General features: G+C 45.5%; 93 protein-coding genes, 1 tRNA gene and 1 pseudogene (2 of these 95 cut by a window edge). 57 read left to right on the forward strand and 38 right to left on the reverse strand.

Features of this window, described 5'->3' with window-relative positions; all coding sequences use genetic code 11:
* The 6 genes and pseudogenes from FBF61_RS25980 to FBF61_RS26005 form a co-directional block, all read left to right on the forward strand.
* Nucleotides 1-52, forward strand: partial view of a RagB/SusD family nutrient uptake outer membrane protein gene (locus FBF61_RS25980; protein WP_138482898.1) — the 3' end only. The gene continues 1,424 nt to the left of window position 1, outside the view; only the last 52 of its 1,476 coding nucleotides appear in the window; its start codon lies off the left edge, out of view; it ends in the stop codon at nt 50-52.
* 225 nt (nt 53-277) lie between these two features.
* The gene (locus FBF61_RS25985; RefSeq protein ID WP_229215226.1) at nt 278-3,514 is read left to right on the forward strand and encodes a VCBS repeat-containing protein; all 3,237 of its coding nucleotides are present in this window, start codon (nt 278-280) and stop codon (nt 3,512-3,514) included.
* A gap of 7 nt (nt 3,515-3,521) precedes the next feature.
* A pseudogene (locus FBF61_RS25990) lies at nt 3,522-6,869 on the forward strand (VCBS repeat-containing protein).
* A 29-nt stretch (nt 6,870-6,898) separates the two neighbouring features.
* On the forward strand, nt 6,899-8,212 hold the full coding sequence (locus FBF61_RS25995; RefSeq protein WP_138482900.1) for a Kelch repeat-containing protein: 1,314 nt from the start codon (nt 6,899-6,901) through the stop codon (nt 8,210-8,212).
* Nucleotides 8,209-9,261 (forward strand): DUF4249 domain-containing protein, encoded by a 1,053-nt coding sequence (locus FBF61_RS26000; RefSeq protein WP_229215227.1) that lies wholly within the window; start codon nt 8,209-8,211, stop codon nt 9,259-9,261. Before FBF61_RS25995 ends, FBF61_RS26000 begins: the two co-directional genes overlap by 4 nt.
* Nucleotides 9,261-11,618 (forward strand): TonB-dependent receptor, encoded by a 2,358-nt coding sequence (locus FBF61_RS26005; RefSeq protein WP_138482902.1) that lies wholly within the window; start codon nt 9,261-9,263, stop codon nt 11,616-11,618. The genes FBF61_RS26000 and FBF61_RS26005 overlap by 1 nt, the downstream gene beginning before the upstream one ends.
* A 3-nt stretch (nt 11,619-11,621) precedes the next feature.
* Here FBF61_RS26005 and FBF61_RS26010 read toward each other — a convergent pair whose 3' ends face one another.
* Nucleotides 11,622-12,410 (reverse strand): SDR family oxidoreductase, encoded by a 789-nt coding sequence (locus FBF61_RS26010; protein WP_138482904.1) that lies wholly within the window; start codon nt 12,408-12,410, stop codon nt 11,622-11,624.
* A gap of 183 nt (nt 12,411-12,593) precedes the next feature.
* Here FBF61_RS26010 and purH point away from each other — a divergent pair, with 183 nt between their 5' ends.
* From purH to FBF61_RS26025, 3 genes are all read left to right on the forward strand, one after another.
* Nucleotides 12,594-14,129, forward strand: a complete 1,536-nt coding sequence (gene purH, locus FBF61_RS26015; RefSeq protein WP_138482906.1) for a bifunctional phosphoribosylaminoimidazolecarboxamide formyltransferase/IMP cyclohydrolase — start codon at nt 12,594-12,596, stop codon at nt 14,127-14,129.
* Nucleotides 14,130-14,199: 70 nt separating this feature from the next.
* A complete protein-coding gene (locus FBF61_RS26020) occupies nt 14,200-15,072 on the forward strand; it encodes a hypothetical protein (RefSeq protein WP_205748320.1) in 873 nt (290 codons plus the stop codon).
* Nucleotides 15,073-15,231: 159 nt separating this feature from the next.
* Complete coding sequence (locus FBF61_RS26025; RefSeq protein ID WP_138482908.1) at nt 15,232-16,851, forward strand: sodium:solute symporter family transporter; 1,620 nt, start codon at nt 15,232-15,234, stop codon at nt 16,849-16,851.
* Between the two features lie 75 nt (nt 16,852-16,926).
* Here FBF61_RS26025 and FBF61_RS26030 read toward each other — a convergent pair whose 3' ends face one another.
* Together FBF61_RS26030 and FBF61_RS26035 are read right to left on the reverse strand one after the other, a co-directional pair.
* Nucleotides 16,927-17,373, reverse strand: a complete 447-nt coding sequence (locus tag FBF61_RS26030) for a peptidylprolyl isomerase (RefSeq protein WP_138482910.1) — start codon at nt 17,371-17,373, stop codon at nt 16,927-16,929.
* Nucleotides 17,374-17,502: 129 nt separating this feature from the next.
* Complete coding sequence (locus FBF61_RS26035; RefSeq protein WP_138482912.1) at nt 17,503-18,273, reverse strand: lytic transglycosylase domain-containing protein; 771 nt, start codon at nt 18,271-18,273, stop codon at nt 17,503-17,505.
* 337 nt (nt 18,274-18,610) lie between these two features.
* Between FBF61_RS26035 and FBF61_RS26040 the strand changes: the two genes are divergently transcribed.
* The 6 genes from FBF61_RS26040 (at nt 18,611) to FBF61_RS26065 (ending at nt 23,379) form a co-directional block, all read left to right on the forward strand.
* Nucleotides 18,611-19,801, forward strand: coding sequence for a molybdopterin molybdotransferase MoeA (locus tag FBF61_RS26040; protein ID WP_138482914.1), 1,191 nt, complete (start codon nt 18,611-18,613; stop codon nt 19,799-19,801).
* Between the two features lie 26 nt (nt 19,802-19,827).
* A complete protein-coding gene (locus FBF61_RS26045) occupies nt 19,828-20,067 on the forward strand; it encodes a MoaD/ThiS family protein (protein ID WP_138482916.1) in 240 nt (79 codons plus the stop codon).
* A 45-nt stretch (nt 20,068-20,112) separates the two neighbouring features.
* Nucleotides 20,113-20,559 (forward strand): molybdenum cofactor biosynthesis protein MoaE, encoded by a 447-nt coding sequence (locus tag FBF61_RS26050; protein WP_138482918.1) that lies wholly within the window; start codon nt 20,113-20,115, stop codon nt 20,557-20,559.
* Between the two features lie 160 nt (nt 20,560-20,719).
* Nucleotides 20,720-21,628 carry a bifunctional molybdenum cofactor biosynthesis protein MoaC/MoaB gene (gene moaCB / locus FBF61_RS26055; protein WP_138482920.1) on the forward strand — a complete coding sequence of 303 codons (909 nt, stop codon included), beginning with the start codon at nt 20,720-20,722 and terminating at the stop codon, nt 21,626-21,628.
* 15 nt (nt 21,629-21,643) lie between these two features.
* Nucleotides 21,644-22,636: a GTP 3',8-cyclase MoaA gene (gene moaA, locus FBF61_RS26060; protein WP_138482922.1), complete on the forward strand. Its 993-nt coding sequence runs from the start codon at nt 21,644-21,646 to the stop codon at nt 22,634-22,636.
* A gap of 326 nt (nt 22,637-22,962) precedes the next feature.
* Complete coding sequence (locus tag FBF61_RS26065) at nt 22,963-23,379, forward strand: T9SS type A sorting domain-containing protein (RefSeq protein WP_138482924.1); 417 nt, start codon at nt 22,963-22,965, stop codon at nt 23,377-23,379.
* Between the two features lie 33 nt (nt 23,380-23,412).
* Here the strand turns inward: FBF61_RS26065 and FBF61_RS26070 are convergent, their stop codons facing one another.
* The 7 genes from FBF61_RS26070 to FBF61_RS26100 form a co-directional block, all read right to left on the reverse strand.
* Nucleotides 23,413-24,615 (reverse strand): glycosyltransferase family 87 protein, encoded by a 1,203-nt coding sequence (locus tag FBF61_RS26070; RefSeq protein ID WP_138482926.1) that lies wholly within the window; start codon nt 24,613-24,615, stop codon nt 23,413-23,415.
* Nucleotides 24,616-24,674: 59 nt separating this feature from the next.
* Entirely contained in the window at nt 24,675-25,124 is a 450-nt protein-coding gene (locus tag FBF61_RS26075) for an RES family NAD+ phosphorylase (RefSeq protein ID WP_138482928.1), read from the reverse strand.
* A gap of 2 nt (nt 25,125-25,126) precedes the next feature.
* Nucleotides 25,127-25,558 (reverse strand): Xre family toxin-antitoxin system antitoxin, encoded by a 432-nt coding sequence (locus FBF61_RS26080; RefSeq protein ID WP_138482930.1) that lies wholly within the window; start codon nt 25,556-25,558, stop codon nt 25,127-25,129.
* Between the two features lie 72 nt (nt 25,559-25,630).
* Nucleotides 25,631-26,557 (reverse strand): alpha/beta hydrolase, encoded by a 927-nt coding sequence (locus tag FBF61_RS26085; protein WP_138482932.1) that lies wholly within the window; start codon nt 26,555-26,557, stop codon nt 25,631-25,633.
* A 61-nt stretch (nt 26,558-26,618) separates the two neighbouring features.
* Complete coding sequence (xrtN, locus tag FBF61_RS26090) at nt 26,619-27,914, reverse strand: exosortase N (RefSeq protein WP_138482934.1); 1,296 nt, start codon at nt 27,912-27,914, stop codon at nt 26,619-26,621.
* Nucleotides 27,904-30,465, reverse strand: a complete 2,562-nt coding sequence (locus tag FBF61_RS26095; protein WP_138482936.1) for an XrtN-dependent VIT domain-containing protein — start codon at nt 30,463-30,465, stop codon at nt 27,904-27,906. The genes xrtN and FBF61_RS26095 overlap by 11 nt, the downstream gene beginning before the upstream one ends.
* A 255-nt stretch (nt 30,466-30,720) precedes the next feature.
* Nucleotides 30,721-31,311, reverse strand: coding sequence for a hypothetical protein (locus FBF61_RS26100; protein ID WP_138482938.1), 591 nt, complete (start codon nt 31,309-31,311; stop codon nt 30,721-30,723).
* Between the two features lie 95 nt (nt 31,312-31,406).
* Here FBF61_RS26100 and FBF61_RS26105 point away from each other — a divergent pair, with 95 nt between their 5' ends.
* On the forward strand, nt 31,407-34,490 hold the full coding sequence (locus FBF61_RS26105) for a PVC-type heme-binding CxxCH protein (protein WP_138482940.1): 3,084 nt from the start codon (nt 31,407-31,409) through the stop codon (nt 34,488-34,490).
* 50 nt (nt 34,491-34,540) lie between these two features.
* Here FBF61_RS26105 and FBF61_RS26110 read toward each other — a convergent pair whose 3' ends face one another.
* Nucleotides 34,541-34,957, reverse strand: a complete 417-nt coding sequence (locus FBF61_RS26110) for a hypothetical protein (protein ID WP_138482942.1) — start codon at nt 34,955-34,957, stop codon at nt 34,541-34,543.
* A 35-nt stretch (nt 34,958-34,992) separates the two neighbouring features.
* Nucleotides 34,993-35,154 carry a hypothetical protein gene (locus tag FBF61_RS34710; protein ID WP_166444614.1) on the reverse strand — a complete coding sequence of 54 codons (162 nt, stop codon included), beginning with the start codon at nt 35,152-35,154 and terminating at the stop codon, nt 34,993-34,995.
* 179 nt (nt 35,155-35,333) lie between these two features.
* On the opposite strand from FBF61_RS34710, the gene FBF61_RS26115 reads away from it, so the two are divergent.
* Nucleotides 35,334-38,030: a PVC-type heme-binding CxxCH protein gene (locus FBF61_RS26115; protein WP_229215228.1), complete on the forward strand. Its 2,697-nt coding sequence runs from the start codon at nt 35,334-35,336 to the stop codon at nt 38,028-38,030.
* A 74-nt stretch (nt 38,031-38,104) separates the two neighbouring features.
* Nucleotides 38,105-39,025, forward strand: a complete 921-nt coding sequence (locus FBF61_RS26120; RefSeq protein ID WP_138482943.1) for a hydroxypyruvate isomerase family protein — start codon at nt 38,105-38,107, stop codon at nt 39,023-39,025.
* A gap of 99 nt (nt 39,026-39,124) precedes the next feature.
* Here the strand turns inward: FBF61_RS26120 and FBF61_RS26125 are convergent, their stop codons facing one another.
* A complete protein-coding gene (locus tag FBF61_RS26125; protein WP_138482945.1) occupies nt 39,125-39,433 on the reverse strand; it encodes an isoamylase early set domain-containing protein in 309 nt (102 codons plus the stop codon).
* A 148-nt stretch (nt 39,434-39,581) separates the two neighbouring features.
* Nucleotides 39,582-41,843 carry a TonB-dependent receptor gene (locus tag FBF61_RS26130; RefSeq protein ID WP_138482947.1) on the reverse strand — a complete coding sequence of 754 codons (2,262 nt, stop codon included), beginning with the start codon at nt 41,841-41,843 and terminating at the stop codon, nt 39,582-39,584.
* Between the two features lie 223 nt (nt 41,844-42,066).
* Here FBF61_RS26130 and FBF61_RS26135 point away from each other — a divergent pair, with 223 nt between their 5' ends.
* Nucleotides 42,067-42,477 carry a DoxX family protein gene (locus FBF61_RS26135; RefSeq protein ID WP_138482948.1) on the forward strand — a complete coding sequence of 137 codons (411 nt, stop codon included), beginning with the start codon at nt 42,067-42,069 and terminating at the stop codon, nt 42,475-42,477.
* Nucleotides 42,478-42,524: 47 nt separating this feature from the next.
* Here FBF61_RS26135 and FBF61_RS26140 read toward each other — a convergent pair whose 3' ends face one another.
* Complete coding sequence (locus FBF61_RS26140) at nt 42,525-43,496, reverse strand: aldo/keto reductase (protein WP_138482950.1); 972 nt, start codon at nt 43,494-43,496, stop codon at nt 42,525-42,527.
* Nucleotides 43,497-43,586: 90 nt separating this feature from the next.
* Between FBF61_RS26140 and FBF61_RS26145 the strand changes: the two genes are divergently transcribed.
* From FBF61_RS26145 to FBF61_RS26165, 5 genes are all read left to right on the forward strand, one after another.
* Nucleotides 43,587-44,420: a M23 family metallopeptidase gene (locus FBF61_RS26145; RefSeq protein WP_229215229.1), complete on the forward strand. Its 834-nt coding sequence runs from the start codon at nt 43,587-43,589 to the stop codon at nt 44,418-44,420.
* A 67-nt stretch (nt 44,421-44,487) separates the two neighbouring features.
* On the forward strand, nt 44,488-45,774 hold the full coding sequence (locus FBF61_RS26150) for an aminotransferase class V-fold PLP-dependent enzyme (RefSeq protein WP_138482952.1): 1,287 nt from the start codon (nt 44,488-44,490) through the stop codon (nt 45,772-45,774).
* A 209-nt stretch (nt 45,775-45,983) separates the two neighbouring features.
* Nucleotides 45,984-46,601, forward strand: coding sequence for a Cj0371 family chemotaxis-regulating polar lipoprotein (locus tag FBF61_RS26155; protein WP_138482954.1), 618 nt, complete (start codon nt 45,984-45,986; stop codon nt 46,599-46,601).
* Nucleotides 46,602-46,649: 48 nt separating this feature from the next.
* Nucleotides 46,650-47,822: a glutathionylspermidine synthase family protein gene (locus FBF61_RS26160; protein ID WP_138482956.1), complete on the forward strand. Its 1,173-nt coding sequence runs from the start codon at nt 46,650-46,652 to the stop codon at nt 47,820-47,822.
* A gap of 337 nt (nt 47,823-48,159) precedes the next feature.
* Nucleotides 48,160-48,492, forward strand: a complete 333-nt coding sequence (locus tag FBF61_RS26165; RefSeq protein ID WP_138482958.1) for a hypothetical protein — start codon at nt 48,160-48,162, stop codon at nt 48,490-48,492.
* Nucleotides 48,493-48,629: 137 nt separating this feature from the next.
* Here FBF61_RS26165 and FBF61_RS26170 read toward each other — a convergent pair whose 3' ends face one another.
* A complete protein-coding gene (locus FBF61_RS26170; RefSeq protein ID WP_138482960.1) occupies nt 48,630-48,971 on the reverse strand; it encodes a cupin domain-containing protein in 342 nt (113 codons plus the stop codon).
* Between the two features lie 178 nt (nt 48,972-49,149).
* On the opposite strand from FBF61_RS26170, the gene FBF61_RS26175 reads away from it, so the two are divergent.
* The 7 genes from FBF61_RS26175 (at nt 49,150) to FBF61_RS26205 (ending at nt 58,741) form a co-directional block, all read left to right on the forward strand.
* On the forward strand, nt 49,150-49,704 hold the full coding sequence (locus FBF61_RS26175) for a hypothetical protein (protein ID WP_229215230.1): 555 nt from the start codon (nt 49,150-49,152) through the stop codon (nt 49,702-49,704).
* 136 nt (nt 49,705-49,840) lie between these two features.
* Entirely contained in the window at nt 49,841-50,374 is a 534-nt protein-coding gene (locus FBF61_RS26180; RefSeq protein WP_138482966.1) for a carboxymuconolactone decarboxylase family protein, read from the forward strand.
* Between the two features lie 11 nt (nt 50,375-50,385).
* Nucleotides 50,386-50,946: a carboxymuconolactone decarboxylase family protein gene (locus tag FBF61_RS26185; RefSeq protein ID WP_138482968.1), complete on the forward strand. Its 561-nt coding sequence runs from the start codon at nt 50,386-50,388 to the stop codon at nt 50,944-50,946.
* Nucleotides 50,947-50,973: 27 nt separating this feature from the next.
* A complete protein-coding gene (locus FBF61_RS26190; RefSeq protein WP_138482971.1) occupies nt 50,974-53,745 on the forward strand; it encodes a TonB-dependent receptor in 2,772 nt (923 codons plus the stop codon).
* Nucleotides 53,746-53,753: 8 nt separating this feature from the next.
* Nucleotides 53,754-54,986: an MFS transporter gene (locus FBF61_RS26195; RefSeq protein WP_138482973.1), complete on the forward strand. Its 1,233-nt coding sequence runs from the start codon at nt 53,754-53,756 to the stop codon at nt 54,984-54,986.
* Between the two features lie 108 nt (nt 54,987-55,094).
* Nucleotides 55,095-56,240, forward strand: coding sequence for a DUF3179 domain-containing (seleno)protein (locus tag FBF61_RS26200; RefSeq protein ID WP_138482975.1), 1,146 nt, complete (start codon nt 55,095-55,097; stop codon nt 56,238-56,240).
* A gap of 71 nt (nt 56,241-56,311) precedes the next feature.
* Nucleotides 56,312-58,741, forward strand: a complete 2,430-nt coding sequence (locus tag FBF61_RS26205; protein ID WP_138482977.1) for a TonB-dependent receptor — start codon at nt 56,312-56,314, stop codon at nt 58,739-58,741.
* A 46-nt stretch (nt 58,742-58,787) separates the two neighbouring features.
* Here FBF61_RS26205 and FBF61_RS26210 read toward each other — a convergent pair whose 3' ends face one another.
* The 3 genes from FBF61_RS26210 to FBF61_RS26220 all read right to left on the reverse strand — a co-directional run bounded on the left by FBF61_RS26210 (nt 58,788) and on the right by FBF61_RS26220 (nt 62,651).
* The gene (locus tag FBF61_RS26210) at nt 58,788-59,231 is read right to left on the reverse strand and encodes a DUF4180 domain-containing protein (protein ID WP_310590287.1); all 444 of its coding nucleotides are present in this window, start codon (nt 59,229-59,231) and stop codon (nt 58,788-58,790) included.
* A gap of 119 nt (nt 59,232-59,350) precedes the next feature.
* Complete coding sequence (locus tag FBF61_RS26215; protein WP_138482979.1) at nt 59,351-61,171, reverse strand: sialate O-acetylesterase; 1,821 nt, start codon at nt 61,169-61,171, stop codon at nt 59,351-59,353.
* Between the two features lie 37 nt (nt 61,172-61,208).
* Nucleotides 61,209-62,651 carry an SGNH/GDSL hydrolase family protein gene (locus FBF61_RS26220; RefSeq protein ID WP_138482981.1) on the reverse strand — a complete coding sequence of 481 codons (1,443 nt, stop codon included), beginning with the start codon at nt 62,649-62,651 and terminating at the stop codon, nt 61,209-61,211.
* Between the two features lie 300 nt (nt 62,652-62,951).
* Here FBF61_RS26220 and FBF61_RS26225 point away from each other — a divergent pair, with 300 nt between their 5' ends.
* Entirely contained in the window at nt 62,952-64,595 is a 1,644-nt protein-coding gene (locus FBF61_RS26225; RefSeq protein ID WP_138482983.1) for a glycoside hydrolase family 32 protein, read from the forward strand.
* A 244-nt stretch (nt 64,596-64,839) separates the two neighbouring features.
* On the opposite strand, the gene FBF61_RS26230 is transcribed toward FBF61_RS26225, so the two are convergent.
* A tRNA-Ile gene (locus FBF61_RS26230) sits at nt 64,840-64,913 on the reverse strand.
* Between the two features lie 130 nt (nt 64,914-65,043).
* Here FBF61_RS26230 and FBF61_RS26235 point away from each other — a divergent pair.
* The 4 genes from FBF61_RS26235 to lpxA all read left to right on the forward strand — a co-directional run bounded on the left by FBF61_RS26235 (nt 65,044) and on the right by lpxA (nt 69,693).
* A complete protein-coding gene (locus FBF61_RS26235) occupies nt 65,044-66,276 on the forward strand; it encodes an HD domain-containing protein (protein WP_138482985.1) in 1,233 nt (410 codons plus the stop codon).
* A gap of 82 nt (nt 66,277-66,358) precedes the next feature.
* Nucleotides 66,359-67,408 carry a UDP-3-O-(3-hydroxymyristoyl)glucosamine N-acyltransferase gene (gene lpxD, locus FBF61_RS26240; protein WP_138482987.1) on the forward strand — a complete coding sequence of 350 codons (1,050 nt, stop codon included), beginning with the start codon at nt 66,359-66,361 and terminating at the stop codon, nt 67,406-67,408.
* 84 nt (nt 67,409-67,492) lie between these two features.
* Nucleotides 67,493-68,884 (forward strand): bifunctional UDP-3-O-[3-hydroxymyristoyl] N-acetylglucosamine deacetylase/3-hydroxyacyl-ACP dehydratase, encoded by a 1,392-nt coding sequence (locus tag FBF61_RS26245; RefSeq protein ID WP_138482989.1) that lies wholly within the window; start codon nt 67,493-67,495, stop codon nt 68,882-68,884.
* Nucleotides 68,881-69,693 (forward strand): acyl-ACP--UDP-N-acetylglucosamine O-acyltransferase, encoded by an 813-nt coding sequence (gene lpxA / locus FBF61_RS26250; protein ID WP_138482991.1) that lies wholly within the window; start codon nt 68,881-68,883, stop codon nt 69,691-69,693. Before FBF61_RS26245 ends, lpxA begins: the two co-directional genes overlap by 4 nt.
* A gap of 30 nt (nt 69,694-69,723) precedes the next feature.
* Here the strand turns inward: lpxA and FBF61_RS26255 are convergent, their stop codons facing one another.
* Together FBF61_RS26255 and tsaD are read right to left on the reverse strand one after the other, a co-directional pair.
* Nucleotides 69,724-70,518: an MOSC domain-containing protein gene (locus tag FBF61_RS26255; protein WP_138482993.1), complete on the reverse strand. Its 795-nt coding sequence runs from the start codon at nt 70,516-70,518 to the stop codon at nt 69,724-69,726.
* Nucleotides 70,519-70,533: 15 nt separating this feature from the next.
* Nucleotides 70,534-71,541 carry a tRNA (adenosine(37)-N6)-threonylcarbamoyltransferase complex transferase subunit TsaD gene (gene tsaD, locus FBF61_RS26260; protein WP_138482995.1) on the reverse strand — a complete coding sequence of 336 codons (1,008 nt, stop codon included), beginning with the start codon at nt 71,539-71,541 and terminating at the stop codon, nt 70,534-70,536.
* 68 nt (nt 71,542-71,609) lie between these two features.
* On the opposite strand from tsaD, the gene FBF61_RS26265 reads away from it, so the two are divergent.
* The gene (locus FBF61_RS26265; RefSeq protein WP_138482997.1) at nt 71,610-76,199 is read left to right on the forward strand and encodes a translocation/assembly module TamB domain-containing protein; all 4,590 of its coding nucleotides are present in this window, start codon (nt 71,610-71,612) and stop codon (nt 76,197-76,199) included.
* Here FBF61_RS26265 and FBF61_RS26270 read toward each other — a convergent pair.
* Nucleotides 76,189-76,716 carry an acyl-CoA thioesterase gene (locus tag FBF61_RS26270; RefSeq protein ID WP_138482999.1) on the reverse strand — a complete coding sequence of 176 codons (528 nt, stop codon included), beginning with the start codon at nt 76,714-76,716 and terminating at the stop codon, nt 76,189-76,191. The two genes, FBF61_RS26265 and FBF61_RS26270, sit on opposite strands and share 11 nt — an antisense overlap.
* 24 nt (nt 76,717-76,740) lie before the next feature.
* The gene (locus FBF61_RS26275; protein WP_229215231.1) at nt 76,741-77,136 is read right to left on the reverse strand and encodes a heavy metal-binding domain-containing protein; all 396 of its coding nucleotides are present in this window, start codon (nt 77,134-77,136) and stop codon (nt 76,741-76,743) included.
* 252 nt (nt 77,137-77,388) lie between these two features.
* On the opposite strand from FBF61_RS26275, the gene FBF61_RS26280 reads away from it, so the two are divergent.
* The 3 genes from FBF61_RS26280 to pafA (FBF61_RS26290) all read left to right on the forward strand — a co-directional run bounded on the left by FBF61_RS26280 (nt 77,389) and on the right by pafA (FBF61_RS26290) (nt 83,702).
* Complete coding sequence (locus tag FBF61_RS26280) at nt 77,389-80,199, forward strand: M16 family metallopeptidase (RefSeq protein ID WP_374756633.1); 2,811 nt, start codon at nt 77,389-77,391, stop codon at nt 80,197-80,199.
* Between the two features lie 116 nt (nt 80,200-80,315).
* Complete coding sequence (pafA, locus tag FBF61_RS26285) at nt 80,316-81,986, forward strand: alkaline phosphatase PafA (RefSeq protein ID WP_138483003.1); 1,671 nt, start codon at nt 80,316-80,318, stop codon at nt 81,984-81,986.
* A gap of 60 nt (nt 81,987-82,046) precedes the next feature.
* On the forward strand, nt 82,047-83,702 hold the full coding sequence (pafA, locus tag FBF61_RS26290; protein ID WP_138483005.1) for an alkaline phosphatase PafA: 1,656 nt from the start codon (nt 82,047-82,049) through the stop codon (nt 83,700-83,702).
* 75 nt (nt 83,703-83,777) lie between these two features.
* Here the strand turns inward: pafA (FBF61_RS26290) and FBF61_RS26295 are convergent, their stop codons facing one another.
* The 3 genes from FBF61_RS26295 to FBF61_RS26305 all read right to left on the reverse strand — a co-directional run bounded on the left by FBF61_RS26295 (nt 83,778) and on the right by FBF61_RS26305 (nt 86,410).
* The gene (locus tag FBF61_RS26295; RefSeq protein WP_138483007.1) at nt 83,778-84,212 is read right to left on the reverse strand and encodes an NfeD family protein; all 435 of its coding nucleotides are present in this window, start codon (nt 84,210-84,212) and stop codon (nt 83,778-83,780) included.
* A gap of 1 nt (nt 84,213) precedes the next feature.
* Entirely contained in the window at nt 84,214-85,125 is a 912-nt protein-coding gene (locus FBF61_RS26300; protein ID WP_138483009.1) for an SPFH domain-containing protein, read from the reverse strand.
* Between the two features lie 127 nt (nt 85,126-85,252).
* Nucleotides 85,253-86,410, reverse strand: a complete 1,158-nt coding sequence (locus FBF61_RS26305) for an acyl-CoA dehydrogenase family protein (RefSeq protein ID WP_138483011.1) — start codon at nt 86,408-86,410, stop codon at nt 85,253-85,255.
* 210 nt (nt 86,411-86,620) lie between these two features.
* On the opposite strand from FBF61_RS26305, the gene FBF61_RS26310 reads away from it, so the two are divergent.
* Together FBF61_RS26310 and FBF61_RS26315 are read left to right on the forward strand one after the other, a co-directional pair.
* Nucleotides 86,621-87,931, forward strand: a complete 1,311-nt coding sequence (locus FBF61_RS26310; RefSeq protein WP_138483013.1) for a UDP-glucose dehydrogenase family protein — start codon at nt 86,621-86,623, stop codon at nt 87,929-87,931.
* Nucleotides 87,932-87,976: 45 nt separating this feature from the next.
* Nucleotides 87,977-88,969, forward strand: coding sequence for a UDP-glucuronic acid decarboxylase family protein (locus FBF61_RS26315; protein ID WP_138483015.1), 993 nt, complete (start codon nt 87,977-87,979; stop codon nt 88,967-88,969).
* 59 nt (nt 88,970-89,028) lie between these two features.
* Here FBF61_RS26315 and frr read toward each other — a convergent pair whose 3' ends face one another.
* The 4 genes from frr to dusB all read right to left on the reverse strand — a co-directional run bounded on the left by frr (nt 89,029) and on the right by dusB (nt 91,913).
* Entirely contained in the window at nt 89,029-89,589 is a 561-nt protein-coding gene (gene frr / locus FBF61_RS26320) for a ribosome recycling factor (protein WP_138483017.1), read from the reverse strand.
* A 28-nt stretch (nt 89,590-89,617) separates the two neighbouring features.
* The gene (gene pyrH, locus FBF61_RS26325; RefSeq protein ID WP_138483020.1) at nt 89,618-90,337 is read right to left on the reverse strand and encodes a UMP kinase; all 720 of its coding nucleotides are present in this window, start codon (nt 90,335-90,337) and stop codon (nt 89,618-89,620) included.
* Nucleotides 90,338-90,402: 65 nt separating this feature from the next.
* On the reverse strand, nt 90,403-90,930 hold the full coding sequence (locus FBF61_RS26330) for an acyl-CoA carboxylase biotin carboxyl carrier protein subunit (RefSeq protein ID WP_138483022.1): 528 nt from the start codon (nt 90,928-90,930) through the stop codon (nt 90,403-90,405).
* Nucleotides 90,924-91,913 carry a tRNA dihydrouridine synthase DusB gene (gene dusB / locus FBF61_RS26335; RefSeq protein WP_138483024.1) on the reverse strand — a complete coding sequence of 330 codons (990 nt, stop codon included), beginning with the start codon at nt 91,911-91,913 and terminating at the stop codon, nt 90,924-90,926. Before dusB ends, FBF61_RS26330 begins: the two co-directional genes overlap by 7 nt.
* Before the next feature lie 117 nt (nt 91,914-92,030).
* On the opposite strand from dusB, the gene FBF61_RS26340 reads away from it, so the two are divergent.
* The 4 genes from FBF61_RS26340 to FBF61_RS26355 all read left to right on the forward strand — a co-directional run bounded on the left by FBF61_RS26340 (nt 92,031) and on the right by FBF61_RS26355 (nt 94,871).
* Nucleotides 92,031-92,996, forward strand: coding sequence for a CPBP family intramembrane glutamic endopeptidase (locus FBF61_RS26340; protein ID WP_138483026.1), 966 nt, complete (start codon nt 92,031-92,033; stop codon nt 92,994-92,996).
* A 31-nt stretch (nt 92,997-93,027) separates the two neighbouring features.
* Nucleotides 93,028-93,249, forward strand: coding sequence for a putative signal transducing protein (locus FBF61_RS26345; RefSeq protein ID WP_138483028.1), 222 nt, complete (start codon nt 93,028-93,030; stop codon nt 93,247-93,249).
* Nucleotides 93,221-94,054, forward strand: coding sequence for a phosphatidate cytidylyltransferase (locus FBF61_RS26350; protein WP_138483031.1), 834 nt, complete (start codon nt 93,221-93,223; stop codon nt 94,052-94,054). Before FBF61_RS26345 ends, FBF61_RS26350 begins: the two co-directional genes overlap by 29 nt.
* Before the next feature lie 64 nt (nt 94,055-94,118).
* A complete protein-coding gene (locus FBF61_RS26355; RefSeq protein ID WP_138483033.1) occupies nt 94,119-94,871 on the forward strand; it encodes a carboxypeptidase-like regulatory domain-containing protein in 753 nt (250 codons plus the stop codon).
* Here FBF61_RS26355 and FBF61_RS26360 read toward each other — a convergent pair.
* On the reverse strand, nt 94,868-95,689 hold the full coding sequence (locus tag FBF61_RS26360) for a UDP-2,3-diacylglucosamine diphosphatase (protein WP_138483035.1): 822 nt from the start codon (nt 95,687-95,689) through the stop codon (nt 94,868-94,870). The two genes, FBF61_RS26355 and FBF61_RS26360, sit on opposite strands and share 4 nt — an antisense overlap.
* Nucleotides 95,690-95,829: 140 nt before the next feature.
* Here FBF61_RS26360 and FBF61_RS26365 point away from each other — a divergent pair, with 140 nt between their 5' ends.
* Nucleotides 95,830-96,573, forward strand: a complete 744-nt coding sequence (locus tag FBF61_RS26365) for a hypothetical protein (RefSeq protein ID WP_138483037.1) — start codon at nt 95,830-95,832, stop codon at nt 96,571-96,573.
* A 56-nt stretch (nt 96,574-96,629) separates the two neighbouring features.
* Here FBF61_RS26365 and FBF61_RS26370 read toward each other — a convergent pair whose 3' ends face one another.
* Complete coding sequence (locus FBF61_RS26370; protein WP_138483039.1) at nt 96,630-97,136, reverse strand: DUF4494 domain-containing protein; 507 nt, start codon at nt 97,134-97,136, stop codon at nt 96,630-96,632.
* A gap of 171 nt (nt 97,137-97,307) precedes the next feature.
* Between FBF61_RS26370 and FBF61_RS26375 the strand changes: the two genes are divergently transcribed.
* From FBF61_RS26375 to FBF61_RS26415, 9 genes are all read left to right on the forward strand, one after another.
* Nucleotides 97,308-97,937, forward strand: coding sequence for a hypothetical protein (locus FBF61_RS26375; protein ID WP_138483041.1), 630 nt, complete (start codon nt 97,308-97,310; stop codon nt 97,935-97,937).
* 32 nt (nt 97,938-97,969) lie between these two features.
* Entirely contained in the window at nt 97,970-99,799 is a 1,830-nt protein-coding gene (locus FBF61_RS26380; protein WP_229215233.1) for a glycosyltransferase family protein, read from the forward strand.
* Between the two features lie 22 nt (nt 99,800-99,821).
* The gene (locus tag FBF61_RS26385; RefSeq protein ID WP_138483043.1) at nt 99,822-100,592 is read left to right on the forward strand and encodes an exodeoxyribonuclease III; all 771 of its coding nucleotides are present in this window, start codon (nt 99,822-99,824) and stop codon (nt 100,590-100,592) included.
* A 130-nt stretch (nt 100,593-100,722) separates the two neighbouring features.
* Nucleotides 100,723-101,265 carry a Uma2 family endonuclease gene (locus tag FBF61_RS26390; protein WP_229215234.1) on the forward strand — a complete coding sequence of 181 codons (543 nt, stop codon included), beginning with the start codon at nt 100,723-100,725 and terminating at the stop codon, nt 101,263-101,265.
* A 12-nt stretch (nt 101,266-101,277) separates the two neighbouring features.
* On the forward strand, nt 101,278-101,862 hold the full coding sequence (locus FBF61_RS26395; RefSeq protein ID WP_138483047.1) for a Uma2 family endonuclease: 585 nt from the start codon (nt 101,278-101,280) through the stop codon (nt 101,860-101,862).
* A 57-nt stretch (nt 101,863-101,919) separates the two neighbouring features.
* Nucleotides 101,920-102,480, forward strand: coding sequence for a pseudouridine synthase (locus tag FBF61_RS26400; RefSeq protein WP_229215235.1), 561 nt, complete (start codon nt 101,920-101,922; stop codon nt 102,478-102,480).
* A gap of 96 nt (nt 102,481-102,576) precedes the next feature.
* Nucleotides 102,577-105,222 (forward strand): DNA mismatch repair protein MutS, encoded by a 2,646-nt coding sequence (gene mutS, locus FBF61_RS26405; protein WP_138483050.1) that lies wholly within the window; start codon nt 102,577-102,579, stop codon nt 105,220-105,222.
* 62 nt (nt 105,223-105,284) lie between these two features.
* Nucleotides 105,285-106,472 carry an MFS transporter gene (locus FBF61_RS26410; protein WP_138483053.1) on the forward strand — a complete coding sequence of 396 codons (1,188 nt, stop codon included), beginning with the start codon at nt 105,285-105,287 and terminating at the stop codon, nt 106,470-106,472.
* Entirely contained in the window at nt 106,472-106,840 is a 369-nt protein-coding gene (locus FBF61_RS26415) for a DMT family protein (protein WP_138483055.1), read from the forward strand. The genes FBF61_RS26410 and FBF61_RS26415 overlap by 1 nt, the downstream gene beginning before the upstream one ends.
* 62 nt (nt 106,841-106,902) lie before the next feature.
* Here FBF61_RS26415 and rbp read toward each other — a convergent pair whose 3' ends face one another.
* The 5 genes from rbp to FBF61_RS26440 form a co-directional block, all read right to left on the reverse strand.
* Complete coding sequence (rbp, locus tag FBF61_RS26420) at nt 106,903-107,523, reverse strand: RNA-binding regulator (RefSeq protein WP_138483057.1); 621 nt, start codon at nt 107,521-107,523, stop codon at nt 106,903-106,905.
* A gap of 41 nt (nt 107,524-107,564) precedes the next feature.
* Nucleotides 107,565-108,398 (reverse strand): SMP-30/gluconolactonase/LRE family protein, encoded by an 834-nt coding sequence (locus FBF61_RS26425; protein ID WP_138483059.1) that lies wholly within the window; start codon nt 108,396-108,398, stop codon nt 107,565-107,567.
* Between the two features lie 260 nt (nt 108,399-108,658).
* On the reverse strand, nt 108,659-112,102 hold the full coding sequence (locus FBF61_RS26430) for a 3-keto-alpha-glucoside-1,2-lyase-like domain-containing protein (RefSeq protein ID WP_138483061.1): 3,444 nt from the start codon (nt 112,100-112,102) through the stop codon (nt 108,659-108,661).
* A gap of 79 nt (nt 112,103-112,181) precedes the next feature.
* Nucleotides 112,182-113,456 (reverse strand): Gfo/Idh/MocA family oxidoreductase, encoded by a 1,275-nt coding sequence (locus FBF61_RS26435; protein ID WP_138483063.1) that lies wholly within the window; start codon nt 113,454-113,456, stop codon nt 112,182-112,184.
* A 198-nt stretch (nt 113,457-113,654) separates the two neighbouring features.
* Complete coding sequence (locus FBF61_RS26440; protein WP_138483065.1) at nt 113,655-115,214, reverse strand: acyl-CoA carboxylase subunit beta; 1,560 nt, start codon at nt 115,212-115,214, stop codon at nt 113,655-113,657.
* Between the two features lie 88 nt (nt 115,215-115,302).
* Between FBF61_RS26440 and porQ the strand changes: the two genes are divergently transcribed.
* On the forward strand, nt 115,303-115,343 hold the 5' end (the start) of the coding sequence (gene porQ / locus FBF61_RS26445) for a type IX secretion system protein PorQ (protein ID WP_138483067.1). It continues 1,042 nt past the right edge of the window; 41 of the gene's 1,083 nt are visible here — the first part of the coding sequence; its start codon is at nt 115,303-115,305; its stop codon lies beyond the right edge, outside the window.

Genomic DNA, 115,343 nt, shown 5'->3' on the forward strand with positions numbered 1-115,343 from the left:
GTCGTCCCAGATTTCTTTGAATCCCAATCTGAAACAAAACCCCGGATATTGATCTTCGTTGTGACACATTCAGTTGGTAATATCTGATCAAAGCAGGAGCAGGCTGATTAAGGCTTGCTCCTGTTTAATTTTACCTTTGTTGTACCTGTTAAATTGTATCAAGAAAAGCCCGCTTATGTTTAAGCATGTTATTGCGCAGTTAGTCTTTATGTCCTGTATTCTCATTTTTGGAGGGTGCTCGGACAAAGAAAAAGAGGGTGATTACCTGTTTCAGCAAATGTCCGAGACGGAAACCGGTATTTCCTTCGAAAACACGATCACCAATAGTGAGGAGTTTAATATTTTCAATTACCGGAATTTCTACAACGGTGGAGGCGTAGCGATTGGTGATATCAACAATGATGATCTTCCCGACGTCTATTTGACCGCAAATCAGGGAGACAATAAGCTTTTTCTCAATAAAGGCAATTTTAAGTTCGAGGATATAACAGAAAAAGCGGGGGTAGCGGGTACCAAGTCGTGGAGCACCGGTGCCACTTTTGCGGATGTGAATGGAGACGGGCTGCTAGATCTGTACTTGTGCAATGCCGGGAGGTCTGATGAACGTGCCAATGAACTATTTATTAATAAAGGTGACGGTACTTTTAAGGAAAGCGCAAAAGCGTACGGGCTGGATGATCAGGGCTATTCCACTCACGCTGCTTTCTTCGATTTTGACAGGGACGGAGACCTTGACATGTTCCTGCTCAACAACAGTTTTACACCAGTGGGAAGGCTGGCTTACTCTAATATCCGAAATCAGAGAGACAAGGAAGGCGGCCATAAAATGTTTAGAAATGATGGAGGGCACTTTACCGATATCAGTGAGGAAGCCGGCATTTACGGGAGTCTGATCGGTTTTGGGTTGGGCATAACAATTGGGGATGTAAACAATGACAACTGGTTGGATATGTATATTTCCAACGACTTTTACGAACACGACTACCTTTACATCAACAATCAGGACGGCACTTTCACAGAATCCGGTAAGTCGGCGATGCAGCACATGAGTTTGTCGTCGATGGGCGCCGATATTGCCGATATCAACAATGATGGAAAGCTGGACATTTACGTCACAGACATGCTTCCTGGCCAGGATCGCAGGCTCAAACTCACTTCTACCTACGAAGGCCATGATCTTTTTGCACTGAAAGTATCCCGTGATTTTCATTATCAATACATGCAGAATACTTTGCAGCTCAACCAGTCAGGCGGCCCGGGAGGGAAAACCTGGTTCAGTGAAATCGCAAGGTTTACCGGTACACACGCAACAGACTGGAGCTGGGGTGCGCTTATTTTTGATATGGATTCGGATGGAGAAAAAGATATTTTCGTAGCCAATGGAATCAATAAGGATCTGACTAACCAGGATTTTGTACAGTTTCTGGCCGATCCGTCCAATATAGCCGAAGTAAGCCGGACACGGAAGTTCGATTACCGGATGTTTCTGGATAAAATGCCTTCGGAGCCGCTTTCCAATTATGCTTTCAAAAATGGGGGTAACCTTTCGTTTTCAAATCAGGCCGCGGCATGGGGGCTTGCTACCCCTTCTTTTTCCAATGGAGCCGCCTATGGCGATCTTGACAACGACGGCGATCTGGATCTGATAGTTAATAATGTAAACAGTCAGCTTTTTGTATATAAAAACCGGTCGAACGAACGAAAGGATTTTCATTATGTCAAATTCAAGCTAAACGGCGAGAGCGCGAACAAAAACGGGATTGGGACAAAAGTATATGTGCACCAGGCCGGCCGGACGCAGATGCTTCAGCAAATGCCCAACCGGGGATTTGAGTCGTCCGTTGACCTCCGCCTTACATTCGGATTGGGTAATGATCCCAAAATCGATTCGGTAACCTTAGTTTGGGAGAACGACAAGCAGCAGGTGATGAGGCAGGTTCGGGCGGATTCGGTGTACACTGTCAGTCAAAAAGATGCTTCCGGAACATGGAAACCGGAAATGGAATCAGGTAAAAAGCAATTCAATGATGTCACTGCCAGCAGCGGGATAGATTTTACACACAAAGAGGCCGATTACGTTGACTATAATCAGAACCCCCTGATCAAACAGATGTATTCGCGGCTGGGGCCGGCGCTGGCTGTGGGTGATGTGAATAATGATGGTCTTGACGATGTGTATATCGGAGGCGCGACGGGGCAGGGCGGAAGGCTATATTATCAGAACAAAGGTGGGAGTTTCGTCGAAAAAACGCCTGAAATTTTCGCAAAGGAAACAGAACTGGAGGCTTCTGACGCAGTTTTTTTTGACTTGGATAATGACAATGACCTTGACTTGCTGGTAGTATCCGGCAGCAATGAGTTCAAGGACGATGATAATATTTTATTGCCCAAACTGTACCTGAATGACGGCAAAGGTAACTTTACCAAAAGCAACGGTTTTCCGGCATTGAAAATAAACGCCTCCTGCGTTGCGGTGGCAGATTATGACAAAGACGGAGATTTGGATGTTTTTGTAGGTTCCAGATTAAAATCGGGACAATATGGTGTGGATCCACCGAGTTACCTGCTCACCAACGACGGCACCGGCAGTTTTAAGAATTACACAAAACGGTATATCCCGGAAATAGGAAAATTGGGCATGGTTACTGACGCAGTATGGGCTGACCTGGATGGAGATGCTTATCCCGAGCTGGTGGTGGCTGGCGATTGGATGCCGATCATGGTTTTTAAAAACAAAAAGAACAAGCTCGAATTACAGGCAGCAGATGTGGTTAAAAATGCCAAAGGAGAGATTGTAAATACTGCGGGCTGGTGGAATTCGCTGGCCGTAGCCGATATCGACAATGACGGCGACCTCGATGTCATTGCCGGAAACCTTGGATTGAACTCGCGCCTGAAAGCTTCTCAGCAAAAGCCCGTGGAAATGTATGTGAAGGATTTTGACCATAACGGGATCATCAAACAGATCATCACATGCCCGGACGAAACCGGGAAATCGTACCCGATGGTAATGAAGCCCGATTTGCTGCGCGCAATGCCTTCTCTGAAAAAGAAGTTTGTGAAATATCAGCAATATGCAGACAAAACGATTGAAGAGGTGATTAATAAAGAAGACCTTGCCGACGCGATCTTGAAAAAAGTGTACACCGCTGAGTCTGCAATTTTGAGAAATGAATCTAAAGGCAGCAGCTTTACTTTTGTGCCTTTACCCCAGGCAGCCCAGCTTTCTCCGATTTACAGCATCGTCACCACAGACTACGACCGCGACGGCAAAATGGATATCATTGTTTCTGGTAATTATTACGATGTTTTGCCTGAGATGGTGAGGTACGATGGGCTGAAAGGACTTGTTTTACATAATACAGCAAAAGGTTTCGAGGCAAAATCGCCTTCCGAAACGGGGCTGTGGCTTGAAGATCAGGTCAGGACGATGAAGTTACTGAAACAGGGACAGCTTATTTTAGGACGCAATAACAGTACGGCGAAGGTTTTCAAACCGGGTACTGATAAATAGTGATTGAATGAAGAAATATAATTGGTTAGTTATTCTTGTTTTTACAATTGGTTTTCAGGCTTGTAAAAAAGCGGGTGGGGACGAAAAGGCGCTGTTTGAAGAGAAAGATTCCACTGCAACAGGCGTCGGATTTGTGAACAAAGTGGTGGATAGTGAGCAGGTGAATCTTATGGATTACCTGTATTTCTACAATGGCGGCGGGGTTTCTACCGGTGATATCAACAATGACGGACTGCCTGATGTGTATTTCGTTTCCAATCAGGGCAAAAACAAGCTGTATCTTAATAAAGGGAATTTTAAATTCGAAGATATTACTTAATCGGCAGGGGTAGCAGGTTTTTCCGATTGGCAAACCGGCGTGACTATGGCTGACATCAACGGTGACGGTTTTCTGGATATCTATGTTTCGGCAGTCGGGAATTTTCGTGGACTGGAAGGAGCCAATGAGCTTTATATCAACAACGGGGATTTGACTTTTACCGAAAAGGCGGCAGATTACGGTCTGGATTTTACCGGATTTGCAACCCAGGCTGCATTTTTTGACTATGATAAAGACGGAGATCTGGACTGCTATCTGCTAAACCACGCCGTGCATACGTCCCGCAGTTACGACCGCGTTACCACCCGCCACCTGCGTAACAATGAGGCAGGCGATTACTTGTACGAAAGCCAGGTGAGCGACCAGAAAGCGGGTTCTTCAAAGCCCGTCAAATTCAAGGACGTAAGTGAAAAAGCCGGAATTTATGGCGCAGCGATGGGCTATGGGCTGGGTATAGCGGTGGCCGACCTCAACAACGATGGCTGGGACGATATTTACGTTTCCAATGATTTCCACGAAGATGATTACTGCTATATCAATAATCAGGACGGAACATTTACCAATAAAAGCCGCGAGATGCTCCGGTACACCAGCCGGTATTCGATGGGGAATGACATTGCTGATGTAAATAATGATGGTTACCCGGATATTATCACGCTCGATATGTACCCCGAGGATGAGTATGTGGAAAAATCTTCGATTGGAGAGGACGCGCTGGATATTTACCTCTATAAACTTTCGTTTGGCTACATGCCGCAATTGAGCCGTAACTGTTTGCAGGTCAACCAATCGGGTAAGAATTTCAGCGAGGTGGCTGCGATGGCGGGTATTGCTGCGACGGACTGGAGCTGGTCGCCGCTGCTGGCCGATTACGACAACGACGGGATCAAGGACCTGTTTGTCAGCAACGGCATCGCGCACCGCCCCAATAACCTCGATTATGCCAAATATGCGGCAGATGATTCACTGAGATACGCGACCGAAACTTCGATGGAGCTGGACAAAAAGGCATTGACCATGATGCCGGAAGGGAAGGTCCACAATTATCTGTTCAAGGGAACAAAAGAGTTGCGGTTTCAGGATAAGTCCATTGCCTGGGGTTTTAAGACGCCCAATATCTCCAATGGGGCTGCCTATGCCGATTTTGACGGCGACGGTGACCTCGATCTTGTCACAAATAACCTGAACGAACCTTCGGTTTTTTACCAGAATCGGTCTTTGCAGTCGGAATCGGGATATCTGAGGGTGAAACTTGAAGGATTTCCGGGAAATACCTTCGCGCTCGGGGCGAAAGTGGTGATCAAAAATGCCGATGGCTTGCAGATGCAGCAGCTTGCTGCAGCAAGAGGTTTTGAGTCGTCGAGTGAACCGATTGCCCATTTCGGATTGGGAAAAGCGCCGGCTGCCGACAGCCTGACGGTGGTATGGCCGAATGGAAAATCACAGGTGCTGACCAATGTCAAAGCGAATCAATTGTTGAAGATCAAATATTTGGAAAAAGTTCAGGAAGAAGGCGGTAGTATTTTAAAATCTCTCGTGAAACAGCCTGATCCATTGTTTTTTACAAATGTTACCAATGATTTTAAACTCAATTACAAACACCAGGAAAACCAGTATTTCGATTTTTACCGCGAGAGTCTGATGCCGTTTCTGGTGTCGACAGAAGGGCCGAAAACTGCTATGGCGGATGTAAATGGCGACGGTTTGGAGGATATGTATGTGGGTGGCGCCAAGTGGCAGATCGGCGCACTATTTCTGCAAAATGACAAGGGCGGTTTTACGCAAAGCCTTCAGCCTGCATTCCGGGCTGACTCTACTTTTGAAGACGTAGATGCCTTGTTTTTCGATGCCAATAAAGATGGATTTCCGGATTTGTACGTGGTTTCGGGCGGTAATGAATTTTATGGGGAAATGCCCCAGCAGTTCGACAGGCTTTATTTTAATGACGGAAAAGGCAATTTTAAAAGCGATACTACCGCGTTGCCGTCAATGTTTACGAATAAATCCTGCGTGCGCGCTTTTGATATTGACCGTGATGGTGATCTGGACTTATTTGTCGGGGGAAGGGTAATAGGGTTTCAGTATGGAATGGCACCCTCTTCTTACATCCTTATTAATGATGGAAAAGGCCATTTTACCGATAAAACCAACGAAATCGCCCCCGGCCTTCGCAACATCGGGATGGTAACGGATGCAGTTTGGGCGGATATCAATGGTGACAAGCAAAATGATCTGGTGATAGTCGGCGACTGGATGCCTGTTACTGTTTTCCTGAATCAGCAGGGAAAGCTGAAAAAAGAAGACGGGTTTAGTGCGCCCAGCGGATTTTGGCAATGTGTAAAAGCGGCCGATTTTGATCAGGACGGAGATATGGATCTGGTTGTCGGAAATCTTGGTACCAATAATAAATTTAGAAAAAATGCGGAGTCCGGGCTGAAAATGTGGGTGAAGGATTTTGACAACAATCAGGGACTCGAACAGGTGCTGGCATATAATGTCGATGAAAGCTGGTACCCTGTGGCGTTTAAGGATGAACTAGGAAAACGGATTCCTTCAATCATTAATAAAAGATTTACCGACTATAAATCTTTCGCGGGCAAAACGATCGATGAGATTTTTAAACCGGAAGAGTTGAAAGATTCGAGATTGCTGGAAGTCGGTAAGTTTGAATCTGTATATCTCGAAAACAGCGGCGGTAGATTCATTGTGCACGATCTGCCGCGGGAAGCGCAGGTTTCCAAACTTTTCGCATTCGCGACGACAGATATTAACGGAGACGGCCGGCCAGACTTGCTGGGGGGCGGTAATTACCTGGGCGTAAGCGCGTACCAGGGCAGGTACGATTCCAGTTACGGATTGGTGCTGATCAATCGGGGAAAAGGCAAATTTGAGAGCCTGTCGCCAATCGATACCGGGTTTTTACTCGATGGGGAGATACGCGATATCCGCGCAGTCAACACAAAAGAAGGACCGGTGTGGGTTGTCGCGCGGAATAATTTGCCGCTAACGTTCCTGAAACCAATGCCGAAAAAATAGCTTAGTGTCACACCATAATCATCAGTTATGTGAAACTTCTGTCAGGGCAACTCCAACCTCTTTTTTTCGTAATCTCCTTGGTTGCCTGCGAGTCCAGGTTTCCGCCAGTAGGTATTGTCGAAGAGGCAGTTGTACTCGGCGCTATTGTTTCGGTACATCAAAGCGAAAGTGCCGCGCGGGCGGTGATCGAGCTGAAGGTCCCCAACAGACAATCCGAAATAGAGGGTATCAAGGTGCGGTTATTGAATAACTCAGGCAATGAAATACCGCTTAAACCGGGTGCATCATACGTGTCGGGGAGCTTTTCGCTTCAAAGTTACACAGCCGACGAGCTCAAAGAGGCCGAAGTTTATAAAGTAGTATTTGATTATATCGATGCCAACAATAAGAACACCTTAATAACCAGGACGTTCACAGCCCGTCGCGCCTCTTCCTGGAAAAAATTATCGCACGCTCCGTTTGCAGATGGCGATCACACTGGGGCCGCGCTGCTTTCGCCGTTGTACAACTCACAGCTGGCGGTGTACCGCTATAAGGACGCGGAGCATTGGGATATCCTGAAATTCAGCAATGGGAAATGGGAAAGTTCTGAGAGCCTGAAACCATTTCCGAGGCATAGCGCGATTGCATTTCCGCTCGGGCAGGCTGGTGGGCGCGAGTTGATCTTCATGGGTTTTGGCTACCTCAATGATGAAAAACTACCGGGCAAAAAAGCCTATCTGAGTGATATGTGGTGGACTGCAAGCTACTATTATATCGGGACGCATTCGGGTACAGTGTTTCCTGCATACTCCAATATCGATAATGAGGTGAAATTTTTTCTCACTTATGACAATGCCTACCTGCTGAAAGAAAACAATTCCGGTGCGATGCGGGCGATGGATATCAAATGGGATCAACGCGATTGCAGCCCGTTGCCGGAAAAAACGGGGAAACTGGTAGCATTTGCAATCGACGAAACAGGATATGTGGTCAATCAAATTTCCGGTCGGCAGCCACATGTATATGCCTATTCCCCGGCGAAAGATAGCTGGGAACGCAAGGCCGATTTTCCAGGTACGCTTAGGGAGGATGGATCTGGATTTTCGGCTGCCGGAAAAGGCTATTACGGTCTTGGTATCGACCAGAATGGCAAAGGTCTTAGGGATTTGTGGGAGTTTGACCCTGCAAAAAACACCTGGAAATATCACTCGGAATATCCGGGCGAAGGCAACCGCTACCTGATTTCTTTCTCGGACAAAACGAGGGCATATCTCGGCTGGGGTTATGAGTACCGCCCGGTAACGGGTTCGGAAGCGACGGAACAAATAGGATGTACTGATTTTTGGGAATTCATTCCATGAAAAAAAAACCGCTTGATCTCTTTTGGTGGCTGTTCACCTGCGTAATGTTGTCTTTTACGCAATCTTCCTGCGTGGACGAAGTGCAGCTTCCGGCGCGTTCTGTGGAGTCGCGGCTGGTGGTAGAAGGCCTGATCACCGACGAAAAGCCGCCCTATACCGTCAAGCTGTCCTATACTGGTGAGTATAACTCGTTGATTTACGGACAAAACGAAATTCCTGTAAATGGTGCCGATGTGCGCATTATTGAAGTCGGCGGGCGCACGGTGAAGTTGGAGCAGGACCCGCTCACACCTTCCTATTACTGGATGCGCGACACCACTTTTGTTGGAAAAGTAGGCCGGAGCTACCAGTTGCATATCGAGCTTTCGGACGGGAAAAGCTTCGTTTCCAGTCCCGAACTGCTGAAACCGGTTTCGGAAATTGACCGGATATATGCCGAGTTCAGAGGCCGTGCAGACACAGAATTCCGCGAACCCGATCATTATCAGGTTTTTATCGATACTAAAGAGCCAGTCGAAGCAGGGAATTACTACCGATGGTCGGGATATGGATATGTGCCGCGGACTTCCACCGGCGAGCCAATCGGTTTTGCAGGGATATGCTGTAATTGGTGCTGGATTCCGGTGTACGGCTCCCAGTCGGATGTTTTGTCGGATGTGTATATCAATGGAAATACGATCAGCCGGCGGCCGGTTCTTTCTTCACCGATCTATTATGTTGGACGACACTACATTGAGATCCGGCAATACTCGCTTACCAGGCAGGCATATCAGTTCTGGGTTCGTTTTGAGGAGCAGCGAAAACGGACCGGTTCATTGTTCGATCCATTGCCCGCATCTATTGAAGGTAATGTGCATGCAGAAGACGATACTACCGTTTTGGCACTGGGTTACTTTGGTTCTTCGGCAGTGACAAAAGGCAGACTGATCATTCCCGGCGATACTTTAAATGCTGAGCGCATTAAGATCAAATACGGCGATATTTTCGTGGCGGAAGGAAATTGCCAGTTAGCATATAGTCAGGGACAACTAACAGCCCCCAACTGGTGATGAAGAAATTATATCAACTTTTAATATTCTTTTTATTGGGATCTTCGCTTGTTTTCGGGCAGGGCGAGTGGAATCTGAGAGGCCGCGTCACCGACGGGTCATCCTTCAAAGGTCTTCCCAATGTCTCCGTCATTTCGAAAGTATCCAAAGCGAGCACTCTGACCGATAGTCTGGGGAAATTCAACATTGTTTTGAAGGCTGGTGAACAATTAATCAGTTTTTCTTCCATAGGTTATTTTTCCAAAAACATTAACATTTCGTACAGAGAAACGCTGTCTAACTTTGATGTTACACTATTGCCTGAAATACGGCAGCTGGAAGAATTGACCGTGAAGGAAAAAACGCCTGACCACAATGTCCAATCCAGTCAGATGAGCGTCCTGACGCTGGATATCAAAAACCTCAAAAATATCCCGGTCGTTTTTGGTGAAGTGGATATTATCAAAGCATTGACGTTACAGGCAGGTGTGAGCACGGTAGGAGAGGGTACTGCCGGTTTCAATGTGCGTGGCGGGCGCACAGACCAGAATCTGGTACTGCTCGATGGTGCGCCTCTTTTCAATACTTCGCATTTGCTTGGTTTTCTGAGCAACGTCAATGCCGACGCGATCCGCGATGTGACTTTATACAAAGGCGACATCCCTGCCTCTTATGGTGGACGGCTTTCGTCGTTGCTCTCCATCACTACCCGCAGCGGGAATAAAGAAAGAGTGAATGTAACTACCGGCGTGGGATTAATGACCGCAAGCTTTATGGCCGACGGGCCTCTTTCCCAAAATAAAAAACTGACCTTCCTGGCTGGCGGGCGGATTGCCTATCCCAATCTTCTGATCAAAAGTTTTCCGTCGCCAACCAATCAGAACAAGGCGTTCTTCTTCGATCTGAACGGCCGGGCTACTTATGAAATCTCGCCCAACAGCGTGTTGTCTGTAACGGCTTATCATAGCAGCGATGCATTTAAATTTCCGGAGGACACTACCTATGCCTGGAAGTCCACAACCGCGACAATCAACTGGAACAAGCAAGTGACCAAGGCATTTTCATTCGAGATTGGTGGAAATCTGAGCGACTATAAATTTACACTGGAAGGAATTTCGCCAACCAATGAGTTTGAATTTACCTCGGGAATTCGCCAGCAAGATGCGCATGTACGGGCTTTGTACAGCCCTATGCAATCGCACAGGTTAGAAGCGGGATTGGTCTACACAGGCTACAAGCTCTCGCCTGGCAATCTCGCGCCGGTTTCAGGATCAAATATTACCAATATAGCTATTGAAAGGGAGCAGGCTGCGGAACAGGCATTTTACCTGACTGACGAATGGAATCCGGCGCGCTGGTTATCGGTCAATGCGGGTATCAGATATGTTAATTTTGTCAATACAGGGGTGGGCACCGTTTTCTCTTACGAGAACAATCTGCCACGAAGTGCGGAGACGATTACCGACACGGCTTTTTATGGCAAGGGGAAAAAAATAACGGGTTTTGGCGGCTTTGAACCACGTTTGTCTATTCGGCTAAGTATTGGCAAAACAAGCTCCTTCAAAATGAGCTATACCAAAACGCGTCAGTACCTCCACCTGATTTCCAATACTACTGCCATCTCTCCCGTCGATTTCTGGAAGCTGGCGGATCATTTTGTGCCGCCACAAATTTCTGAACAATTGGCGATCGGTTTTTTCAAAAATATCCGTGACAACAGGTTTGAAACATCAGTTGAGCTTTATCAGAAACGTCTGCAAAATCTGGTTGAATACCGAAACGGTGCGAACTTACTTTTAAACCCGACACTTGAAGCAGGACTTTTACCGGCGCTGGGGAAAGCTTACGGCGTGGAAGTAAGCATTCAAAAATCGAAAGGGTTGATCACCGGGCTGCTCTCTTATACTTACAGCAGGACATTTGCCAGGGTAAGTACGCAATTTCCTTTGGAGCAGATCAATAAGGGAAACTGGTTTCCATCAACAGTAGACAGGCCCAATAACCTTTCTTTTTCCGCTCAATGGAAATGGGCGAAGGGCTGGACTTTCGGGACGAATTTTGTATATACGACAGGACGCCCTATTACTTTCCCCGACGGGACTTACCGGCTGAACGATGTTGTAGTGCAGGATTATTCCGAAAGAAATCTTGACCGGGTACCGGATTACCATCGTATGGATATCTCCTTTACCAAAGACACCCGCCTGAAAACCGACCAGCGGCGCTACTCCATCTGGTCGTTTTCTTTCTATAATCTTTACGCGAGAAAAAATCCTTATTCAATTTATTTCAAGCAATCGGGTGCAAGACTGGTGAGTTACCGGCTTTCGGTTTTTGGGACAATTATTCCTTCGATCAATTGGAAATATCATTTCTAAAACCTACATGCTCTCAGTCCTGCCCCCATCAACCGGCAAATTAACACCGCTGATACTGGCCGCCGCAGGGCTGCATAGAAAAGCCACGGCCGCCGCTACTTCTCCGGCCTCACTGAAACGTCTGATCGGGATGACCGACGTGAGATCCTCTGCGACTTGCTCTCTGGTTTTTCCCTGCGCCTTGCTTCTCATTTCCAATATTCCATCAAGCCGGGCTGTTTCGGTATAGCCTGGCAAAACATTGTTGGAAGTGATACCAAATTGGCCCAATTCCAGGGACAGCGTTTTCGACCAGCTTGCCACTGCGCCACGTATCGTGTTGGAAACGCCCAGGCCAATGATCGGCTGTTTGACGGACGTGCTGATGATATTGACGATCCGTCCGAAACCTGCTTTTTTCATGGATGGCACCACGGCCTGCACCAGAAACTGGTTATTGATCACGTGCATCTGAAAGGTTTTCAGGAATTGCTCGGTTTCGGCTTCAATAATCGGTCCGCCGGAAGGTCCGCCTGTGTTGTTGACAAGAATATGGACATCGGGGCATAGCCGCAGGTAATTTTCAATTGCTTCTTTAACATTCTGATTGTCACAAAAGTCGGCCACCACATATCGGTGCAATTGGCCTAATGAAGTGTCCAGCGATTCAACGGTTTCTCTGAGCTTTTCTTCGTTTCTTGCCACCAGGGTCACATTTGCGCCCAATAATGCCAGCTCAATAGCCGATGCCCGGCCAATTCCCTGCGTGCTTCCGCATACCAATGCGGTTTTTCCTGTAAGATTAAGATTCATTGCTTTGTATTTTTAAACTATAATTCCGTGACGATATGCTTTTGCGTTCCTAACCTCAAACTTCGTACTTTTTTCATCTATCTTTGCGGTTTATTTTTCGGTAAAGACATGATGAGACACTGAAATATAACTTCTTGTAACTCGTCTTCTTTCATTTGTAATCTTTCAGTCCAACATTTCAAAATGTCTAAAAAAATCCAATCCGCACTTATATCTGTTTACTATAAGGATGGACTTGAACCATTGGTTCGCCTGTTGCATGATAACGGTGTGAAGCTTTACTCAACAGGAGGAACTCAAACTTTTATTGAAAATCTGAATGTCCCCGTTACCGCTGCGGAGGAACTTACAGGTTATCCTTCCATTTTTGGCGGGCGGGTTAAAACGTTGCACCCGGCCATAATGGGCGGCATTCTGTATCGCAGGGATGATGCCGGCGATGTGGCCCAGGCACAGCAATACAATATTCCTGCCATTGACCTGGTGGTGGTGGATTTGTATCCATTTGAAGAAACTGTTGCTTCCGGAGCGGGAGAAGAGGATATTATTGAAAAAATAGATATTGGCGGGATTTCGTTGATACGTGCCACGGCGAAAAATTTTAAAGATACGCTGATCGTTTCATCACGCAGCCAGTATGCTGAAGTGGTTGAATTACTGACCGCCAAAGCGGGGGCGACCGATCTGGAAGACCGCCGCTACTATGCTGGTCAGGCATTTTCGGTTTCGTCACATTATGACGGGGCGATCAACAGGTTTTTTACTGCCGGCAAAGAAAAGACGGATAAAGAACTTTTTGACTTCACAAGTTTGTCTTCTCAAACCTTACGGTATGGGGAAAATCCACACCAGAATGCTACTTACTACGGAGATCTGGAAGGGATTTTTGACAAACTGCATGGTAAGGAATTGTCTTATAACAACCTGGTAGATGTGGATGCATGTGTAAGTCTGATCGACGAATTTGCCGACGCTGATCCCACTTTTGCGATCATCAAACATACAAATGCCTGCGGAATTGCAACTGCCAAAACTGCCAAGGAAGCATATGATAATGCATTGGCCTGTGATCCGGTGTCGGCTTTCGGAGGGGTGGTGATCACCAATTCAAAGGTTGATCTTGCTACGGCAGAGGAATTGAACAAGTTGTTTATGGAAATTCTGATCGCGCCGGAATATGAGGAAGAAGCATTACAGCTTTTGAAATCCAAAAAGAACAGGATTTTACTGAAACGCAATGCCGTGGATCTGCCGCAGGTCATGTTTAAGACCATATTGAATGGTGTGCTGGTTCAGGATAAGGATCTGGCTACGGAAACTGCAGCTCAGTTCACAACTGTAACTGAAAAAGCACCTACTGCCGGTGAACTGACTGCACTGGAGTTTGCGCTGAAGGTTTGCAAGCATACCAAGTCAAATACAATCGTTTTGGCAAGAGAAAATCAGCTGCTGGCCAGCGGTACGGGGCAAACTTCCCGCGTGGATGCTTTGCGTCAGGCCATTGACAAGGCAAAAGCATTCGGCTTTGATCTTAATGGTGCGGTGATGGCCTCCGATGCGTTTTTCCCATTTGCGGATTGCGTTGAAATTGCCCATCTGGCAGGTATCACAGCAGTGGTGCAGCCGGGTGGTTCTATCCGCGACAAAGACTCTACTGATTATTGCAATGCAAATGGTGTAGCGATGGTTACCACTGGCGTGCGGCATTTTAAGCATTAACAATATAACTGCCACGAATGCGCGAATTCGTGAAAATCCGTGTATTCGTGGCAGCAAAAGACAATCCCTTTTGAAAACCAACAAGCCAGTCAAGAAGCTCATTCTCCGTTTCGGGAAAGTCCTTTTGATTGGCTTTACGGTTCTTGCCGGAAGCATTGCCTTCCTTTATCCACAAATTTTTTTCTGCCACCTGATATCCTTTTCTGATTTTTCTTCGAAAGGGACAATCTATTTCAGTCCCGAAATTAAAAAAGCGCATTTCCCTATCGTGGAAATGCTGATTGCCAAGTCCGAAGCACGGGTCGATTCTTTCTATTCCTGCAAAAAATCAGATCCTGTGTTCATTATTTGCAGCAATGCCCGTCAGTATGAAAAATATTGCAGCAGTACAGAAGGCGCAGGTTGCAGTATCGGTACGCCTTGGGGTAGTAACTATGTCATATTGAATGCACAAGGGCTGAATGTCGATGTAATAAGCCATGAAATGAGTCACATCGAACTTTTGGAAAAATTGGGCTGGTGGAAAACTGCCTTCAAAATTCCGCAGTGGTTTAATGAGGGAACAGCCTTGATGCTGGACAGACGATTTGTAAACAATTCCGATCCGGGCGACCGCTATTTCGAATATATGGACGAGTGGCTTTACTATACCCGGGGCGGACAGGAAATACTGGAACTGGAAGATATCTCCACGATCAAAGGGTTTTTTAACGGTGGACAGCGGCAGGTAATGCTTGCTTACATGACCTCCGGGATGGAAGTTTCGTACTGGCTGGCAAGGGCAGGAGGGAACGGATTCCGCGATTTTATGAGCGAAATGAACCAGGGTAGTTCATTCTCGGAAGCATATATTAAGGCCGAACAGGAAGGTAGCCACAGCCTCAAAACAAAATTGCCCAGGAACCCTCTGAGGCTTGAAAATTCAAAGAAAATATCAGAATAAAGCAGTTCGAATATAAGCTTGTGCCTATATTTATAAGCACATTCAGTAACAGAAACGTTATTCGTGTAGTATTTTTGACTTTGTACTATTTTCGGAAAATAATGTACCTTTCGATTTAAACCAAACCTGCTCATTCATTCATCTATTCTACTATTTGAAATGCAACAATTAGATACTCTGGATTACATTGTTTTCTTCTTCTACTTTATTGTCGTATCCGGATATGGTTACTGGATTTATCAGCGAAAAAAGTCAAATGTGGAATCTACAAAAGATTTCTTCCTGGCCGAGGGGTCGCTCACGTGGTGGGCGATAGGCGCATCTCTGATCGCTTCCAATATTTCGGCTGAGCAATTCATCGGAATGTCGGGAAACGGTTTTTCAATGGGGCTCGGGATTTCCACTTATGAATGGATGGCGGCTGCGACTTTGGTTATTGTAGCAGTTTTTTTTATGCCCATTTATCTCAAGAACAAAATTTATACAATGCCGCAATTCCTCAGTCAGCGATATAACCCCACGGTTAGTCTGATCATGGCGGTTTTCTGGCTTGCGTTATATATTCTCGTCAATCTTACCTCCATCCTGTATCTGGGAGCCCTGGCGGTTTCGGGTATTTCCGGGCTCGATTTTCAGTTTTGCATGATCGCACTGGCTGTTTTCGCCATTATTATTACAATTGGCGGGATGAAAGTGATCGGGTTTACAGATGTGATTCAGGTTTTCTTCCTGGTGATAGGCGGCTTGGCCACTACTTATCTGGCGGTAAATCTGGTTTCGGGAGAGGCTGGAATGGATGGTATCATGAGCGGGTTGAAAATGATGAGAGAAAATCACGACGATCATTTTCACATGATATTCCCAAAGTCAAGTCCGTTTTACATGCAATTACCCGGACTGACAGTACTACTCGGAGGTATGTGGATCGTGAACCTGAATTACTGGGGCTGTAACCAATACATTACCCAACGTGCTTTGGGGGCGGATCTGAAAACGGCCAGAAATGGTATTTTGTTCGCTGCATTTTTAAAGCTTTTGATGCCCGTCATTGTGGTGTTACCAGGTATTGCCGCTTATGCATTGTACAGTAAGGGAATGTTTCAGGCAGAAATGCTGGGAGATGATGGTTTGATTAATGCGGATAAAGCATATCCGGTTTTGCTCAATTTGCTTCCCGCCGGACTGAAAGGGCTGTCTTTTGCTGCTTTGACCGCTGCCGTGGTGGCTTCCCTGGCGGGTAAAGCGAACAGTATTTCAACCATTTTTACGCTGGATATTTTTAAAAATTATATAGGTAAAAATGCCGACGAGAAGACACTTGTACGGATCGGAAGACTGGTGGTTGTGATTTCCATGATCCTGGCGATTGTAGTCTCACCTTACATGGGAATTGATAAAAAAGGAGGATTTCAGTTTATTCAGGAAATGACCGGGCTACTTTCACCCGGGATCTTTGCTTCCTTTATTATGGGCTTTTTCTGGAAAAGGACCAACTCTGCCGGGGCTTTATTTGCGATCGTAGGCGGTTTCCTCATCGCGCTCGGCATGCACAATAATTTTCTTCCTTTCGCTGACTGGACGCAGGTTCCGTTCCTCGACAGAATGGGCTTGGTATTCCTGATTTGCGTGGCAGTGATGTTTATTCTGGGACTCGTGATGCCCGACGAACGTAAAGGTCTTGCTATCGATTCGTCGATGTTCATGCCTCACCGTACTTTCGTTATCGGCGCTTCGGTTGTGATTGCGATCATTACATTCCTGTATTCTTATTTCTGGTAATAAGGGCCACAAATAGCAAAAGGGCTTCCTGGAAAATTTCCGGGAAGCCCTTTTCAATTTAATCAGAAAAAAAACCTATACGGTTTCTTCTTCGATTATAGTGATCTTCTGTATTTTGTCCCCCTGACGGATCAGATCAACTGTGTCCACGCCTTCCACAACTTTACCAAAACAAGTGTGGTTTCCGTCAAGGTGGGCAGTGTTATTACGGCTGTGACATATAAAAAACTGCGAACCTCCGGTGTCGCGCCCGGCATGTGCCATGGAAAGCACTCCGCGGTCATGGTATTGATTACCGCCAGTTACTTCGCATTTTATTTTGTAACCCGGACCCCCACGGCCGGTTCCGGTAGGATCACCTCCCTGGACCATGAAATCCGGAATGACCCTGTGAAAGATCAGTCCGTCATAAAATCCTTTTTTAGAAAGGTCAACAAAGTTTTTCACTGCGATAGGAGCATCCTGATCATAAAATTCGATCAGCATGGTTCCTTTGTCCGTGATCATTTCTGCTTTTGTCATATTGCTTTTAATATATTTTGAAGAAGATGAGTGTTGTCATCCAACCAGATTTTACTGGCTGCAATAACAACACAAAGAAAAGGATATTGTATCCTTTTCTTTTACTTAAATGATAATTAAATGCTTGAATTAAGAGTCAGTGGTAGCCTTGGCCAATTGAAGTTCAGCCTTTTTGAGTTCTACCAGTTTTTCGGAAAGCCTGTTGACAACATCTCCGCTTCCCCATTCTTTACTTCTCTCCGGGTTGGAAAACCACTCTTTTACTGCAAGAAGCTTATAAATGTACCTTGTTGTTTCGGAGTTTAAACGAAGCTTGAAGTAATCGTCCTTGTTTTGAGAGTCCATCCGGTTTTGAATATGGGTGGGTCCCGCATTATAAGCAGCGGCCACAAGTGTCCACGAGCCTAGCTGGCGATGCAATTCGCTTAGGTATTTGCCGGCTGCATGTGTGGATTTGATGAGATGTTTGCGATCGTCCCTGGTTTCATTTACTACCAGCCCAAGAGATTTTGCTGTCGATGGCATTAGCTGCCAGTAGCCCCCGGCACCCCGGCGTGAAGTCACATCATCGCTCATGGCACTCTCTATCAAAGGAATATATTTAAAATCGGCTGGTACTCCGTACTTTTTAAGAATGGGTTCTATAATTCTCATTCTTTTTTCTGTCCTGGTCATCAGCTTACGAAAAGTGGGATTGTCGTAATTTCTGATCATGTTTTGATATCGCTCAGCAATTCGAAGCTCCGTTAACGGGATGGCCTCGCCACAGAAGTCAATAGCAAGAAGATCTGAATCAATGATATTTGTTTCTTTCAGTTCCTTCTTTTCCACCTCCACCTCGCGTCCGGGATATTTACCCAGTAACGCAATTGAGAAGGCCATAAAGATTAGTCTAATCATGCATAATTTATTTCGTGAAACATAATTGATGGCTTTTAGCCGGGGTACAAATATAACGATATTGAATAAATAATATTCTATTTCGTATAAAAATCTGATTTATAGAGGTTTATGTATATACCATATAGAACTAATTCAAGATGGCAGAATTTTGTAATTTTTAACGCATCCCGCTCTGTTTTCTATGTGATCGCCGGATCACTAAAATTATCATTGGTTAACAGCTTGATTGGCAAAATCCGCGTCGGGCAATTATCCTTCGATAAAATACTGTTCCGGTTCCTTATGTACTTTGGATTTCAGGATGTGTTATCTTGCGTTTTCATCATTTTGAATTATGGTTACAGTCAACGAGGCCAAAGAAAAAATTATTGCCAATACCCCACTTTTGCCAACCGAAAAGCGGAATACGGAAGCGTCCGCGGGCTATGTACTGGCGGAAGATATTCTTTCTCCTATGCCGCTCCCTTCTTTCAGGCAATCGTCTATGGACGGCTATGCTATCATCCATTCAGATGTTACAGGTAAAGGTATTTCTCTGAAAATAGCAGATGAAGCCAAGGCCGGGCTGACCACCGTTCAGACACTGACTGCCGGCACTGCTATCCGTATTTTTACCGGTGCGCCGGTTCCCGAAGGAGCAACTGCTGTGATTATGCAGGAGAATACGGTTGTAGAAAATGGTCAGGTAGTGATCAATGAGTATCCCGTTGCCGAAGGGAAAAATGTAAGAAATATTGGCCAGCAGGTAAAAAAAGGTGCGATAGCGCTCGCCAAAGACACTTTTTTGACGCCGGGCAGCGTAGGGTTTTTATTAGGGATGAATGTTCCGGAAGTTGAGGTTTACCGTAAACCCAGGATCGGGTTGCTTGTAACCGGTGATGAGTTACTGAAACAAGATGAACCGTTGAGCCACGGAAAAATATATGAATCCAATTCGGCCATGCTGGTATCAGCTTTGGGGCAGGAGGGGATTTTACGTGTGGAGGTGAAGTACGCAAAAGATGATCTTGAGTCAACGATGGCAGCGTTGCAGGATCTCGCTGAAAAAAATGATGTTGTTTTGGCGACAGGCGGCGTTTCGGTTGGAGATTATGATTTTGTTGGAAAAGCGCTTTCGGGAATTCAGGCAGAGACAGTATTTTATAAAGTCAGACAGAAACCTGGCAAGCCACTATTGTTCGCAAAAACATCAAAAACACTCTTTTTTGCTCTACCGGGGAATCCTGCATCTTCACTTGTGTGTTATTACGAGTATGTGCTTCCGGCTATCAGAAAGCTTTCCGGGAGATCGGAGTTTTTCTTGCGAGCATTAAAAATGCCCGTTACCGTCGACTATTCGTTTGATGGGGAGAGGGATGAATTTTTGAAAGCATACGCAAATCAGGCTTCGGTAACGCCGCTGACAGGACAGGAATCGTTTGCTTTACGCTCTTTTGCAGTGGCCAATGCGATCATTTATTTGCCTGTAAAACAACAAAATGTAAGAAAAGGTGACTTGGTGGAAGTGCATTTACTGCCGTTTTGAAAATATCAACATAACTACTTGATTAAATGAGCATTCATATTATGTATTACGGAATGCTGGCTGAAATTACCGGCCACGCAGAGGAAGTCTGGACTGCAAATGAAAGTCTTTCTGTAGGGTCATTTCGTGCTTTGATGCTGGCTAAATATCCGGAGCTGCAGGGTAAAAAATTCAAGGTTGCGGTGAATCAAAAAATATCCGAAGATTATGCTCAGATCGATACGCAGGCCGAAGTTGCATTACTGCCGCCGTTTGCAGGGGGATGAAAAATTACCCAAAGTGTGGCTACAAAAAATGTAAAAAAGAAACTAATGGAGAAGATTCACAAGCCTAAAAAAGTATTTGTCCAGGGACCGGTCAGCCCGCAGTTTATTGCTGACGCCATTGCGGCGCACCAGTCCAAAACAACTATCGGAGCACATGCAATATTTCTTGGCCAGATCCGGGCGGATAAAAAGGAGGAAGGCACGGTGACAGGGATCGAATATTCGGCTTACGAAGAAATGGCCGAACAAGCTTTTCATAAAATAAGGGAAGAGGCTTTTGCCCGGTTTGAATTGACATGCATGCACATCTACCATAGCCTGGGGCTGGTTCCTGTCGGTGAAATTAGCCTTTTTGTTTTTGTATCCTCCCCACATCGCCGCGCTGCTTTCGAAGCATCGGAATTTGTAGTAGAAGCCATCAAAGCCGACGTCCCGATATTCGGGAAGGAGCTAGTGGAAGGCGGAGCGCATGTATGGAAAGAAAATAGCTAGGGCTTTCAGCTATCGGCTTTCGGCTGTCAGCTTTCGATTTTTTGAATCGACAAATACGAAAACATTCACTCATTCCCCGTTCCACCGCGGCTCATTCACTCACTCATTCACTCATTCAGTCATTCAATCATCCAGTCATTCACACATTCACCCATTAAAAATGGTCGACATAACCCACAAAATAAATACCCTCAGAATTGCGACTGCCCAGGCCGTTGTACAGGTGAGTAAGCAGGAAACCATTGATGCTATTAAAAACAGGAATGTTCCGAAGGGCGATGTTTTTGAAATGGCGAAAGCTGCCGGATTTTTGGCAGTAAAAAAAACACCGGATTTGCTGCCGGATTGCCATCCCATCCCCGTTGAATATACCGGTGTAAATTACAGAATTGAAAACTTATCAATTTTTATTGAGCTCACAGTCAAAACGATCTATAAAACGGGTGTGGAAGTGGAAGCTATGCATGGTGCGTCCGTAGTAGCACTGACTATGTATGATATGCTCAAGCCGATTGACAAGGGAGTTGAAATTCACAACATAAAGTTACTGGAGAAAAAGGGCGGAAAAAGTGATCGAAAGGCAGTTCCGGCTGATATCAAAACTGCTGTCATCGTCTGCTCCGATCGTATTGCCCAGGGAGTAGGAGAGGATAAGTCCGGTAAAAAAATCATTGAAAAACTTGCGGCGATGAATCTTCCTGTAAATGATTACAGTGTTATTCCGGACATAAAGGAAAATATTCAGGAGAAAATACGTAGCTTATGTACTGCTTCATATCGTATGATACTGATCACGGGAGGAACTGGTTTATCTGATCGCGATGTTACTCCGGAAGCAGTGTCGGATCTGATAGATCGGGAAATTCCGGGGATAGCTGAAGCTGCCAGGCAGTACGGACAGGAAAGGATGCCCACTTCCATGCTTTCAAGGTCAGTTGGCGGGTTGGTAGGCGATACGCTTGTGATCACTATGCCTGGAAGTACCGGAGGAGTTACAGAATATATGGATGCGCTTTTTCCGCAGGTATTGCATGTCTTCAGCGTTATAGCAGGCAGCAAACACGAATAGGTTTTAAATAAAAAGATGTCATTACCGATTATTGATTCATTTGGTCGAAAACATACTTATCTGCGTATTTCGCTGACCGATAAGTGTAACCTGCGCTGCACCTACTGTATGCCGCAGGAGGATATGCAGTTTATGCCTTCCAAATGGTTGATGCAGGCAGATGAAATTCAGGCATTGGCGGAGATATTTGTGGAAATGGGCGTTGAAAAAATCCGTCTGACGGGCGGCGAGCCTTTGGTCCGGAAAGATGTAGGTGAAATTATTTCGGGCCTGGGGAAATTACCAACATCGCTCACGCTGACTACTAATGCCGTTTTTATTGACCAGTTTATAGGTAATCTCAAAGAGGCCGGGGTCAATTCTTTGAATGTCAGTCTGGATACCTTGAATCCAGAACGTTTTAAAACAATCACAAAGCGCGATCATTTTTCCACGACGCTGGCCCACATCAGATTGCTGTTGTCCGAAGGTTTTATTGTCAAGGTCAATGTGGTGGTGATGCGCGGGATTAACGATGATGAAGTAAATGATTTTGTGAGGCTGACCATTGATGAGCCCAATATGCATGTTCGTTTCATTGAATTCATGCCTTTTAACGGGAACCAGTGGGACATGTCAAAAATCGTTTCCTATGCAGAGTTAATTTCTACGATCAACAATGAGTTTGATTTCAGACAATTGTCCGGAGAACTGCACGATACCGCCAACCGTTTTCAGGTTTCAGGGGGTGCCGGTACATTCGGGATCATCGGTACGGTTACGCATCCGTTCTGCGGAGGCTGCAACCGGATTCGTCTTACAGCAGACGGAAAACTGAAAAATTGCCTTTTTGATACCTCAGAAATAGACCTACTTACACCTTTACGGGAAGGCAAAGACGTTCGCGCACTCATTTATTCCCACTTTGAAAAAAAGCATTTTGCGCACGGCGGTCATGTCAGCTTCACCGAAAAACAAGCCAAATCCGACTACGAGCAAAACCGCCGTATGATTGCGATTGGCGGGTAACCTTTTCATTGTTGTCTTTCCGAAATGTATCAGGATTTCGATAGTGGCAGAGTACAGCCAAAATCTGTATCACCATGCTGTTTTCTTCAATCTTGAAATGAATGGAGTAGGGGAAAATCTGTTACTGCGAACCGGATCTCATTGTATCTGACCGCATACAGCTTCGGGTTTTCTTTTAATTTAAGAAGCTTTCTTTTTACTTCAAGGCGGGTAAAACCATTCAACCCTTCATTTTTACCACTCAAATAAACCGTGCAACATCACTGGCCTGAAGTCATCTTTTGTGAAATTCTTTAAAGATTTAACATTAGTAACCTTCATTAGCCATGAAAAAATTGATCAAATCTATTGCAGCCGCGGCGCTCGGATTATTTCTCCTCAATACCAACCTTTCAGCAGCAGTTATTGAAACGAAAACAGAATGTAAAAACAACAGCTGTGAAAAATTCAGGATCGGAATGTACCGCTTGAAAGATTCGCTTACGATGAAACTCCTCATGGAAAAGGAGACAGGGGAGCGGGTGGAAATCCGGTTACTGGACGAAAAGGGAAGGGTTGTTCACGAAGAGTACGTGGGCAAATCGATGAAAAAATTCGGACGGAGCCTCAATTTTTCGGATGCCCAGGATGGTAACTATTCTCTGGAAATTTCCAACGATCACGAAAAAATTGTAAAGACAATCCGCCTGTCCACAGCTGAATTGAAAGAGGTTGATCGCCGCATTTTAGTAGGGTTGAATTAGGTTTTGGTTATGCGTTGCAGATTTGAAGCCGCATCATTTCTGTAACGCATTTTTTGTCAACTCTTCTTCCGGGACTCTCGGGCTTAATTTTCCTGCCAGCAGGTCAAAAGTTATTTTCGCCCAGATCAGAATACATGGTACAGCTTTAACCACATAGGGTCTCAGCCATTCGTCCCTTATGAACTTCGGGTAAATGTCCGTAGGGGCCAGTATCGTGAATGCAAATGCCAGCAGAAGCAAATAAAAATTCTCCCTTTTTTGCAGTTGAGAAAAATACCAGAGCGCTACGCCGGTAATAGCTATGATAAAAGTCGGGGATTCTGCCCGGTGGTTAAAAATTACCACCCAGACCAGAACTGACGATAATACTAAAATCCGGAAAATGTAGTTTGAGTACTCGCTGACCCGCAGTAAAGGGATACAAAAAAGCACTGCACCTACCACACTCACATACGTTTTGTTAACCTGCCACCCAAACCAGGTTTTAAGCCAGCCGATCACCGAAAATCCGTCGGAAATGGAATGGTCGTTGGCGAGCAGATTTGCCCAGCTTTTATACAAAAACACGAATTGCTCGGTTGAAACTACCAGCAACGGGAGGAATGTAAGTAGTATGACCCAGAATGCCGTGGTATAAGTGAGTTTGAATTTATTGGGATACAGCAGGTACAATGCGAGGCCGACGATTCCAAACAGCTTGATAAAAATCGTGGATACAAGGCATAAAGATGCTGCCCAATATTTGCCTCTTTCCAGAAACCCGAATGTAAACAGCAGCAATCCTGCAATGAGCCCATTGCTCTGTTCATTCTGAACGGACGTGAGCAACTCTATCAAAACAAAAATCAGGATCAGTCCTTTTGTCCGGACATCGATTTTTGGTAAATAATATACGGAGTAAAAAAGAACAACAGCGTTCAGAATATTCCATAGTGAGAGCCCGAGAATATCCGGCAGTATTGCCAAAACTCCAAAAATAAGCGCGAAAGCGGGACTGTATTTGAACAAATCCCCTTGTTCTTCAACAAAGTCTGCGTACAGATCTTTCGATTCAAGGAGATGAAAAAACGATTGTTTGAAAATGATGTAGTTGTTGTAAGAAGTGTACAGTCGCCCGCCTTCCACGAACGGCCCTAAGTCTGCCAGATAAGACTTCAGACTTGCAAAAATTGCAACGCACACAAATAAGATCAGAATGTATTTTGGATTGATCAAGAAGCGGTTTACAGCATTCATCCCGATTGAGAGATTAGATTTTTAGCCAAATCTATGGATAATTCGCAGCTTACGAGGACTTATTTTAACCGTTTGTCGAATCGGATATCTTCAATATTGGTCACTTTTGCCGATACGTGATCCGGATGCAATGGATTCAGAAGATAATTGTATTCGGTAACAGACTGGGCAGAAGGAACTTTCATAATCCAGTGCTGCTTTTCATCTACCCACGATTCTGTAAGCTGTGCAAGCGCACCGGGATACGGGAAATGCCACCAGTTATCCGGAAGGTCTTCAACTGCCGTTTCCCTGATACCGGCACTTTCCGGAATTTCAATCGTCACCAGTACCTGGTTGCGCGGAATTACGGCCGAATTGGCTAAAATTTCAAGTTTTGCCAGCGAAATATGTTGAGATGTGTAAAGGATTCGGGTGCCCTTGTAATGCCATCTTCCGCCGGTGTACATGCAGCCTGTTCCCTGAAGATCGCTTGCATAAGCAGGGCTTGTGATCCTGTAAAGGCGCATAACTACGAAAAAATGCCGTGTTCTATCCGGAAAAGTACATTGAGAATTTCCTCCCGGCCAATCGAAGACCCCAGTAGATCAAGAGGTTTTTTATTTCCCAATGCCAGCACTGGGCTGTTAAGCCAGGTTTTGAAATCGTCGTCATTTTCAAAAACATCCTGCCCCTTCGCGATGATTTTGGAAAGATCCACAACTTTTTCGCTTTCGCCTGTCGATAATGAGGACTTGTTTTTAATCCTGCGCTGAAAAGTGCTTTCAGACAGGCTTAGCATGTTGCTGAACTGTTTATTGGATAAATTCAGCCGTTTCTGGACGAGCTGGGCTACGGCGATAGGAAATCCTGTTTCGGTGATTTCGATGAAGGACAAAAAGCTGTCGACGTTTTGTTTAAACGCCTTCGGACCGCCTAATATATCAAGAATCTGCGTATGCATACTGTCAAATGATTGAAGTTAAATAATCATTTGACAGTAAATTTAATAAAAAAAATTAACTTAAAGAAGCACTTATTTCATAAATCCAGACGCTTTTAGCCAGCCTTCCATGGCTGCGGGCCAGTTCACCAGTGATCCCTTTCCTTCTGTGCGAAGGCCGTAGCCATGACCGCCGATCGGATAAAGGTGCATTTCTGCGGAAGTCTTGAATTTTTTCAGCGCGAGGTAATATTCGATGCTGTTTTCCACAGGTACTGAGCTGTCATCCATGGCATGTACCAAAAACGCCGGGGGGGTTTTGGCGCTTACCTGCAATTCATTGGAGTAATAGTTGATCAGCTCCTCGGATTTATCCGGGCCCAAAAGTTTGTCACGCGAACCTCCGTGCGAAATGACCGGGCGAAAGGAAACTACAGGATACAGCAAAATGGAGAAATTCGGTTTCGCTTCTTCCGATGCATTGGGTCCCAAATTGTAGTGCGTGGAGATCGTCGCAGCCAAATGCCCGCCGGCCGAAAATCCCATCACACCGATCTTGTTTACATCAATATTCCATTTAGCTGCATTCTGACGGATCATTTTCATTCCCTGCATGGCATCCATTAATGGAACTTCATGCTGATGTGTCATCGCTTTTTCGTCGGGCAGGCGGTACTTCAGAACAAATGCCGAAATTCCGCGGTCATTGAACCATTTGGCGAAATCACTGCCTTCGTGCGAAGCTGCCAGTATGCTGTATCCACCTCCCGGACAGATCATTACTGCTGCGCCGGTTGCTTTTTCCTTTGGAGCAATGTAGGCTGTGATGGTCGGGACGGTAACACCGCTGATCCGCAAAATTCCGCTCGCATCTGTCTCGGATTTTTCCTGGACTGAGCTGGCTTTGAAGTTCGGGATTTTGCCTTCCGGCCAGAGGTTCATTGTTTGATTTTGTGCCATGGAGTGAAATGATAAAGCCGAAAGGCCCAAAGCGATAGCAAGACTGGATATTTTTTTCATCGATGATTTTGCTTTTATCCAAAAAGACGAGCCTCGTAATGATTTACCCAGACGCCCGGCATCACAACCATTCCCTGATAGCAAGGTGCAAATCCCTTTCATTCGCAGCAGTTACATTAACGAGCTGGAATTCACGGTCACCTCGGAGTACACGCCAGCGCCAGTCGAGCTGGCTGATGGTGTTATGTTCATGATTGGAAAACCACCAGGCAGTCAGCAGTTGGTCCTGGCCCTTTTGCAATGTTCCCAGATAAATGCGGTTTCCTGAAACCCGGCCTTCTTTGATATTGGTAAAACTATAACCCGAACCTTTCCAGCAAGTATAAGGACTATGTTCAGCTGCATAAAATGAAGGGATTTCTTTGGTATAGATCAGCGCTTTTTTGTCCTGAAACCGTGTAACCCCTGCATGCAAACGGGTCACCTGATATTTTTTATTAAAAACAAGGGGACTTATTGAAGAGTTGTTGACAACCACATTTTCCGGTAACAGCATAAAACCGGTACATGCGGCAGCTATCAAAACATTTGCAATCAAAATTCCCGGACGCAGAGCTCCGGCTTTTTGCGGGAGCTCATTCACTGATTTGGAAAAATACCTGAAAAAAAACCTGACCAATAAAGTAACCGGTAACCAGACATACGCAAGCAGAGAAATTATTCCTGCAACGTCATGAAGCGGGTTTTGTGGCGGAATGCTGAAAATCACCAAAACAAGGATCCGCATCAGGTTGCAAAGAATATTGAACCCGAACACCAGGATCATTAAAATCGAGGAAATCATCAGGCTTAATTCTCTTTTAGTGGTGTGCTGGTAGTGGGCTATCAGGAAAATACCGCTCAGCAACGCAAATCCGGTCATCTGTAATCCCATGCAAGCCGGATCCACCGAGAATTCGGACCGGTTCAGATGAATAATGTTCCCCGAGACTTCTACCTGGAAACCGAAAATTTGAAGCAATCGGCCCGACCATTCACTTAACTTTAATCTTATCGGAAATGTGAATACTTCGCTGAGGTAACTGAACAAGGGCGAAATGATCAGCAGCAACCATAGCAGCAGTGGCCCGGTTTTACCCCGGCAGCTTTCAATTGTAAAAAGTACCGACGCTATCATTAATAAATACCCGAATGACCTTTCTTTTATAAACAAGCTTCCTACTACCAGGAGCAATACAACGGGCAACAACCTCAGCGATCTTCCCCGGTGCGCCGGTTTTGTCAAAACAAAGGGCACGATGCAAATTCCAATCCAGAATGTAGCGTCACCAAGAAGGTATCCGCGGGTAAGCAGATATGCGAAAAGGGCGGCGTACAAACCAATCAGGATACCGAAAATGGTATTTCTAGAGAACATAATTCCTGAGAGTGTAGAAGGTTACCAGTAAGGCAAAAAGTATGATCAGCACCCATTCATGCGGTTCAGGAACTGCACCTGAATTTTTGATACTGGCATTATCAAGGCTGTTTTTACTTTTTTTGATGTCAAACCGTTCATAATCCTTCTGCGTTTCGAGGACAATCAGGCTGGAAACCGGAGTGACGATATTGGCTTTTGCAGCCTGATCTATCAGTGCCGAGTTTATTTCGGATGCCTTCATATAGCTCTCGTCCAGATATTTTCCCCCGATCTGCCGCATGATCTGATTATATGCAAAGAGTCGTAGCAAATGGTCAGGAGCGTTTTGTTTCACCGGTTGATCCGTTTCGCGGATCAGGATATCCGCCCGGTCTATCCTGACTATGGCCTGGTTATCCGCAGTTACGGTTTCGGGGTCAACAGGGAAGGTATGTTCAGAAATCATTTTGCTGATCTCTTTCAGCTCTTTTCTTTCGCAATGCACAATCCTGAGTTCGGTCAGTGTTTTAAAATAAGGGGAAAGCTCATCTCCGATGTTGAACGTTTTCAGCTTTAAATTATTCAAGTGTCTGTTTTTCAGCATATCACCGAACAAACTGCCCTTCATATCTTTAAGATTGGGAGAGGCAATGGTACCCTTTGTAATTAAAAGGGCTGCATTCAAGTCCCGGACTTTGTGGACAGGGAATAATGTGTACCTTTTTTTCGATAGGCTGTTGAACATTGCGTCCTTATTATTGGCGGTAAGTTTGAGCCAGGCACCGTCATAGATCTGTAAATCGCTATTTTTTAAAAGATTATATAATTCATCAAAGTCACTTTTTGACCAGCTTTTGTTAATGTCGAGATAAAATGTTTTGATTTCGGCAGGTGCCACTATTTCCTGGTAGGGTTCAACCAAGTAGGATTTTCCGCCAAAAGTAAAGCCGGTCGATGCAAGAGGGGTCTTCTTGAACCGTGCTTCCCAAAACTGCTTGTAGCCACCTTTTGCCAGCATGGTGTTGGGTTCGCTGGTTTCTGACTGGAAAGGCATCGATACCAGTCTGGTACTTGAAGGGAAATCGAGCTTTACTGTTTCGGTGGCTGTAACAGTACCTGGTCCCTGGAAATAAATATTTTCATAAACAAGCTGCTCTTCCTCAACTTTCAAAGGCGACGTAACACCAACTTTAAACCGTCTTGTTTCTTCCGGGGTACACGGGAAAACTCTGATTTTTACCGCGTTTCCCTCCTGCCAGTGAATTACGGCCGGATCACGCATTTCTACCCCAACGATAGTTTGATAGGCCGAATCGGCCTTGGTCTGTGAAGTAAGGTACCCTTTTTCTTCTTTTCCATTAATCCAGAGTGAAAGCGAGCTGACAACGGAGCCTTCCGGGAGGTGAAATGTGTACAAGGCCTCCTGCTGGCTGAAATTGGAGGTAGCGTGGTTTCTGATGCTGAGTGTCTTTTCCGTATAGGCCAGACGGTACTCGGGATATATTCTTGCGTGGGTAAGGATATTTTCGGTCCTCAAATTTCTTCCCGACCAGTTTCTCTCCTGGGTACCGTGCCGGGCGTCAAACAAGACTTCCAGTAACTTGATCCGGTCGGACGCCGCTATGCCGGTTTCCTGACTGAAAAGTGATGCGATATAGACCAGAGGGTCATGCCGGGAGATTTCGGCGAGATTATTGTTTCCGGGAAAAGGGTTGAAGCCCGGTTGATGTGTTTGGTACAAAAGATCCCCTTTAATGATTTTTTCACTGATCCAATTGTCGTCCAGAATCTGGCCCAGCACAGCCCAAGCGGGGAGTTCGCTGCTTTTGAGGGTTATATCCTGATTCACCGCGCGGATTTTGAGGGTGGTCCGATTCCATTGAATTGAAAAATACAAGCAAAAGAGCAAGGGGACTGCAACACCCACCAGGATCGGTAGCCGATAGGATTTCCATTTTTGAAAAAGTATACGAATGTGTCCGAATGATAGGATAGCGGGGATAAAAGTGTGGATGGAGATGCCAAAAGCCAGGATGGCGGGAACGCTGATCAGGTAAAGTGGCATCAGATAAATTGCAAAATACAGCCACAAAATAGTGGATGTGCCGAGAAGGAGGAACAGCACCTTCTTGGCTATGTATGGTAAGGAATTCTCCCATTTGATAAGGATACAAACCGCGGCGGAAATCATTATCGCAACAGAAAGCCAGGGAGCCGATTCGTTGAAAATCGGCAGTTCGCGGTTAAGTGTAAAACAGCTTACAATCCCTAAAATCCATAGTAACAGCCGGTGCGGCTGGAATTCTTTTTTCTGGCTTTTCCAGAAGAACTCCATTTTTCCTGTGCCCAGCAGCCAGGTTCCGTAAAATATAAAAATCACATAGTTTAAGACGAAGCTGAGATCCATGATGAAATCCATATTGGAGCCTATTGTTCTGGAAGAGGCCAAAAGAACGATGGAGCCGATCATCAGGCAGCCCAATCCAATAATGTAGTCAATGTCAATGTCAAACCGGGGTGTTTCTTTGTAAACGGGCGAAATGATTTCGGGAGCAGCAGTTGGTTTCATACTTTATTTTTCGTTTTTAAAAGTACTTTGTATTACAAAGTAAAATGAGTGTTTCGAAAAAACCTACTGCCGAAATAAATATTTATTTTGGGTAGAAATGCGTCCAGTTTCCAAGCGGTAGGAACTGGTTTTTAACGGAAAAGCCGACGTTAGCTGATTACAAGCATAGGATAACAGCAGAAAGCTCATATCAGTGAAAACCAGGGTTTTCATTGATATGAGCTTTCTAGGTGAGCAGAAAATGAATTCTGAATATCAGGGTTTTGCCGGGTTGATCATGATATGGGCGCGGTGCGTTCCGGGATCCATGATCCATGGCATTCCGGGTACATCGGGTTTTAGAGGTAGTCCTGTACTTTCGGAAGTTGCATACGGAATGTAGACCACGTAGCGGAGGTAGCCGTCTTTCAGGGTACCGGCAGCTGCATCATACTTGTCTTTTGACCCTGAAAGTGCGAATAGGGTTGAAGGTTGTTTAGGCATTGTCAGTTTTCCTTCTTTTACCTCTTGTTCCCGCATATCAAAAATCTGTTTGGCATTTTTGCCTTCTTTGGTCAGCACCCTTCCGCGTTCCATGAAAGGTTCGAGCTCCGCCAGGTAGCAGGAGACACTGATATCCTCTTTTTTAGGGTCGTCCCCGATGCATACAAAATCGTTGGTCCCGTTCCGGAGAATTTTGAATGTGCCGTCGGCGGCATAACCATATACTTTTGCGCCTTCACGTTTGTCTGTCGGTGCGGCGAGTATTGCCAATTTAATCTGTGTATCCGCGTCGGGAATAGTCTGTTGCGCTTTGATTTGCATGGATATCAAAACCACAGCGACAGTAAAAAAAGTCTTTCTCATATAAAGTAAATGACAGGTGGATTGTCTCTTATACTCTAAATTTAATAATCTTTATTAGAATAGAATAAACAGGCTCAAAGAAATAAAATATCACTATGAACTTAAGAAAATCATTACCATTGTCCGTTGCCGGAACAGTACTTATGGGTTTAATGGTTGCGTTCTATCATTCTTCAAACCCTAGCACGATCCCGAGTGCGAGGCTGGACAGTCTGTATAAAGATCTCACCGACGAACAGAAACGGTCGCCCAAGTATGCCATAGCCGGTTTGTCCGTAGCGAAAGGCCTGGAAGCAACCTTGTTTGCGTCAGAGCCCGTGATTACCAACCCCACCAATATAGATGTGGATCATTTGGGGCGGGTGTGGGTGTGCGAAGCATATAACTACCGGCCAGCGATCAATGGAAATCCTACGCATCAGGAAGGCGACCGTATTTTGATACTTGAAGACACGGACGGTGATGGCAAGTCGGACAAAACAACTGTTTTTTACCAGGGGCCTGAAATCAACTCACCGCTGGGCGTATGGGTAATGGGCAATAGGGTTGTGGTTTCACAAAGTCCGTACGTCTGGCTTTTTACAGATGAAAATAACGATGGCAAAGCAGATAAAAAAGAAGTGATTTTTGAAGGGGTAGGAGGCGAGCAGCACGATCATGGCATGCATGCTTTTACTTTCGGCCCAGATGGGAAATTATATTTCAACTTTGGAAATGAGGGCGGGCATCTTCTGGATGGAAAAGGTAAGGCGGTAATCGGAAAAGACGGCCAGCCAATCGATTTCAAGAAGTTGAAACAAGGTATGGTGTTCCGGTGCGATCCTGATTTTAAAAATATCGAAGTCCTGGGGAATAATTTCAGGAACAACTATGAGGTGGCCGTGGACAGCTATGGCACCATGTGGCAATCGGACAATGATGATGACGGTAACAAAGGTGTCCGGATCAACTATGTGATGCAATACGGCAATTATGGTTATACAGACGAGCTTACAGGAGCTGGCTGGCGTGCAAACCGGACCAATATCGAAGATTCCATTCCTTACCGTCACTGGCATTTGAATGATCCGGGCGTTGTTCCGAATTTATTACAAACCGGCTCGGGATCGCCTACAGGAATGGTGATCTATGAAGGCCGGCTGTTGCCAAAGGAATTCTGGGACCAGATGATCCACTGTGAGCCGGGGCATAATGTGGTCCGCTCTTATCCTGTTCAAAAAGCTGGCGCGGGCTACACAGCGAACATTGTCAATGTAATAGACGGTAAAAGAGATCAGTGGTTCCGCCCATCGGACGTTTGTGTCGCACCGGACGGTTCGCTCATTGTTTCCGACTGGTATGATCCGGGCGTTGGAGGACACCAGGCCGGGGATCAGAACAAAGGTCGCTTGTACAGGGTGGCGCCAGCCAATACACCATACCGCGTTCCGAAAACTGATTTCACGACAATAGAAGGTGCAATTGATGCGCTGCAAAGCCCGAATCTTTCGATACGTTATTTCGCCTGGAATGCACTGAATAAAATGGGCGAAAGCGCTGCCCCTGCGCTGGATAAGCTGTTTTCTGATAAAAAAGCTAATCCCCGCATGCGGACCAGGGCATTCTGGTTGCTGAGCAAATTACCGGCTTCTAATAAAAAGTATATTGATAAGGCTATCAAAGATACTAACCCCGATATCCGTATTGCAGGCCTGCGCGCAGCCAGCGAGCAGAAAGCAATTGACATTACCAGTTACATTAAAATACTGGCAAAAGATGCCGACCCGCAGGTACGCAGGGAATGCGCGTTGCTGCTTCATCATAACAAATCTGCTAATTCGCCTGCATTGTGGGCAGATCTGGCTTTGCAGTATGACGGCAAAGATCGGTGGTACCTGGAAGCCCTGGGTATAGGCGCCGATGGACAATGGGATTCATTTTTTAAAGCCTGGCTTGCAAAAGCAGGAGCAAATCCAATTGCTACCAAGGCTGGAAAAGACATTGTATGGAGGTCGCGAGGAAAAGAATCCGTTAATTTGCTGGCGTCCCTTGCGGGCGATGTCAATACGGATTTGAAAAGCCGCCTCCGTTATTTCCGAGCATTTGACTTTAATCCCGGTGCCAACGAAAAATCCACCGCGTTGCTGAAAATTATGGAGGGTAACGCGGCAAACCAGAGCGAAGTGAATGAACTCGCACTACGCCACCTGGATCCTGCATTTGTGAAAAAAAGCCCTGAGGCGATGGCGGCGGTTAAGAAATTGCTGGATAGTTCTTACGGTACACAGACCTACATGGAGCTCGTAGCCCGCTACGAACTGACCTCCGAAAACAAGAGATTGCTGGAGCTGGCGATCGGGCAGGCGTCGACCAATAGCGGACGTGCGGCCGGGGCCTTACTCATGAAGCAGGGGGGCGGGGATATGGTATGGAGTACGATCAAAGGAGAGGATGCTTCACGGGCCGAAAATATACTGGCAGCGATCAAAGGAGTGGGTAGCAAAGAATCTCTTGAGATCCTTAAAACGGTTGCATTGGATTCCAAATATCCTATTGCTTTGCGAACGGAGGCAGTAAAAGCACTTGGCGGAACAATGAGCGGTGAAGATGTCGTATTGGCACTGTTAAAAGATGGTAAAATTGGGGGGGATCTGAAAACCGCGGCCGTACAAGGATTGAGCGGGGCATGGAGGAAATCTGTGAAAATCGAGGCGGCGAAGTATATTGAAGGAACGGCTACCGCTGTCAAAAAGCATCCTGAGCTCAAAGAACTGCTTACACTGAAAGGCAGTAATGCAAAAGGGAAACAGGTGTTTTCCATGTACTGCTCGGTATGCCACCAGGTTAATGGCGAAGGAATGGATTTTGGCCCTAAACTTTCCGAGATCGGGAGCAAATTGCCAAAAGAAGCACAATATGCGGCTATTTTCGAACCGAGTGCGGGTATCGGGTTTGGTTATGAAGGTTTTGAAGTGCAGCTCAAAGACGGTTCGGCGGTTTCTGGTATTGTTGCCAGTAAAACGGAAACCGACCTGATCCTGAAATTCCCTGGCGGAGCGACGCAGGAATATAAAATGTCACAGGTTAAGTCCATCAAACCGATGAAAGACTCCATGATGCCAGCCGGCTTGCAGGACGCCATGAGCACTGACGAATTGGTAAGTCTGGTTGATTATTTGAGTAGTTTGAAGAAGAAATAGTTGAAAGAGAAATAGTTAAAGCCGGAAAGTGTTTTTTACACTTTCCGGCTTTAAGCTTTATAAGGCACTGCCTTGATCAGCCTTAGGTTATTGAGCTGGCTGATCTTGAGAATATTTTCTTTGGGTACGATCTTCCGGTTAATCCAGTTGTTTAGCACCATAGTATTTTTCAATCCAAAACGCCTGCAATATTCTTTCATGGTTACCCATTCACTCAAAGGGTATTTGAGCCCGTCAATCTCAATGGAGATATTTTTTGTCTCAAATTCAGATATTAACATAGCAGCTTTTTGACGAGTTTTAATTGCATCTGACATCATCTCGTCCGCTTTCTGCAACATGGCTTTTCTGATTTGGCTGCGTTCTTCCTCAGTCGCTCTTGCAAAATAATCCAAGCCTTCTTTGCTTGCAGATTCGTATTCATCCTGGGTGGCAGCACTCATTAAATTTTTGATCAAAGTTTTCATATCATTAGTATCTCAACGATTTTTTAGAATTTCATTCAGCTTTTTAATTGAATCATCAAGCTCTTGAATTCGTCAAGAATCTGATCCTGAGGAACGTCAGTAAGTGCACCGATAGCATTCAAATTCCGAAGTGTGATTTTAAGTTTTCCCTGCTGCATCAAATGCTCAGCGAAAAGCAGTCGCAGTTTTTCTTTCATGTTATTTAGTGTATGTAATTAATTCAAAAATAAATAGTTTTGTGATATTACATAACAAATATTTTGTAGAACTATTTGCCATAAAATTTCACTTCCCGCTAACTTCATTTCGTTATTCAGGAAACATAAGGTATTTTTAAAGGTTTTTTGAGTTTCCTTTCTTCATCAAAATTTTTGTTTTGAAACAATACAATTGTAAAAAATCTGCCCTCCTAATTGCCGTAAGTAGCCTGCTCTTTAATTTCTACGGTATCTGTCAAGTCGCTGATTCATTGGTTATTTCCGATCCTGACAGTATTTATGCTGCCCTTTCCGAGCCTGAAAGGCGTTTCTCCCGGAATGCTGTGGCCGGGCTAAAGGTAGCCGACGGCCTGGAAGCAACACTTTTTTCCTCTGAACCTGATATTACCAATCCGATCAACGTTGACGTGGATCATCGCGGGCGGGTGTGGGTTTGTGAAGCTTATAATTATCGTCCGGCCGTGAACGGTAAGTCAGAACTTGGCGTGGGTGACAGAATTGTGATCCTCGAAGACAAAGATGGTGATGGAAAATCCGATGTAACCAAAATCTTTTATCAGGGGCCGGAACTTGCGGCACCTCTGGGGATATGGGTGATGGGAAACAAGGCGGTCGTTTCCCAAAGTCCCTATGTATGGCTTTTTACGGATACGGATGGGGATGATAAAGCAGACGTTAAAGAGATTTTGTTCAAGGGAATCGGCGGTTCACAAAATGATGCAGGTATACATGCTTTTGTTTTTGGCCCCGACGGGAAATTTTATTTCAATTTTGGAAATGCGGGCAGGCAGCTTGTCGACGGGCAGGACCGGCCGTTACTGGACAAATACGAAAGACCAATCGACTTCAGGCAATATAAGCAGGGCGTAGTTTTCAGGTGCGATCAGGATTTTACCAAAGTTGAAATTCTTGCCGAGAACTTTCGCAATGGTTTTGAAGTGGCCGTGGACAGCTATGGCACCATGTGGCAGTCGGACCAGGAAGAACCCGGCAATGAAGGCGACCGGGTTTCCTATGTGATGGAAAATGGGAATTTTGGTTATATCGATGAAATGAACGGTTCGAGCTGGCGGATCAATCGTACCAATCTGGAAGATGAGATTCCGCGTCGGCACTGGCATCAGAACGATCCCGGCGTTGTCCCCAATCTGCTGCAGACTGGCTCCGGTTTTCCAATGGGGATGACGATATATGAAGGAGATTTACTGCCCAGGCGCTACTGGGACCAAATCCTTCTGGCAGATGCTGGTCAGCATTATGTAAGTTCTTTTCCGGTTCAGGTGGACGGCGCAGGTTATAAATCTACCGGCATTATTCCATTGGTTGAAGGGACCAGGGACAAATGGTTCCGTCCGACAGACGTGTGTGTAGCGCCGGATGGTTCACTGATTGTTTCCGACTGGTACGATCCTGTGATCGGTTCCAATAAAATGAAGGACAAAAGCCGGGGCAGGTTGTTTCGGATCGCACCGCCCGGCACGCGATATAAGATTCCCGTTTATGATCTTTCCATTCCCGAGCAAGCTGTAAAAGCATTGCAAAGCCCTAATTTATCGATGCGTTACCTGGCTTGGAATGCCTGTGTGAAATTGGGTTGGGCTGCCGAGCCTTTTCTGGAAGAACTGTTGAGGAATGTTGCTTTAAATCCCAGATTGAGGGCAAGGGCTTTGTGGGTGCTGAACAGAATTGAAGGTTTTAATTACAGGAGTCTGGATATCGCTTTCAGGGAAATCAATCCGAATCTACGGATCACCGCCCTGCGGGCGGTGCGCCAGAGGAACAGCGATCCGACTGAGTATATCAAAAGGCTGACCGCTGACCACGATCCTCAGGTAAGGCGCGAATGTGCTTTGGCCATTAATCACAACCATACATACGAGGCGCTGGACGTGTGGCTGCAGCTTGCCAGGCAGTACAAAGGAAATGACAGGTGGTCTGTGGAGGCACTGAGTGTAGGAGCCATTGGTCAGTGGGAGCGTATTTTTCCTGCCTGGCTCGCCAATGCAGGGCCCAATCCTGGTGGCACAGATGCGGGAAAAGATATTATCTGGCTGGCCCGCACGAGAAAAGCAATACCTTATCTTACTACGCTTGCTGCCGATACTTCTGTCAGTTTCAAGAGCCGCCTGCGTTATTTCCGGGCTTTTGATTTCTTTCACGCCGGCTACGAAAAATCACAGGCCCTGTTGAATGTGATGACTGTTAATTCATCCGACCGGATCGAGGTAAGTAAGCTCGCGCTTTTGCATTTGGATAAATCATTTGTGACAAATTCGCAGCAGGGACTAACTGCATTGAATAAACTGCTGGACGAAACCTACGGAACTGAGGATTACATTGAGCTGATGACCCGATATGAAATTGAATCCGAAAACGGAAGGTTATTTAAACTAGCCCTCGATAAATCGGATGAAGTGATAGGCAGGGACGCGGGCAGGCTGCTAATGGAGCAGGCAGGGATTTCATTTGTCTCACAAAAACTTGCCGGTTTGAATGAGAAACAAAAATCAGCTTTGCTTGCGTCCTTACAAACTGTGGGAAGCCCGGAATCTGTTTATCTGTTGCGCAACGCCGCCCTCGATTCCGACCAGCCGTTATCTGTAAGAAAAAATGCTGCCCGTTATCTGGGTGCGAGCTGGCCGGGAGAAGAAGCTGTTGTGAAAATACTGAAAGAAGATCTACTGGACGGAGAGGTGAAAGAAGCGCTCTTGGAAGGGGTCAAAAATGCGTACCGGGAAGATGTAAAGCGTGAACTGGCACCGTTTTTCCCACCTCCGGTGGTGGAAGCTGTGGCGGTTCCGGTGGATGTTCAACCAACAAAGGAAAAAAAGAGAAGGAGGCGGGGAAGCCGCTGAGTTTAGAATGGCATAAGCGGTATATTTGTGCGTATAGCACCTTTAAACTCTAAAAAACAAAAACGTTAGAAAATATGCTCCGCAGAAATTTTGTAAAATCTTCACTTGGTTTGGCTGGCGCGGCGATCGCAGCAGGAGAAGCTTTCGGAACAGCACCAATGGCTAAAAACAAGTTTAAGCTCAAATACGCTTCTCACTTTGGCATGTTCCAGAACAGCGCTGGAAAGGATGTGATCGACCAGCTTAAATTCATGGCGGATCAGGGTTTCATGGCGCTGGAAGATAATGGAATGATGGGGAGGCCCGTTGAACAACAGGAAGCAATAGCCAAGGAAATGACCCGCCTGGGAATGGAAATGGGTGTTTTCGTGGTAGATAAAGGTGGCAACGGAGCCAACACACTTGCGGCAGGAAAGAAAGAATATGTTGATATTTTTCTCAATGGATGTAAAAAGGCAGTAGAGGTTGCGAAAAGGGTCAATGCGAAATGGATGACTGTTGTACCAGGAGATTTTGAACGTAATTTGCCCATAGGTGTGCAAACCGGCCACGTCATTGACGCTTTGCGCCGCGGGGCTGAAATACTGGAGCCGCATGGCTTGGTGATGGTTCTTGAACCGCTCAGCGATACGCCAAACCTGTTCCTGCGTACGTCCGACCAGACTTACGAGATATGCCGCGGAGTTAACAGCAAATCCTGCAAAATTCTTTTTGACATCTATCACATGCAAAAGAATGAAGGCCGGATCATCCACAACATTGATATGACCTGGAGTGAGATCGATTATTTCCAGATTGGCGATGAACCTGGCAGAAAGGAGCCTACGACCGGAGAGATCAACTATAAGAACGTATTCAAATACATTTACGATCGCAGTAAAAAAGAAAACAAATCTTTCATCATGGGGATGGAGCACGGCAATTCTCAGTCCGGAAAAGAGGGAGAAGCGGCGTTGATCAAGGCTTACGTGGAGAGCGACAGTTTCGCGATTTAGGGCTTCGGCTGTCGGCGATCGGCCTTTTTTAAGATATATAGAAATAAAAAAACCAGGAGTAGATAACTACATCCTGGTTTTTTCTTGGCCGACAGCCAATTACAATACTACTACTGAATTTTCTGTTGCTGCAACGCCTGCTGGCACATATTTGTCAGCCTCCCAATCGTTTTCCCATTTCTCATCATCCAGAATGTAACGGAACTGATACTCTCCGGATGCAAGCTCAAGGATAGCTTTGAAAGAACCGTCTTTTTGTTTTTTTAATGCAATAGCTTCTTCCGGGTTCCATCCGTTAAATTCTCCAACCAGAGCAACTTTTTTAGTCTCAGCTGCTGCTTCCGCAGGTACCGTAAATGTTACTTTGTAAAGTGATTTACTTTTTACGAATTGTTTTGATAATGCCATGATCAAGTAGTGTTAAAAAGTTGATGCGACAAATATACAATCAAAAATTATTCAAATCAATGAATATCAATACAGTGAACGTTTTATATCTTCGAATAATTATATAATACCATTTTAAAAATAACTTTGGGCTGAATTTTAATGACATTTACCGCAACGTATAACGTAGTCCGAAGAATCCTCTGACACCTTGATTTGGCGCGTAAACATACGACGGATCAAACGTCAGGCGGTAGGGATTTTCAGGCGTGGCAACAACCTGGCCTTCATTGTCAAACTGAACATTTTTGTCAAACGGATCGTGGGAACGGGCAATGGAATTGGATGGGGGGGTGAAATTCAGCAGGTTTTTAACACCGCCATAAATCTCCAGCCCGTTACTGAATTTTTTCGTGATCTGTATATTTTGTAGTGACCAGACCGGTGAAACCGGCGCTCTCGGATCATCTTCACTCAGAACAGGCAGGCGCATCGGGCCGTAAATATTGCCGGTGTAGTCGAATGAAATCCCGGATTTCTGAAGTTCATAGGAAACAGACCAGACCCCGGTATATCTTTCGGTCAAAACTGGCCGGAAGCGAACTCCGTTTTCTTTTTGAAAATTATCCATGTAGGTTCCTCCCGCGATGATCTTCAAAGGAAAAGGGAAATTAAAATCCAGGTTTAGGCTTATCCCTTTGGAAACCGCGTAGCCGTCAAGGTTATCGTAAATGATCTGGTTTGGATCGGTATCGTAGTCGGGAAGAATTCGGTTGGTGAAATGTGTGTAAAATACAGAGGCATCAAAACCGATAAATGAATTCCCCGTCACGATTTTCTTTACAAAATTGATATTGGCATTCCAGCTTTGCTCCGGATCGAGTGCTTCTTTAACAATAACCTGTCGGGATCCGGTCAGCGCGGCGTGGTCTTCGGTGAAAAGGTTGACAATACGGAAGCCACGTCCTACATTGAGCCTGACCACGTCCGTTTGATTTAGTTTTATTTTGTAAGCCATTCTCGGCGTAAAAATGCTGCCGTGTCGGCTGTTATAATCGTATCTCGCCCCCAGCAAAAGTGAATGTATCCCTGCTTTTATTTCGTCCTGCACGAAAATGCCGGGCAGGTATATTTTATCGGGATGGTCTTTTCCGTCGGTGTTCCTGGTAGCAGTAGTATTGTCGTTGTAAAAAGTGTAGCGGAAAGGTGTTCCGAAAAGCAGATTATGTTTCCCTATTTCTTTGTCCCAGAGGAACTGTAAAAAACCTATTTTCTGATCCGCGTCAAAAAGTACATTACCGTACACTGAATTCTGGTTATGCGAGCTGAACGAATACTGCACAGTAACTTTTTCAGAAACCGGAAGCTGATAATTACCGAGTATTTCAAATCGTTTGGTATAAATGCTCTCTCCATAAACCTCGTCCCCACCGCGGTAAGACTTGTTCCAGTTCATCTGCCCACCCCAGCGGTCCTCATAGTAGTATCTGGCAGCAATGTTGGCCTGCTTGTTGTTTTTAAGATTAAAAGACCACTTATTGAAAACAGAAACCCGGTTTTGTAGTGTGAGGTCCGTGAACCCGTCACCGTTTTTATCCAGGGGATTTTGATAATTGAAATAGTTAATGCCCAGCAATGCACTTACCCGTGATCCCGGGGTGAATTTGACACCCAGGTCTACATTGTAATCTCTCCAGGAAGTACTAAAGGCGTCTGCTGAAAATGTCGGAGCCTTGGATGGATTTTTAGTAATAATATTGATCAGCCCGCCGACAGCCTCCGAGCCGTACAAAGTAGATGCAGGGCCTTTAACGATCTCTACCCTGTCAATCAGGCTATTAGGAATGCCGGATAACCCGTAGACAGTGGAAAGCCCGCTCACCATAGGCATACCGTCGATCAGCACCATGGTATAAGGGCCTTCCAATCCGTTGATGTGGATATCTCCAGTACTGCATACATTGCAATTCAGCTGCGGGCGCACGCCATTAACATAGCTTAAACCTTCAAAAATACTCGGTACGGGGTTTTTATAAATGAATTTGGCTGTTATTATGTCCACGGGTACAGGGCTGTCGAGTTTGGAAACTTCTTTCATAGTACCCGTAACCACCACTTCGTCTAAGGCGTTTGCACCCGATTTCATCGAAAAATCACGGGTTACGTTTTTGTCTATCCGCACATTTTTCTCGGTAATTGTAGGCATGGAAATATAACTCACTTTGATGGTGTAGATCCCCTTTGGTATGCCGGAGATCTTGTAGGCACCCGAGGTGTCGGCTGTGGTACCGGTTTTTAATTCGTTGATATAAACGGACGCCCCAAACGCAGATTCGGTCTGGCCTTCCAGCGATATTTTTCCGGATAGGGTAAATTGTCCCCAGGCGTTAAATGGTAAAGTGCAGAAGAGCAAGGGTATGAGTGCCTTCATAGAACGTTCGAATTTTTATTTTACCGGTATCTTAATATAAATTTAGACAAATCTAAAAATATTACTTGGTAAATAAAAATATGCAACAATGATGCATTTCTTATTTTTATGAAACTATTTTCTTTTACTATGAAGTTACCTAGCCGGTAACCGAGACATTATTGCATATCCCAATACATATGTAGTGTGTTTAACCCATAATTTAACCAATAAATATTCGAGTATGCTTAGGAAATTTTTAAAACCCATGAAGCTGCCGGCACCGGTAGACTGGGGAGTACTAATTCTGAGGGTAGGAGTTTCGTTGCTGATGCTTACACATGGGTATCCCAAACTAACAAGAGCCATAGGCGGGGATCATTCCTTTGCAGATCCCATCGGAATAGGAGAAGGGCCTTCGCTGGTTTTGACTGTTTTTGCAGAATTCTTTTGTTCGGTATTGCTGATTCTGGGGCTGGGGTCGCGGGCGGTGTTAATCCCGTTGATCATCACTATGACGGTTGTTACATTTATCATTCACGGCGACGATCCCTTTGATAAAAAAGAACATTCATTATTATTTCTGATCCCGTACATTACGCTGTTTCTTACCGGGCCGGGTAAGTTCTCAATTGACCGGGGATTGTATAAATAAAATAAAACCCTTCTTCCGGTTATACTTGGGAGAAGGGTTTTGCCTATCTATTGCGACCACTGGGTCGGGGAGCGGTCCCAGCGGTGTTTTTTCAGTTTTTCCGCAACGGAAGCTTCCAGTTTGGTTCCGTCACTTACGGCTACATTAGATCTTACATGGGGTAATTTGCGCATACCCGGAATGGTTGTGTGCACATCCGGATTGTTGAGGATAAACCGCAGCGCAAGTTCCGGCATGGTCATGCCCTCCGGGATGTCTGTCCGCAGCGCTTCAGCATGGTCCACGCTGGAATTCAGGTTTTCAGGGACGAAATAAGTAGAACGCCAGTCGTCTGCGGGAAAAGTAGTCTCTTTGGTCAAAGTACCCGTAAGGGTGCCTTCGTCAAACGGGACGCGGGCGATCACACCGATGTCCAGTTTCTTGCAAAGCGGGAACAATTGATCTTCAGGTGCCTGGTCAAAAATATTGTAGATCACCTGAACCGCATCGATCATACCGGTTTTCAGTGTTTCCAGCGCATTGTTCGGCTCCCAGCGGTTGATGCTGATACCCCATCTTTCGACCTTTCCTTCTTTAGTCAGTTTTTGAATAGCCTCTTTCCATTCGTCTTCCTGCGCCCAGCCGTCTTCCCACACATGGAACTGAAGGAGATCGATGCGCTCGGTACCAAGATTTTTAAGGCTTTTTTCAGTGTATTCCACGATATATTCGGCTGGAAAAACTTCTTTCAGGGTAAATTCGGGACGGGAAGGCCAGCTGCGGTTCTTTGGCGGGATTTTGGTAGCAGCGTACAGTTTTTTGTCGGGATAGCGGCGTATCAGATCTCCGAGGATTTGTTCGCTCAGTCCTTCCGCATACCCCCATGCCGTATCAAAAAAATTGACGCCTGATTCTACGGCCAGATTTAGCGAGTCGTCAGTTTCCTTGCGATCAGAGCCTGTCCAGCCAGCCAGCCCCCACATGCCATATCCTATTTCGCTGATTTCCCAGCCTGTACGTCCAAAGCGACGGTTTTGCATTTTCAAGTTGTTTGATGTTCCCTGTTTAAAGGATACGGTTGCATCTTTTTAATGTATTACAAATACATTTGTACAATTTAAATTATCAAAATGCGATACGCTTATCCCTCGGATGTGAATAAAGTGATGGAATCAGGCTGGATGAAAAAGGCTTTGTTAATGACTGCAAAAAGAATTGTCGGGATAGTATTGATTGTGGGAGTTGCCGGCTGGACAAACGAAACAAAAACTTCTGATGGGGTCAAAGATTATTGTGATGCGTTCCATCAGATGCAGATCGATATCCGGGACCGGAACATTTCACCGGACTCTGCCCGGGCGGCGTTTCAGGCGGTCATTTTCGGCCTGAGGGCCAGTTTTAGCAAGGAGTCCTGCAAAGCAATTGATTCCTCCTATTTTGTTTATCCGATACAAGCCTACACACAGAGGGAGTCCATCGGGGGCAGAGGACGAGGTTACAAACCCGACGGATTCGACCTTTTTGATATGGATGTAAAAGGGAGCCACCCGGCCCATGACTTGTTTATCAAAGACAAAGATCAGGATAATCTGGACGACCGGACCTGGAAACCAGTTGACGTGCTGGCATTTTCTTCGGGAATAGTAGTGGCCACAGAAACAAACTGGCGATACGACAGTGAACTGCGGGGCGGGAACTGGATATGGATTTATGATCCCTGCCTGGACGGTCTTTTTTATTACGCCCATAATAATATCGTTCAGGTCCAACCCGGGCAGTGGGTAAAAGCCGGTGATAAGATCGCAGAAGTGGGGCGCTCCGGTTTTAATGCATACAAAAAACGTTCGCCGACGCATTTGCACCTGATGTACCTTCAACTCGACAGCAGCGCCCACCCGGAACCTTATAATACCTACGACTGGATGTATATGGCGACGGTAAAAGATAATTTGGAGTGGAATTAATTGGGATTACCCGCAATTTGAATATATATTGTAAGTTGCTCAATTACTATTCCTATAAACCAACTCTATGAACAACCGTCGGGATTTTTTCAGGAAAAGCGCAGCCCTTGGTATGGGCGCGTTTGGCGTGAACAGCCTTTTTAATGAATTGCACGCTGCCGATTTTCAGGAAGCAGAAAAACTTTGGAATCCCAATAGTGCCCAAAATGAGGACTACTGGTCTGTCATTCAGGACGCTTATACTGCCAGCAAAAGTGAAGTGATTATCCTCAATAACGGTGGCGTTTCGCCTTCTCCCATAGCGGTTCAGCAGGCTTTGGACAAATACAACAAGGCCGCCGCCCAGGGACCTTCGTACTACATGTGGCGTATCATGGATAAGGGCCGCGAGCCGCTGAGGCAAAGGCTTGCGAAGCTTGCCGGATGCGATGCCGAGGAAATTGCGATCAACCGGAATGCTACTGAGGCGCTGAACACCATAATTTTTGGGTTACCGCTTGAAAAAGGGGACGAAATCATCGGTACCATACAGGACTACCCCAATATGATACAAGCCTATAAACAAAGGCAAATGCGGGACGGGGTGGTGTACAAGCAATTGTCTTTCGATTTTCCTATTGAAAATGACGAGCAGATTGTAAAAGCCTATGCAGATGCAGTCACACCAAAAACCAAAATTATTCACATTACCCACATCATTAACTGGGTGGGGCAGATTATGCCGGTGAAGAAGATCTCCCAAATGGCCCATAGCAAGGGAATTGAGGTGGTAGTGGACGGCGCCCATACTTTCGGTTTGCTGGATTACAAAATCCCCGACCTGGAATGTGATTACTATGGAACCAGCCTGCACAAATTTCTGAGTGCGCCTGTGGGCAGCGGCATGATGTGGATTAAAAAAGACAAGATCGAAAAAATATGGCCGCTGTTATGTAACAGCGTGCCGAAAAGTGCGGACATACGCAAGTTTGAGACGCTGGGTACCAGGAGTTTCTGTATTGAGCAGGCCATAGGGGAGGCAGTTAATTTTCAGGAAGGCATCGGCTCAAAAAGAAAAGAAGAAAGAGTGCATTACCTGAAAAAATACTGGGCTGAAAAAGCGATGCAGATTCCCGGTGTGAAAATCCATACTTCTCTGAAACCTGAATTTTCCTGTGCCATTGCCGGAGTAAGTATAGACGGTATGAAACCCGAGGAGCTGGACGGAAAACTCATGAAGGATTATCAGATCCATACGGTCGGGATCAACTGGGAAAATATACATTGCGTGCGGGTCACACCCCACGTTTATACCAAGCTCAGCGACCTCGACAAACTGGTGGGCGCTCTTGAAAAAATAGCTAAAAAGGCATAAAATGGACTGATTTCCTGAATAAGGGATAAAAGCATAATCAAAACTCTGATGTATTGGTTATGCTTTTTCTTTTGGTAAATGTTTGCAGGAAAGACCGTTTGTAACGCAATGCATTTTTAAACCGGGGAATATCAACCATTCGAACAATTTAGGTTTTTAACCAGGCAGAAAGCCGTATTTTTGAAATTCCCTTATTTAAAACCAGAGCTATGACACAATTAAGAAAAGGATCTTTCATCAAAAAAGCCAAAGATATCAGTATCAGCAGTGCGCTCGCTCTTGCTATTCTTTCTTCAGGAATGATGATGCCAGGATGTTCTTCCAATGATGATGAGTCGGCGTACAGTTATGAGGAAACCACTTATTCAAAAGGCATCCGCTCACATATCAAAGAAGTGAAACCGGGAGAGTTTAAAATTACCGATGAAGAAAGTGTAGACGCCGACAAGTCAGTCGCGATTGTGACTTACCTCGATGGCCATACGGATTCACTCAGCACTGCTGCCGCAAAAGCACTGGTGGACGAAGAGATCCGGACCAACCAAAATTATGTAGGGCATCACAGCGGATTGTCGAGTATGCTTCTGTATGGTGGAATGGGTTATTTGATGGGGCGTAATGCCAATAATGCCTATATCAATAATTATCGCGACCGTGACGGCGGAGCTACCGCCCGTGGATTTTACAGTAATCCGGATACTTATTCCAGATCGCAGGGCGTAGTCAGGGATGTAAATGCATCACGCGCTACCCGTGTTGTAACTTCTCGGCCAGCCGGCGGCAGGAGCGGTTTCTTCGGAAGGTCAGCGGGGCGGAGCGGTGGGTAATGTAGTGCCCGGAACTAGTTATAGAAACGAATATTCTAAATAAAAATCATGGTTGAACTGAAATCCCTCCCGAATCACCCCGAGAAAGCATTGCAGAATGTCGGATGGAACTGGATGCTGGGTACGGATACGTCTGCTTATGTAACCGGCGATGTTGTAGTTGTCAGTCAGGAGCAGGCGGACCAATATTACGAGGCGGCAAGCACATTGTATGATATGCTGGTGGACGCCGGCCAATACGCGATAGATAACAATCTCTTCCGGGATATGGGAATTCCGGAGAACCTGATCGAGCTGATCAAAGTAACCTGGGAGGATGACAGGCAGGTACACCTTTACGGGCGGTTTGATCTTGCGGGCGGTTTTGAAAAAGAATCCATCAAATTCATAGAATTTAATGCCGATACCGCAACCTGCATTCCTGAAACGGCTGTGGTGCAGTGGGCGCATTTGCGGATTAACGGACTGGATGATTCGGGACAGTTTAATACACTTTATGAGACGCTTGTCAGTCAGTTTCAGTATTTAAAAGAAGTGAATAAAGACCTTACACCCTCTATTCTTTTTTCTACGATGCGGGGTTATGCCGAGGACGATACCAATGTTTCTTTGTTATCCGAAGCGGCCGAGGAAGCCGGTTTCGATACGGATTTTGCTTACGTGGAAGAGGTGGAGTTTTCTAATGGAAACGGGATTTTCAAGCAGGATCCCGATACCGGCAATTTTGTTCGTTTTGATTTCTGGTTTAAGCTTGTTCCCTGGGAGCATATCGGAAATGACGAGCCGGAACTGGCCAGTATGCTCACCGAGATCGTAAAAAACAGAAAAGCAATCATACTTAATCCTGCCTACACACTTCTTTTTCAATCAAAATACATACTAAAAATCCTGTGGGACCTTTATCCCTACCATCCATTGCTTTTACAAACGGAACGGTATGCATTGCCACATAAAAAATGTGTAAGTAAAGTGTTGCTGGGAAGAGAGGGTGCCAATGTATCCATTCTCGAAAAAGGCGGCGAGGTGCTGGAAAGTGTTGAAGGAGAGTATGACAAACAGCCCAGGATTTACCAGGAGTATGTTACTTTCCCGATGGATAAAGCTGGGAATTCATACCAGGCCGGGGTATTTTATGCCGGTGAGCCTTGCGGATTAGGATTCCGCAGAGGGCGCAAAATACTCGACAACACCGCTCAGTTTGTTGGTCATCTGGTTAAATAGTGAAAATCATTGAATAAATTGTAAAATTAATTGGCAAGCCGGGCGTTGTGAATCCTATATGTTCTATCGGTTATTTCTATTTTGTAAGAGGATAAGACGAATTTTATACATCATATCACCAGAAATTTACCGCAGGCTAATTTAATCTACCGTTCGCTCATCTTTTTGAGAAATAATCGGTTTGTATTACAAAGTTTGCAACCTGTTGATAAAGTATTAATTACATGTTATCAGTTTAAATCATAGCGCTTTACACACAGCAGATACAAAAGTTTCAAGCTTAAAGTGGGGCGCACCTAAATCAATTATTAGCCACTTATTCTTAAACAAAACCGTTATGATTCACGAAAAGATTTTTCAATTAAAAGGAGGAAGAGAAGTAAAAGTCATTGTGAAAGGATATTTTCTGAATGACAGCCCCGAATTGAGCACCGAATATGAAATATTGATAAAAGAGCCCAAAGAGAAGTTTTTTCGGAGCCCGATAGGAATTAACCACCCTCAGTACTGGAAAATGAAAAGATCGGGTGCGCAGCAGGCTAAATCACTTGTATTGGAATACAGCGGAGTCTCTCAGCGGCAGGTTAATCAGGTGGTGTCCGAATTCAACAAAGTATTAAGTTATCCCCCGGCCAAGATCGGATTGCAGTACGAAAGAGACCTGGTTTAATGCCACGGTATCAGCCAGGATATTGGCACAATGTATCCGACGTCAAGTAGAGGCTATTTTTACACAAAATTACACACAAAACAGGGCAGGTCTAGAAACACTGATGATCATTCATGTTTCTGACTTGCCCACTTTTTTTACTGCGCCTGTTCTTCCAGTTCCACAAAATCTTGCCGCACCGGAGAAAAGCAGTCTATGACTTTGCATCGCGTATGGGCTACTGCGGAATGCGGAACATCCGAAGGAATGTAAGCAGTCATGCCACTGGTCAAAACCATCCTTTCTCCTCCTATCTCAAATTCCAGCTCACCTTCCAGGATATGGCACCACTGTTCGTGGAAATGGCTGTGCTCCGGCAGGACCGTACCCTCGTCGATAGTGAAATGTCCAAAAGTAAGTTTATCGGAATGAGCAAGCGTTCCATAGATCCCGTCCCAGATCCGCACTGTTTTTTTAGTATTAAAATCTACAAAAGGCATATTAGCAATTACTGATGTTTTATTCTGATCGAATTGGTTTCAAATTATTGTAAAATTGAGTAATTTTTGAGTCAGGAACCCAAATCCTGTAAAAATGAAATAATTAGGGTAGATTCTCTAAATTCATGATGCTTTTTATACATTTGTAAAATCTGTCTTAAATTTTATTATTACAACATTGCGCAGGATTTTATCCATATTGCTTTTAGGGCTGCTGCTTTATAACATGGTGGGCTATTCTATAGTCTACCTGGCGGAAGAGCGGCATACTATCAGCTCTGGGGATAATAACTTTGTGCAGCAGCCTGCCGGCACACATAATATCGTCATTAAGGTTCCGGTGTCGGTTCCTTACCAGACAAGTTGGGATGCCCCGGAACCCGTAGAAGGGCAGATTGAGCATGAGGGGCAGTTTTACCAGATGAAAACCCAGCAGCTAATTAACGATACACTGTATGTCGAATGCGAATTTGACCAGAATGCGCGGGACCGTTTCAGTGATCTGGTTTCAAAAATCAATGATCAGGTTACGGGCAATGCTTCCAGCCCACAAAATGATTCGCACTCTTTACTCCTAAAAAATTTCCTCAAAGAATATATGACTACAGGAAGGAAGCACACTTTCTACCTTGTAGAATGGGTTTCCGTTACCGAAGCGCAATATCCTTCGATCGGGTCTTCTCAACCGGCGCCACATTTCAGCATTCCTTCACCTCCGCCTGATCGGGCTTAGTTTTTCTTTTTTTCTTCTACAGAAGTTGCGGGCTCATTCCGTGCATAGGCACGAAAGGAGCTGAATGTATTTTCATTCGCAGCTTGTGAAGGGTCAGGTTTTACTAAATCGGGTTCATTAAACAGGCAATCCTAAAATGGCACATATAACGTTACCGGATGAGACACTTCCGGGAATTGTCGGATTATTTAATTTTCGGCCTGAAACCGCCGCGCCGTTGAGATTGCTGGCAGAAACGCTGCTCAGAGGCGAATCTCCGATTGCAAGTTCAGAGAGAGAGCTCATAGCTTCGTACGTTTCTCATTTGAACAATTGTCATTTTTGCCACACATCACACGGTGCAGCGGCAATGGCACATCTGGCTTGCGACCTGGATTTGATCGATGACATCAAGGAGGGTTTTAAAACCATATCAGTTTCCACAAAACTTCGCACCCTGCTTTATATCGCCTCAAAAGTGCAAAAAGGCGGAAAGCATGTATTGGAAGAAGATGTTGCCGCTGCCCGGGCGGAGGGAGCGACAGATCAGGAAATTCACGATACGGTACTGATCGCTGCTGCGTTCTGCATGTTTAACAGGTATGTCGACGGGCTCGGAACCTGGGCTCCTGAGGAACATGAGGGCTACCGGGAAATGGGCCAGCGGATGGCTTTTAAAGGATATGTTTAACTAATACAGATATGCCGCATATCCCATTACCGGATCATTTACCCGGAATAACCGGGTTGCTGGAGTATAGCAAGCACACAGCTTTGCCCATTCGCCAGCTGACACAATTTTTGTTGCGCGGTGACTCGACGCTCAGTCCAGGCGAACGGGAACTAATTGCCACGATTGTGTCTCATCATAACGCATGTGCATTTTGTACAGCGGCGCATACCGCTGCTGCCGACCTGTTACTTGGTGACGTTGAAACCTGCGAAATCATAAAGCACGATATAGATGCAGCACCGGTAAGTGAGAAAATGAAATCACTGCTAAAAATAGCCCGGCAAGTTCAGGTTAGTGGAAAAGCAGTAACCACTTTGGCAATTGAAGATGCCAAAAACAATGGAGCTACCGACTTAGAGATCCACGACACAGTGCTGATCGCGGCTCTATTTTGTCTGTACAACCGGTATGTCGACGGTATGGCCACAGTGGCGCCGGAAAATCCGGAATTCTATCATGGCCTGGGGCAACGTTTAGTGGACAACGGTTACAATCGTCTGCCCGATGGTTATGACCATTTAAAAAAGTAAAAACCTCCTGACTAAAAAGAACTCAACATGAAAAAACATTTACTTGTGGTTACTACGTGCTTATGCATGCTATATGCACATATTTTGCAGGCGCAATCCCAGAGGATCTCCGGCAGTATTTCGGACGGAGATTCCGGGAAGCCGCTTGCAGGAGTTTCAGTTTCTGTGAAAGGAAAAAATACCGGGACGGTCACCAACGCCGATGGTGTTTTTGAGTTAAAAACGGCCATTCCCGCGACGTTGCTCATTTCTTTTGTCGGATACGCTAGACAGCAAATAAATGTAAGCTCAACCGAGAATATTCAAATCAGTCTCATACCTTCTATTGAAGAGTTAAATCAGGTCGTTGTTTCCGCGTCACGGGTGGAAGAGAATATTTTGCGTTCGCCTGTCAGCATTGAAAAAATGGACGCGCGTGCCATTCAGCAGTCGCCTTCGGCTAATTATTACGATGGGCTGGTCAACATGAAGTCGCTGGATATGGTTACCAGCAGCCTTACCTATAAACAAATCAATACGCGGGGGTTTAATACTACCGGAAACAGCCGGTTTTTACAACTCGTTGACGGTGTGGATAACCAGCCGTCGGGGCTTGGTTTTGCGATGGGGAATTTGTTTGGGCCGCATGATATTGATGTGGAGAGTGCCGAACTGATTCCCGGCGCTGCGTCAGCGTTATATGGCCCGATTGCGTTCAATGGTATGCTCAATACCAGGACCAAAAATCCGTTCGAATATCAGGGTCTGAGTGCTCAGACCAAATTCGGGGTCAATCACATTGGTGACGGCACCGGATTGGGCGCCAAGCCGTTGTATGATCTGGCAATGCGTTACGCAAAAGCTTTTAACAATAAATTTGCCTTCAAGGTCAATGCATCTTACCTGAAGGGAACAGACTGGTATGCAAATGATTACACTGATATTGATCCCAATACACCATCTGCCAACCGGGGGCCAAACAACCCGGGGAGAAATGCGCTGAATATTTACGGAGATGAGGTGGCGCAGACAATCCCGGACATCGGCCGTGTTTCACGCACAGGTTACGAAGAAAAAGATCTCGCTACCTATGGCGTATACAGTTTGAAACTCAATGGGGCTTTGCATTACAGGATTACCGACAAGCTTGAAGCGATCTACCAGGGGAATTTCAATCAGGGTACTGCCCAGTACACAGGAAGTAACCGTTTTGTGATCAACGATTTTAAGTTCATACAGCACAAACTGGAGTTGAAAGGCAGTAATTTCTATGTGCGTGCTTACAGTAACAAAGAACTTTCCACCAATTCTTACAATACCCGGGCGTTGGGCCAGCACATCAACAGAACCTGGGTCAAAGACCTGAAAGGCGTCACAGTAACGCCTGACAAAGCCGATGCAGTCTGGTTTGAAAGATACATTGCAGCCTACAATGGTACAATTACCGGTGTCACAAATCACGATCATACCTCTGCGCGCTCTTTCGCCGATCAGGGACGTATTCTGCCCGGTTCTTCGGAATTTGAAAGTGCAAAAGACAGGCTTATCCAAACCCGGGGCCTCGCGGGCGCGGGCATTCTCAGCCAGTGCAGTTTGCGCCACATTGAAGGTATGTATGATTTCAGCTCAGTCCTCAGATTTATTAATCTTCAGGTCGGAGGAAATTACCGGAAATATTACCTGGATACAGGCGGAACATTGTTTGATGATAAAGACAAAGACCTCACTAATCAGGAGTACGGTGTGTTTGCGCAGGCTTCAAAGGCATTGTTGAAAGATAAATTGAAAATTACATTGTCAGGTCGTTATGATAAAAACGAAAACTTTGACGGCCGTTTTACACCCCGGGCGTCAGCTGTGTTCTCTCCAACTGAAAACCATCATTTCAGAGCCTCATACCAGACCGGTTTCAGAAACCCTACGATCGGTGACCAATATATCAAACTGAATGTTGGGCCGATCATCATTCTGGGTGGCGCACCGGTCAATTCCCAGGGGTTGAATGCCTACGAAAACTCAGTGACGATCGCCTCGTTCGGGGCTTTTGCAAGTGCTTTTGGGGAGGATATGGCACAGGGTACACCTTTCCCTCAGGCTGTGGCGAACAATAAGAATAAGTTGGTAAAGTCCAATGTACCTTATATCAAATCGGAAAAGGTGAAAAGCTATGAGATTGGCTACAAGGGGTTGATCGCTAAGAAGTTGCTTTTTGATGTGAATTACTATTATAGCGAGTATACGGATTTTATGATCAATACAGTAGTAGCCCGTGCAAAATCGGATATCCTGCTTGGGGACGGATCTGTAAATCCGGCGGCGGCGGCCGAATTACTGGGTGCGGACAGGCAGCTTTTTCAATTATATACCAATGCAGCCGACAAGGTTTCTATCCAGGGTGTAAGCGCGGGGCTGACTTATTCGCTGCCCAAAAATTACAAACTCGGCGTCAATGCGACCTGGATCGATTTCAATATGCGGGAGGCGGATCAAAACAACATCCCTGCCTTCAATACCCCGAAATGGAAAACCAATGTCATGTTCGGAAATGCCCGGCTGACCGATAAAATCGGCTTTAACCTTGCCTGGCACTGGCAGCAAAGATTCGACTGGTACGGTACGTTCACAGAAATGGCACCGGGAAGAGTGCGCGGCTACAGCCTGCTCGACGCCCAGGTAAGCTACCGTATTCCCAGCCTGAAAACGATCGTGAAACTGGGCGGATCAAACATTACCAATAAGTATATCGTACAGGCCTATGGTTCGCCTGCGGTCGGCGGCTTGTATTACATCAGTTTGAACTTTGATCAGCTTTTCAGATAGCAATAGGCATGGAAACACTGGAAATCGTTAATACCGGATCAATGAGCAGCACCAGAAAATGGCTGGCGTTCGGGCTGTGCGTGGTAAGTTATATGTTGAGCGGTACTGTATCAACTCTTATGTCTGTATACTTGCCTGTGGCCATTCCTGAGCTCAAAGGGCAGCCGGTCAGCGAGGCAGAGCTGGGGAAGATCGGGGCTTATGTCAATGCGCTTTTTTTGTATGGCTGGATGTGCGGCGGGTTATTGTTCGGAATGGTCAGTGATCGCGTTGGGCGGGTCAAATCACTCACTTTGGTTACGGCACTTTACGGCATATTCACATGCCTTGTCACGATAGTTCCCGATTGGTATATGTTACTGGCTTTTCGGTTTGTAACCGGAATGGGTGTGGGCGGCGTGTTGCTCATCACAACCGTATACATTTCAGAAATTTGGGAACAACGTACCCGTGCAGTCATGCTGGGGATTCTGGCGGTTTTTTTTCCGGTTGGAATTGTAACCACGGGCAGCCTGAACCTCCTTTTTTCCGACTGGCGGACTGCTTTCGGGATCGGGATAATCCCGGTGATGACCGCGCTGCTGATTTTTTTATTGGCGCCCGAATCGGACAAATGGAGCAGCACGCGGATTGAAAAAAGTAATTCCGGAGGATTGTTTCAAGCAACAAATAAAGCCAATCTGATATCCGGCTCGGTCATTTTCGGTTCTGTATTGATCGGGCTTTGGGGGATATTTTCGTGGTTGCCTACCTGGGTGCAAACTTTACTTGTATCGGGTGAAGACGGACAAAAAGAGAGGGGTCTAACGATGATCCTGCTTGGTATGGGAGGTATTACCGGCGGAATATTCTCCGGAATACTGGTCAACCGGCTTGGAAAACGCAAAACACTGATGTTCACATTTGGCAGCTGCCTGGTTTTGTGCACGATCCTCTTCCTGACTAACCGTGAATTCTCAAGCATTGTTTATGTCGAAACTGCCCTGCTTGCTTTTTGTTTCGGATTGAGTCAGGGCACATTGTCGGCTTATATCCCGGAGTTGTTTCCCGTTTCCGTACGTGCCACGGCAACCGGTTTTTGCTTCAATGCAGGTAGGTTTTTTACAGCCACAGCGGTGTTTTTTATTGGAGCGCTCGTGAGTTTTTTGGGCGGGTTCGGCAATGCGCTGCTGGTATTTACCATTCCTTTTTTGGTCGCGTTGGTCGTGACGGCGAAGAGTAAAGAAGCGAAGTTAGTATAGTATCATAGGTTAATAAATAGGCAAACGGATTTGCCGCTTGGTGAATCCGTTTCTTTTTTTTTACTTCTTGACATATAAAAGACTTGCTGTTGATTGTCCTTCACTACTATGAAAAAATTATTTTACATTGGAATTGCAGCCATTATTCTCTACGAGATCGCAAAAGTTTATTTTATTATGCCGATGCCGGGCAGCCAGCAGATGAACAGCATTGACCTGGCTTATTTCCTGCATTCCTGGCGTTGGTTTTTTCGTATATTTTTCTGGGTATTGATTCTGTCGGGGGCTATTTCGGTTTTTAAGGCGAAAAGGAAATGGCTGCCGGCGCTGGTTTTGCTAATTGCCGCAGGAATTACTTACGCCACTAATTTTGAAATGGCAGCCGATACCATGTTTTATCAGCCCAATGAGGTGATTTTGCATCATGCTGCCCAGAATAAAGTGGAAGACAATCGGCTGGTGATTGGGGTAGAGGCGAACGGAGAGGCAAAAGCATACCCGATCCAATACATAGGATATCATCACCAGGTCCAAGACATTCTTGGGGGAAAGCCGATAATTGTGACTTATTGCACTGTTTGCAGGACCGGAAGGGTTTTCGAACCTCTCGTAAATGGGCAAAAAGACGCATTCCGGCTAGTAGGGATGGATCATTTTAATGCGATGTTTGAAGATCAGACTACCGGAAGCTGGTGGAGACAGGCTAATGGCGAGGCGATTGCAGGGCCATTAAAAGGTAAATTTCTACCTGAATTGCCTATCACGCAAACGTCTCTTGCACAGTGGCTGAGATTACATCCTGACAGCAAAATCATGCAACCGGATCCTGCATACCAGGTTAAATATGATTCCATGAGCAGGTATGAAACCGGCAAAGGCCGTTCCGCATTGACTTTGACCGACACTACATCCTGGAAAGACAAGTCGTGGGTGGTGGGAATAAAGGTCGGCCAGGCCAGCAAAGCGTTTGACTGGAACCGTCTGAAAAAAGAAAGAATTATAAATACCAGCGTAGGATCAAGACCCATTGCAGTTGTTTTGTCAGAAGACGACAAAAGCATTTTTGCATTTGACCGGGTTACCCAAACCAATACTTTTTCTGTTAACCATGACACTCTGTTCTTAAAAAACAGCGCCTATAACTTTCTTGGTAAAAGCGTTTCGGGCAGTGCAACCGACCTGAAACCGGTTAATGCCTATCAGGAATTCTGGCATAGCTGGCGAACCTTTAACCCCAAAACCGAGCGCTATTGAATTCGTATCACGTTATATGACAGTCACTTGCATTTAAGTTATTTTTTGAATAAATCTCTACCAATCAAATAATGAAATCTCTTATTACCTGTCTTTTGATAGTGTTAATATTCCTTTCCAGTGACGTCAAAACGATAGCTCAGTCAATCATAAAAGGGCAGGTGCAGAATCAGAAAGGTGTAGCGCTGGAAGGAGTGGCCGTTCGGTTGGAAAATGGAAAAGTAACGGAGACTGACAACACCGGAAATTATATAATTGAAAGATTGCCTGCGGGAGCACATCATATCAAATTCTCGATGGTCGGTTACGAAGCACTTGACAAAAAAGTTGAACTGACTGCCGGGCAAACGCTGATACTTTCTGTTTCGATCCGCGAGCGTGTGCAGAACCTCAATGAAGTAACAGTTGAAGACCGCAGAAATGTAATTTATACCGAAGCCTTACCAGACGTTCACAACAACACTTTCATAGCAGCCGGTAAAAAAAGTGAAGTGGTACAATTGAAAGGAGTAAATGGGAACATAGCTGAGAAAACCGGGCGTCAGATTTTTGCCAAGATCCCGGGCGTTTTTGTCTATGACATGGACGGCAGCGGTAATCAGATCAATATATCTACGCGCGGGCTCGATCCGCACAGATCCTGGGAATACAATATCCGGCAGAATGGCGTCATCACCAATTCTGATATGTATGGATATCCGGCAAGCCATTATAGTCCTGCAATGGAGTCGATTGAGAGAGTGGAGCTGGTAAGGGGCACATCGTCTCTGCAGTATGGTGCCCAGTTTGGCGGGATGATCAATTATGTATCCAAAGGTCCGGATACATCCAAAGCTTTTACTTTTGAAACCATTAATTCAGCGGGATCTTTCGGATTATTCAGTTCTTATAATGCTATTGGCGGCAGGATAGGGAAGTTTACATATTCGGCATATTATCAAAAAAGGCACTCAAACGGTTACAGAAAGAATGCTAAGTCCGATGCAGAATCTCAATTCGTAAGCCTGTCGTATGACATCAGCCGGTCGCTCGGCATTAAGGCTGAATTGGGACGTTCATCCTACATTTACCAGATTCCGGGCCCGCTCACAGACGCTATGTTCGCTGCCAATCCCCGCCAATCGACGCGTTCACGCAATTATTTCAACCCAGACATCTATGTCCCTTCGATTACCCTAGATTGGAAAATCAATCCGGGCACGTACCTGAAATTTACCAATTCGGGCGTGTACGGGGCCCGAAACAGTGTCATTTTTGACGCTTTTGCCAATGTCCCCGACACGATCAGCTCTGCAACGAAATCTTACCGGGCGCGTCAGGTTGACATTGATAATTTCAAGAGCTTTACTTCTGAGATCCGTTTGATACATCATTACGAGATCGGGGGCGTCAAAAGCATATTGTCGGGCGGTGTGCAGTATATGCATAACAAATTGCGCAGGAGGCAACTTGGAAAAGGTACAACAGGTAGTGATTTCGATCTGACGGTTACCGATCCTGCCTTCGGAAGGGATTTGTATATGACCACTGACAACATAGCTATTTTTGCAGAAAATATGATCTGTCTCTCTTCCAAACTGAGCGTCTCGCCGGGTTTCCGGATCGAAAGCGGCGCTACCGATATGACCGGGAAGATCAGCTATTACAGCCCCGAAAATCTGCCCAACAAGATCAAGCACAAGTTCCCGCTGTTTGGAATCAGCACACAATACCGAATTGATGCTCAGAACCGTATTTACGCGGGATTTTCACAGGCATACAGACCAGTTGTTTTTAAGGATATCATTCCGGGATCGGTTTTGGAAAGAGTGGATAAGAATCTCAAAGATGCTTACGGATATAACCTGGAAGCGGGTGTGGGCGGTAATGTGCAGGGAAAAATGAAGTATGATATTGGTGTATTTCAGGTGTCGGTCAACAACCGTATGGGAACTGTTTCAATGCGTGATGAAAATAATGCCGCCTATCTTTTCAGAACAGTTACCGGTGACACCCGGACACGCGGGGTAGAGGCTTATATTGAGTATAGTTTATTCAGAAGCGTCAACTCTTCTCTGCCGACAGAACTGTCGGTATTTACATCAACTTCCTATTTCGATGCAAAATACCTGAAAGGAAATGCGGTTGTGAACAATGAAAATACGAGCGTTGAAGGAAATAGGGTAGAGGGCGTTCCCAACTGGATTTCCCGGAACGGGATTCAGTTTCAGTATAAAAAACTGTCACTGACGTGCCAGTACAGTTATGTCAGCTCCAATTTCGCGAATCCTTTGAACACCATCGAGCCATCTGCGAACGGCACGATTGGCAAGGTGCCAGGGTATGGTTTGCTGGATCTGAACGGCACCCTGCATATCACCAGAAATTACAGCCTGCGGATGGGGATCAACAATATCACCAACAAGCAATATTTTACCAAAAGGCCAACAATGTACCCGGGAGCCGGGATATGGAGTTCCGATGGGCGAAGTATTGGAGTGTCGTTTGGAATCAAAATCTGACGGATCAGTAGCCTGCATGGTATTGCAGGTACCTGGTTTTTATTTGCTAATCATGGGTAAGCCGGTCCAATGCTTCTGAGGTTGTACTTAAAAAGTTGATCCTCCCGGCCTTATTACTTTCATAAATAAAATCTTTTAAGCTTTTGCCGGGATATTTGCTAAAATCGCCGACAATAGCCAGACGCATACGGTAGGTAGAGAATTTTTGAAGAATTTCGCCGGCAATGCCAGTCTTGAGATCAAAAAAATCAGGTGTAATGTTTTTCTCATAAATGATCACCTTGTCGAAATCCTGGTAGTACAAATTACCTATCAGGTCGGTCCCGTCCCCGATTGTCGCAATGATCAAACCTTCGGCTGTCACCTCCGCAATTTTCTGCCCGTTGATCTGATGTGTTTTAATTTCCATTTGATTGTTGCTGCTTAGCTGTTGAGTTGAATTGTATTCAGCTTCGTTGGCAAATATCATATTCTCAATACTTTTTGCCAAAGGTGCCTTGCTTTTACGCAGGATTATTTCTGGCAGGTGAAAGTCGGAGGGAATAGTTAGCGCCGGGGGATGTCGGCGCTAACAGAATAGATAAATATGGATGTATTTTGTATCTCAGATTATTTTGTGACGTGCGCCAATTTTTTAACTGTATAGTTTTCATTGATCTTTAATCTGCAAAACAATATTTCACTAGTACTATCAGGCAGCTCTTTTACCGGATACTCCCATTTACCTTTTGCGTGCGGATTGTTTACCACCGTTTGAAGAACCAGTCCCTGGCTGTCAATAATTTCCAATCTGACATGGCTATTGTTATCGGGCACATCAAACGCGACCGTAAATCCATCGGTATAGGGGTTTGGGTAGGCATTGAGTTCAAAACCGGGTTGTTCATTTTGGTTATCTTTAACAATATCTATCCCCTCCCGCTGGTTGGCATACTTGCCCACATTTATCGACGGTGAAATGTGCCAGTTTCCTATGGCATCTTTTATATGGCACTTGATGCCAAGATACTTACCATCAGTTGTAAATGTACTCGCACTTCCTCCCGGAACCGGAGGGTAATTAGCATCAGTTGTGTTCCAGATATACTGAACCCCTCCGGAAGGGGCGGTAAGTGTTCGCCAGTCAGCGTCGATTTTCGAATAGGTTAGTTGCGGCACCCAACTCGCTGAGATTGGATTGACCAAACCACCGATAGTCGCGTACCATTTATTGGCCAGCCAGGTAAGCCCTTTAATGGATCCGGAGCCTTCGTAAAAATGGGTACTATCACCCCGGTATTCGTCGCCGCCATCGTTAATGGTCGTAGCCCCTGAACTTCCATTTACATAGTCTGTGTCAGGCCCGCTAAGATTTGGCAAACCCGTTACGACATTGCCTTGCCCTGTTCTAACCAACGGCTTAAGAGGTCCGAATTTGCTGATAGACGTTTTGGAGATATACCAGGTCAGGTTAGGAGCTCCGAAATCAGCGCGTGATTTGGCAATTACAGCCTGCAATTTGGCCTGATAATCGGCGGAGCTGGTTGCCTGATAACTTTGAGCAATGGTTGGATCTGCGTCGGATTCTCCCTGATGCCAGAGCACAGCCCGCATGCCGTACACTGATCCAAAATAATTTAACGCGTTTTTTAGCGGCGTATAAGGCTGGCCATAATAGTCAGAAGGAATTACAGAACCTCCCTTATAACCTAAACATATCTGCGCCCCTCCGTAAGGATGTTTTGCTTCGACCCCGTCCACACCTTGCTTCCATTGCGTTATTGTAGTTCCTCCCGACGCCGCATTGAAAAATGCCACAGGCATTCCTCCATTTGCATCAGAGATTAGTTTGCCTAAGGTAGCGTAAGCCCAAATGCTATTTCCTGTTGGCCCCAAGCGGCCATACCGCTTCACCGGATCAGGTGTGTTTAAGGAAAATAGACTGAGGACTGAATGTGGTATGTTTTTAGTGCATGTCTTGTCCTCGGATGTACCAACGATCCATTCCGGGATATTGACATTTGATGGGAGTTCATATTTTGGATCTCCAGTTCCTTGGGCATTTGATTGACCGGCAATGATAAATACGTCTCCAACTCCAAATTTCGCGGAGGCATATGCTACACCATTAAAAAGGATTTCACATAAATACCAGCCTTTAGCGACCAACAGCGTAGTGTAAAACATACCGTTTGCCGCTAAACTCAGGTTCGTCGCAGGTCCCGCTGCTCCTACGACGCCGGTCGTGCTCACCGTCCGGACTCTATAACTCAGAGGAACTGCGAGATTGGTGTGAACAAGTTGTCCCGCAATCGTCACTGTTGCCTTATTGAGCGTGTTGCGCTGGATGACACCATTATTGATAGGATACGACAACGATACGGTTTGTGCACTGCAAATATTTACCGTGAGACAAGTGACCATTAATATCCACGCTTTAAAAAGTTTCATTTTTCAGGAAGTTATTTGTTGATTTTTTAGACGAATATTAGTTTTTGAATCCTACTCCTTTGGAGAATCCTGCGATATCGATCAAAGGGATTTTGGCACCATAATGTTTATTAATAGCCTTGATGACCTCGTTTGTAATAACGGCCTGCCCGAGTGGTGTTGGGTAAATGCCGTCCGATGAGAAGAAATTACCATATGGGCTTCCGTCTATCAAAACGCCGTCATCGGTTTTATATCCGCCCTGGTGAATGCGTTGATATAGGTCGAAAAGATCGACAACAGCGAGGTCTTTTTTTGTCGCATATTCTCGTATTTTCTGGTTATAGTGAAGGGCCGGGTCAGACATATAGCACTCTCCATAATCCAGCACTTCTTTATCTTCGAGATTTGCCCTAAAAGCTCCACCATCCTTGAATCTTTCAAATAGTAGATGGAGCTTCGCCGTCGGGATCAGTGAAAACGGCTTTGCACTGTTTACCAATCCATCCCCTTCGCCGTCCATATTGAAGGTGATGTATACTTCCGATGCCCTTTTTTTTAAATTATCGATAGAGTACCAGTGCATATATGCCAGGTCCTGGTATCGGGGGATTGTAAAAATGACTCCCTTCTGGCCTTCGCTCAATATATTATTGATTGCAGACTCAGTAATCCTGCCGGTGTTCATGATTGAACCGTTGAAGCTATAGTCCCAGAGCCCGACTCGACTTATTGTTTGAATTCCATACATCCAACGATCGAAAAATTCTTCGATGATTACGAATTTATAAGGTATTTCGGATTTAATCTGATCAAATGCTTCTGACATGTAGGGGCGCAGATAATGTTTAAAGCGCGATAGGAAAAGCTTGTTTAAATTGCAATTTGCACAATCATAACCCATCATAAACCTTTCTGCACTTCCATCAGGCAATGCATAATTTGAAATCTTCCCCTGGTATTCCGGCATAGTCGGCGGGCTGCCTGGCGAGATAGAAATAGTATTGTTTATAACCCTGTCCCACTGCGGATACCCGCTTTCCGTATTACGGTATACGTAATAACCTGTACCATTAAAATGCTCTTTTTCAAAAAGGGGCATAGCGAAATTTTGGATACCCATTTGGTGCGCCAGCAGATTGGTGTAGTTGGATTGCTGGCTTTCCCGGGTAATGCCGCCATTCATGACGCCGGCCGTCAAACCACCGCCAAATGCAACCATCTCCATTTCTTGCCCCGGTTTGAGTATACGTCCGAAATCTGCCACTGGGACAGGTGTGGACAACCATTGTTCTATTTTGAGTGCTGGCTGTCGTTCAATATTGTCATGGATCATCTCGGGATATTGCCCCACGGGGTGAACGCGCATAAATGGCCCGGCTGTCCTGGCAGAATCTTCGGCAGTAGGAATATAAATGGGCTCGGCCGGTTGCGGATCGGGCCAGCCCGGGGTGGGTTTATTACATGCAATGAGGGCTACTAAGAATAACAACTTCTTCATTTTTAATTTGTTTAAAGTGAAACATGTAGACAAGGGATTAAAACAGATTCGTGATTTCTGTTCACAAATGGTATAAATGCCTGGAAGAAGAAGTTGAGTCCTGACCAGTAGGATTTGTTGATCAAGTGTACGGCGATAAAAGCTTATTTGTATTTCAAAATATGCGCAAGTTTTGAAGAAGTTTTCCTCCGGTCGGTGGCAATTACCAAACGGATGTTTTGATGAGATAATAGTAGTTTGTTTGTAAATCAAGGTTTAGAAAAGGTAGTATTGATCTATCACAAACATCCTAAACGAACTATGAAAGCGAAATTGGCTTTACAGGCTTTCGGGCTCATTTTTATCCTGGCTCAGTCCGTCAATGCGGCGGATATTACTTTAAAGATTACCAGAAAATATCTCAACCTTCCCGTGTCCCAAAAACAGGAAAGAGGTGTTATGAAATTTGAAGTTTCAGGTAAACAGGAGAGGTCGTTCAAAATAAGGCTGGCTGCAAATGAACCTGATTACTGGGTTTTCTGTGATATGACTGCATTACAGGGGCAAACTGTCAAAATCAGTTATGACGGAGATGCATCAGGTCTGTCCAGGATTTATGAGGATGATAAAATAGCGGGGCAAGATTCCCTCTATCAGGAAAAGAACCGTCCGCAATTTCATTTTACAACCAAACGAGGATGGATCAACGACCCGAACGGAATGATCTTTTATGAAGGGGAATATCACCTTTTCTATCAGCACAATCCTTATGAAAAGGAATGGGAAAATATGTCGTGGGGACATGCCGTGAGCAAGGATATGATTCATTGGAATGAGCTTGCGACTGCGCTGAGCCCGGATAACCTGGGCACCATGTTTTCCGGATCGGCCGTGATAGATTATAACAATACGGCTGGTTTTAACAAAGCAGGTACACCGGCAATGGTAGCCATATATACAGCGGATAATGCAGATAGGCAGATCCAATGTGTAGCATATAGCCTGGATAAAGGCCGCACCTGGACAAAATATGACAAAAATCCTGTGATAGATTCCAAAGCAAAATGGAACAGCAAGGATACCAGAGACCCAAGGGTTTTTTGGTACAAACCTGGCAACCATTGGGTAATGGTGCTGAACGAAAGAGACGGTCACACCGTTTATACGTCCAAAAACCTGAAAGACTGGAATGCTGAAAGCCATGTTACCGGTTTCTGGGAATGTCCCGACCTTTTTGAACTACCGGTGGACGGCGATAAAAACCGAACAAAATGGGTGATGTACGGTGCGTCAAGCACCTATATGATCGGCTCGTTTGACGGGAAGACTTTCAAGCCGGAATCGGGCAAATATTACTATACCACGGGGTCTATATACGCAGCTCAAACCTTTACCAATATCCCTGAATCAGATGGCAGGAGGATACAGATGGGTTGGGGGAGGCTGCAGCACCCGGGAATGCCGTTCAATGGTATGATGCTTATGCCAACCGAGCTAACATTACGAACCACGAAAGACGGAATCAGGATGTTTAGTACGCCGGTCAAAGAAACCAATCAGTTATTCAACCGGATTAATCGGTGGCCGTCATTGACGGCTTCCGATGCCAACGCGAAATTGAAGGAATTCAGCAATGCTGACCGTTTGCGGATAAAAGCAACAATCAAACTTTCCCATGCCACAAACGCAGGTCTGAACCTCTTCGGACAGCGTATTCTGGATTATGACCTGAATTTCAACCTGGTCAACAAAGTTTTTTATTCACCTGAGAATATAACCAGTACAGAAATCACAGCGGACATCTTCATCGACCGGACATCCATTGAGGTGTTTATTGACGGCGGTGCGTATTCCTATTCTATGGAAAGAAAAATGGAACCAGGAAATAAAGAGGGGTTTCATTTTTGGGGCAATGGTATTGATGTAAAAGAACTGGAAGTTTTTCAAGTTGGATCGGCTTGGTAGTGATATCACGTACTTTGTAGTCAGGTATTTATGTATTTAGTTTCGTGTCGGTCCACTTACTTTGGAGTGCCGTTTGTTGCCCTCTTATCAAAGTACATTGTGGGTGTGATTGTGGTCGGCTTCAAATTTTTTGTGGAAGATTGATCAGCTAACGACGTCGTTGTTTTGCAGGAGTTCATTGCAACATTGGGACAAATATAAGAAAAAAGCACTTAGCATTTTTGCTAAGTGCTTCAATTTCAAGTGGGCCCACCTGGAATCGAACCAGGCACCTACTGATTATGAGTCAGTTGCTCTAACCGAATGAGCTATAGGCCCGAGCGTAAAAAGCTCCGCTTATTCGCGGTTTGGAGTGCAAAATTAGCGAAACTGTTTAAATCTCCAAATCAATATGACAAGAATAAGTACTTTTGTCCGTTGCTAGTTTACACATTGGGAAAAAGTAGCTTTGAATCAAAGGAAAATAATCAACGATCCGGTTTACGGATTTATATCTATATCTTCTGATCTACTTTTTGATCTCGTTGAGCATCCTTATTTTCAACGGTTAAGAAGAATCAAGCAGCTTGGCCTGGCGGATATTGTCTACCCGGGCGCGCTTCACACTCGTTTTCATCATGCATTGGGTGCCATGCATCTGATGGGTCTTGCTTTGAGGACTTTACAGGAAAAAGGAAACCGGGTGGATGAAGTTGAGCTCGAAGCTGCACAGGCTGCTATCCTTTTGCATGACCTTGGCCACGGCCCTTTCTCTCACGTGCTTGAGAGTGTGCTTATGCCGGGAGTTTCGCACGAATCCGTGACTTTAGTGATGATGAAAGAGCTGAACCGTCAAATGCACGGAAGGCTGGAAATTGCTATACAGATGTTTGAAGGGACTTACCCCAGAGAATTTTTCCACCAGATGATATCAAGCCAGCTCGATATGGACCGGATGGATTACCTCAACCGGGACAGTTTTTATACAGGTGTGGTTGAAGGGTCGGTTGGGGCGGACAGGCTTATCAAAATGCTTGATATCAGCAATGGGCAGCTTGTGGTGGAAGAGAAAGGGTTATTGAGTATAGAAAATTTTCTGCATTCCAGACGGCTGATGTACTGGCAGGTTTATTTACACAAAACCCTCCTGAGCGCCCAGGCCATGCTGACACGCATACTCCAGAGGGCGAGGGAATTGTCCGAAAACGGAGAAGAATTGTTTGCTACGCCAGATTTTTCCAGATTTTTGAGAAACACTTTTTCCCTCCACGATTTTGAAATTTATCCTGATTTGCTTGAATCTTTCAACGGTTTGGACGACAACGACGTATGGGCTTCTGTGAAAGGGTGGACAAAGCATAGCGACCCGGTGCTTTCGATACTTTGTGAGATGCTGCTGAACAGGAATTTATTCAAAATCAATATTTTGGATTCGCAGCCCGGCACGGATATGTTGGCTGATTTGGAAAATCAACTTTTAGAAGCGGGGCTTACAAAGGAACAGATTCCTTATTTTCTGGTGTCTGGCGAAACTACAAACTGGGCATATGCAAAAGAGCAGGATCCGATCAGGGTAAAGATGAAGGACGGCAGGCTGCTGGACATTGCCGATGCGTCGGATATTCCAACCATAGAAGCACTGACTAAGATTGTACGCAAGTACTATGTATGTTGGGGTAAAAATGTATCTTTGCGTGGTTAGTCAGGATCCTGATGAGAAAAAGTCGTTTTAAAAATTTACTTTATATACAAGAACTTCATTACCCGAAATTAGCCAATAAAATATGAAATTTACTGTCGGCGAGATTGCTCAAATGCTTGATGGAACTATTGTTGGAGATGATAAAATTACTATTAATTCGGCTGCTAAAATTGAAGAAGGGCGTCCGGGTTGTATTTCTTTTCTTGCCAACAGTAAATACGAATCCTATATATACTCCACACAATCTTCTGCAGTAATAGTTAGTAAAGATTTTGTCCCCAAAAAAGAAATTTCCTCCACACTTATTTATGTCGATAATGCTTACACTGCTTTCACGATCCTGCTGGAAGAGTATCAGAAGCGTATCGCCAATGACAAGTCCGGTGTGGAACAACCCAGTTTTTTAGGTGAAAACAGCAGTACCGGTGCAGGTTGTTACCGTGGCGCTTTTTCCTATATCGGTAAAAACTGTACGATCGGAGACGGCGTTAAAATTTATCCCCATACCTATCTCGGAGACAATGTTACGATCGGGGATTATTCAGTAATTCATCCGGGCGTGCGTATCTATGATGACACAATCATCGGCAAAAACTGCATTATTTTCGCCAATACGGTCATCGGCAGCGACGGTTTTGGCTTTGCGCCACAGGCTGACGGTACTTATAAAACCATCCCGCAGCTTGGAAACGTTGTGATCGAGGATGATGTGAGCATAGGTGCGAATTCTACAATTGATTGTGCAACAATGGGCTCGACCATCATCCGGCAAGGTGTCAAAATAGATAATCTCGTGCAAATTGCACATAATGTAGAGATAGGAAAAAATACCGTAATTGCAGCCCAGTCCGGCGTATCAGGATCGACGACGGTCGGTGAACAATGTATCATTGCCGGGCAGGTAGGCATCGTTGGACATATTACAATTGCCAACAATACGAAAATCGGAGCGCAGAGCGGTTTAGGTAAATCTATCAAAAAGGAAGGCCTGTCTTTGTCGGGGTCACCGGCAAGAGACCTGAACGAGCATCTGAGGTCCATGGCTCTGGTAAGAAAGCTTCCTGAAATGGAGGAAAGACTGAAAGAACTGGAAAGCAAACGGGAAACTTCCGATGTTCAGGAAAGGAATTAACCTAACTAATCAATATACAAAGCGGCTTTTAATCGCGGAACTACGAAATCCTCGTCGCCTTTAAGCAGAAAAGGAGAATATATAATGAACGAAAAACAACAAACCATTTCCAGGTCAGTATCCGTAACAGGAGTGGGTTTGCATACAGGTGTCGTGGCTACAATGACTTTTGTCCCTGCTGCCGCAAACCACGGATATAAATTTCAACGTGTTGACTTACCGGATCAGCCAATTGTAGACGCTGATGTTGATAATGTGGTGGATCTTTCCAGAGGTACTACCATTGAGCAAAACGGAGCGAGGATTCATACCGTTGAACACACCCTAGCAGCACTTGTGGGATTACAGATTGATAACGTACTGATCCAACTGGACGGCCCGGAGCCACCAATCATGGATGGTAGCTCGATCAAATTTGTGGATGCTTTGCTTGATGCAGGGATTGAAGAACAAAATGCATACCGTAACTATTTTGAAGTTCCGGAATATGTGCATTACAAAAACCTGGAGAAGGATACCGAACTGGTAGCATTGCCGCTTTCAGATTACCGACTGACTGTTATGGTTGATTATAACTCGACGGTTATCAGTAGCCAGCATGCTTCTTTGAATGATATTACACTCTTTAAAGATGATATAGCTAAGTGCCGGACTTTCGTATTCCTGCATGAACTGGAGGCACTCTACCGCCAGAATCTGATCAAAGGAGGGGATCTTACCAATGCCATTGTTATTGTAGACAGAGAAGTGCAGGATGGTGAGCTTGATCATCTTTCCCAATTACTGAACAAGCCGAAAGTAAGTGTAAATAAATCGAAGGGCATTCTTAATAATGTAGACCTTCATTATTCCAATGAAATGGCCAGGCACAAGCTGCTTGATCTCATTGGAGATCTGGCACTCATTGGTCGGCCGATCAAGGCACAGATACTTGCTGCCAGGCCGGGGCATGCAGCCAACGTTGCGCTTGCTAAAAAGATAAAAAAACTGATCAAGTCGGGCAAAGGAGATATTCCTCAGTACGATCCGAATAAAGCGCCGGTGTTTGATATCAATCAGATCGGGCAGCTGCTTGCTCACCGTTATCCGTTTCAGATGATTGACAAGATCATTGCCCTGGACGAAAATAGCGTAGTAGGTGTAAAGAATGTGACGATCAATGAACAGTTTTTTCTTGGACATTTTCCCGGAAATCCTGTGATGCCAGGTGTTTTGCAGCTGGAAGCTATGGCTCAGACAGGAGGAATACTGGTACTTACCAGTGTGCCTGACCCGGATAATTACTGGCCCTACCTGATTGGAATTGATGCCTGCCGTTTCCGGAGAAACGTTTTTCCAGGCGATACGGTAATTTTTAAATGTGAATTCACTTCTCCGATGAAACGGGGAATCGTCAAAATGAGTGGCCGGGGATATGTTGCCGGACAATTGGTGTGTGAAGCGGACATGATAGCTAGCCTGGTAAAGAAAAAATGACTCAATCATTAGCATATATCCATTCTGACGCCAGGATCGCTCAGAATGTAGAAATTGAACCCTTCGCGATGATACACAAAGATGTGGAAATCGGCGAGGGTACCTGGATAGGATCGCATGCAGTCATTAACTCGGGCGCAAGAATAGGGAAAAACTGCAAAGTTTATCCGGGGGCGGTGATTTCCTCAACACCCCAGGATCTTAAGTATAATAACGAATATACTTTAACGATTATCGGCGATAATACCACCATACGTGAGTATGCAACAATCAGTAGAGGTACCGAAGAGCATTGGAAAACAGTGGTCGGCTCAGACTGCCTGATCATGGCCTATGCCCACGTCGCACATGATTGCCGGGTCGGGAACAGCTGCATTATCGGAAACAATGTACAGATGGCCGGGCACGTGCATGTAGGTGACTGGGCAATTATCAGTGCGCTGAGCGCGGTGCATCAGTTTGTAAAAGTCGGTGCCCACGCCTTTGTTTCCGGAGCTTCGCTCGTACGTAAAGATGTGCCGCCATTTACAAAAGCAGCAAGAGAGCCGATTTCCTACGCCGGTATCAACTCTGTAGGTCTGAGGCGTCGTGGGTTCAGTAATGAAAAGATTGTTGAAATCCAGAATATTTACCGCCTCATTTACATGAAAGGGCTCAATAATGCAGAAGCTCTTCAAAAAATCGAACTCGAACTACCCCCTTCCAATGAACGGGACGAGATCATTAATTTTATCCGTAATTCTGAAAGAGGTATTATGAAAAGCCCTTTTCAGACCGCCGGAACAGTCGATCCCGAATCGCAGCAATAGCAGTAACGTCAGAAGGAAAGATGCAGATTTCTATACCAAAGTAATCTCATCTCCTTCGCAGACTGTTCCCGTGCCTCTCCCCACAAGGTTCTGACCAAAAAGTATTTTATTATTTACTCTGCGAAAAGACGCAAGAGTTTTAAGGGGTTCTGCGCCTTTTTCGCCGGTTTTTGGATCAATGGTCGTAAGTACGCACCGGGCACAGGGTTTCACAACATCGAAAGACAAGCTGCCGATCCTGATTGACTTCCAGGCATCCTCCGAAAACGGACCGGTGCCGGTTACCACAAAATTCGGTCGGAAGCGCCTCATTTCAATTGCTTCCGGAAGTCTGGAATTGAGATCATCCAGGGAACCTTGGGAGATTAGTAAAAACGGAAATCCGTCCGCGAAGCTTACTGCTTCTCCATGCAATGCATATCTCGGATCAGCCGGGCGTCTGGTTGATTCGGGCATCATTACGATCCTTACATTTTTATCCAGTTGTTTACTCAGCCATGCATCAGCTTCGTCGCTGACTGTTACAGCCTGCACGATATCGTCCCACACTTTTACTTCAATATTTGCTCCGGAAACCGGGGTGTAAGGAACAAAAACTTCATTTCCAGGCTCAAAACGGCTTGATATGACCAATCCATTTTCCAGAAGTGAAATATCAAGCAAGGCCATCTTACTGAAAACACGCTGCGTCAGAAACACGCCATCCTCATCTACGATCATCCAGCGTCTGTCGAATTTCAAGCCTTTTTCTTCTACTTCGGACGCATTCAAACGAATGCCGCCCAGCGATTTTACGGGATAGATCCATATTTCCGAAAGTACCATATTGAAGCAGATAGGTTAATGAGAACTGAATTCCATTTTAGCCAGCGGACTGACCGTTTGATCACAAAAATCGTTTTCCAGAAATTTATAATGTGCGGCAATCGCGATCATAGCCGCGTTGTCGGTGCAATATTCAAAAGCAGGAATGTACACTTTCCAGCCAAGTTTCTCTCCGAGTTCCAGAAGTGATTTGCGCAGACCTGAATTGGCAGATACCCCTCCTGCAATCGCAATTTCTTTTATACCTGTTTCCTTTGACGCTTTTTTTAATTTTTTTAACAAAATATTAATAAGCGTAAACTGAATGCTGGCGCAAATGTCGGATATATTCTGTGATACAAAATCCGGATTTTCGCGGATCTGTTTTTGTAAAAAATACATGAAAGAAGTCTTGATCCCGCTGAATGAGAAATCCAGTCCGGGCATTTCCGGAAGTGGAAAAGGATATGCTGCCGGGTTGCCATCAGACGCATACTTATCAATCAACGGGCCTCCCGGATAAGGCAGATCCAGAAGCTTCGCAGTTTTGTCAAAGGCCTCCCCAACCGCATCATCCTTGGTTTCTCCTATAATTTCCATTTCCAGCGGGCCGCTGACTTTTACAATCTGCGTATGTCCGCCGCTCACTGTCAGGCACAAAAACGGGAACGCAGGCTTGGGATCTTCTATGAAATGGGCAAGCACATGCGCCTGCATGTGATGTATATCAATCAAAGGGATATTTAATCCCAAAGCCATCGACTTAGCGAAGGATGTTCCTACCAGCAACGCACCAAGCAGACCCGGCCCTTTGGTGAAAGCAATGGCATCCAGGTCTTTTTTTGTTACTTTTGCATCATTCAAAGCCTTATCCACCACCGGCAGAATATGTTGTTGGTGGGCACGGGAAGCCAGTTCAGGTACAACGCCGCCGTATTGTGTGTGAATGAGTTGTGTAGCAACAACATTGGATCGGATTTTCCCGTTAGTTATAACAGCTGCGGAGGTTTCGTCACAAGACGATTCTATGGCGAGGATATTCATACTTTGAATTTATTCGCAAAATTAAGCATTAACAATAAGATAAGCAGTATTGAACTGCGAAGCTATATATGTTAAAATTCCTGAAGGCGTTTGGTAATGTATTGATTGTGGTTATCATTTTCGCGCTGCTGGCGCTTGGAATTGCTACAATCGCCCTTCAGCTTCCTTCCGTTCAAACCTGGGCCGTACAGGCAGCAACCGCTTCTGTTTCTGAAAAACTCGGCTATCCGATTACCATAGAAAAAGTAAACATCAAATGGTTTGATGTCGTATCCCTGGAAGGCATTTCAGTGAAAGATACAAACCAGCAGGACATGATCGATGTCGGCAGGATTGACGTCAATCTCAATGTGCGCAACATTATTAACAATTCGTCCCGGGAGATATTTCTGGACGAAGTGAATGTATTCCAGCCGGATGTGCACCTCGTTGTAGTCCCTGGTTCGGGCTCGCTCAATATTGATGGTTTTATAGAAAGTATCAACGAACTGACCCGTCCGGCAACGCCCCGCCCGCCCAACGCCCCGGAAAATAACACGCCATTTGTCATTGGAAAATCGAAGGTGATAGACGGAACCTTCAGTTACGATGACCCCAGAAACCGACGGGATAAAGGTCCGAGGGTTTTTGATTACTCACATTTTGAGCTAAACCATCTCAGCGGGGATTTAAAAGACTTTCTCGTTCAGGGGGATACCATATCATTTATCGCTAAAAACCTTAAAACGGTTGATAAACAAACCGGGTTGAAAATGCATGATCTGGATACCCGCTTCCTGTTTTGTCAGAAAAAAATGGAGCTGAAAGAGCTCGACGCGCATATAGGCAGCTCTTATCTGAAAGATGAGATCATCTTCTATTATAACCGGTCCGGCGAGCTGGGTGATTTTAATCATAAAGTGCGGATGACGGGGCATCTGGTCGGCAGCCATATTCATTCGCAGGATCTGGGATTATTTTCGAGCTACGTCGACGGACTCCATGAAACCTGGAAAATTTCCGGGGATTTCAATGGAAAAGTGGATGATTTCGTACTTACCAATACGGATCTTTATTTTGGAAAAGGGAGCCGGCTGGTAGGTGATTTAGGTTTTAAAGGGTTGCCGCAGATCGAAGGCGTTCAGATGGATATCCGCTTATCTCTGTCTAAAGTTCTTCCGGAAGATATCATTCAGTATTACCCCGAGTGGGACATGCATCCTACGCTGAACAAGTTCGGGCTCACACTTCTGGATGGGACATTTAAAGGTACATTGGAAGATTTTGCTGTCAATGCGTCGGCTTCATCAGGTTTGGGTGAAATAGCCGGTGACCTGGTTTTCCATGTTTCGGATTCCAGAACAACTACCTATTCGGGTGAAATCCATACGTCCGGATTTGAACTCGGGACCTTGCTGGACCAAAAGGAAACCTGGCAAAAGCTGGACTTTGGCGGGAAAGTGGTTGGGAAAGGGACCGAGCTGCAATTTGCTTCCACGGACATGAATGCCCTGGTGAGCAGGGTCGGCTTCCGGAATTACGATTACAGGGATATACGGCTGAAAGGCAACCTTCAGAATCAGTACTTTAACGGGCAGGTCAGTGCAAGGGATAGTAATTTTGTCGTCGATCTGGAAGGAGAGTTTGACCTTTCGAAGCCGCAGAATTCTTTTGATTTACAGGGTGTTGTCGAGAAGGCAAATCTGAGGGAGCTGGGTTTTGTCGAGGACCCGATTACTTTACGTACAGAGCTTAATGTTAATGTTTCGGGTAATACAATCGATGAACTGACCGGCGATGCGAAACTGCTCAATACTTATCTGTTGATGACGAACAAAGAAAGAAACCTGGTTATTGACACCCTTGTTTTCTCATCTTCTCAGCAGGAAGACAAACGCAGGCTTCAGCTGGAAAGTGAGTTTCTTACAGCAAAAGCGGAGGGTACTTTTTTACCTACCGAAGCTTGGGGGGACGTCACCAGGGTTTTGGATGAATATAAACTTTACTTCTTTGAAAATGAGGCAAACCGTGCGGGATATTACGCCAAAAAGCCTGTAGAGTCTTCTCAGAGAAGGTATCAGATAGATTATGAGGTCGAAACCAGAAACCTTTCCCGGTTCCTGGCTTTTTTAAGTCCTGACATTTATGTTTCAAAAGGGGCAAAAGTGGAAGGGACTTTTAAAATGGGAAATACTGCTTTTCTTACTTTGAATGCGATTTCGGATACCCTTAGATATGGGAAAAATGAATTTGTAGATTCTGAGGTAGATGTAACAACCTCGAAGTTTGTGAATAGCGCCGAAGTACTCGCCTCTGTCCTTATCACTTCAGGGCAGCAGAAAATGAGTGTGCTTGTGCCCACAGAAAAACTGGAGCTGGAAGGTACCTGGGATGTAGATCACATCGATTTTAATGGCGCATTGAATGAGGTCAAGAGCACAAACAGTGCCAGTCTGGCCGGAGAGATACGCTTTTTACCCGAGGGGCTCGATATTGGCTTTAAAAATTCCAAATTAAAACTGCTGGAAGAAGAGTGGAATGTGCCGTCCGAAAGCCTCATTTCAATAGTTGGAAAGGATGTGAATTTCAGGAATGTAGGTTTAGTAAGCGGAAAGCAGCGCATTTTCCTGAGTGGTTCCGCGTCTGAAAACCCTGATAAAAACCTGGTGCTGGATGTCAGGAATTTCAAGCTGGGAAGCCTTAACCCTGTATTGAATACACAGCTTGCAGGCATAATGGATGGCTCCGCCAAGGTGAAAGATGTGTACAATAGCGTATTATTAGATGCAAATTTTAACATAGAAAGCCTTGGCTACGGGCAGTATGAGTTCGGGAATCTGTCGGGTACCAGCTATTGGGACCAGGTTACGAGTGAGCTGCAGATCGATGCCCAGCTTAATAAGAACGCGCGGAGAGTTTTTAATCTGACTGGTGCCTACCGGCCAAAACTGGGTGAGAATACGCTCAATCTGAAAGCTATTTTTAATCATATCGACTTCAAAGCTCTCGAACCTTTTACCGAAGGGCTGATATCAGACGTCGGCGGAAGCGCGCAGGGCACTGTTCTTATCAAAGGGGTAGTGGACGCTCCGGTTCTGGAAGGATCTTTGATGGTGGAGAAGGGAAGGATGAAATTTGACTATCTGCAGTCTGTTTTTACGTTTAGCGACAAGATCAATTTTACAGAAAGTGAAATTACCTGTAACAACATCCTGCTCACTGATACAGATGGAAACACTGCAACGCTTCGTGGTGGTGTGTTTCATGACGGTTTTAAGTACTTTTCTCTGGGTTTCAATGCCGACCTGCGCAATTTCAAGATACTGAATACAACTCCGCCTGACAACGATACTTTTTACGGCACTGCCTATGTCACCGGTCCCGTGGCTGTTTTCGGGCCGATAGACAATCTTAATATTGAGGCGAATGTAACCAGTAATAAGGGAACCAAAATTCATATACCGCTGGACGGTGCCACCGAAGTTGCAACGCAGGATTACATTCAGTTTGTGAGCAAGCTTCCGTTGGAGGACAATCAGAGCAGTTCAGATTCTGTCGCCCGGAAACAGATTAGCGGCGGTATAAAAATGGATTTTAATTTTAACCTCACACCGGATGCTACCTGCGAGATTATATTCGACCGTCAAACCGGTGATATCATTCGCGGAAACGGTAGCGGCAGGCTCAATCTGAACATCGATACAAAGGGCGATTTTACAATGGCTGGTACCTATGAAATCGAAAGAGGTGAGTACAATTTTACACTTCAGAATATCATTAATAAGAAGTTCAGCATCAAGCCGGGTAGCAGAATTGTGTGGTCGGGCGATCCTTACGGGGCGCAACTGGATGTCAAGGCTGGTTATACCCAAATGGTTTCGCTCGCCGGTGTACTGCCAAGTTCAAGTACCTCAACCGGCTCCGGCGGTGATGCATTATCCAGAAGGTATCCGGTAGAAGTAACCATTGGATTGTCAGAAAGGCTGATGTCGCCACAGATCCGGTACGACCTTAAAATTTTGGATAATCCGTCATTGAGCAATTACCGTGGACAGCTGGAAGCATTTCAGAACAAACTGAAATCGGATGAACAGGAACTTAGCCGCCAGGTAAGCAGCTTGCTGGTCGTAAATCAATTGTTGCCGGAAAGCAGTCTGGCAGGACAAACAAGCAATCAGAATTTCCTGGGAAGCAGTATCAGTGAGCTGGTTTCGAATCAGATAAGCCGTTGGGCTTCGGGGATCAATGAGAATCTGGAAGTGGGTGTGTCCGGCCTTTCTCTTGACCAGAATGCGCTCAATAATCTTCAGCTCCGATTTTCTTACCGGTTCCTCAACGATCGTTTCAGGGTAACCAGAGACGGGCGCTTTACATCCGGCACCCAGACCGGCGCTACCCAGTATGATGCCGCCACTTTGCTTGGCGAATGGACTCTGGAGTATTGGCTGAACAGTACGGGTTCAGTCAGGGTAAAAGCATATAACCGTAACATTCAGAACTCTTTTCTTACCAACACGCTCACAACGGGTGGTGTGAGCATGCAGTTTACGCATAGCTTCAACCGGTTCGGGATGATGCCGAAGCCAACAGTCCAGATTCCCTACATACTCCCGCCGGACTCTACCCGCCAGGATTCTACGGGGAAAAAGCTGCTTTCAAACAAAGAATCTACACGTTAGTACCCGCCGAAAGTCCGTGCTTGATGGCATGGATGCGTTCGTTGAACTGCATACTTGGAAAATCAAGATCCGGGACACAAGTTGCTGCAAGATAATCCATTACTTCCTGTGTGTGCGGCACCCGTTTGCCCGTTGTAATGCTGATATGCTTGGATGTCGTCCAAAGCATTGTTTTCAGTTCAGTATGGAGATCGTTGGTCATGAAATACTCAGTCACCATAGTGTCTTCATTGTAGTATATAATCCTCGAAGTGATCCTTACCCACTCACTGATCAGTGCCGGGCGCACGTAGGCGATCTGATGCTGATATACAACCCAGCTGGTGCGCAGTTCGCGGTACATGGCCTCATAGCTAAACCCATAAAGCTTGGAAACCTGGTCTTCGCGGGCATTGAAGAAATATTCGAAATATTTGGAGTTGTTTAGATGCATCAGCGGATCACAGTCCTGAAAGCGGATGATAACCCTGGACTCAGCCTCAACAGGCATACTGGTTAGGTCAGTAGTAAAAAGCATGATTATGAGTTTTAGATGTAAAATTTATTCGCCTCTGTACCTGACAGCGAGTCCGCTAAGCATATACCCCTCACTTTTTACACTTGTATAATATTTGTACCTGACGTTGATAATCGCGTCCGCACCGATTTTCTGCGCCTTCATGACAAGCCTTGCTGTGAGCAATTCTTTCGTCTTGGCGTCATTTCCACGGTACATCATTCTTTTATCCTTTGTTTGTCTCGCGGTGAGGGAATCTTCATTACTGATCTCCACAAGACCTATTTCGGAATAGGGGCGTTCCAATGGCTGATTTTCGTACAGTACCTCAATAGGATATTTGGTATTGGTTGAAATCGGGATGCCCCCGCTTGCACAGCCCAGAAGTGTGCCCGCGATGAGGGCAATAATAAGCTTGTTGATTTTTTTGTTTGCGGCCATTAATATGTCGGTAATCATTTTAACAAAACTGCGAATCTTCATGCTGAATTCCCATCGTTCCGGAAATTTCGTGTATTTATTTCTATACAGGTCAAAACAGCCGATATGTTGCATTTTCCAGGGGAATATATCGATTTATGTTTTTTACCTGAAAACGGGTTTTTATTTTGCCGTTTATACCGAAGTAATTGCTTGCTGAAATTATCTACATTATTTTCATGGATTGTAAATCTAAACTGTTTCAATATTAGAATGGTCATGAAATCTATATTAAAAAAGACGCCAAGGCGCGGGACATTATTTGGATTGGTTTTGACATCGCTCATGGTGGCGCCGTCATTTGCACAGGATTTGCCCAAAGGAGTTAAAAAAGTAACTTCAGTGGAAGGGATTACAGAATATAATCTCGAAAATGGCTTGAAAGTGCTGATGTTCCCGGACCCTTCTAAACCTACCATAACGGTGAACGTTACCTATCTGGTGGGTTCCCGTCATGAGGGTTACGGCGAAACAGGTATGGCGCATTTGCTGGAACACATGGTTTTTAAAGGAACCCCCAAGCATCCCAATATTCCTCAGGAGCTTACGGAACATGGTGCCCGTCCAAACGGCACGACCTGGTACGACCGCACCAATTATTTTGAGACATTTTCAGCATCAGAAGAAAACCTGAAATGGGCACTGGACCTGGAATCGGACCGGATGATCAACTCTTTTATTGCTAAAAAAGATCTGGACAGTGAGTTCAGCGTGGTTCGTAATGAATTTGAATCCGGTGAAAACAGTCCGTTCCGCGTATTGATGGAGCGTGTTCTTTCGGGTTCTTTTTTATGGCATAACTATGGCAAATCCACGATCGGAAACCGTTCGGATATTGAGCGCGTGCCAATCGAGAATCTGCAGGCCTTTTATAAAAAGTATTACCAGCCCGACAACGCGGTGCTGACAGTTGCGGGAAAGATCGACGAACCCAAAACGCTGGCTATGATCAATGAATATTTTGGTAAAATCGCTAAGCCAACACGCGTTTTACCTAAATCGTACACCGTGGAGCCTACGCAGGATGGGGAGCGTTTTGTTGAACTAAAAAGGACAGGCGATGTACAAATGCTGATGGCTGCCTACCATATCATGCCCGGTTCACACGGCGATTATCCTGCTATGGAAGTACTGACCGAACTGTTAACCGCTGAGCCCAATGGAAAGCTGTATAAAAATCTGGTCAACACAAAAAAAGCGTCGTCGGAATTCGGGTTCAGTTTTCAGTTGTTTGATCCCGGGATTGTTTTATTCGGCGCAGAGGTGTTGAAGGAAAAATCCTTGGATGAAGCCAGGAAAGCATTTGTGGCAACCCTCGATTCTTCCGCAATCCTGAAACCGACTGCTGAGGATGTGGAACGTGCCAAAGTAACCTTGCTGAAAAACTGGGATCTTGAATTCCGTAATTCCGAGCGCGTAGGACTAAGCATCAGTGAATCCATAGCAACTGGCGACTGGCGGCTGGCTTTTTTGTTCAGGGATAACATCCGGAAAGTAACACCAGAGGATGTTTTCCGGGTTGCACAATATTATTTTAAACCGTCAAACCGTACCCTCGGGACATTTGTGCCTGAGACCAACCCGGTTAGAGCGGAAATTCCGGAGGCCCCGAACGTGGAGGATCTGGTTAAAAACTACAAAGGAGAAGCTGTGGTAGCAGAAGGCGAGGCTTTTGACCCGTCGCCGATGAATGTTGAAAGCCGTACAACAAGAGTCGAAAAGCCTAATGCAATTGAAACTGCATTATTGCCGAAAAAAACGCGTGGTAACGTGGTGGCCGCGCGGATAACACTTCGTTATGGTGACGAAAAAAGCCTGGCCAACAAGGCTACTGTCTCGGACCTGACAGGTTCCATGCTCGACAAAGGTACCAAGACGAAAACCCGCCAGCAGCTAAAAGACGAGTTTGATAAACTGAAAGCGAGAGTAAGCTTTTTCGGGGCAGCCAACCAGGCAGGTGCCAGCATTGAAACTACCAAAGAAAACCTGCCTGCCGTGATGAAACTGGTTGCAGAAGTTTTGAAAAATCCATCGTTCGATGAAGTTGAATTTGAAAAACTGAAACAGGAGGAACTGGCAGGAATCGAGTCTCAGCGCAGCGAACCGCAGGCTATTGCTTTCAATCAGTTTCGCCGCATCGTAACACCGTACCCAAAAAGCGATATCAGGTATGTGGGTACTTTTGATGAAGATGTAGAAAGCATCAAATCGACTACAATTGACCAGCTCCGACAATTCCATAAGGATTTTTATGGTGCCAATAATGCTTCTGCCAGCGTGGTAGGGGATTTTGATCAGGCTGAAATACAAAAAATACTGGCTGCTGAATTCGGCAGCTGGAAAAGTGCCAAGCCTTTTACAAGGATACCTTCGCCATATATTCCTGTTAAGCCTGAGAATAAATCGCTGGAAACGCCCGACAAAGCGAACGCTATGTTCGTAGCCGGCTTGTATATGCCTTTGCAGGATACCGATCCGGATTATCCGGCACTGGTGATCGGTAACTATCTCCTGGGCGGCGGTTTCCTTAACTCACGTCTGGCTACCCGCATCCGGCAAAAAGATGGATTGAGCTATGGAGTAGGTTCTCAATTCTCGGCCAGTTCGCTGGATAAGAGCGGTTCCTTTATGTCTTACGCGATTTATGCGCCTCAAAATGCCGAAAAACTCGAAGCAGCGTTTAAAGAGGAAATTGAAAAAGCCGTGAAAGAAGGTTTCACCGCCGAAGAGCTGAAAGCTGCGAAATCGGGATATCTGCAGTCGCGGCAGGTGGCGCGCTCACAGGATGCGTCGCTGACAAGCACATTAAGCAATAACCTATACCTGAACCGGACCATGCAGTGGGATGCTGATTTTGAAAAGAAAATCGATTCACTGACCCCTGAACAGATCAAAGCGGCATTTAATAAATATATTGATTACAATAAGCTGGTAATCATCAAAGCAGGTGATTTTGCCAAAGCTAAAAAAGGTGCCCCCGCGGAAGGTGCCCCTGCTTCTATAGGCGGAAGCCAGAAAAAGTAGTGATATTTATACTTGTACGAAAACCGGCTGCAATTAGCAGGCCGGTTTTCTGCTTTTAAGATGGTACATCTTTATATTTGCCTAGTATTAATCCTTACAGCCGCATAATTCCTCACATGAAAATAACTCCAGCCCTGATTTTATTTTTTCTCGCAGCCGTTGCCACGGGAAGCTCCTACGGACAGACAAAACCGAAACCGGTGACGACCAAACCAAGTACCCTGGCACGTCCCAAACTTGTGGTTGGAATTGTGGTGGATCAGATGCGTTATGATTACTTGTACCGCTATTATGACAAGTATAAAGAGGGTGGCCTGAAAAGGTTGATGAACGAAGGTTTTAATTGCAGGAACAATCATTATCATTATGCAATTACTGTAACCGCAGCGGGCCATTCGGCGGTGTATACGGGTGCACTGCCAGCTGTAAATGGTATTGTGGGCAACGACTGGTATGATGCGAATGTGGCCAAAAATGTCTATTGCACTGACGATAGCACAGCTGCAACCGTGGGAAGCAATAATGTAACTGTCGGCAAAATGTCCCCCCGTAACCTGCTCACGAGCACGGTGACCGACCAGCTCAGAATTGCCACGAACTTCCGCTCCAAAACAATCGGTGTCGCGATCAAGGACCGGGCATCTATCTTGCCGGCCGGGCATGCTGCCAGTGGCGCATATTGGTTCGACTCCAAGACCGGAAATTTTGTAACCAGCACCTACTATATGAATGCGTTGCCAGATTGGGTCACAGCGTACAACAATAAAAAAATGCCCGCAGAATATGCAAAAAGAGGCTGGAATACCCTTTTGCCCATAAACCAATATACCCAAAGTTCACCCGACGACGTGGCCTGGGAAGGAACGATTTCCGGAGAAAAAAAGTCTGTTTTTCCACATGATATCATTGGGACTTCCGGTGATGCCTACACAGTATTAACTACCACTCCATGGGGAAATACGATGACCAAGGATATGGCGATTGCGGCGATCAAAGGTGAGAATCTTGGCAAAGGCGCTGATACGGATTTTCTGGCCGTAAGCTTTTCTACGCCTGACAGGATCGGTCACGCCTTCGGCCCGAATTCGGTAGAGCAGGAAGACAATTACCTGAAACTGGATATGGAATTCGCCGATTTTTTTAATTTCCTGGACGGCTGGGCTGGAAAGGGAAATTACACTGTTTTCCTCACGGCCGATCATGGAGCTATGGATGTGCCGGCTTTCTGGCAGGAGCATAAGCTTCCGGCAGGGCTCATGAATTCAACTACATTGGCAAGAACAGTTGTCAAGTCTTTACATGATGCTTTTGGAGAGGGGGAGTATGTTTCGGCTTTTGAAAACTATCAGATATATCTGAACAAAACATTGCTCGCCGGGAAGAAAAAAACAGTGGAGGATGCTTATCAGGTTTTGCGGACGGCTTTGCTTCCGATGCAGGGTGTGGCTGATGTGATCAACTTACGGGATATCGGACGAGCGCCTTTAAATACCTATCAGCTGGAATTGTTTAAAAACAACATCAACGCAAAACGCAGCGGTGATTTGCAGCTCATTGTTCAGCCAGGCTGGTTTGCGGCTTCCTACGCCACCGGTACCGATCACGGAACTCCTTATAATTACGATACACACGTACCTTTTTTACTATATGGTTGGGGCGTGAATAAAGGCGAAACACTTCGCAGGACTACCATCGCGGACATTGCCCCGACAATATCGGCGTTGCTTCATATTTTACCTCCGAGTGGAAATGTGGGTAATCCGGTAGAAGAAGCTTTGAAAAAGTAACTTCAGAAGTTGTCTTTTCCGGTTTTCGGGCCGGCTGGTTTATATTTTTTATTTAAATTAATGATTGTGAGAAGATTATTCATTGTGGCATTGGCCTTGGCAATGTCCTTTACTGTTCCTGCCCAAACATCCAAAGTAACAAAATCATCAAAAATAGCGCGCCCCAAGCTGGTCGTCGGAATTGTAGTGGATCAGATGCGTTACGATTATTTGTACCGCTATTATGACCAATATGTAGAAGGAGGTTTTAAACGTATGATGAATGAAGGCTTCAATTGCCGGAACAATCATTATAGTTATGCTTTGACGGTAACTGCCGCCGGTCATGCTTCGGTTTATACCGGTTCCGTGCCTGCTGTGAACGGTATTATTGGCAATGAATGGTTCGATCCGATTGCTAAGCAAGGAGTGTATTGTGTTGAAGACAGCACCGTTACCACTGTCGGAAGCAACAATCCGACTGTCGGCAAAATGTCTCCGCGTAATTTGCTGACAAGCACAGTGACTGACCAATTAAGGATCGCAACGAATTTCCGTTCCAAAACAATTGGTGTTGCCATCAAGGACCGGGGCTCGATTTTACCTGCCGGGCATACAGCAAACGGATCTTACTGGTTCGATTCTAAAACCGGTAACTGGGTTACCAGTACCTATTATATGAACGACCTCCCGCAATGGGCGAAAGATTACAATGCGAAGAAGATGCCGTCCGAGTATTTGAAAAAAGGATGGAAACTGATGTTGCCCGCTGACCAGTACACACAAAGTTCACCAGACGACGTAGCTTGGGAGGGTAAATTGCCCGGGAATCCAAAACCCGTTTTTCCATATGACCTTGCAGGGTTGGCCGGAGATGCTTTTGGCGTTGTGACCGACACTCCCTGGGGTAACACCATCACAAAAGAAATGGCTATTGAAGCGATAAAAGGGGAGAACCTTGGCAAACGCGGGGAAACAGATTTTCTGGCTATCAGCTTTTCTTCTACCGACAAAATCGGCCACAGGTCAGGGCCCAATTCAGTGGAGCAGCAGGATGATTTCCTGAAACTGGACCGGGAATTTGCAGATCTTTTTACTTTTCTGGATGGTTGGGTTGGAAAAGGAGAGTACACCGTTTTCCTGACGGCGGATCATGGTGTAGTGGACGTACCCGGCTTTGCAAAGGAACATAAACTTCCATCAGGGCTGGTCGACAGAAAAGTTGTAAACGCAACTGTTGATGAGGCATTGAATTCCGCTTTCGGTAGCGATGTATATGTACTGAGCCGGGAGAACAATCAGCTCTATTTCAACCATACATTGTTACAAAGCAAAAATGTTTCTGTTGCACAAGCCTCGGCAGTTGTTCGTGAAGCATTGCTGAAAATACCAGGCGTAGCGGATGTTCTTGATCTGACAGACATGGGAAAAGCCCCGCTGAATACCTATCAGCTTGAACTGTATAAAAACAATGTAAATGCAAAAAGGAGTGGGGATGTGCAGATTTTGACGCTGCCGGGATGGTTTTACGGTACATCTACGGGTACATCTCACGGGACACCCTACAATTACGACACCCAGGTGCCTTTTGTGATTTTTGGATGGGGCATCAATAAAGGGGAAACATTACGCCGGACTTCCGTTTCGGACATTGCACCTACGGTTGCCTCACTGCTTCACATCCTGCCCGGTAGCGGTAACACCGGAAATGCTGTGGAGGAAGCATTAAAAAAATAATTTGCAGTTGATCAAAGCAAAAAGCTGCGCGTCCGTTCCGGAATGCGCAGCTTTTCGCTTACGATAATAAAAATTTCAGGATTCTTCAACAATAAGAACGATACCTTCTGTCCTCATAATAACCACTTTACTTCCCGCGGAAATAAGCGAATGATTAAAGGAAATAGCCTTCCACTCTGCGCCGCGATAGTATATCTTACCTTCTCCGTTCACAGGAATATCTTTGATGACCATAGCGGTTTCACCTACAAACTCATTGTATTCAGGAAGTCCCCGGCGGTCAAGAAGCTTTCGTGCATGCTTTCTGAGGACAATCAGTGATAGAAGTGAAATAACGGAAAACGAAAGGATCTGACTTTCGAGATCATTGAGCAGACCAATTGTTGCCAACAGCGAGGTCGCCAGCGCCCCGAAAGCAAAGAACACAAACACCAGTAAAACACTCACCAACTCTGCCAAAAGCATTATTAGTCCGACGATAAGCCATATTTGCGGCAAAGACAAATCCATATTATTTTTTCTGTTCTGATTTAACAACAGTAAGTGCGGTGGCGATAAGCGAGCTTATATCGGCCAGATTGGCGGGGAGTATCAGTGTATTTCCCGCTTTGGCCAACTTACCAAATTGTTCAACATAGTTATCAGCTACCTTAAGCTGTACCGCTTCCATGCCACCGTCGGTCCGGATCGCCTGCGCAACAAGCCGGATACTTTCGGCAGTAGCTTCCGCCACTGACCTTAAAGCAGCAGCTTCACCTTCCGCTTCATTGATCTGTCTCAAACGGAGACCTTCCGATTCCAATACTGCTTTCTGTTTTTGTCCTTCCGCGACATTAACGGCTGCCTGCTTTTCCCCGTCCGACTGCAAAATCACCGCCCGTCTTTCGCGCTCGGCCTGCATTTGTTTTTCCATAGCATTCAAAACACTTTGAGGAGGGGTGATGTTCTTAATTTCATATCGGAGCACCTTCACCCCCCAGCCGATCGCAGCCTCATCAATGGACTCCACCACTGCACGGTTAATGGTCATACGTTCTTCAAACGTTTTGTCAAGATCCAGTTTCCCGATCTCGCTCCGCATGGTTGTCTGGGCAAGCTGGATTACAGCGAAAGTATAATCTGCGATTCCATAAGCGGCTTTTTTGGGATCAATAACCTGAATAAAGATCACACCATCCATGCGAACCTGAACGTTGTCGCGGGTGATACAAATCTGCTCGGGGATATCGATGGCTGTTTCTTTCAGGGTGTATTTGTATGCTATGCGGTCAAAGAAAGGAACAATAAAATTGATTCCGGGTTGGAGCACGGCATCGAATTTTCCAAGCCGCTCCAATATATACGCTGTCTGCTGGGGAACAACCTTTACGGTCATCAGAATGGTCAGCACTACCAGTACCAGGAGGATTATCAGTGAAGTCATGGAAGTCAGGTTGAATGGTTTATTGCGAAAATAACCATATCAGCCCGACCTTCCTATCACTCTGGGATCAACGTGACGGAAACTGGCTCATCGGTTCAGAAAGGGGATAAAAGGCAATTCCGGTATGTTATTCTTTTAATATTTCTTTTGAAATAACCATTTTTTGTATTTCACTCGTGCCTTCGCCTATTGTACAGAGCTTGCTGTCGCGGTAAAATTTTTCCACCGGGTAATCTTTAATAAATCCATATCCGCCGAAAATCTGAACGGCCTCCCCGGCTACCCGGACGGCTGTTTCGGATGAATGATATTTGGCGACTGAGCTTTCCAGTGTGACTTTCCGGCCCGCATCTTTCATGGCCGCCGCGTGAAACGTAAGTAATGATGAAGCCTGAACATCGGTGTACATATCTGCCAGCTTGAACGCGATAGCCTGAAAATCGCAGATCGCTTTTCCAAACTGCTTTCTTTCTTTGGAATAGGCAAGAGCGGCCTCGTAAGCTCCCTGCGCAATTCCTACTCCCAATGCGGCGATGGAGATCCGGCCGCCATCGAGCACTTTTAATGATTGTATGAATCCGTCACCAACCTCACCCAATCGCTGGCTGTCGGGTATCCGGCAATCCTGGAACAACAGCTCCACGGTTTCGGAAGCACGCATACCCAGTTTGTTTTCTTTTCTGCCTATTGTAAACCCCGGTGTATCCTGCTCTACAATAAAAGCAGTGGCGCCATGTTTGTCGCCCGGTTCTCCCGTTCGGGAAATGAGCACCGTGACGTCGCTGCTTTTACCATTAGTAATAAAGTTTTTGGATCCGTTGACGACCCACTCGTCGCCGTCTTTTATTGCTACGGTTTGCATATTCCCTGCATCCGATCCCGTGTTGGGTTCCGTGAGTCCCCAAGAACCGATCCATCTTCCCGACGTCAGTTCCGGCAGGTATTTTCTTTTTTGAGCTTCACTACCGAACATATAAATATGATTGGTACAAAGTGAGTTATGTGCCGCCATAGACAATCCTACCGACGGGTCTACTTTGGCAAGGGCAATGATTGCTGTTACATATTCCTTGTAGCCCAGTCCCGCGCCGCCATATTCTTCGGGAATAAGCATACCCATAAGCCCGAGTTCACCAAGACTGCGAAATATTTCTATGGGGAATTGTTGTTCTTCGTCCCACTTGCCTATATTAGGCTTTATATTGAGTGAGGCAAAGGTAGTTACGGTTTCGTCTATCAGTTTGCAGATCTCTTCCCGCTGGTCCGGTGTGGTGTGTGATGTCATGGCAGTTGATGATTTACTTGTGTATCTCAATGTTAGCAAGAAAAGAATGATTTTCGCTAACCAGTAACGAACAAATCATTGCCTGGCCCGTAAAGATTCATCTAAAAAAATTACTTTTGCAGTCATCCCTTTTTTTGAGACTTGGTTAAGTACAATCATTGGGTTTAAATGGATTAATCCGATAGCAGTTATATTATAATTATCACATTTATGAAAATTGCAGTTGTAGGTACAGGTTACGTTGGTTTGGTTACAGGAACTTGCTTTGCCGAGACGGGTAACCAGGTTACCTGCGTTGATATTGATATCAAAAAGGTTGAACGTCTGCAGAAAGGCGAGATACCTATTTACGAACCGGGTCTCGATGTTCTTTTTGACCGTAATGTGGCGGAAGGACGTTTGATTTTTACTACTAATCTTGCTGAGGGTATCAAGGATGCGCAGGTGATTTTCCTTGCACTTCCTACACCTCCTGGCGAAGATGGTTCTGCGGATTTAAAATATATCCTTAAGGTAGCCGACGATCTGGGTCATATCCTGGATCAGTACGCAGTGATCATCGATAAAAGCACAGTTCCTGTGGGTACCGCGGAGAAAGTACGTTCAGCGATTGCAAAAAATGCAAAAGTGGAGTTCGATGTGGTTTCCAATCCTGAGTTCCTCCGGGAAGGTGTGGCGGTTGAAGATTTCATGAAGCCTGACCGGGTTGTGGTGGGCACATCTTCTGAAAAAGCCAAAAAGGTGATGGAAAAGCTGTACGCTCCTTTGGTAAGACAAGGTAATCCTGTGATTTTCATGGATGAGCGCTCAGCTGAAATGACTAAATATGCTGCCAACTCATTCCTGGCCATGAAAATCACTTTCATGAACGAGATCGCAAACCTTTGTGAGAAAGTGGGCGCAAATGTGGACGACATCCGTCGCGGGATAGGTACTGACAGCCGTATTGGCAAGCGTTTTCTTTTTGCGGGTATAGGATACGGTGGGAGCTGCTTCCCAAAAGATGTTCAGGCTCTGGCAAAAACATCAAAAGACTACGATTACGATTTTCGTATTCTGACTTCTGTCATGGATGTTAATTACGATCAGAAGAAAAAGCTGCTACCGTTGGTTGAAAAATATTTCGACGGCGTACTTAAAGATAAAACTATTGCTGTATGGGGGCTTGCTTTCAAGCCGTATACCGATGATATCCGCGAGGCGCCTGCGCTTGAAAATATCGAAGCTTTGCTGCAAGCTGGGGCAAAAGTAACGGTTTACGATCCCGAGGCTATGAACAATGTCAAAGGTGTTCTGGGCGATAAAGTTACTTTTTGCCACACGCCCTATGCTGCCCTTGACGATGCGGATGCATTGATGATCTTCACAGAATGGCCGCAGTTCCGCACACCGGAGTTTGAAAAAATGAGCAAGTTGCTGAAAAATAAAGTAATTTTCGACGGTCGGAATCTCTATGAACTGGATCAGATGCGCGAAATGGGTTATACCTATTACAGTATCGGACGGGAAAAAGTGAACTAGATTTCACCCAAGAAAATTTAAATTTCCACTAACTATCTCATTTGAATGAAGCGTGTATTAATTACGGGAGCAGCAGGTTTCTTGGGTTCGCATCTTTGCGAGCGCTTTTTAAAGGAAGGCATGTTTGTGATCGGTATGGATAACCTGATCACGGGTGATATGCGGAATATCGAGCATCTGATGCCGAACCCGAATTTTGAATTTCACCATCATGATGTCACCAAGTTTGTCCATATCCCGGGTGAGCTGGACTACATCATGCATTTCGCCTCTCCTGCGAGCCCGATTGATTATCTAAAAATCCCCATCCAAACCCTGAAAGTGGGTGCGATGGGTACTCATAACCTGCTTGGCCTTGCCCGCGTTAAAAATGCACGTTTTATCATTGCTTCTACTTCGGAAGTATATGGAGATCCTTTGGTACATCCGCAAACAGAAGATTATTGGGGGCACGTTAATCCTATCGGTCCGAGAGGATGCTATGATGAGGCAAAACGGTATCAGGAAGCGATCACAATGGCTTACCATCGTTACCATAATCTGGAAACCAGAATTGTAAGGATATTCAATACTTATGGGCCGAGAATGCGGCTCAATGACGGGCGGGTTCTTCCTGCTTTCATCGGACAGGCTTTGCGCGGCGAGGACATCACTGTATTCGGCGACGGTTCGCAGACACGGTCTTTCTGCTATGTTGATGATCTTGTTGAAGGTATTTACCGGCTGCTCCTGAGCGATTATTCTTTGCCTGTCAACATCGGTAATCCGGGAGAAATTACAATCGGGGAATTTGCTGAGGAAATCATCAAGCTAACCGGTACAGATCAGAAAGTGGTGTACAAGCCGCTTCCGCAGGATGATCCGAAGCAACGCCAGCCAGACATTACTAAGGCGAAAGAGATACTGGGTTGGGAACCGAAAGTTTCCCGTGAGGAAGGTCTGAGAATTACTTACGACTATTTCCGTAACCTGCCTAAGGAGAGATTATACGAAGAATCAAATCACAGGGGCTTCGAAGGTTTCAGTGGCTCTAAATAAAAATCAAAAAAATCCCGCGGATAGCGGGATTTTTAATTTTGGTAGGTAGAAACAGGAAACTACACTTCCATGATTTCTTTTTCCTTAGCGGAAAATATCTGTTCAACTTTGGATACAAATCCATCGGTAAGTTTCTGAACGCGGTCTTCACTTACTTTTACCAAGTCCTCTGCAACTCCTTCCTTGGTCAGTTTTCTCAAAGAGTTATTGGCATCCTGACGAATATTACGGATGTTGATCTTCGCAGTCTCGATTTCGTTTTTTGCGCGTTTAACAAGTTCTCTCCTGCGTTCTTCATTCAGGGGAGGTACTGAAATCCGGATCATTTCTCCGTCATTGGATGGAGAAAAACCAAGGTTTCCGTTGCGTATCGCTTTTTCAATATCATTAATGATCTTTCTTTCAAACGGCTTGATAGCAATGGTCCGGGCATCCGGGGTATTGATGGTTGCCACATTCTGCAAAGGGGTCATAGAGCCGTAATATTCAATCTGGAGACCTTCTAGCATTTGGGGCGATGCCTTTCCGGCACGTATCTTACCCAATTCTATGATAAGGTGTTTGATCGCGCCTTCCATGGTGTCCTTGGCGTCTTCCAGATATAATTCTATTTCTTCCATTGTTTTATAGTAAGGTATTGTATTGCTACTAGTTCGATATCAAAGTCCCAACGTCTTCGCCCATCACCAGATTATACAGGTTTCCGGGTTTGTTCATATCAAAAACGATAATCGGGAGGTTGTTTTCCTTGCAAAGCGTAAAAGCTGTAAGGTCCATGATTTTAAGATTCTTGGACAATGCTTCGTCAAACGTAAGCTGAGCATATTTTGTAGCCAGCGGGTCTTTTTCAGGATCAGCAGTATAAACGCCATCGACCCTCGTACCCTTCAAAACCACTTCGGATTCTGATTCAATAGCACGAAGCCCAGCCGTTGTGTCTGTCGTAAAGTATGGATTTCCCGTTCCGGCACCGAAGATTACGACACGACCTTTTTCAAGGTGGCGTACAGCCCTACGACGGATCAACGGTTCGCAAACCTGTTCCATTTTAATGGCCGACATTAATCTTGTATTCATGCCGTGCTTTTCGAGGGAGCTTTGGATAGCCATCCCATTGATCACGGTTGCGAGCATTCCCATGTGATCACCCTGAACTCGGTCAATCCCGGATTTTTCTACGGATGCACCGCGGAAAATATTTCCTCCGCCGATTACGATTGCGACCTGGACTCCTGCTTCAACTATTCTTTTGATCTCTTTCGCGTAGCTGTCAAGAATATTAAAGTCAATAACCTGTCCTTTGTCGCCCCCGTTGAGTGCTTCTCCGCTCAGTTTTAATAATAAACGTTTATATTTTGGTTCCGGCATGATTGGTGATGTAAGGTGTTTCCGCCCGCAAAAATAAGGCTAGGAAGTCAAGATAAACAAGTAATTTATTGAAACTCCAGCAATACCTGGTTTTTTTCAACAATTTCGCCCGCCTTCACTTTAAGCGCCTTGATTTTTCCGTTTCCGGCTGCTTTGATGACGTTTTCCATTTTCATAGCCACCAATACAAGCAGGGAATCGCCCTTTGCGACTTCGTCTCCTTCGGAAATGGAAACAGACTGGATGAGGCCGGGCATCGGGGCTTTGATATTGTTGAGCTTGGGCGCGGCATTACTTTGCATACCCATACCTTCCAGCAGCAGATCCAACTGATCTTTGGTATTGGTGTGATAATGCTGACCGTTGATGATTAGATGAGTTGTCTTTTCGATGGGATCCGATCCGATAATCTCAATGTTATAAGATTTGTTCTTTCTGATCACATGAAAATGGTTTTTGCTGAGCTCAACCACATCGGCTTCAAACAATTCATTTCCTACAAACCACTGGTCTTTGTCCCGACTGACATGGAAAGAAATCCCGTTATCGCCCGAAGAAGTATCCGGATCGCCGGATACTGTTATTTTTAGCATAATGCTGCGCTGTAATCGTGAACAATTTCTGTAAGTATCTGGTCCAGTTCTTCGAATGACATGCCTTCTACCAGTCGCATCCTGAAAGGTTTGAAGTGTTCAAGGCCTTTGAAATAATTGGTATAGTGCCTGCGCATTTCAAAAACACCGGCTACCGGGCCTTTCCATCTGATCGAAAATTCCAGATGTCTTCTGCAAACTTCCACGCGCTGTTCGAGGGTAGGAGCGGGGAGTTTTTCTCCGGTTTTGAGAAAATGTTTGATTTCGTTGAAAATCCAGGGGTTTCCGATTGTAGCGCGACCGATCATAATGCCGTCAACGCCAAACCTGTTTTTATATTCGAGCGCTTTTTCAGGAGTGTCCACATCGCCGTTTCCGAAAATTGGAATCGTGATTCTGGGGTTATCTTTTATTTTGGAGATCAAAGTCCAGTCTGCCGAACCTTTGTACATCTGTACCCGCGTCCTGCCGTGAACTGACAATGCCTTTATTCCTATATCCTGCAACCGTTCGGCTACCTCCTGAACGTTTTTCGTATTTTCATCCCAGCCCAACCGCGTTTTCACAGTCACTGGCAGATGCGTCGATTTGACGACAGCTTCCGTCATTTTTACCATCTTCGGCACATCCTGTAACAAAGCGGCTCCCGCCCCGCGGCAAGCTACGTTTTTAACGGGGCAGCCGTAGTTGATGTCAATCAGGTCGGGATTTACCCTGGAAGCAATTTCAGCACAGGATCCCATGGTTTCAATGTCGCTGCCAAAAAGCTGTATACCAACCGGCCTTTCATACTCGAAAATATCCAGCTTCTGCACGCTTTTGGCGGCGTCGCGGATCAACCCTTCGGATGAAACAAATTCAGTATACATCAAATCCGCTCCGTTTTCCTTGCAGACTGCGCGAAACGGAGGATCACTTACATCCTCCATAGGAGCCAGCAGCAACGGAAAGTTGCCCAATTCTATATTTCCAATCTTAACCATTTGTTTATAATCAGAACTTGAAATCCTTTTGAATACGGTTTTAAACCAATTTGAATGCGTTTTACTTGTTAACCGCGTGTTTTTAAATTGATAATAAACTGTAAATTTACACCAATTATGCAAAATAGTAACCCTAATCTGGTGGTTTCACGTGTGCCTGGCGCCTGGGGCAGTTTATTGGTTTTGATAGGCTTTGTGCTCATTGGGATGGCAGTCGGCAATATACTGGCTGTAATGATTCTTGCCCTTTACACTTCTGCCGATACGGGCAGCGTAACCGAGCTGCTCAGTCAACTCATCACGAATCCATCGCAGGTGCCGAACGGCTGGTATGCGATGATGATCCTTCAGGGAACGGTACATTTCTTTTCGTATTTGCTTCCATCACTGGTTTACTGGTTCTATATTGAACGTAAGTCACTTCATCAATTTGATTTACGAACTACTCCATCGGCTAATGTTTGGTTTCTTGCGATTATCCTCGTCATTGTCTTTATCCCTGTCAACAGCAAATTCATTGAATGGAACGGGGCTATGGAGCTCCCTGAAATATTTTCAGGGATGGAAAAGTGGATGCGGGACAAAGAAGATCAACTGTCTGTTATGACCGCTTTTCTTACTGAATATGATCAGTTTGGTCAGCTATTGATAGCTTTGTTTGTGGTGGTTTTGCTGCCGGCTCTTGGTGAGGAAGTTCTTTTTAGGGGTATTATTCAGACAAGACTGTCGCAGCAGTGGGGCAATATACATTTGGCGATCTGGGTGTCAGCAGCTATTTTCAGCGCGATCCATTTTCAGTTTTACGGATTTTTGCCACGCATGATGCTGGGCGCATTGTTCGGCTATCTGTATTACTGGACCGGGAATTTGAAAGTGGCAGTGCTGGGACATTTTGTCAATAACGGCTTTGTGCTTGTGATGATGTATTTGCACAACATCAATGTAGTTGACATCAACATCGAAGAAAAAAAATCGATGCCCTGGATGATGGTACTGGCATCACTTTTTCTTTCTGCGGGAATATTGAGTATTATAAAGAAATCGGGTACGGCGCAAAATGCAGCCGCGCGGACGAATCAATAACAATTTGTAACAGCATACGGCTACGTGATTTATGGAGGAGAACTGGGTTAAGGCATTTCAAAGTGAGCAGGCTATCAGGGCCGAGATCGCAAGGGAAATATTCGAACAAAATGAAGTACCGGCAGTAATTGTGAATAAAAAGGATAGTAGTTATCCGATTTTCGGCGCGTATGAAGTGCATGTGCTTGCAAGTGACCTGGCCAAGGCCCAAACATTATTATTGAATGAAGGATCGTTTAAACAATCTGAGTAATTTACAGCAGCGAACAGTAACTGCGCTGGCGGGTGTATTTGTTATTATAGGTTGTATTGTTTACAGTGAATGGACGTTTTTACTGCTTTTCTGCACCATCAGTTCGCTTACCCAGCTCGAGTTTTATAAGTTGCTCGGACTGGATGGCAATCAACCGCTGACATATTATGGTACGTTCTGTGGCACAGTCATGATATTGCTTGCGTACTTGATAGAACAGGACATCGTGGAGTTTGAAAACTACTTCCTGATCAGTCCGTTGCTTTCGATGATCTTTTTTATAAAGCTTTATAAAAAGAATGATCTGAAACCATTTACCAATATAGGATTTACGTTTCTGGGCATTATTTATGTTGCGCTGCCTTTTGCGCTGATCATCGTGATGGCGATGCGCGGTGGAAAATACAACTATGAAATCGTGTTGGGAAGCCTCCTTTTATTATGGGCTTCTGATATTGGCGGCTACTTTGCTGGAACGAAATTTGGGAAGAGAAAACTTTTTGAACGCATTTCTCCTAAAAAATCATGGGAAGGTGCTATAGGAAGTGCGGCCTTCGCGGCGATCATTGCATTTGTGCTGGGTTTTTATTTCCGTACCTTCGAACCCTGGAAATGGTATTGCATAGGGGCGATCATTGTAGTGGTAGGAACTTATGGTGATCTTGTCGAGTCATTGTTCAAGCGCAGCATTGCAATTAAGGATTCGGGAAGTAGTATTCCGGGGCACGGCGGCTTTTTAGATCGGTTTGACGGGCTGCTTTTATCGGCGCCGTTTATTGTTACCTTTCTTAAATTATTTTCCTGAGGTAATAAAAACAATCCCTGGCCGCCAAAGTTAATTTTGATATTGGAATAACAATCTGGAAAGAATGAAACGAAGTCTTTTAATATTTTTCTTAGTGCTTGCGGGAGTGGTTTGTGTCCGGGATTTGTATGCTCAGGGTGAACAAAAGGCCATCGTATTCTCAGGGGTTGTAGTCGGTGGAAAAACTACCGAACTGCTGCCTGGTGCTACCATATTTATTGTCAATGCGGGCCGCGGCACGTTGGCAAAAAGCGACGCATCGTTTACAATCCCTGTTTTTCCGGGTGACAGTATCGTTTTCAGCTACGTGGGTTACAAGAAACAATATCACGTTATTCCAAGAAATTACAATTCTGATATCTATTCGGCCATTGTCGCGCTTCGTGAAGATGTAGTGACGCTTTCCGGAGTTACGATTTATCCGTATTCTACCGAGGAAGAATTCAAAAAGGCATTTCTGGAATTGAAATTGCCTGACCAGGCCGACCGTGATGCTTTGGCAAGGAGTACGGATCCCGACTATCTGAACCGCATGGCTGCACAGGTCCCTAACAACGCGCAAACCAATTACCGGTATTCGATGGATCAGCTGATGTTTGGACGGGAATCGGCTGCCAACAAAGGATTTGCGACCACATTCCCATTTTTGAACCCTTTTGCCTGGGCTAATTTTATCAAATCGGTTAAAAGAGGTGACCTGAAACAAAAGGAATGGAGAAAAGAATTGAATGTAGCTCCCCGGGAAAATATCACCAAGCAGGATTTTCTTCCACCTGTCCCTGTTGAGAAAGAAGTTAAGAAAAACACGACGGATTAGACGTTTGCTGCGGGCAATTCCTGCTTAAATTTCCTTAATTCCAGACTTAGCCCATCAAATACAGCATAATGCTGCTGGGTAACCCATTCCCCAAGATTAATGTATCGCGAGGTGGCATTTACCTGCATGTCCAGCACGAGGTGACGATGCCCGAAAATGTAGAAATCATGATGCTGTAAAGCCTCGATTTCTTTGCAATACTGGAAAAGCCACTCGTTATCTTCACCCAAAAACCGCTCTTCTCCCTTATTGACATTCGCCAGCCGGCTTCGTTTCGACCATTCCATAGCGATCCACATGCCGACATCAGGATGTACGATCCGGAAAATCATCTGAAAAAAAGAGTTTTCGAAAATGTTCTTTAAAAACTTATAGGTATTGTCCCCGGGCCCGAGGCCATCCCCATGACCCACAAAAAACGACTGTTTTGTATTTTTTCCTCTAATCGTAAAAACAACGGGATTGCGGTAAATGACGGCATTAAGCTCCTCTGTGAGATATCCCGACATCCACATATCATGGTTTCCGGTAAAGATGATCAGTTCAATGCCCTTATCAGAAAGTTCAGCGAGCTTGCCCAGAAAGCGAACAAAGCCTTTTGGGACTGCCTTTTTATATTCAAACCAAAAATCAAAGATATCACCGACCAGAAAAACGGTCTGAGCATCCTTTTGAATGGTATCGAGCCAGTTTACGAGCAACTTTTCTCTTTCCCGGCTTTTTGCCGCGGTAGGTACCCCGAGATGAAAGTCGGATGAAAAATAAATGCTGCGCCCTTCGTGTAATGAAATAGTCTTTTGCTCGAACTGAAGATTCATGGGATGATTACAAATGCGGTGCAATTTACGATCTTCCTTTTAAAAGGCATCAGCAAGCAGGCAGAATGCCTGCCAGAGCCGGATTTATATGGTTTTCCGGCAGTCTCTTTTTAGATTGCAATAGTAAAATTTAATTAACGATGAACAGAAAATATTTTTATTGCTTTTTGTTGAGCGCGTTATTAGCGGGCATTCAACCTACAAATGCACAAGCGGTTAAGAAAATCCCGGCCGACAAGCAGCGTGCAACCCAGTGGAGCCCGGCCAAGGGACAGTATTATTTTAGCCACGCCCTTGTATTTGATTATGAGAACAAAACAGAAAAAACAAGAGGCTCCCTCAAAATCCATGTCGATCCGGTAACTGGTGCCATGTGCTTTCAGAAAGAGAGCAGCTTCAAGCTGGGGGCGAAATCATTTGATTTCATTATAGGTTTCCCGGATGGGAAATATATTTATTGCGGGGTGGATGAAAACGGTAAGAAGGTAAAGATTACGGAAATCCAGGAAGCCTTGAAACTTGACGCAGAAACGAAAGCACAGCAAAAGGAGGATTTCACAACATACTGTATCCCCACTGCGAATACCCGCCAGGAATTCGGGCTGGAAAGTCAGGAGTATGATCTGGGCTACGCCACCTCGGACGCGAAAGATAAGATTTGGCTTGCAAAAACACCTTTCAGCGTTTATTCATTATATGGTTTCGAGCTTATTGAAGGGGCAGTCAGTTTGCCGGTTTCGTTCGATTACATGCACCTGCTTGCACCCGACCAGCTTTTGACAGAGATCAATTCAAAAGATCTGGTTTTGAAGTTGACTTCATTCGGGCGGGATCCTTTTCTGGCGGTTACAAAAGGATATCAGGAGCTGAAAGTCAATGACTGAAAAAATTGAGCACCGGGTTGCATTTGTAACAGATCCAGCCCGGTACTATTTAAAATTTATGCAGTTTCAGCAGCAGCTCTTTCAGCCATTACTTCCGAAAGTGGCCGCATATTGGCCGGAATTTCCTGCTCTTCTTCTTCGGCAGTGTATGGGAATACATCCAGGATCGGGGTAAGGTTAATATCTGTCGTTTCATAAGGGATCAGGAAATTACGCATGCTTTCGTTGATCCGGTCGAGCGCTTGCTGAATACCATCTGCATTCACGAGCATGTAATTCACGATCTTTTTTTCTTTGCCACTTTTTTCATCCACAGAAAAATAGATCACTTTAGCCTTAAACCATTGTTCTCCATCCTCATATGCGAACAGATCTGCGAGCCGCATGCGGGTAATGCTGGAGACACTGAAATCGCTGGCACCGGTAACAATCTGCTTATAAAGCCTTGCTTCCGACTCTGTGTAGGACACTGCATCCACAAGATATACTTCATTAATTGTCTTCAGACTTCCCGCGTCGTCCTCTTTTTGATACCTGATTTTTCCTAAATACCAGCTTGCCATGATCGTTTTGTTTTTTAAACTGAAAAGTCTGCAAATGTATATGCTGGCATTAATGCATCCAATAATCCGTGTTTTTAAACCGGGGAAAAAATATAAGGGATGCCTGATAATGCACGTGGCATGCGTGCGTTGTGAAACCGACTGTTTAACTTGCGGAAAAAAAAGACAAAGATGAAAAAATGCATTTGGGGCGCATTATTGCTGGTCGCCGGAATATTATCAAGTTGTGGCGTAGGTCGTCAGGTATCAGAAGCCAAGACATTTGGGGAATGTAAATACGACATTGCTTCCGTGGACAGCGTTTATCTCGCCGGAATAGATGTTCGTGAGTTCAAAAACATCAAAAGTTTCAGCGATTTCGATCTCGCCAAATATCCGGGGCTTGCTTTAGCACTTTTCAGGAAAAATGTTCCGCTTGATCTCCGGGTTAACGTCGATATCACAAATCCGACTAAAAAGCGTGCAGCCATCAACCAGCTTGAATATAAGGTACTCTTGTCCGATAACGAGTTATTCAATGGATTCTTGAACCAGATGATTGAAGTTATGCCTGGAACGGGAAGTACGCGTGTGCCTGTAAGACTGAACACAAATGCCTATCGGTTGCTTTCCGATGATAAAACACGTGACGAATTCATCAATATGGTTCTCGCCCTCACCGGTAAATCGGGTGCGAAGCCAGCAAAGTTTATTGTAAAAGTGAGACCCACGCTGGACCTTGCAGGAAAACAAGTGAATTACCCCGGCTATATCACCTTTGAAAAGGAGATTACCAGTCAAATGATCACCGGAACCCGATAACGGTTTTGCTTTAATAAAATTTTCACTCCGTTTTGAAGATATTTTTAGATAACCCCTGTTTGTTCGAATATTTCGGGCTCGTCCTGGTTCTGCTGTTACTTTTTCTTATTTCCTGCTTTTTTAAAGAGCTGCTTGTATTAAAAAAGTGGTTGGGGCTGGGTCTTGTAGTAGTTCCGATCGTTTATTTCTACATCATTCTGGAATCGCATATTATCAATATTCCTTTTACGGATGATTATAATTTGCTCGAAACCGTTCACAATTTCAGGAACAGTAATAGTTTTCTGGATTCTGTAAAGATACTTTTTGAGCAGGTAAACCAGCACAGGTTCGCTTTTGAACGGATTGTAATGCTGATCATGGTCTTTCTGACCGGGACAGTTAATATAAAAATACAGATTCTGATAGGGAATCTTTTTATGCTTGGCATCCTGTATCTTTTATTCCTCGCATTAAAAAGAGAGCGAATCAGCTGGTATTACTTCATACCGGTTCCGTACATGCTTTTCAATCTTGCTTACTTCGAAAATGCATATTGGGGAATTGCCGCAATCCAGAATACCCCTCTGATCTTTTTTTCATTTTTGTCTGCTTATGGGGTTGCCCGGCAGGACAGGAAAGGCTGGTATATCGGCCTCTCATTTGCTTTGATCGCAACTTTTACCAGTGGGAGCGGTTTGTTGACCTGGATTGTGGGGGCTATTATACTTGGATTTCAGAAACGTTTTAAATTATTGGGTCAGTGGTTTGGCATTGCCACTTGCGTTGTTCTTTTCTATTTCCTGTTTGATTATTATTTCATCGTTTCCGACGGAGAAAAAGTCTGGGAACATCCTGTATTCAATACCGTCTTCATATTGGGTTTTTGGGGGAATGCCCTATATCTCGATATTCCTCACCCTTTGGTGCCTGTTTTTTATGAAGACTTGGTATGGTGCGTAATACTTGGAGCTGGTATCGCACTGGTGTTTTTCGTTTGGTTCCTGAAAATCTGGCTGGGCAAAAATCCCACCAGAAGCTACTGGTTTTTGTGGGGTGCATTGATGTTCTCGATGGGTACGGGGGCGATGTTCGTAGTTAGCAGGCCGCTCGCCAACTACCTGATGTATGGTGGCAACGTGCTTTCAAGACGGTATATGATTTTCGGTGTAGTACTCGTCGCTACGGCTTATGTCTGCATTTTGTTATTAAGCAAAAACAGCAAAAAATTAAAAAATGTTGTCGCTGTCCTGGGCATGACCGGATTTTTAGCGCTCAATTTTACAAGCTACTTTACGTCGACCATCCATGTTCGTAAAATGTATGAGGATTTACGGATCGACGGTTTTTTCTGGAAAAACTACGAGACATTTTTAACAACGGGAGAAGAATTCGAAGATGTGCCTTTCTGGAACCACCCGACCAGAATGGCCAACCTGATCGATACGATCCAGGCAGCCGGGTTGAGCGATCTTTACCAGTTCAATACATTCCCGGGTCACCAAAAAATCATTGCCGAAACGGGGGTGAAGGATCATTTGTTCGACGGGGCCTTTGAGATGAAAATCGAATACCGGAATGCGGGAGACAACTTACCGGCGAAATACCTCATTTTCCGGGCCACAAAGGGTAAAAAAGAAAGTCCGCGGTACTTCGTCCTGGCATCAGAGGATCATAACCTGGTTTTGCCCGCGTTGCCTGTTCCTTATTCGGTGACGGATTTTCTGAGGAAAAAAACATATTACAGCGATGATGTCCAATATGCATTGTTCCGGCAAAAACTTCCTGCCGGTAAATATGATGTATGGATGATGTCGGAAAATACCTCGGGGCCTCAGAAATGGCGGTCTGAATTTACCGGGAAGAAAGTTTTTTTATTTTAAATATATCAAAGCATAGCATACAATGCAGATTCTGACATATAATCTCAACGGTATCAGGGCGGCTTTAAGAAATGGGCTGATCGAATGGCTAAGTACGAAGCCGGTGGATTTACTTTGTTTTCAGGAGGTTAAGGCCACGCCCGACGTGGTTGACTTGTCAGGTTTTCAAGCGCTGGGTTACGAATTGATCGGCTGGCATGCTGCTGAAAAGAAAGGCTATAGTGGCGTAGCTATGTTCTCAAAAATAAAACCGGATCTGGTATCAATCGGATGCTCGATCCAGACTTATGATACAGAAGGACGGATATTGAGGGCTGATTTCGGTGATCTCACTGTTCTGAACTGTTATTTTCCTTCAGGTACAAGCGGAGAAATCCGTCAGGGCGTTAAGATGACATTTCTGGCTGATTTTTACGAATGGGTGAATGAACTTAGGAAAGAACGCCCTAACCTGATCATCTGCGGCGACTATAATATTGCGCATACAGAGATCGATATTCATGACCCGGTACGAAATAAAAAAACGTCGGGCTTCCTGCCGGAAGAACGGGATTGGATGACGAAATGGTTTGGCAGCGGTTATACCGATGCTTTCAGGTTTAAAAACCCGGATCTCCGGGAATATTCATGGTGGACCTACCGGGCCGGTGCACGAGGTAACAACAAGGGATGGCGGATTGACTATATTTCGGTTGCTGATACGATCAAAGACAGAATTGTGTCGAGCAGGCAATATAACGATGCGGTGCATTCCGACCATTGTCCGGTTTTTCTGGACATTGAAAACGAATAGAAGACGGCGGGTTGCTATGCTTTTGGGAAGTGCCCTATTTATCGCACTTTTTTGTATTTTTGATAAAAGCAGAAATAAAAATGAGGTCATGAATATTCAGATGCCGGTAACTTTAAAAATGGGCGACCTGATGAGTGAAGAGGAATTCTTCCAGTTTTGCCAAATGAACGACACACTAGAGTTCGAAAGGGACTCACATGGAAATATTATTCTTATGTCTCCGACAGGATCATTTACAGGTAATTTTAATCTACGGGTTTCAGGACATTTATTTCTTTGGAATGAAGGTTCCGGTCTTGGAGAGGTGTTTGATTCCTCTACAGGCTTTACACTTCCAAACGGAGCTATAAGATCTCCTGATGTTTCATGGATAAAAAGTGACAATTGGAACGCGCTTTCTCAGGAAGAAAAAGAGCAATTCGCGCCGATCTGTCCTGATTTTGTTATTGAAATACGTTCAAAATCAGATGAGCTGCAATACCTGCAGGATAAGATGCTGGAATACCTCGCCAACGGCAGTGAACTTGGCTGGCTTATTGATCGCTTTGAAGGAAAAGTAGGTGTTTACCGGTCAGGACGGGCCGTGACTGTTCATGATACGCTTGATATTGACCTTTCCGGCGAATCGGTTTTACCAGGTTTTTTGCTTAATCCTGGTGCCCTGATCAAATAGTCTCAACGCAATATGAACATTCAGATGCCGGTAACTTTGAAGATGGGCGACCTGATGAGTGAAGAGGAATTCTTCCAGTTTTGCCAAATGAACGACACACTAGAGTTCGAAAGGGACTCGCATGGAAATATTATTCTTATGTCTCCGACAGGATCTTTTACGGGTGGATTTAATTCTAAAGTTTTAACTGAGCTTGGAATTTGGAATAAAGAAAATCAGTTGGGCGAAGTGTTTGATTCCTCTACCGGCTTTACACTTCCAAACGGAGCTATAAGATCTCCGGATGTTTCATGGATAAAAAGTGACAATTGGAACGCGCTTTCTCAGGAAGAAAAAGAGCAATTTGCGCCGATCTGTCCTGATTTTGTTATTGAAATACGTTCAAAATCAGATGAGCTGCAATACCTGCAGGATAAGATGCTGGAATACCTCGCCAACGGCAGTGAACTTGGCTGGCTTATTGACCGCTTTGAAGGAAAAGTAGGTGTTTACCGGTCAGGACAGGCCGTGACTGTTCATGATACGCTCGATATTGACCTTTCGGGCGAATCGGTTTTACCAGGTTTTTTGCTTAATCCCGGTGCCCTGATCAAGTAATCCTTCAACCCACGTCATAGTTTGTTCCGGTATTTTTTAATTTACAAGCCTTTTGGAATGCTTTCCCAGTTTAGTCGTGAAGGGGAGCACCCGACACTGGCAGATCTCGACTTCAAGTTCCCCAAAGATGTATACCCGGTCGGCAGGCTGGATTCTGATAGTGAAGGGTTACTGCTGCTCACGAACGACAACTTTTTAAAGACCAAGCTCCTCGAACCCAGAAACCGGCACGTCCGGACTTATTATGTGCAGGTAGAAGGTGAAATGACTGAGGAAGCATGTGCATCGCTCAGCAACGGGGTTACAATTTCAATTAACGGAAAATCATACCATACGCTCCCGGCAGCTGCACATTTGATAGAGGAGCCGTTTCTACCCGAGCGAAACCCGCCGATCAGGTTCCGCAAAAATATCCCGGTTTCCTGGGTTTCCATTTCTTTACACGAAGGAAAAAATCGTCAGGTCAGACGGATGACCGCTGCGGTCGGCTTTCCTACGCTCCGGCTTGTACGCTGGTCAGTTGGAAAAATTTCTTTGGCTGATCAAAAAGGAAATTCTGCTAACCCAGGCGACGTATGGGAAGTTAGCGCAAAAGACGCGCAACGCTTTTACCTGTGATCCGTTACGTAGCAGCATAAAACAACTTAGCACCCTTGCCAAACCGGATAGAAGGGTTAATTTTGTACATATCCTGTTCTTAAAAAAGGCTAATAATTGGCAAAGGCACCTAAAGAAACCCCGCTTAATAAACAATATAATGAGATCAAGGCCAAGTATCCGGGAGCATTATTGCTGTTTCGGGTGGGAGATTTCTACGAGACATTTGGTGAAGATGCGATAAGGGCTTCTAAAATTCTTGGTATTGTTCTTACGCGCAGGAATAATGGCGGTGCGCATGAAGAGTTAGCGGGGTTTCCACATCATTCTCTTGATAATTACCTTCCCAAACTGGTCCGAGCAGGTGAACGTGTGGCGATTTGTGACCAGCTTGAAGATCCTGCAACTGCCAAAGGAATTGTCAAGCGCGGTGTTACGGAGCTGGTTACACCCGGTGTTTCACTCAATGATAATGTACTGGATGTCCGCAGAAACAATTACCTGGCTGCGGTTCATGTCGGTCAGGATGGCTCGTACGGCGTGGCTTTCCTTGATATTTCCACAGGTGAATTTATGACCGCGCAGGGCAATGCGGCCTATGTTGATAAAATGCTTCAGGGTTTTTCTCCCGCAGAAGTATTGTTCTGCAAAAGACACAAGCAAGAGTTCAATCAGCTTTTCGGAGGTAAATACCACACCTTTCAGTTGGATGAATGGTGTTTTGGCTATGAATACGGATTTGAGCAGCTGACCACCCATTTTCAGACCACTACTTTAAAGGGTTATGGAATTGATACGCTCCCGCTGGGGATCATAGCAGCGGGTGTTATCCTGCATTATCTGCGTGAAACAGAGCATAGGGAAGTAGGGCACATCGGACGGATTACCCGGCTGGAAGAAGATAAATATGTGTGGCTGGACCGCTTTACGGTCCGGAACCTCGAACTGATATTTCCACAGCAGGAGGGGGGCGTGCCGCTGATCCAGATCCTTGATCAGACTGTTACGCCTATGGGAGCAAGGCTTCTGAGAAAATGGGTAGTACTGCCCTTGAAGGAAAAACTTGCTATAGAAGAACGTCTTTCGACGGTAGGGCACTTCATCCAGAATGAAGATCTGCATGACACAGTTATTCAGCATCTCAAACAGATTGGTGACCTGGAAAGGCTGATTTCCAAAGTGGCAGTGCGGCGGATCAATCCCCGTGAAATGTATCAGCTCAAGAAATCACTGAAACAGATCGAGCCGATCAAAAACTTATTCACGAGTATTGTTCAGAAAAAAGAGAAAGACGGCAATGTGGGGCCGGCTTCAGAAATTCTGAAAAAATATGCTGACCAGCTAAATCCATGTAGTTTTCTGATCGAAAAAATTGAAAACGAATTACGGGAAGATGCGCCGGTATTGTCTAACCAGGGCCGCATGATCAAGACGGGCGTAGATACCGAACTGGATGAACTGCATGCAATTTCTTATGAAGGCAAGGATTATCTGCTTAAACTCCAGAACAGGGAAATTGAACGCACAGGCATTGGCTCGCTCAAAATTGCATACAACAAAGTTTTCGGATATTATCTGGAAGTAACACATGCACATCAGAATAAAGTGCCGGCCGACTGGATCAGGAAGCAAACATTGGTCAACGCGGAGCGCTATATCACCCCTGAGCTCAAAGAATACGAAGAGAAGATACTGAATGCGGAAGACAAGATCGGTGCGATCGAATTCCGGATTTTTAATGAAATTGTGCATACTGCTGCGGAATATGTCAATACAATCCAGCAAAATGCACTGGTCATTTCTACCCTCGATGCGCTGAGTTCATTTGCAACGGTAGCGCGTAAAAACAATTATTCCAAACCAGTGATCACCGAAGGCCACGAGCTGGATATTAAAGATGGCCGGCATCCGGTGATCGAGCAGCAGTTGCCGCTGGGCGAAAGCTATGTTCCCAACGACCTCTTTCTGGACGACGTTGCGCAGCAGATTATCATCATTACGGGCCCAAACATGGCTGGTAAATCGGCTCTGCTGCGGCAAACAGCACTGATTGTGCTGATGGCGCAAATGGGAAGTTACGTACCGGCAAAGGCCGCTTCTATAGGGTTGGTTGACAAGATCTTCACAAGGGTAGGAGCGAGCGATAACCTCAGCCGTGGTGAAAGTACATTCATGGTTGAAATGACTGAAACGGCCAGTATACTCAACAATCTGAGCGACAGGAGCCTGGTTTTGATGGATGAAATCGGGCGGGGAACAAGCACCTACGACGGTGTTTCCATAGCCTGGGCCATCGCCGAATATCTGCATAATCAGCCGGGCTGCAAACCCAAAACGCTTTTTGCTACGCATTATCATGAGCTTAATCAGCTGGCAGAGGATTTTCCGCGCATCAAAAACTTTAATGTAGCCGTAAAGGAAGTAGACAACAAAGTGATTTTTCTCAGAAAATTGAAGCCGGGCGGAAGTGCACACAGCTTTGGTATTCACGTTGCCCAGATCGCGGGGATGCCTCAGCCGATCGTTTTGAGAGCAAGCGAGATCATGCGCCATCTCGAGAAAGACCATGTTACCCAGGCACATAAAAAAAACGTGAAGGAAATTCCTAAAAACAACTTCCAGCTCAGCATTTTCGAACCGGCCGATCCGCGACTGGAGGAAATGAAGGAGAAGTTGTTGCTCGTAGATGTAAACACCCTGTCGCCCATTGAGGCCCTTTTGAAACTTAATGAGTTCCAAAAGATTGTACAGAAGGAGAATTAAGGATGGAATGTTTTGAATCTTAAATTTTGTATCACAATTAAATAATCTCCTATTAACCTTTTATGAAAAATTCAATGCGTTTTCAGTTGATGGCTATGATGTTCCTGCTATATTTTGTGTGGGGAGCATGGTATGGGCAAATGAGTAAATACATGTTTACACAGCTCGGAGCCACGGGTGGGCAGGTTGGGAACGCTTATGCTGCATTTTCTATCGCCATGATTATTGCCCCATTTTTTGTGGGAATGATCGCTGACCGCTATTTTGCTGCTCAAAAAGTTCTGGGCGTGCTTAGCCTTTTGGGTGCTGGGATTTTGTACGTTCTTACCGGTATAAAAGACGCAGATACATTTTTTTGGGTGATCCTGGCTTATTGTATCACTTTCGCGCCTGCGATGTCCCTCACAACTTCTATCGCGATGCAGCACGTGAAGGATTCGGAAAAGGATTTCCCTTCGATACGTGTAATGGGAACTGTGGCCTGGATCGTGGTGACCAACATAGTGGGTTATTATGGTTTCGGGGATAAAGTAACAATTTTTCAACTTTCGATGTTTGCGGCGGCTTTCCTGGGTGTTTTCTCGTTTTTCCTGCCCAATACACCTCCCAAACCAAGTTCGAACACCTCATTTGCGGATATACTCGGGCTTGATGCTTTCAAACTTTTCAAAGACCGGTCTTTTGCAATTTTCTTCATATCGTCTCTGCTGATCTGTATTCCTTTGTCATTTTACTATGCTATGGCAAACCCGTCTCTTACAGACTCGGGAATGACCAATGTTGAAAATAAAATGTCGCTGGGACAAGCTTCCGAAGTCATCTTTATGTTGCTGATTCCCTTTGCATTCAGTCGTTTTGGTGTTAAATGGATGTTGGTTGTGGGACTTATCGCCTGGATTGTCAGGTTCATCGGCTTCGGCTACGGCGACGCCAATAGTGAATGGCTGCTGTACCTCGCCATTGTGTTGCATGGGGTTTGTTACGATTTCTTTTTTGTTACCGGTCAGATTTATACGGATAGCAAGGCTGGTGAAAAATTCCGCTCTTCCGCTCAGGGGCTTATTTCAATAGCAACTTATGGAATCGGAATGGGAATCGGATCCTGGATAGCGGGCGTAGTGGCAGATATATATACTGTGGACGGTGTAAAGAACTGGACGAGCATCTGGATGGTCCCTGCAGGTATCGCAGCCGTAGTGCTCGTTTTATTTGTACTTTTCTTTAAAGACAACAAAGTAAAAGCTGCCTGATGAAATCTGTGCTGACGATTGGGTTATTGATCTTGTCCAATGCTTTTATGACAATGGCATGGTATGGTCACTTGAAATTCAAAGAACTTGGATGGTTCAGTAAGCTTGGACTGTTCTCGGTCATTCTTTTAAGTTGGGGGATTGCCCTGTTTGAATATTGTTTTCAAGTTCCGGCAAACCGCATAGGTTTCCGGGAAAATGGCGGTCCGTTCTCTTTGGTTGAGCTGAAAGTGATTCAGGAGGTGATCACGCTGGTAATATTTACGGTTTTCACTCTGCTGTTTTTCAAAACCGAGACTTTTCGCTGGAACCACGCAGTCGGGTTTCTTTTCCTGATACTGGCAGTTTATTTTATCTTCAAAAAATAGAAAAACCCTGTAAGATATCCATCAGAATCTTACAGGGTTTTTTATTTCAATATCAGTTTATCTCAATACCAATCGTCGTCGTCGCGATCACGGGTGTAGTCTGTTTTTTTGGAACCGCCTCCGCCTTTCTTGTACTCACCACGTCCAAACCGGTCGTTGTCAGACCTTGACTTTCCCCGATCGCCTCCGCCATGTCCGCGATCACTGCTTTTATAACGGTCTCCTCCGCCTCCATATCCTCCTCCGCTGTTGCCGCCACCGCTATATCCGCCGCCACCGCCACTATATCCGCCGCCGCCGCCGCTACTACTTCCACCACTATATCCGCTGCTGGATGGGCGATCGGTACTTCCTGTGCTGCTGCTTCCGCCATCCGGTCTTGGCCGGCTAAATCCTTCTCTTTTGAAATCACTTCTGGGAGCTCCGTTATCGCTTCTTGCTTCTTTTTTCTGCGACTCGTTCACTACCAGCGGCCTTCCATACATTTCTGCTCCGTTCAGTTGACTTATAGCCAGTTTTGCCTGCTCTTCATCGGGCATCTCTACAAACCCGAAACCTTTGCTTTGACGCGTAATTTTGTCAATGATGATTTTCGCGGAGCTCACTGTACCAAATTTTTCGAAAGCTTCACGCAGTTCGCTTTCCTTTAACTTAAAAGAAAGACTCCCAACAAAAATGTCCATGGAAACGCCTGTTTTTGATTGATTTTAGGTTATAAATATATTTATTTTAACTGATATGCTACAACACTGTTCTTCATGAACGTCGGAACATAAACAATTTTTTTAGCGGCATCATAGCCGATATCCGCAGAATTTGTCTTGTCAGCCGAGGTGTCCAGAAGTTTTTCAGTGGTACCGTCTGCTGTAACGTAATATACGACACCTGCCCAACAGGAAACGAGGTATTCGCCCGGCTTCACTTGCTCAATGCCGTCTGTGCTTTTATCCATGCCCTCGGCAACAACTGTAATCTTTTTGTCACTGCTCAGCTTTTTCAATGTTCCGCTGTCAGCAATCAATAGGTCCGAACCCACAGCCAGTAAACCATTGGGCCCGGTAAGATTTTCGAAATAGGTAGTGACCATTCCGTCTTTGAGCAAATGCACCTTCTTTGTTTGCGAATCTGAAACATAGAGGTTGCCTTTTGAATCAATGGTAATGTCGTTCAAAAACTTGGAGTCTTCAACCGCGTACTTTTTAAGGATTTTACCGGTTTTAACATCAATTTCAACAATATCGGTAATATCTGCAACATAAAGTTTTGAACCCGTCAGGCCCATTCCTTTAGGAGCGTTCAAGCCTGTCACCCAGTCCTTGGCAATGATCTTTCCATCCAGGCCAACTTTCGCAATTCCACCCTGGCCGTCTTTTTCACCAGCTTTCCCGTCAATCAGGGCCACATAAAGCAGTTTGCCCTGTGCGCTGTAAAGCACAGACTCAGGAATAGGCAGGGCAGCCTCAGATGCCCAAAGCTGGGTCAATGAATGTTGCGCCTGTAATGACGTTACGTTAAAGACAAATAAACATGCAGTGAAGAAAAGATGTTTGGATTTCATGATGGTCTGGTTTGAAACAGCGTAAAATTTAAGTCGAGCGATCGTTGATGTGAAATGCTTGTGTGGAGCGAGTCTTTGTGATTATTATATCAAAGCTAAATAAAAATGGCCTAACTGCTTGAACAGGTCACTTTTTAATTTTTTTAAATAAATCTTCCTGCCCGTTAAGTATGAAATTCCGGACGTGTGTACGGAAACGCATAATAAAAGCCCTGTCAAAACATTGACAAGGCTTTCATTAATAACTTAGTCTACAATTGTTATTTTTTCTTCGCTTTTTTCTTTGAGGCTTTGGGAGCGGGGGCGGCAGTTTCTTTGGTAAGATCCTTAATGCGGATGTTCCTGAAACGCAGCTCCGAACCATGCCCTAAAAATCCGAGGTGACCGGTGGTACGGCTAAGGCCCGGATGTTCGCGATGATCTGCGGTTCCGTTTTTACTGGCCTCGGCCAGGTCTCCGTCCAGGATCACGGTGCCGTTCAGGGTAACTTTGATCTTGGATCCCTGCACACGGACTTCTTCATAATTCCACTCGCCCAGCGGTTTCAAAAAGCCTCTTTTCGCAGGGATAATGCCATAGGCGGATCCGTGGTACTGATATTCTTTAAGATCTTTGTAAATATCAGCGTCGTTATCCAGGATCTGGATTTCAGTTCCGACGTAAGCTGCGTCGCCTTCCAGAGGCGTCCTGATACCGAGTCCATTATTTGCGCCCGGGGTAAGCTGGAACTCAAAACGGAAATCAAAATCGCTGTATTCGTCTTTTGTATACAAATTGCCTTTTCCGCCTTTTTTCGGATCAACAGCCATTTCGCCGTTGTCAATGAAATAATCCGTTTTGTTGCCGATCCATTCAAACATATTGGTACCGTCGAACAGGACTTTGAACCCGTCGGCTTTTTCGGCTTCCGGTAGCGTAAATTCCTGACGGGGGATCTCGCGGACGTAGATGTCACGGTAGTAGATCAGGTCGCCATGTGCCTGCAATTCAAGCTGTTCTTTTGCAAAAATAGGAAGGTTGCGGTCCCAGTAATTTTCCAGCACCACATCACTGACCACATTGACTCCGTTCAGATCAACCGAAACCCGGTCACCGATCATGGTAATATGAAACGTATTCCACTCTCCCACGGCATTGTCCGCGACCTGTGTGGGTTTGCTTGGGTTTTTCTGATTGTTATACAATCCTCCTGAACCAACCTGCGCACCTACCGACACCCTTGAAGTATCCCAGATTTGTACCTGCGGCGTTCCACGAAGATATATTCCTGCATCGCCTTCTTTCTGGATTTTCCAGTCAACATACATTTCAAAGTCACCGTATTGTTTTACAGTAGCGAGGTTATCGCCATGTCCCGAAAATACCAGGTCGCCATCTTTCGCATACCAGTCTTTCTTGGCAGCTTCGTCTGCTTTTTTCTGTTTTGCGGCCAAAGTATCTGGGCTCATTTTGCCACGTGCTATCGGGTTTTCAACCAAACCTTTCCAGCCGGTGATATCTTTTCCGTTGAACAAAGAAACAAAACCATCGCCTGCTGGCATCTCTGCCAGATGTTTGCGGATAGATTCTTTTTGATATTCAGCATCCTGGCCTTTCAAAACAGAGGATGTTTTGGTCAGCAGTTCACGAATCTCGGTACCATAAATGCCTTTGTTTGAAAGTGCGATCGACATCACAGCCTGAGCAGCAGCCTGCTGAATACCGGCATTCGAGTTGTCAAGATATCTTCCTGCGAACAACAATGCATTGAAAGTCCGGTTGCGTGACAGTTCTTTCAGTATGGCTTCTTTCTGAGCATCAGTTTTGGCAAGTGCCATCGCCTCACGAAGCATGATTACCTTGTTTGCAGGTGTTTTTGTCGATTTTGTTGCCGCTGAGACGTATCCTGTCAGCGCAGCATTGAAATCGTCAGCATCAGAAGTTTTCCCGGCTATGGCAAGCAATTCGTTTGCCGCACTTGCATCGGTCCAGGCAGATAATGCACGGATGGCAGCTTTTTTCCCTGCAGCGTCACTGTTGTTAAAGGCGGAAACTACGGATGCCAATGCTTTTTTGCCACCGATACTAGCCAGAACAGCCAGGTAATGTGCCTGCTTTTCGGTAGGGGATCCCTGCATTTGTTTCAATATAAGATCGCTTTGAGCAACTGCATTTCCCGAGCCTTTCACCGCGACGCTGATTGCGCTTTGTACAGCAGTAATTTCGTCACCGCTGTTTACAGTGTTCAGCAAAGCAAATAGTTGTGGAAGATCATTGCTGGTAGCGAGTGATTTCAAGGCGCTGAACGACGATTTCTTTACTTCCGCATTAGTGCTCGTCAGAAACTTGGAGACAACATTTAGTTTTGAACTAGCAGCCCTTGCAGCCAGAACGTCAATAACTGCGGGTTGGGCGGCTGCGGGTAACGCAGGCAAAGCCGTAGCAAGCTGATCTGCAAGTCCATCGCCTTTGATGGTTAAAAGACTGCTTTTAACAGCTTTGATATCGTCCGCGTTTCCGGTTTTAAGTATTGTGATGAGGTTAGCAATACTGCTTTCCTGTCCTATTCTTCCGGACGCCCATATTGCAGCCAGTTTCACTTTGCTGTCTTTTGAGCTCAAAGCTTTCAGGACAGCACGCAGCGCGTCTTTGGATTGCGCATGACCCAGCATGGTAATGATTTCAGCCTGAACCTCTGGTTTTGCTTTTTTCAGCGCATTCAGCCAGGGCGTCGTGCCGTCGGCCATCAGGTAATGTTGCCCGAGTTTCAAAGCTGCTGCGCGGTATTGCGCATCGGTGCTTTCCATTGCTTTTACCAAAACCGGTACACTTTCGCGTTTTTTGATATCTGAATAGACTTTCAAAGCCGAAGCGCGCGTCGCGGTCTGCTTGGCATCAGGCGTATTTTTAATCAATTCCAAAGCTGCTTTTTCAGCGATAGAAGCATTTCCGTTTTCTGCGAGACGCACGAGGTATTTTAAATAAACTGCTGTTGCATCCGCCTCATCATATCCGTAGGCCACTTTTTGGGCAGCACTTGCCAGGATACTTTCTGAAGAAGGTACGCCGATTTCAGACAATGCATAAACACTCACCTTGCGTAAAGTTACGTCGGCACTTGCGGCTGTTTTTTCAATTGCTCCGGCAGCTTCTCTGTAGCGGCTTTCTCCAAGTGCTTCCGTGATGGCTATCTGATTGGCGCCCTTGGCGCTACTCAATGCCTGTAACAATGCAGCTCCGGCAGCGGGCGAACCTATTCTGGCCAACGCTCTTGAAGCGGGGCTACCCAGTCTTTCGTCGGTCAGATAGGATTTTAGTACCTCTACCGATTCATCTTTTCCAACGGTCTGCAACTGGTAGATCAGGAAATTCTTGCTGTCGGGATCATTTACTTTGGACAATGCTTCTCCGTATGCTTCCGCAGCCGTTTTTCTTAAAGCTTCTTTTCCTGCCTGGGAAGCATAGTAGGTAAAGCCACCCAGCGCATACTGGATTTTAGTATTGTCGCCTTGTCCGAGAGGTTTCAGCATGGAGGCGATATGTACCAATCCCGGCTTGCCGAGGGCTGCGAGGTCGTCCATATTCTTTTTAAGGCCTGCTGCGTTTTCGGATGGCAAATGTGCCAGCAGATCGTTGGCCTTCGTGGCAAGCATCTGATCAGTTTGGGCCATCCCCTGAACTGTAATCAGGAAGAGGGCCAGTAAGGTGTATATGTTTCTTTTCATTTGGGGTATGGCCGTCGGCTGTCTGCTTTCAGCAATTAGCTTTTAGAAATTTCGGTTTAATGAATGTTACGGATTACGGTTAAATCGTCCAGGGGCCGCGCATGGGCTGGTTGATCAGGCGGTTGGCGCCTTCATCATCGATGAATTCCTGTTTTTCGGGATCAAATTTCAGCGAACGTCCCAGTCTCAGTGCCGCCAGTCCCAAGTTAACAATGGTACATGAGCGGTGGCCGTTTTCTTCATTCAACGCGAATTTCTTCCGGTTTTTTACAGCATCCACAAAATCGGTTACCTGCGGTTCGGGATCAGGGAATGCTGCCAGCTTTCTTTCCAGATCAGGGATATCTGACTGGAAATTCGGATAAAGTTTGCCTTTCGGTCCTTCGATATATGCCACGTTTTCATCCTTTGCCTCACCGTCGAGAACGATCTGGCAACCATCTGCATAAGTGTACGTGATCCTGCGCCAGGTGCCTACTGCTTCGGTATGCTGCTGGGGGGCATCAATTTCAACACTTACGGGGCTGGTGTCGTCTTTGCCCAGGAAGTATTGGATCGGGTCAATGTAATGCTGGCCCATATCCCCTAGTCCGCCGCCATCATAATCCCAATACCCGCGGAACGTCTGGTGCACGCGGTGCTCACTATACGGCTTGTAAGGAGCTGGCCCGAGCCACATATCGTAATCCAGCTCCGCAGGGACTTGCTGGGGAACGTTATTCGTTTTTCCTACCCAATAAAATTTCCAGTCGAAACCGGTATGCTTGCTCACCGTAACCTTCAAAGGCCAGCCCAGCAATCCACTCTGAACCAACTTTTTAATAGGTTTTACAGTGGTTTTCATTCCATAAAAATTATCCTCAAACCTGAACCACGTATTTAGCCTGAAAATCCTTCCATGCTGCTGAACGGCTTCTACCAGACGCTTGCCTTCCCCGATTGTGCGGGTCATCGGCTTTTCACACCACACATCTTTGCCGGCACGTGCTGCATCGGCCGCAATGATACCATGCCAGTGGGGAGGGGTCGCAACGTGTACAATATCCACTTCAGGAAGCTGGATCAGCTCGCGGTAATCGGAAAAGGTTTTTACACCTTTATCCACCATACCTACGGCAATATCCAGGTGTTTTTTATCAACATCACAAAGCGCAACTACTTTTGTTCCGGCATAAGGAATATGGCCGCGGCCCATGGAGCCCACTCCCACAATTGCTTTGGTCAGCTGGTCGCTGGGTGCGATAAAGCCTTTCCCCAGAACGTGACGCGGAACAATGGAAAATGTAGCCAGCGTAGCCAGAGAACCTTTGATAAAGCTTCTTCTGGACGCAGAAATGCCTTTCTTTTCTTTCATTAGTCAAGGAAATTTAGGATAGTAAATTTTGTTATTAAGTGGTCGTGAAATTATGACAATATTTATAATGTAACAAAGGCGGATTGGGGTTGCGATTATTAATTTCAGTAATCCCTTTATAATGAAACAGGAATTCCCGTTTCTTTCCTATGCGGCTTTGTTATTCGCACAGTTGCATTAAAATACCGATAGATAATATTACAAAGGGATATTTCCGTGCTTCTTTCTCGGGCGCACATCTACTTTGTTTTCCAGCATTTCAAAAGCTCTGATCAGCTTTTCCCTTGTCTGTTCAGGGTAAATGACTTCATCGATATAGCCCCGGTGTGCGGCGCGGTAGGGATTGGTGAATTTTTCTGTGTAGTCTTCTATTTTCTCGCGCAGTTTTTCTTTCGGATCTTCTGCTTCGGCGATTTCTCTCTTGAAAATAATCTCCGCAGCTCCGCTGGCACCCATTACGGCGATTTCGGCGGTAGGCCAGGCGAAATTCAGGTCCGCGCCGATGTGCTTGGAGTTCATTACATCATACGCGCCTCCGTAAGCTTTTCTGGTTATGACGGTTACGCGGGGGACAGTTGCTTCGCAAAAAGCATACAGAAGCTTCGCTCCGTTGGTAATAATGCCGTTCCATTCCTGATCGGTGCCGGGGAGGAAACCGGGAACGTCTTCCAATACAAGAAGCGGAATATTAAAACTGTCACAAAACCTGACAAACCGGGCTGCTTTCTGGCTTGAATGAATATCCAGGACGCCAGCGAGAACAGCCGGCTGGTTGGCGACGATCCCGATGCTGCGTCCGGCAATGCGGCTGAAACCCACTACAATATTTTCAGCAAAATTTTGGTGTACCTCAAAAAAACTGTCAGGATCGCAAATTTCGCTGATAACTTCGCGCATGTCATAAGGCTGATTTGCGTTGTCCGGAATAATCGTATTGAGGCCGGGCCGCAGCTCGTTTTGTGGTTCATAAGCAAGGCGGGGAGCTTCGTCTTCGCAATTTTGAGGTATGTAGCTCAGCAGTTTCTTTACAGCAATGAGGCACTCGACCTCATTGGGAGACACAAAATGAGTTATTCCCGATTTGGTAGCATGTGTCATGGCACCTCCCAGTTCCTCCGATGTGACTTCTTCATGCGTTACGGTTTTTACCACGTTGGGGCCCGTCACAAACATGTAGCTTGTGTTCTCAACCATCAGGATAAAATCGGTTATCGCGGGCGAATATACGGCGCCACCGGCACAGGGGCCCATTACTGCCGAAATCTGAGGGATGACACCGGAAGCCAATGTATTTTTATAAAAAATATCAGCATATCCCGCCAGGGAAAGTACACCCTCCTGAATGCGCGCACCACCTGAATCATTCAGTCCGATGATCGGTGCGCCGTTTTTCATGGCCAGATCCATCAGCTTGCAGATCTTCTCGGCATGCGTTTCTGACAGTGAGCCGCCAAAAACAGTAAAATCCTGCGCAAAAACATAGGTTAACCTGCCATTGATTTTGGCATAACCCGTCACTACGCCATCGCCCAGGTAATGCTCCTTATCGAGACCAAAGTCTTTGCTTCTGTGCATTACAAACTTGCCGATTTCCTCAAATGAACCTGGGTCGACCAGAACAGCAATACGCTCGCGGGCAGTTAGTTTTCCTTTCGCATGTTGTGCTTTGATCCGCTTTTCCCCCCCTCCTGAATTCGCCTCGGCATTTTTTAAATCCAGTAATTCTTTTTTTGAAGTCACGGCTGGTACTGATTCCATGTAATACGGACGATATGGTTACATTTGTTTTTGAACAGGTCATAAATATAGTGTCATTTTTACTGATTCGGGAAATTATTGCATTCATATGAGGCAGATCGGATGGAGCGTCCATTTTGTATTTTGGTT

Source organism: Dyadobacter bucti (assembly GCF_005869225.1).
Taxonomy (GTDB): Bacteria; Bacteroidota; Bacteroidia; order Cytophagales; family Spirosomataceae; genus Dyadobacter; species Dyadobacter bucti.

Bases quoted from the DNA above. Each gene is read 5' to 3' on its own strand.
- pyrH (WP_138483020.1), bottom strand. From the start codon at position 90,337: ATGCCGGAACCAAAATATAAACGTTTATTATTAAAACTGAGCGGAGAA.
- FBF61_RS26120 (WP_138482943.1), top strand. From the start codon at position 38,105: ATGCTCCGCAGAAATTTTGTAAAATCTTCACTTGGTTTGGCTGGCGCG.
- FBF61_RS26135 (WP_138482948.1), top strand. From the start codon at position 42,067: ATGCTTAGGAAATTTTTAAAACCCATGAAGCTGCCGGCACCGGTAGAC.
- FBF61_RS26305 (WP_138483011.1), bottom strand. From the start codon at position 86,410: ATGACATCACACACCACACCGGACCAGCGGGAAGAGATCTGCAAACTG.
- frr (WP_138483017.1), bottom strand. From the start codon at position 89,589: ATGGAAGAAATAGAATTATATCTGGAAGACGCCAAGGACACCATGGAA.
- FBF61_RS26195 (WP_138482973.1), top strand. From the start codon at position 53,754: ATGGAAACACTGGAAATCGTTAATACCGGATCAATGAGCAGCACCAGA.
- FBF61_RS26110 (WP_138482942.1), bottom strand. From the start codon at position 34,957: ATGAAAACTTTGATCAAAAATTTAATGAGTGCTGCCACCCAGGATGAA.
- FBF61_RS26435 (WP_138483063.1), bottom strand. From the start codon at position 113,456: ATGAAAGAAAAGAAAGGCATTTCTGCGTCCAGAAGAAGCTTTATCAAA.
- FBF61_RS26105 (WP_138482940.1), top strand. From the start codon at position 31,407: ATGAACTTAAGAAAATCATTACCATTGTCCGTTGCCGGAACAGTACTT.
- FBF61_RS26155 (WP_138482954.1), top strand. From the start codon at position 45,984: ATGACACAATTAAGAAAAGGATCTTTCATCAAAAAAGCCAAAGATATC.
- FBF61_RS26410 (WP_138483053.1), top strand. From the start codon at position 105,285: ATGAAAAATTCAATGCGTTTTCAGTTGATGGCTATGATGTTCCTGCTA.
- FBF61_RS26220 (WP_138482981.1), bottom strand. From the start codon at position 62,651: ATGAAGAAGTTGTTATTCTTAGTAGCCCTCATTGCATGTAATAAACCC.
- FBF61_RS26150 (WP_138482952.1), top strand. From the start codon at position 44,488: ATGAACAACCGTCGGGATTTTTTCAGGAAAAGCGCAGCCCTTGGTATG.
- FBF61_RS26330 (WP_138483022.1), bottom strand. From the start codon at position 90,930: ATGCTAAAAATAACAGTATCCGGCGATCCGGATACTTCTTCGGGCGAT.
- FBF61_RS26080 (WP_138482930.1), bottom strand. From the start codon at position 25,558: ATGCATACGCAGATTCTTGATATATTAGGCGGTCCGAAGGCGTTTAAA.
- FBF61_RS26395 (WP_138483047.1), top strand. From the start codon at position 101,278: ATGAACATTCAGATGCCGGTAACTTTGAAGATGGGCGACCTGATGAGT.
- FBF61_RS26030 (WP_138482910.1), bottom strand. From the start codon at position 17,373: ATGACAAAAGCAGAAATGATCACGGACAAAGGAACCATGCTGATCGAA.
- FBF61_RS26160 (WP_138482956.1), top strand. From the start codon at position 46,650: ATGGTTGAACTGAAATCCCTCCCGAATCACCCCGAGAAAGCATTGCAG.
- FBF61_RS26400 (WP_229215235.1), top strand. From the start codon at position 101,920: ATGCTTTCCCAGTTTAGTCGTGAAGGGGAGCACCCGACACTGGCAGAT.
- FBF61_RS26040 (WP_138482914.1), top strand. From the start codon at position 18,611: ATGGTTACAGTCAACGAGGCCAAAGAAAAAATTATTGCCAATACCCCA.
- FBF61_RS26295 (WP_138483007.1), bottom strand. From the start codon at position 84,212: ATGGATTTGTCTTTGCCGCAAATATGGCTTATCGTCGGACTAATAATG.
- FBF61_RS26000 (WP_229215227.1), top strand. From the start codon at position 8,209: ATGAAAAAAAAACCGCTTGATCTCTTTTGGTGGCTGTTCACCTGCGTA.
- FBF61_RS26005 (WP_138482902.1), top strand. From the start codon at position 9,261: ATGAAGAAATTATATCAACTTTTAATATTCTTTTTATTGGGATCTTCG.
- FBF61_RS26165 (WP_138482958.1), top strand. From the start codon at position 48,160: ATGATTCACGAAAAGATTTTTCAATTAAAAGGAGGAAGAGAAGTAAAA.
- FBF61_RS26245 (WP_138482989.1), top strand. From the start codon at position 67,493: ATGAACGAAAAACAACAAACCATTTCCAGGTCAGTATCCGTAACAGGA.
- FBF61_RS26345 (WP_138483028.1), top strand. From the start codon at position 93,028: ATGGAGGAGAACTGGGTTAAGGCATTTCAAAGTGAGCAGGCTATCAGG.
- FBF61_RS26025 (WP_138482908.1), top strand. From the start codon at position 15,232: ATGCAACAATTAGATACTCTGGATTACATTGTTTTCTTCTTCTACTTT.
- pafA (WP_138483003.1), top strand. From the start codon at position 80,316: ATGAAAATAACTCCAGCCCTGATTTTATTTTTTCTCGCAGCCGTTGCC.
- FBF61_RS26270 (WP_138482999.1), bottom strand. From the start codon at position 76,716: ATGCTTTTTACTACTGACCTAACCAGTATGCCTGTTGAGGCTGAGTCC.
- FBF61_RS26045 (WP_138482916.1), top strand. From the start codon at position 19,828: ATGAGCATTCATATTATGTATTACGGAATGCTGGCTGAAATTACCGGC.
- FBF61_RS26070 (WP_138482926.1), bottom strand. From the start codon at position 24,615: ATGAATGCTGTAAACCGCTTCTTGATCAATCCAAAATACATTCTGATC.
- FBF61_RS25985 (WP_229215226.1), top strand. From the start codon at position 278: ATGTCCGAGACGGAAACCGGTATTTCCTTCGAAAACACGATCACCAAT.
- FBF61_RS26125 (WP_138482945.1), bottom strand. From the start codon at position 39,433: ATGGCATTATCAAAACAATTCGTAAAAAGTAAATCACTTTACAAAGTA.
- FBF61_RS26355 (WP_138483033.1), top strand. From the start codon at position 94,119: ATGAAACGAAGTCTTTTAATATTTTTCTTAGTGCTTGCGGGAGTGGTT.
- FBF61_RS26140 (WP_138482950.1), bottom strand. From the start codon at position 43,496: ATGCAAAACCGTCGCTTTGGACGTACAGGCTGGGAAATCAGCGAAATA.
- moaCB (WP_138482920.1), top strand. From the start codon at position 20,720: ATGGTCGACATAACCCACAAAATAAATACCCTCAGAATTGCGACTGCC.
- FBF61_RS26100 (WP_138482938.1), bottom strand. From the start codon at position 31,311: ATGAGAAAGACTTTTTTTACTGTCGCTGTGGTTTTGATATCCATGCAA.
- FBF61_RS26200 (WP_138482975.1), top strand. From the start codon at position 55,095: ATGAAAAAATTATTTTACATTGGAATTGCAGCCATTATTCTCTACGAG.
- lpxD (WP_138482987.1), top strand. From the start codon at position 66,359: ATGAAATTTACTGTCGGCGAGATTGCTCAAATGCTTGATGGAACTATT.
- FBF61_RS26315 (WP_138483015.1), top strand. From the start codon at position 87,977: ATGAAGCGTGTATTAATTACGGGAGCAGCAGGTTTCTTGGGTTCGCAT.
- moaA (WP_138482922.1), top strand. From the start codon at position 21,644: ATGTCATTACCGATTATTGATTCATTTGGTCGAAAACATACTTATCTG.
- FBF61_RS26190 (WP_138482971.1), top strand. From the start codon at position 50,974: ATGAAAAAACATTTACTTGTGGTTACTACGTGCTTATGCATGCTATAT.
- FBF61_RS26095 (WP_138482936.1), bottom strand. From the start codon at position 30,465: ATGAAACCAACTGCTGCTCCCGAAATCATTTCGCCCGTTTACAAAGAA.
- FBF61_RS26375 (WP_138483041.1), top strand. From the start codon at position 97,308: ATGAAAAAATGCATTTGGGGCGCATTATTGCTGGTCGCCGGAATATTA.
- purH (WP_138482906.1), top strand. From the start codon at position 12,594: ATGTCTAAAAAAATCCAATCCGCACTTATATCTGTTTACTATAAGGAT.
- FBF61_RS26370 (WP_138483039.1), bottom strand. From the start codon at position 97,136: ATGGCAAGCTGGTATTTAGGAAAAATCAGGTATCAAAAAGAGGACGAC.
- FBF61_RS26310 (WP_138483013.1), top strand. From the start codon at position 86,621: ATGAAAATTGCAGTTGTAGGTACAGGTTACGTTGGTTTGGTTACAGGA.
- rbp (WP_138483057.1), bottom strand. From the start codon at position 107,523: ATGGACATTTTTGTTGGGAGTCTTTCTTTTAAGTTAAAGGAAAGCGAA.
- dusB (WP_138483024.1), bottom strand. From the start codon at position 91,913: ATGGTTAAGATTGGAAATATAGAATTGGGCAACTTTCCGTTGCTGCTG.
- FBF61_RS26255 (WP_138482993.1), bottom strand. From the start codon at position 70,518: ATGGTACTTTCGGAAATATGGATCTATCCCGTAAAATCGCTGGGCGGC.
- tsaD (WP_138482995.1), bottom strand. From the start codon at position 71,541: ATGAATATCCTCGCCATAGAATCGTCTTGTGACGAAACCTCCGCAGCT.
- FBF61_RS26035 (WP_138482912.1), bottom strand. From the start codon at position 18,273: ATGATTAGACTAATCTTTATGGCCTTCTCAATTGCGTTACTGGGTAAA.
- FBF61_RS26075 (WP_138482928.1), bottom strand. From the start codon at position 25,124: ATGCGCCTTTACAGGATCACAAGCCCTGCTTATGCAAGCGATCTTCAG.
- FBF61_RS34710 (WP_166444614.1), bottom strand. From the start codon at position 35,154: ATGAAAGAAAAACTGCGACTGCTTTTCGCTGAGCATTTGATGCAGCAG.
- pafA (WP_138483005.1), top strand. From the start codon at position 82,047: ATGATTGTGAGAAGATTATTCATTGTGGCATTGGCCTTGGCAATGTCC.
- FBF61_RS26170 (WP_138482960.1), bottom strand. From the start codon at position 48,971: ATGCCTTTTGTAGATTTTAATACTAAAAAAACAGTGCGGATCTGGGAC.
- FBF61_RS26430 (WP_138483061.1), bottom strand. From the start codon at position 112,102: ATGAAAAGAAACATATACACCTTACTGGCCCTCTTCCTGATTACAGTT.
- FBF61_RS26385 (WP_138483043.1), top strand. From the start codon at position 99,822: ATGCAGATTCTGACATATAATCTCAACGGTATCAGGGCGGCTTTAAGA.
- FBF61_RS26280 (WP_374756633.1), top strand. From the start codon at position 77,389: ATGGTCATGAAATCTATATTAAAAAAGACGCCAAGGCGCGGGACATTA.
- FBF61_RS26050 (WP_138482918.1), top strand. From the start codon at position 20,113: ATGGAGAAGATTCACAAGCCTAAAAAAGTATTTGTCCAGGGACCGGTC.
- FBF61_RS26300 (WP_138483009.1), bottom strand. From the start codon at position 85,125: ATGACTTCACTGATAATCCTCCTGGTACTGGTAGTGCTGACCATTCTG.
- FBF61_RS26180 (WP_138482966.1), top strand. From the start codon at position 49,841: ATGGCACATATAACGTTACCGGATGAGACACTTCCGGGAATTGTCGGA.
- FBF61_RS26350 (WP_138483031.1), top strand. From the start codon at position 93,221: ATGAAGGATCGTTTAAACAATCTGAGTAATTTACAGCAGCGAACAGTA.
- FBF61_RS26185 (WP_138482968.1), top strand. From the start codon at position 50,386: ATGCCGCATATCCCATTACCGGATCATTTACCCGGAATAACCGGGTTG.
- FBF61_RS26010 (WP_138482904.1), bottom strand. From the start codon at position 12,410: ATGAATCTTAATCTTACAGGAAAAACCGCATTGGTATGCGGAAGCACG.
- FBF61_RS26360 (WP_138483035.1), bottom strand. From the start codon at position 95,689: ATGAATCTTCAGTTCGAGCAAAAGACTATTTCATTACACGAAGGGCGC.
- FBF61_RS26340 (WP_138483026.1), top strand. From the start codon at position 92,031: ATGCAAAATAGTAACCCTAATCTGGTGGTTTCACGTGTGCCTGGCGCC.
- FBF61_RS26425 (WP_138483059.1), bottom strand. From the start codon at position 108,398: ATGAAATCCAAACATCTTTTCTTCACTGCATGTTTATTTGTCTTTAAC.
- FBF61_RS26265 (WP_138482997.1), top strand. From the start codon at position 71,610: ATGTTAAAATTCCTGAAGGCGTTTGGTAATGTATTGATTGTGGTTATC.
- lpxA (WP_138482991.1), top strand. From the start codon at position 68,881: ATGACTCAATCATTAGCATATATCCATTCTGACGCCAGGATCGCTCAG.
- FBF61_RS26275 (WP_229215231.1), bottom strand. From the start codon at position 77,136: ATGGCCGCAAACAAAAAAATCAACAAGCTTATTATTGCCCTCATCGCG.
- FBF61_RS26215 (WP_138482979.1), bottom strand. From the start codon at position 61,171: ATGAAACTTTTTAAAGCGTGGATATTAATGGTCACTTGTCTCACGGTA.
- FBF61_RS26365 (WP_138483037.1), top strand. From the start codon at position 95,830: ATGAACAGAAAATATTTTTATTGCTTTTTGTTGAGCGCGTTATTAGCG.
- xrtN (WP_138482934.1), bottom strand. From the start codon at position 27,914: ATGTTCTCTAGAAATACCATTTTCGGTATCCTGATTGGTTTGTACGCC.
- FBF61_RS26065 (WP_138482924.1), top strand. From the start codon at position 22,963: ATGAAAAAATTGATCAAATCTATTGCAGCCGCGGCGCTCGGATTATTT.
- FBF61_RS26390 (WP_229215234.1), top strand. From the start codon at position 100,723: ATGAGTGAAGAGGAATTCTTCCAGTTTTGCCAAATGAACGACACACTA.
- FBF61_RS26225 (WP_138482983.1), top strand. From the start codon at position 62,952: ATGAAAGCGAAATTGGCTTTACAGGCTTTCGGGCTCATTTTTATCCTG.
- FBF61_RS26205 (WP_138482977.1), top strand. From the start codon at position 56,312: ATGAAATCTCTTATTACCTGTCTTTTGATAGTGTTAATATTCCTTTCC.
- FBF61_RS26085 (WP_138482932.1), bottom strand. From the start codon at position 26,557: ATGAAAAAAATATCCAGTCTTGCTATCGCTTTGGGCCTTTCGGCTTTA.
- FBF61_RS26440 (WP_138483065.1), bottom strand. From the start codon at position 115,214: ATGGAATCAGTACCAGCCGTGACTTCAAAAAAAGAATTACTGGATTTA.
- FBF61_RS26130 (WP_138482947.1), bottom strand. From the start codon at position 41,843: ATGAAGGCACTCATACCCTTGCTCTTCTGCACTTTACCATTTAACGCC.
- FBF61_RS26415 (WP_138483055.1), top strand. From the start codon at position 106,472: ATGAAATCTGTGCTGACGATTGGGTTATTGATCTTGTCCAATGCTTTT.
- FBF61_RS26145 (WP_229215229.1), top strand. From the start codon at position 43,587: ATGCGATACGCTTATCCCTCGGATGTGAATAAAGTGATGGAATCAGGC.